The organism is Rhodopirellula sp. UH5 (genome assembly GCF_056839225.1).
This window is the reverse complement of the sequence record NZ_CM166390.1, coordinates 7,175,561-7,290,903: the sequence shown is the minus strand read 5'-3', so window position 1 is coordinate 7,290,903 and position 115,343 is coordinate 7,175,561. Positions and strand designations below refer to the sequence as shown.

The window sequence follows — 115,343 nt, the reverse complement described above, 5'->3', positions numbered from 1 at the left end:
CTTCTCCAGGAAGGATTGAATATCGACGTCGTCCCAACCCAAGTTGGGCGTCATCAAAATGCGTCCCTTCTTCAAATCAATCGGCCCGGGACAACCAATCCCAATGCCAGCGATCCGGTCAACATCCAGATCATTCTCATCAAGCAATCGTTGAATCGTCGAACCAATCCGAGCGATGCCACTGTCGGAACCTTCCCGACCGCGAGTCTTGCGGCGGCGGCGTCCGAGTTCTTTGAATTCGTGGTCGTAAGCAACAGCCAGCATTTTGGTGCCGCCGAGATCAAAACCGATCCAGATGTCTTTCAAGGGAGATTCCATGGGTTGATTGTAAACGGCGACAGACACACGAACGGTTTCGATCCTCGGACGACGCGTAAAGCTGTTGTCCGACGATCCAATCCCATCCGCCTGCGTTACTTTTTCGCTTTCAATTTCAAAATGTCGTTGGCAACGGCTTCCAGTTGCGTTTGCAAACCAGCCAACGACTCTCGTTCCTTTTGCACAATATCGGCAGGAGCCCGGCTGACAAAGCTTTCGTTCGAAAGTTTATTTTGCTTGCCCGTGATTTGCCCCGTTAGTTGCCCCTGAAGCTTTTCCAGACGCGCCAACTCCGCTTCCACGTCGATGAATTTCTCCAGGTCCACGTGAACATCCACGTCCACATCGGGCAACGCCAAGTGAGCGTCGGTCTCGAAAGCCGTCGTGTCGGGACCGATGGATTGCACCTCCGCCCCCGCCAACGCTTCGAAGTACGCCGTCATCGGTTGCAGCAGCTCTTTCGAGGACTCACTGCAACGAATCGCGGCGGGAACCGTCTCTTTCGGAGCAATGTTTTGGCTCGCTCGGATCTGACGAATGGCAGCCACAATCTGCTGGAACTCGCTGAACTGACGTTCGATCTGTGAATCGTGATGCGACTCATCGGCCACTGGGAAACTCGCCGTCATCACAAACGGGCCGACTTCCACTGGTTCAGGAACACCGCGTTTGGGTGCGATCTGGCCCAGATGGCTCCACACCGATTCGGTCACGAACGGCATGATCGGGTGCAACAATCGCAGCAACTGATCCAAACCATGTGCGATCACGTTCTGTGCGATCTGACGCTGTGAATCATCCGACAACCGAGGCTTGGCGATCTCCACATAGAAACTGCAGAACTCGTCCCAAGCGAAGTCGTACAACACGCGAGCAGCTTCCCCGAATTGGTAACGCTCGATCGCGTCGCCAACGGTTTGCGTCACCGTCGACAAACGCGACAGCAACCAACGGTCTTCGATTGGAAGCGAGGCCACATCGAGGGACGTCGGCTCGAAACCATCCAGGTTCATCATCACGAATCGCGACGCGTTCCATAGTTTGTTCACGAAGTTGCGAGCCGTCTCAAATCGCTCGCTCACCACCGCGGCTTTCGGCAACGCCTTGTCCGCCTCGGTTTCTGCCCACTGAGTCGAGAAACGTTTGCCGCACGCGGGGCAATCCATCGACGGCAGGGCTCGGTTCTTCTTCGTTTGATCAATCAGCTTTTCGCACGACGGGCACTCGTACTGCACCGGCATCCGTACGTCTTGCGTTTCGGTCGCCAATCGAGCCAAACCGAAACGCAACGCGTCGGGACCAAACTTGTCGATCACATCGATCGGGTCCACGCCGTTGCCTTTGGATTTGCTCATCGTCTCACCAAGACCATCCAGAATCTTGGGGTGAATGAACACTTCGCTGAACGGAACCTCGCCCACGTTGTTCAGCCCCATCAACACCATTCGCGCCACCCACAACGTCAGGATGTCTCGCGACGTGATCAGCGTGGACGTGGGATAGAACTTGGCGAGCTCCGGTGTTTGCGCGGGCCACCCCAGTGTGCTGTGCGGCCACAGAGCAGAACTGAACCAGGTGTCCAGCACATCGGGATCTTGTTGCAAACCAAGCGATTCCACATCGGCTTCCACCGTTTCGTCTTCACTGCGGATGCAAACGAAGACCGCTTTGGTCGGTTCGCCCGACGCATCGACTCCGTCCGAATCGATCCGCTGTGCGATTTGGTCGGGATGCCGCTCGCCCAACTTCTCCAGGTCGCTGGACAGTTCGTTGGCCTCGGTTTGCGACAGACCGCCTTTGGACCAGATCGGAATTCGGTGTCCCCACCACAATTGACGACTGACAGGCCAATCGCGTTTTTCGCTGAGCCAATCCAGGTATCCCTTGCGGTAACGTGCGGGGAAAATCTGAACGCGTTCATCGCTGACCGCGTCCATCGCGGACTGAGCCAGTTCGTCCATCGCCACAAACCACTGATCGGCCAGGTAAGGCTCAATCGGAGTCTTGCTGCGATCGCTGTGAGGCAATTCGATGTCGCGATCCTCGATGTCGCCCATCAACCCCAGTTCCTCCAGCGCAGCCACCACGGCCTTGCGAGCCTTCGGAATCGTCAGGCCAGCGAACTGGCCGCCTTCGCCGTTGAGCGTGCCATCTGAGTTCAGAATGTTGATCATCGGCAGGTCCTGCCGGATCCCCACTTCGTAATCGTTTGGGTCGTGTGCGGGCGTGATCTTCACGCAGCCGCTGCCCATCTCGGGCTTGGCCCACTCATCCGCCACCAAATCAATTTCGCGATCGACCAACGGCAACATCAATTTGCGACCATCCGCCGCCATGTCGCGAAGCTGAATCAGTTCTGGCAAACGATTCTCGCGACGTTGCTGCAACGCCTCAAGTTGCTTGTTCAGTTCCGCCGTTTCCTTTTCATTGGCACTTCCCAACTTTTCACGCAGGTCAGCTTCGATCGCATCCAGGGCAGCGGCGGGATCGGGGTGCACCGCCACTGCGGTGTCGCCCAACATCGTTTCGGGTCGCGTCGTCGCGATCGTCACGAACTCAGGTTCCCCCGGCTTCGGATCGATCACTGGGTAACGGAAGTGATAGAAGTGACCTTTCTTGGTCTCGTTGAAAACCTCGTCATCACTGACTGCGGTCTGCAAAAACGTGTCCCAGTTCACCAAACGCTTGCCACGATAAATGCGACGTTTGCCGAACAAATCAAAGAAGGTGGCTCGCACGGCAGCCGCACAAACGGGATCGAGCGTGAATCGCAATCGTTCCCAGTCACAACTCGTGCCCATCCGCTTGAGTTGGCCCAAGATGCGTTCTTCGTATTGGTCTTTCCATTGCCAAATCCGCTCGACCAATGCTTCCCGGCCAAGGTCATGCCGCGTCTTGTTTTCTTGCTCTTTCAGACGTCGTTCCACCACCGCTTGCGTCGCGATCCCGGCGTGGTCGGTTCCTGGCATCCACAGCGTTTCAAAACCCTGCATGCGTTTGCGGCGAACCACGATGTCTTGCAACGTGTTGTTCAGCCCATGCCCCAGGTGCAACGCACCGGTCACGTTGGGCGGCGGAATCACCACCGAAAATGGAGGCTTGCTGGATTCTGGATCCGCGTGAGAACACTTGGCATCCGCCCACGCCTGAGCGATCTTGTCGGCTTCTTCGGCGTGTTCGAATCGAGTTGGAATTTCGGACATGAAAACAAAACGTCAACGGAGGTGGTTTGGATTGGCGGCGAACATCCAGGTTGCGCCGCTGGAATCATGACTCAGCGATTGAGGGCCCGGTTCGGCCCCTCAAGCTTCACTGCGATGCAACTTGTACTCAACGCTATCGACCAAGGCTTGCCAACTGGCTTCGATGATGTTGTCACTGACACCAATCGTTCCCCAAGTCTCTTTGCCATCGGTGCTCTCGATATTGACTCGGATCGATGCCGCCGTGCCGCTGCCGGAATCGACCACGCGAACTTTGTAGTCGATCAGCGAAATTTCACTGAGCACCGGATACGCTCCCGCCAAGGCTTTCCGCAATCCCGCATCGAGTGCGTTGACCGGTCCATGACCTTCTGCGGCATCAAACCACAGCGTGTCACCGACCTGCAACTTGATGATCGCTTCGGCAAAGGCCACTTGGCTCTTCACATCGCGATCACCGGCAACAACTCGGAATTTGATCGTTTCAAAGTGAGGACGGAATGTCCCGGCCACCCGGCGAACCAACAGATCAAACGACGCGGTCGCGGACTCAAATTGGTAGCCACGATTTTCCAATCGCACGACCTCGGCCAAGATCTTGTTTTGAAGTTCTTTGTCGTCGCCCAGATTGTACTTTCCGGCGATCGCTTCGATGTTGCTGCGTCCGGACAACTCGCTCACGAGAATCCGACGCTCGTTGCCGACCAACGCGGGATCAATGTGTTCGTAAGTGCTGGCGGCCTTGTTGATGGCATGCACGTGCATGCCGCCTTTGTGAGCAAACGCACTCTGACCAACAAACGGTTGATTGTTTCGCCACTGCAAATTCGCAGTCTCGTAGACAAATCGTGACAGTTCCGTCAGTTGTTTCAGCGGTCTGCCACCCAGGACGGTTGTGTTCTCTTTCTTGAGTGCCAAGTTCGCAATCACAGCGATCAAGTCGACGTTGCCACAACGCTCTCCGATGCCATTGATCGTGCCTTGCACCTGAGTCGCACCGACATCGACGGCGGCCAATGAGTTCGCCACCGCGAGCTCACAATCGTTGTGACAGTGAATCCCAATCTCAACGTCGTAAGCCGACATCGCTTCTTTCGCGATTCGGGTCACCTCCGCCACTCGTTCCGGCAGCGTGCCACCGTTGGTGTCACACAACGCCAACCACTTGGCCCCCGACGCGGCCGCAGCCTGCAGCGTTTTGATCGCGTACTCCGGATTGGCGTTGTACCCATCAAAGAAGTGTTCGGCGTCGTAGATCAGTTCACTGTGTCCGGCCAAAAACTCCGCCGACTCACCGATCATCGCCAGGTTTTCATCCAGCGATGCACGCAGCACCTCGGTGACATGAAAATCCCATGTTTTGCCAACCAACGTGCAACACGGCGTCTTCGCAGCGACCAAGGCCTGCATGCCCGGATCGTCTTCGGCTTTCATCGATCGCCGGCGCGTCATTCCAAAGGCACAGACCTTGGATTTTCCCAGATCATGTTTGCGGATTTGTTCAAAGAACGCGACGTCTTTTTCGTTGCTCAGCGGGTAACCGCCTTCGATGAATTCAATGCCAATTTCAGCCAACCGAACCGCGATGTTCAGTTTGTCTTGCAGTGAAAAACTCACGCCTTCGCCCTGCGAGCCGTCTCGCAAAGTGGTGTCGTAGATCAAGACCGGTTGGGCCGACGAAGTGGCACTCATGTAGCTGATTCAGGTGGGGGATGAAATCAAAGAACAGGGAAATCGGTGAGACGATCGCAGCTTGGGAAGGCATCGCAGGTTGCGATCCTGATCAACGCGTCTCCGTCGAATTTTCAATCACGCGAGGCGATTGGTACGGGTTCGCTGACGTTGCCGCGGAGGATGAAAGGGGGTCCTCATCCGATGCCGCAGAAATCGATGCGTCCGGAACGGCCGTCGTTTCGTGGTCGTCCGTCGACAAATTTGTTTCTGGTGGCGGTTGCTCCAGATTCACGCTTTGGCTCTTTCGTTCGCGCCGTTTGCGAACCCAAATCATCGCCATCAACGCGAACACCAAGCACACAACCGTCATTGCAACGACCAACCGAAATGACAGCGGGTTGATGTCTTCCCCCGCCGCCCGCTCAACCATCAAAACCACAAATCGAATCGCACCACAACCAAAACCAAGCATCCCCAGCGTCAACGCGACCACCGTTGCACTCATGCGTCGATGCGGGTTCAGCCCCACCACGCCCAAGAACAACAGCGGGATGCCAAACATCATCGGGACGAACTGCGTGTAGCTTTTTTCCGTCGTCACGCTGAGTGCGGCCACCGTCAGTCCACACAGGACCAGCCCGAAGAAAATTCCGATTCTGGCCATGGTTGTTTCAGGTGCCCGCCGCGATTGGACATACGTGTTCCGCCAAAGAAACCAAAGGACGGTTTCCAGAGCCCTGTTGTATCGTTTTGAAGCCAATTTCTGTAGGGCCAGTGTTTTCATCCCGCGGACGGGGCAAAAACATTTCCTCCAGAAGTCGTAAACGCCGGGTTTTAGGGGTCAATCGCCCTGGAAAAGCTCGCGATCTCGAAAAAACACCGCCGTCGCCCACCAAACTAAGGGCTGACATGCCATCAACCCGGCCCCGACCGCAATCGCAATCACCTGCCGATCCATGTCCGTCATCACCGCTGCGGTCCCCCCCGCGATTCCCGCCACGATCAGCGAGGGGATCAGCGCGATCCCCAACACAAACATGTACAGCATTGCTCGCCCTCCCTGCAGCACGTCCGGTGTGCCGCTGGGCATCGCTCTCAACACCGTCGCAGCAGTCACCAAATTGATCGCCGAAGCGTATGCCAGATCCAATGCAAACCCGGCCGCCAACACCGCAAGGTTCTCGCCCAATCCGCGCGTTGTGACAAATGCCGCCACGACGACAAAAGCGAATCGAATCGCAAACAAGATCACCAATTGACCCGCCAGCATCCCAATCACAATCGCGATCGGACGACACGGCAACATTCGAAACCAGGTCAACGTCTTGGGCGTCATCGCCATGCCAATCGGCTGACTCAACGTCAACAGGAACCCCAGGTACGTCGAAGCCATCATCGCAATCGGCATCGACCATTCTCGAAAATGGGCGTGAATGATCTCCGGGCGAAAAAAGGGCAGGATCACCAACACCAATCCGGTGACCAAACCAAGGCAAACCAAACCGAACAACAACTTCCCGTTGCGACGCACCGCGAAGGTGACTTGATGCCAAGCCACCGGCCCAATGCCTCCCCACCAAGGGAAGTCAACCAACTTCCATGTCGATCGATGTTCTGTCTTCTTAATCCGACCGAATTGACCCGACCGAATCCGCTGGATCCGCACCTGTTTTCGCGACACGCCTTCCACGGCAAGCTCCGCAAACCCGACGTTGACCGTGTAACAAGCCCCAAACCCAACCACCAAGGTTGCCAAGCACGCGCCCGTCCACCCCAGCATCGCGATGCCAAGGGATGCACGGAGCAACTTCCCAAACGCCATGAAGGGCAGCGTCATCACGCTTCCCAACGTCGATGACTGACACCCCAGCAACCATGCTTGCCAAGAGAAACCGGCGTCGCTCATCCCCAGCGGCAGCGACGTGATCAACAACAACGCCACCGCCCCCAACAACGCCGACGCAAACAGCGTCCGAACCGCTGAGTTCAACACCGGCTTGCTGATCGCGTGCAACGTGGTCAACGCGGTCACCGTCATCCCGCCCGTGTAAATCGCCAGCACAGCCGACGGGTAACTCCCCGCACCGGGCAAAGCGAACACGGCCATCAGGCAACTGCTGACCACCCAGGTCATCGCCAACGTCATCAACCGATACGAGAGAATTTGGTGATCGGTGAACGGCCCCGCCAACACGAACTGCAACTCCGGCGGACGTAGCTCCGTGATCTGCTGCCCGATGTCAAAGTAAACCGCCATCGCCACAATCACCAACATCATCAACGGCACCGTCGATGTCACGGTCGAATACATCTTGATGTCATCCAGCGACCCTGTCTGACTCGCGACGATCATGGGCATCAATCCCATGCCAACCGTCCCCACAACCATCAGGGCAACAAAGATTCCCGACGGGGTCTTCAGATGCCGAGCCAATTGACGCAAAGCGGACTTCAACAGCACCCCGGTCAATCGAGTCAACGCGGGATCGATGATCGAACGCCGTTCGCTCATCCAGCCGAATCCTCTTCCGAAGTCAACCGAAAGAACACTTCTTCAAGCGAATGAGAATCCCCACCAAATTCCTGGCGTGCCTGCTCGAGCGGACCATGAAACAACACTTCGCCACGTCGCATCAGCACCAGGTGATCGCAGATGTCATCGACCAATGACAACAGGTGAGAACTGACCAACACCGTTGCACCACGATCAGCTTGCTCGCGAACCGTTTCTTTGAACCGGCGAATGCTGGGAGGATCGAGCCCCGTCATGGGTTCATCCAGCAACAACACATCGGGCTGGCGAAGGTATGCACACACGATCGCCACCTTTTGCCGCATCCCGCGAGACAAACCTGACGCCACCGTCTCGCGTTTTTCGATCAATTCAAATCGCTGGCAGAGTTGTTCGGCCAGCGGTTCCCAGTCCGTCAATCGGTACGCTGAGGCCACAAAACGCAAGTGATCGTCCACCGTCAACGAATCAAACAAAGGTGGGTCGTCCGGCACGTAAGCCGTCCGCCGCTTGACCGCCAAGGGATCGTCACTCAGCGACGCCCCAGCCACGTTCAGGTCGCCCGCGGTCGGTGAAAGAATGCCGCACAACGTTCGAATCGTGGTTGTCTTGCCAGCCCCATTGGGCCCGACCAAGGCCGCGACTCGGCCCGCGGGAACATCGAATGAAATCGAGTTCACCGCCGTGAAGTCGTCGTAGCACTTCGTGAACTGGCGAACTTCGATCATACCGGCGTCGACTCGGCAACCAGGTTTTGATCGACCTCGTTGCTGACGATGACGCCGTAATTGATTGCTCCCAACCAGCCACTCATGATGATTCCGACACTGCCCGCGTGGTACATCCCTTTGATCTGCTGCGGCAACGCCCGGCTGACGCCCAGTCCTTCAAACTTGGTCCCAAAGCTGGCGCCCATTTCGTGTTGCGTGTAATGATGGAACGTCTTCGGCGTGGCCGCTTCCGCACGATCGATCTTGTTCCGCACCCCGGGGATGTACTTCTCAAGCGCATCGATCGTCGTCTCGACCAAATCCGCCTTGCTGGCTTCGTAGTCCGCTTCGCTCAAATCAGCCCAGTCCGACCAATTCGCATTGGTGCTGCTGACGATCGCGAAACGTTCTTTCGCTTTGTGCGGTCGAGTTCGCGGGTAATAGAAACTGAATGTTCGCGATGTGATGTCACGACTGAGCAGCAGATCGGTTCGAAACTCCTTCGCCGTGCTGGTGAAAAACAAATCGCCGCTGGACTCATCAATCTCTTCCCCTGGCTTCAAAGCCATGTAGACCTGCGTGCTGCTGTTGTTCAGTCGCACCGCCTGGGCTTCTTCCACGAAGTTTTTGTCCAGCTTTTCAGGGCCCAACATCTTCAAGATCGTGGTCCGCAAATTCGCGTTGCTGACCACCGCCCGGCACTTGATCGAACGACCGTTCACTTTGACTCCCGAGACACGCGTGCCCTTGATCGGTGAGTCGGCGACTTCGATTTCTTCGACCGGACAATTGATGCGAATGTCGACCCCGTTGGACACCAGCTCCTTCTTCATCCGAGCGACCAAGTCGTCGGTGCCCCCTTCGTAGATGAAGACACCTTTGCTCATGAAGTTGCTGAACACGATCCCATACGTGATCGCAGGGTCTTCCAACGTCGAACCGTTGGCGTACGTGATCGGCTCCATCAACAATCGGACCACATCGTCCCGTCCAGGAAAGAAACGATCGAACAACTGACGTGTCGTCGTCGCTTGATCGTCGTAGAAATTCATCCCTCGGGCGGTGTCGAAGAACTCATTGACGGTCCCATGCTCGATCCCGAACTTGGTCGTCAACAACTTGGTGAAGTCCTCGCGATTGAACGTCGTTGTCAACGAGAACTGAGGGTTGTCGAACCGGATGTTCTTCAATTGAACGATTCGGTCGGCAATGTCGCGGCTCCAGTATCGCCGGCACGATTTGATCATCCCGTGAGGGAACCCGTGCAGGGAAACGTCAAAGGTGTGCCCGCCAGGACGCAGGAACCAAGTCGCCAACCCCCCGAGTTTGTAGTGCTGTTCCAGCAACAACACTCGGTGCCCGGCCCGGCCGAGAATGTTGGCCGAAGTCATCCCCGCCAATCCGCTGCCGATCACGACCACATCGTACTCGTCGGCGGCTCCCTTCAAAAAATCCTTTGCCATGGCTGGGGTCTTTGGTCTCGCGAAAAGCTTTGTGAACTGATTTGTAAATTGAATGGACGACGGGGTCCCCACGACCGCTTGCTCAGCGTGCCACGGGCTGCAATTCGGCGTACACACCGATTTGGTCAGTGTTGACGGGTTTGTCGCCGGACAACAACAGCGATTCCGTGCCCACCAACCACCGGTCGTCCAGTATCCGCAAGGACTGGCCAATCGGCAACGTCAGCATCGAACCCGCCACCCCCGTGGAAATCACGTCGTGAGAAGCACGAAAGATCGCCGTGTGAGCCTCCGGCAACGTCGTGCCCATCCGCCGCACCCCGCCGGAATCTCGCACCAGTGTAGAGATTTTCCAACGTTCGTCGCGGGGATCTTCCGCAATCCGGACCGTGATCACCGATTCACCAGGCCGAACCGCGATCATTGAGTACCAATCGGGCTGCGTTTTCCCCTTCGGCAACCACGTGCTGTAGGCCAACCGGTAGTCCCAATCGGAACCTTCCGGCACACGAACCCGAAAAACGTAGTTCAGCGGCTGCTCAGACGGACTCCGAATCGCCGCGACCAAATCATCCTCGGTGGGTGACAAATACCCCGATTCCGCTCGCAGTGCCGCCAAAGCCGATTCCGCCTTCCGCAAACGCAGAATCGAAACCAAATTGCCCAGCACCAACGCAATCATCGTGATCGCGACCAACAACTGCCAAAGAGAAAATCGCCCGCGGCGAGGAATGGGCGGACGCGGGCCAGGAAGGTCGTTCATTGGCGATTTTGTGGAGCGAAGGAGCATGACGCACAAGAACAGCATTGAAAGCGTTCCGACAGAGTAGCGTTTCGCAAACCCGCTGCAGACAACTCCCGTTCTTTCCTGCCTCCTCGCAGTCAAGTTTGCGACGAACGACCGCACACGGGGCCCATCCCAAAGGATTGACAAAGCAAACATTGCAAAAGATGATCGTCAGCGTGAGGAGTAGGCCTTCGCGAAGCTTCGTGGACGCTCTTGTTGAAACAACGTACCGGTGCGATCAGACTTGCCCCGACCCTTTGGGTTCGGTCGGTCGCTGCTGGAATGTTGCTCCTCTTGGTGATTGGCATGGTGGGGATTCCACTTCCCACTCTTTCGCCAAAATCAAGCGACGAACGATACCCCTGCGAATCCTGCCCCTGCGGCTGTTCCTCGGCCGATTATTGCTGGGACACCTGCTGCTGTTTCTCCGACGCCGAAAAACTGGCCTGGGCTGATCGCAACGGGGTGACTCCGCCAGATTTCCTGGTGGCTCGCGTCGAACTGCAAGGCAACCGCCAGACGCTTGTCGCAGCCTCCAACGCCCCAGCCGCTGCCTCGTGTTGTGCGAGTCATCAGCCAGCGTGTTGTTCGAAACCCGAGCCATCGTGTTGCTCGTCAAAGAAAACAGCCTCCTGCTGCTCAACCCCAAAGACCACTTCTTGCTGCTCCAGCGAGAATGACAAATGCGGTTCGTCCACCCAGACGTGTTCTTCTGCTTGCGGAACGGCGAGCAAAACCAACGCCGATTCACCGTCCATTCGCGTGGTCACGGTGATCGCAGCCCTGAAGTGCCGCGGCATTGACGCGACCTGGGTTCTGTTCCGCGACAATTGGATTCCTGTCGACCCAACCGGAATCGCTGTCGACCCACCCAAGGTGGAGTCGTGGCTTGGGAACGCGGATGACACGCTGCAATCTCGCAGCGACCCGCCCGACGGCCCTGTCCCGCGGCCGCGCGCCGTCGCAAACGATTCGCGACGGTTCGATCTCTTTGCTTGTCGAGTCAACGGCTAGCCAGCGTACGCATTCGTTCGTGAACGCAGTGTCCACTGTGGTCGCGATGAGTCCGCGTATGCATTGGCACGTCGATGGATGGTGACGATCAAGAGACCGCTCGTTCGCTTTCGTTCTGCACCGTGATTGGCGTGACTCGTTGTCGCGCAATCGTGTCTTCCCGGTGCCTGCTCAGCCGAGCTGCATGAACCGCTCCCATGTGGGAAATGGTTGCCTGCTCCTCACAACAGCGGATTGGCCGATGCCCGCATGGGCGCGGTTGATGTTGCTTGGCTGAAGGCATCCCGATCAGTGGCAATCAAACCAAGGGTGGTTCTGCGCGCACTGAGCGAACATCCAGACCTCACCATTCTCCAATCTCACACCATGAAATCTCTCACATTCAAATCACTCTTTGTCCTTTTGATGCTGCTAGCGCCGACCGTTGCCCTGGGCGACGTTGTCACTGGCGGCACCCTGACGTTCAACCTCGATGGCGATGCGTTTGCCAATGGGGCGGACGTTGGCTTGATCAACACGATTGGCCAGAGCGCCAATTCATCCTTCAACTATGACACCAACCAAAGTTTCATCGAGTTTGCAGGGCACAGTGCGACCGGCAACCCCGGTCGCCCAGCAGCTTCAGGAACCTATGCCGATGCCGTCTCTTCAGGTTGGACTCGCCCCAGTTCCTCCGGCCTGAACTATGGGTTCAACAGTGACTCCAGCTTGCAGACCCTGACCTTCGATGCGGCGTCCGTCGCGACGAGCGGTGCCACGGGATCGACGCAGTTCACTGGTGGGGATTCTTTTTGGATGGCCAACTCCTCGATGTACGCTCCGATCACGGGTGTGCCTCAAAGCACTTGGTTTCACTACAAGAACCTGACGCTGTCCTATGACGCGTCTCGCAGCGCACTGGACAGTGACAACAGCGGTTGGCTGTTCACTCACAACCAGCCTGGGTCGTTGGCTCTTTACGACGTCCGCAATCTGACGATTGACACAACCGCCGCAGCGCTCGGGACGCCCGGCAGTTTGACGCTGAGCGGTGATCTCTTCACAACGCCGGAATTTCGCGGTCAAGTCGGAATTCAATCTGGCTTGGATGTCGGCAACTTTTCGTTTGCCGGTGTCACTGCGGTCCCGGAACCCTCCAGCGTGATGGTGCTGGCCGCTGCGGGTGCTGCCGGAGCCTATTGGCGTCGCCGAAAACGCAACTTGGACGCCCCCATCGTGGCGGGAGTTTGACTCATGCCTGAGCTAGCCTTCAGCACCGTGGATGAGTGCGAAACATTAGGCCAAGCCAGCCGATGCTTGGCTGAGCGATTCGCTGCTCACACCGCACTACGAATCGACGATGAAGCGATTGACTTCCAATCGCTCGACCAAGCGTCCGATCGCGCCGCGGCCAGTCTGCGCACCGAAGGTTGCTCTCCCGGCGACCGTGTTGCGATCATCGCGAAAGACTCCATCGCCAACTATGAACTCCTGCTGGCATGTGCCAAGTCGGGCTGTGTGCTCGTGCCGCTGAACTGGAAGTTGTCCTCACACGAACTGGCCAACTTGATTCGCGACAGCCAAGCCAAGCTTGTCTTCGTCGACCACGATTCGGCTGTAAAACTGGCGGAGCAAGACCTGCCCGTGCTCGCGATGTCAAACTACCCGGCTTGGCGCGACGCCGGCGACAATTCGCCACCAGAACACGTTGCCAGCACGAACGATCCCCTCGTTCAGATCTACACCTCCGGCACAACAGGGATCCCCAAAGGAGTCGTCCTGGCCCATCGAACCTTCTTCGATTTGCGTCGCGGCATGCGACACCAAGGCGATGACTGGATGGGGCTGAAACATGACGATGTGCTGTTGCTGTCGCTGCCTCAATTCCACATCGGTGGAATGTGGTGGGCCATCCAAGGATTCTTGGTCGGTGCAACGGGCGTCTTGATGGAAGCGTTCATGGGCTGGAAGGCACTCGAACTGATCGCCAAGCATCGAATCACGCAGGTCCCGATGGTTCCGGCGATGATCCAATTCGCGATGGCGGAACCTTCCTTTGCGTCGACAGATTTATCCAGCGTCCGTGGTTTTCTGTATGGCGGTTCGCCGATTTCTCCGAGCTTGCTCGCCACTGCTCGCCGAGCGTTCTCGCATGCTGACTTCTTTCAGATTTATGGATTGACCGAAACGGGGAACATGGCGGTCTGCTTGCGTCCCAGCGACCACGATGACGATCGCCTGTCCTCCGCAACCGGTCGCCCACTCCCCGGTGTCGACTGCAAAGTGGTCGACCGTGACGGGAACGCGGTCGCCGCTGGCGAGACTGGTGAAATCTGGCTGCGAACCCCTTCGGTGATGCTGGAATACTGGCAACGCCCTGAGGAGACACGCGAAACGCTCGTCGATGGATGGATCCGAACGGGCGACGCTGGTTACCGAGACGAAGCCGGTTACCTGTTCGTCTGTGACCGAGTCAAGGACATGATCATTTACGCCGGTGAAAACCTTTTTCCGGCTGAGATCGAATCAGCCCTGCTGGCTCACGAAGCCATCCGAGAGGTCGCAGTAATCGGCATCCCAGACCCGAAATGGGGCGAGTCCCCTAAAGCGATCGTCGTCTTGCACGACGGCGCGACGAAACCTCGCATCCGCGACCTGCTGAAGTTCGCCAAATCGCAACTGGCCGAATTCAAAGTCCCCAAATCGTTCGACTTTGTCGAATCGTTGCCGCGAAACCCCAGCGGCAAAGTTCTTAAACATCAACTTCGCCAACCTTACTGGCAAAACCTAACACGGAAAGTGAACTAGACATGACCACCGCCACCGAAATGCAAATCACACCGCCACCGGCCGGTCAAATCGGAGCCATCATCACGGGCATCGACACCAACACGCTGCCATCCGATGCACCGGAGCTGCAACCAATTCGCGATGCGATTTACCAACACCGATTGGTCGTGATTCGGAACCAGGACTACAACGAACAACAATACGTTGATTTTGCTCGAAAGCTCGGCCGACCGCAGGTCTACTTCCAAAGCAACTACCACCACCCACAACATTCCGAGATCTTTGTCTCATCCAATATCCCAGAGGGTGAGAAGAAGATTGGTGTCGCGAGAACGGGACACTACTGGCACACCGATTGTTCCTTTGAGCCACATCCGCTTTCGTGGACATCAATCTACCCGCAGGTCTTCCCGCAAGACTCACGCGGGACGCTCTACATCGACATGGCTAAAGTCTACGCGAATTTGCCAGACCGCCTTCGGTCCTATGTGGACGGCGTGACCGCGATCCATGCCGGACAACTTCGCTACAAAGTGCAAGCGTCGGACATCGACCGCTCACTCGAAGAACTGCTCAACCGGATCAACGAAGAAGTCCCGCCCGTCCGCCACCCAGCGGTCATCGAGCATCCGGTCACGGGTGAGAAAGCGTTGTATCTGAACCGCGGCTTCACGGTGGCCTTGGAAGGGCTGACCCACGAAGAAAACAAGAGGCGACTGGCTGAGTTGTTCGAGTTCATCGAACGCCCCGAACACATTCATCAGCACGGATGGTCCCAAGGTGATTTGATCATCTGGGACAACCGATTGCTCATCCACATGTCGACCGCTGTGGCACCGGGACAGCACAGCAAGAGCTACCGGATCGGCATCTATGACGACCAACCCTTCTACGCTGGCATTGCCCCCGAGGAGGACCAAGCATGAACGTCGCCGCAATCCCCGACAGCAAAACACATTCGACCGAACTGGTGGGCCTGACGGACATCGACGACTTGTTTCTGCAACGAGTGTTGACGCCCTACCGTGACCACTGTCGCTATCTCAAAAGCGTCCAGATCGGATACGAACCAGGCGCGGACCGTTCCTACGAGAACATGGTCGCCACCGGACAATTCGCGATCGACCAATCTTGCTACATCGACGACACAGGGCACTTCAACGCAGTTGAATTCAACATTTGCTACAACCAACTCGCTTATGTGCACCTAGCCCATTGCATTCGCGAGCGTTTGCTTCCGGCGCTGAACGACTACACGCTGGAATCATTCTTTGAGAAGCAGCTTGCGAACTACTTGATCGCCAGCATTCACAGCAACTACCACTCTGAATTGAACCCCAGAGAGTTCAGCGGTGAGGTGCGAGTGCGTTCAGCGCGAAGCCGTCAGCGACTTTCCATCTTGAAGACCGAATGTCGTTTTTACGATCGGCAACAGGGCCGCAGTGATGGCGAGGTCAAATTGGTGGTGCTGGCGAACCGATGAGCAACGCAACCTCCAGCAACGAAGCAACCATGGCGTCTCCGCGAGAGCGATTGTCGCTGGAGGTGCGCACGCGCCTGGTCGAGTTCCTGGGATTTGATTCCTTGGATGAAATCGCCGAAGACGACGCGTTTGCCGATCTGGGGACAGACTCCAGCCAAGCGGTCGAGTTCAAATTGGTGCTTGAGTCGATGTATTCCGTCGAACTGAAGACGTCGGTTCTGTTCGACTACCCAACCGTCGATCGCTTGGTTGACATGCTGGCTGAAAAGACCAGCGGCTCGGAAGGAGACTCCACCAACGAAGTTCGATCAGCCGACGCGGAAGCCCCTGAGGAATCCGTGACGCTGGTCCGTGACGGCGATTCGTTCCCGCTATCCGAAACGCAACGCGGCCTGTGGTTCATTGGGCAATCACGCGATTGCGACACCAGCTTCCATGTGCCGCTGCTGTTTCGCATCGACGGACAATCGAATGCAAAGCCATTTGATCCCGCCCGTTTCGATGCTGCACTGCGGCGGGTCGCGGACCGACACCCGGCCATTCGCGTTGTGATCGATCACGATCCTGAGACAGGTGAGCTTCGACAAACCGTGGCCCCGTCGGCTCAAGTGGGCCACATTCAAAAGATCGATTCCAACGTCGAATCGAAATCGACTCTCGATGCTTGCGACGATCCCCCAGCCGTCTTTCGTGAACTGGTCAGCCACGGTTTCGACCTGTCTGCGGCCCCACCGCTGCGGTGCTACTACACGGTCCAGGGAAACCAAACGACCTGGGTTCTGATCGTTGTTCACCACATCGTCATCGACGGCCTGTCCGCCGCCCCGCTGATCGGTGAACTCTGGGACGAATACCTCAAAAGTGGCGTAGGCTTCGAACCTGTAAATTCACCCCCAAACGATTCCCCGGATATCGGCTTCTTCGAGTTCCTCAACTGGGAAAAGCAGTACCTGGCCAGCGAACGCTGCCAGCGTGATGAGGCGTTCTGGTCGGCCACGCTGACCGGTGCTCGCGGTGACATCGGCTTGCCAGAATCATCCCCGTCGAGTCGCCAGACCAACACGCAGCGCCGCGTGGGTTGTGTCTCGATCGACCTGACTCCTGATCTGAACCAGTCCCTCGAAACCCTGTCTCGTTCCGCCGGGGCTCCTCCGTCTTCGGTGCTGCTCGCCTGCTACTTCGCGATGCTGAATCGAATCAGCGGCAAAAGTGATTTGGTCGTGACCACCCCGGTCTCAGGACGACCAGGCGGCATGCGAGGCCCGTTTCGTGACAACGTGGGATGCTTCATCAACCTCATTGCCACGCGGATTCAAATGAGGGATCCCGGCCAGGCAGACGCCCAAGAGCAAGACTCCATCGCCCAGTGGATTCGCTCGGTCTCACAAAACTTCCTGGCGGCGATGGAACACGGTCAGTTGCCGTTCTCGCGGCAACTCCGTTCGGCCAACCTGTCGATCGTGGGCCAACATGACCGAGCGGCTTTCCCGTATTCGTTCACCTATCAAAACATCTTCGACGCCTGGGACGCGGACGCCTCCTGGCAAAGATTCGCCCAACCCGACCTGCGTTTGTATCAAGAGATCGAAGACGATCTGACACTCGAGGTCTACGAATTCTCGGATCGTCGAACGCTGAACTGGAAGTTTCAAACCGATCGATTTGACGAAGCAACCATCCAGTCCTGGGGGCAATTGTTCTTGCACTTGTTGGAGCAAGCAGCCAATGATCCCAGCCAACCACTGTGCGAGTTGTCACTGATCCCACCGGATGAACTGGAATGCATTCGCAATCGATTCGATCGTCGAGACGAGGCTCGAACGGTACCGCCCAACGCCGAGACCGCACAGCGTTCTCGCCTCGCCGATCCCCGCGTCTTCGATCATCACCCTCCCTCTGGGAAGGTCGAGCGAAGCGAGGGGAGGGCCGCCCCTGAACTCACCGATCGCCTTCTGCAGGCCGAATCAGGCCGCCCGCGGGGACGACGAGAGGAACCCGAAACCGTGGTGCAGTGGATCGACCAGACGGCAAGGCAACGCGGGAACCACATCGCGGTCTTCGATCAAAACCAAAGGTGGTCCTACCTCCGGTTGGTCGAGGACTCCCAATCGATCGCGGAGAGATTGAACGAACACGGTTTCGGCCACGGGGACGTGATCTCGATCGCAGCGGATCGCAAAGCGGAAAGGATTGTTGAAATACTGGGCGTCCTGCGCAGCGGTGCGGCCTACCTTCCCGTCGATCCCAACGATCCGAAATCGGTTCAGGAACAACGACTCAAATCGGCCAACGCGGTCACGCTGAGCGATGCCTTGCAGAATCACCGTGGCGATGCAATTGGCTCGAGCACAGAGGCTGAATCCGACAGTCGTTCGATCGCCTACGTCTTGTTCACCTCAGGCACCAGCGGACGCCCCGAAGCGGTTCCGGTTCGGCACGACAGTTTGGTCAATCTCTGTCACGCAATGATCGACGCCTACGAACTGACCGCCTCCGACGCAGCTCTGCAATTCGCGTCGCTGACGTTCGACATGTCCGTCGAGGAGATCTTTCCGATCCTCTGCGCCGGAGGCCGTCTCGTCATGCGTGCAGAAGATGACCTGGATCCATCGCGACTGACCAACCTCGTCACTCAGCATGCCATCACGGTTGCAAACCTTCCACCGTCTTATCATCTCGCCCTTCAATCACAACCGAACCTTGCCCAGCAGTTCTACCGTTCGCTTCGGCTGGTCGCCTTCGGCGGCGATAAGTTGCCAGCCTCGGTTCTGGATGAGATCAACGCAGCAACGAATGAACATCGTCCTCGTGTCTTCAATGCGTACGGACCCACGGAAGCAACCGTCAACGCTTGCCTCAGCGAACTGTCCTCCACCCAACCGACTCGTCGTATCCACATTGGTGGTCCAATCGCTGGACTGGCCGTCGCCGTCGTCGACTCCGCCGGTCGCCCGTTGCCCATCGGCGTGGTGGGCGAATTGTGCGTTTTCGGTTCGGGAGTCTGCGACGGCTACCTAAACCAACCATCGCCCTCGTTTGTTTCGCTGACCTATCCCGGTGATGAGTCCCCCACGCCTGCTTACCTGACCGGTGACTTGGCGTGGATGACTCGAGGTGCCAGCGGCGATGGAGAGCCCGTGATCGAATTGCTGGGCCGAAAAGACTTCCAACTCAGCTTGCGTGGCCATCGCATCGAACCCGAGGAGATCGAAACGTGCCTGGAATCGCACCCGGCGGTTCAATCCGCTGGCGTTGGCGTGACTTCTGACGATCGACTGTTCGCTCTGGTGGTGGGTGATTCGACCGAGCCGACTGCGATCCGGTCGTGGCTCTCCGATCGTTTGCCAGCGAGGATGATCCCTAGCCTGATTCGTTGGGTCGATGCGTTGCCGACCAGCGATCGTGGCAAGCTTGATCGGGCGAGCCTCGCCGAGAGGCTCGACAGCACCCCTGAACGTTCGATATCAGACCCCGCGGAGTCTTTGGCCACACCTTTGAATCGGTCGTCTGAATGGGACGCGATCTGGGAGGAAATCGCACCGTGTTTGCAGAACGTTCTGAACGTCGATGAAGTGCATCCTCAGGACGGCTTCGTGCAAGCGGGCGGGCACTCGTTGCTAGCCATCGTCGCTGTTTCCAAACTGTCGGATCAGTTTGGCGTGAACCTGACACTACGAGAGTTTCTGTCGGTGGAATCGCTGTATGCATTGGCTCAATTGCTCGCTGACAAGAAGCAGCGCCCTCACCCCAACACAACTTCGCATGTCGCGACGGAACCGTATCCCTACACGGCACCGATGTCGCCTCAGCAAACCCGACTTTGGTTCCTGGACCAATTTGGCCAGGGCAATGCGTATGTCATTCCGGCGCTCGCCGAAGTGAGTGGAACGCTGGACGTGGATCGGCTTCGAGAGTGCCTGCAGATCATCGCTGACCGACATGAGTCCCTGCGAACGACGTTTGAGATGACTGCCGACGGACCTCGACAAGTCATTCACGAACATCCGCTAGTCCCCTTCGAACAACGCGACTTTCAGGACGCCACGTCAGCAAGGCAGTGGATCGACGAGCAAGCCTCCGTGCCGATGGACCTGGCATCCGGACCGCTATGGAGAGTGTCGCTGGCAAACTTCGCCAGCCCAGCCGCAACCAGCCCAGCCGCAACTAGCTCAGACAATGCCGACCAACCACGTTCGTTGCTGCTGATCAATCTGCATCACATCATCACCGACGGCTGGTCGATGCGTGTGTTCGTGGACGAACTGCAGCGACTGTACCGTGAGGAACCAGTGTCTTCATTGCCCGTCCTGCCAATCCGTTACAGCGACTACGCCCGACGTGAATCCGAACGCCTGACGTCACCACAGTCTGAGGAGCATTCCCGGTCACGACGAGCTTGGCTAGGCCTGGATGATTTGCAGGACGTCGAACTCTGGCCCGACCGAACGCCGAGTGATGACTCCGATACGATTCCGCTGACCTCAGCGGGTGATTGCGTGATGACTTGCGTGGCTCGTCCCGTCAACCAACGGATCAGCGAACTTTGCGCAAAGATTGGCGTGACCCAAGCCTCGTTTTGGCTGGCCTGCTTGCGGTTCTGCCTTTATCGGCGAAGCGGCGGAAAAGACTTTGCAATTGGCATGCCGCACGCCGGTCGCGACTCGCAAGACGTCACCGGATTGATCGGAATGTTCGTCGGCACGCTCGTCCTGCGATTGGAAAACCCCGAGGACCTGCCGGACGAGTCGATCGCCAATTGGTTGACTCGATGTCACACCAAACTGCATGAGGTGATGACAAACGAAGATGTCTCGGTGGACGAAATCTTGGCGGCCGTCAGTCCCGAACGACGGCTCGATCGCTCGCCGCTGTTCCAAGTTTTGCTGAACTATGCCCCCGAAACATTGGAATCATTTGAGCTCGGCGATGCCCGCCTGCGACCACTGTTGCCGGTGATCGACCAGGCCAAGTTCGAATGGACGGTTTCGGTCAATGAGGCCAATGACGGCACGGCAAACATCGCGATGGAGTACGCGACCGATCTTTTCGACCAAACCACCGCGGAACAAGTCATCGAGCAATTGACCGGCATCGCGGAGGCATTCGCTCTCGCCCCCACGCTCCCTTTGGCACGTACATCACTCAAACCCAATCCACCCTCCCTCTGGGAGGGTCGAGCGAAGCGAGGGGAGGGCGAGCATGAACTCGAGCGTCAACCTCACTCCGCCCCAGAACATCCGGAAGATTCGCCCCCTGAATCCTTCCGCGATGCCTTCGCTCACCAGGCCCTTCAGCAACAAACCCACATCGCCATTGAATCCAACGAGCAAGCTTGGAGCTACGCCGAACTGGACCAACAAACCGCTGCGAAGACCGCCGCAGGATTGGTGCACCTCCCGCCCGATCGCTCGATCGAATCACTGATCGGCTGCGTCGCCGCATTGCGACACGGCCAACCTTTCACGTTCAGCGATGAACCGATCGAAGCAGATACGCTACCCGCCGAAGCCGCCTGTGTCCTGATGACCTCCGGCACAACCGGACAATCCAAGGGAGTTGTTATCGGCCACGACGCACTGGACCGACACAACGCCGCGTTTGCGAACTTGATGCAGCTTGGCCCCAACGACCGAGTCGCGCAGTACGCATCCCCGGAGTTCGATCTGTTCCTCGAAGAAGTGCTGCCAACCCTTCGATCGGGAGCCACGCTCTGTCTCGTTCCAGAAGAATGTCGCTTGGATCCGATGCGTTTCATAAGTTGGCTTGCGGACGCAAACATCAGCTTGGTGGACCTGCCGACCGCGTTCTTTCATCGTTGGATGGAATCCATTGACGACAACAACGCCCCCGCTTTCCCACGCCTGAAACGAATCGTCGTCGGGGGAGAAAAGTTGCGACTCGATGCAGCGAGACAATGGTTGCGTTGCTACCCCGACGTGGAACTGTGGAACACGTACGGACCAACCGAAGCCACGATCATCTGTTCGGCCCACCGTGTGGTTCCGGAGGATCTCTCCATGGACATTCCACTGGGAGACGCATTCGGGGGCGCGGATCTCCGCGTGACCGACGCCGATGGCCATACTCTGCCCGACGGCGTGGCCGGGGAGTTGGTGATCAGCGGTCCCGGCGTGGCCCTCGGGTACTGGCTCGACGGAAAACTGGAACGTTCCGGCGGCTTTGGACCGAACCGCTCATTCCGTACCGGTGACCGTGTTCGACGCGGGCGAGATGGCAAACTTCGCTTCCTCGGTCGAATGGACGAACAAGTCAAAATCCGCGGCGTGCGTGTGTTGCCCAGCGAAGTGGCCCGGCGCATCGGTACGCACCACCATGTGATCGCTGCCTCCGTCGCGGTGGATCAACGCACGCCAGACCCAAGTTTAGTGGTGGCGTTGGTCCTGTCCGACAAAGCATCCCCCACCAAGGCCTGGACGGAAATCAGCACCAGCCTGCCGCCGTCGATGCGTCCCAACTGCTGGGTGTCCTGCGACAGCCTCCCATTGACCGACCGAGGTAAAACCGATCACGCCGCAATCATCGCGTTGGCGGATGCAGCTCATTCGAACGAAGGCCCAATCGACTGGTCCGGCCCGGTCGAAACGCCCCTCGCTCAAATCTGGAATCGCTTGCTCGAACATTCACAGTTCGGGAGAGACGACGACTTCTTCCTCGTCGGTGGGCACTCCCTGCTCGCCGCCTTGCTGTCCCGCGAGATCTCGCAAGCGTTCGAGGTGGACCTGACGTTGCCCCAAATCTTTGGGCGTCCCACGATCGCCGGACTCGCCACGCTGATCAACGACGCCAGTGCTTCCACCACTTCCGCGGTTGCTCAGGACGAAATGAGCCGTTTGGGCGATGGCCACGGTTGGCATGTCGGAACCGTGGCTGGTGCCAAAACGGCTCAGTCCGATGCGATCAGCGTCGTGCTGCCAGGTTTGCCAGGCATCGGCGAACTGTACGGCCCATTGAACGACATCCTTCGACGTCAATCGCACGTTGTCTCACTCTCCATCCCCGGCTTGCTCGAAGGATCCGTCCCCCAGTCGATCCCCGCACTAGCTGCCCTTTGGTCCACCGAAATCGAAAAAAGGGGACGAATCGGAAAAAGGGGACGGGGGTCTTATCCGAGGCCGAGGACTCCCGTCGAACAAAAGACCCCCGTCCCCTTTTTTCCGATCGATGTGGTCGCTCACAGTTTTTCCGCCAGCGTGCTGGTGGAGATGCTGCGAACGGATCCTGATTGGGGCAATCGCGTCCGTCGCATTGTGCTGCTCGATGCCATGCCGTTCGATCCGCAGTGGGTGAACGGTCAGGCCAATGAAACGCAACTCGACCAAACGCTTCGCGAAACATTGACACCACTGCTGTCGTCACCGCTTGCGAACGTTGACACGCCACTTCCGTTTTCCGTGGAAGTGGTGGTGGCGAACCAGAGTCGCGTTTGGATGCAACCGCTCGCTTGGAAACCTTACTTCCAGAACGTCGCCATCACTCATTGCGAAGGCGACCATCGCAGTATCACTGGCCCGCCACATTGTCTGGCGTGGCTTGAACCCTCCTTTGCCCACAACGTCCCCCACAACGCTCTGCGTGAAAGCGAATCCAATGAAACCTGAACCCAACTCATCTCCGATGCCCACCAACCTCTTACCCGCCGACCGTCGAAAATTTCTGACGGCGACCCTTGCGTCAATGCTGGGGACTTCGGCGCTCGTCCGACATGCCACGACGGCCCAGGCGGCCCCACCCGCCACCGCAGCACCCAACGATGGTAGCGGCGTACCAGCCGAACCACTGATGAGCGTTCACGATGATTCGATGCAGTGGCCGCCAGGCTGGGTTGGCAAGGAAGAAATCGTGATGGTTCTGTATCCCGGATTCACCGCCCTGGATCTGTTTGGGCCGCACCACATGTTCGTGCTGATGATGGGTGCGAAGGTGCATCTGGCGGCGAAAACACTCGATCCAGTTCTAACCGACACCGGCATCGAGGTCCGCCCCACGATCGCTTTCGAAGATTGCCCTCAAGCCCCCACGATCCTGTTCGTCCCTGGCGGCACCGGTGGCACCTTGGACGCGGCCAAAGACGACGCCACGCGAGAGTTCGTCGCTGACCGAGGCGCGCGAGCCGATTTCGTGACCAGCGTGTGCACCGGATCGGTCCTGCTGGGCGCCGCAGGCTTGCTGGACGGCTACCAAGCCACGTCGCACTGGATCACCCGGGACCTGCTGTCCGAATTTGGAGCCACCCCGGTGGATGAGCGAGTGGTCATCGACCGCAACCGCATCACCGGCGCGGGCGTGACCAGCGGTTTGGACTTTGGACTGAAACTGGTCCAAGACCTCCGCAACGACGAGTACGCGGCGGCCGTTCAGTTGTTCGCCGAATACGACCCTCAACCCCCGATCGACCAAGGCAGCGTCGCCAAAGCTGATCCCCAAATCAGCGGCCTGCTGATGCACATGCACGAACCCTTTCGACAAATGGTTCGCGATCTAAAGAACGTTCAATAGTTTCCCCTCTCCCTTCACTTGGAAGTCACACCATGAGTTTGCACCGCTTTATCGTTTTATTCGCAGTCGCCTTGTTCAGCGGCACATCGGCCAGCGCCGCCGTCGTCACCGGTGGATCGGCTGTCTTCACCTTGAACAACAACTCTGCGTTATTCTCTGGTGGTGGAGGCCCGCTGATTTTGAGCCGGTTCTATGGGACGGGGGTCACCACCGCCACTTCCGGCGACCTTCTGGATGGAACCGGAGGGGATCCAATCACCATTCCCGGAACCGGTTTGATTGCCCTGTCGGCAGCGATCAATGGCGGCAACGTATCCAATCCATCAGGACGTGCGAGGCAGACAACGAACCTCGATGTTGATTTTGCGAATGTGCTCTCGACATGGGGAGCTGGCGAACAGATTGGCATTGATGCCGTGATTCGACATGAAGTCGATCCTTTCGCGGGTGGCGGTGTCATTGGACTGGGAGACTTTTCACTCGTCAACAACGCGGGAACGCTAACGTTGTTCAACAATCTTAGTTTCCCAGCGGACGCATTCACGATCGAAAACGCAGCGTTCACATCCAATGCCAACGGGTTCACGCTCGATGGCGACCTCTTGGTGTCCGGGGCACTGACCGCACTGACAGGTGTTGCAACGGGGACCAACATCGGCTCATTTTCCCTGAATGCATCTGCCGTCCCGGAACCTTCATCCATGGCGTTACTAGGACTTGGATCACTTGCCGCAGTCGCCTACCGTCGACGACGCAAGGCAATCGCTTGATGTCACGTCGTGCCTTCACACTTGTCGAACTCCTTGTCACCATCGGGATCATTGGGATCCTGATCGGGTTGTTGCTGCCTGCGGTGCAGGCAGTGCGGGAGGCGACGCGGCGGATGCAGTGCCAAGACCGCATGCGCCAGATTGGATTGGCGACGTTGCTGTTCGAAGATGTTCACAAGGCGTTGCCTGCGGCGACTTATGGTGAACCGTACAGCTATCTCAAAACGGGCAACATGAAGGACGGAATCTCCGGAAGCCCGTTCACGGAACTCTTGCCTTTCATCGAACAACAGGCGATCTGGGAACGCTACGATTGCGAGAAGGATTGGTTCCATGAAGACAACCAAACAGCGGTCAAGGCACCGCTGGAGTTGTATCGCTGCCCTTCGGCCGTTGGCAGTTCGACCCAAAATGGAATTCAGCGAGTGGTGGGATCCACGCTGGATGTTCATCTCGACCGGTCCGCTGGAACCACGGACTTCACCGCGATCTATAGCTGGGGATTTCCGTTTGCGATTCCGGCGACCCCGTTCTCACGAGATCCGTGGGCGATGGGGGCTCTGTCGCCTGTCAATGAAAACTCCGTCGGCTTCATCGGTCCTAGTCTCAATTACCAGCGTCCCAAACGCACGATGACCATTGACGGCTCGTCTCACACGCTGACGTTCATTGAGCAAGCCGGAAAGACAGACACCTGGATCAATGGGCGACTGCATGAGGCCGCTCCTTCCGCGGCTCGTGCTTGGGCACCATGGGCCGGACGCGGTTGCACTTGGCTGCTGTCCTATCAGGCGGACGGACAGTCGTGGTCACCGACAGGACTCGGCCCATGCAACGTCAACTGCAACAATCGCCAAGGGGTCTACGCCTTTCATGTCGGCGGGGCGAACAGTGTCTTCCTCGACGGCAGCGTTCATTTTTTAACGGAAACCATCGAGGCCGAAGTGCTCTACGCCCTCGTTTCTCGATCACGCGGCGACGACGTAGGAGACGAATTTTGAAATCATTGGTTCGAAGAGACTGCCCCCTCTCGGTCTTGTTGGCGATCGCTGCTCTGCTTCCTGCAGGCTGTTCCCAGCCCAAGGAACTCGATGTCAACCTTCATCCCGTGCACGGCAAGCTCACGCTGGACGGCGAACCCGCGGCTGGGGCGACGATCAAGTTCATTCCAGTGAAGGACTCGAATAGATCTCAAACGAAGTTCCGCCGAATCCCCGCCGCCTCAGTCGGCGAGAACGGCGAATTCGAATTGAGTTTTGATGGCATCGGCGACGGCGCGCCACTCGGCGAGTACAAACTGGTCGCCTTCCAACTCCAGGCCCCCGACGGCGGCGGTTTGCCCTTCGACCATTTTCGAGGCAAATACCTCGACGAGAACAACCCCATCACCACGATCACGATCGTCGAGGGAGACAACGACCTAGGAACCATCGAGCTATCGAGTCGCTAAGCAGGCCTCAATCAAAAGCGAAATGTCATGTGCATACAGTCTCCATCTCTCGGATCGCAGGAGCATCAGACTGCACCTGAGAAGCAAAGACGCACCTCCCCACGGCGATGCAAACAATCGCAAAACGAGGTTTCATCATGGCGGGTGAGCTCCACTTCAATTGGGGAACGGAACGATTCAGAGGACGCGAGCGACTGACGACTGCAAGAGCGGTCACCACGCCCGCTGCGTTGCAGCCGATGGTTCTGGCATTCTCTCGTGCTCGTGCTCAGCATCGCGGTGCTCGTGCTCGTAATCGACCGCCACCGCATAGTCTACCAGAGACTCTTTGATGCCGTCGAACTTCATGTCATCCTGGGCAGCATCGGTACGATTCGATTGAGCCCTGCAAAGCCATTGATCCCGGGCGTGGCGATGCTCCCCTCATGACTTGGAAACGTCAAATGCGGCGGCAATTCTTTCGACTGAGAGACGGCAGACATCGAACGGGTCCTGGTCGCAAATTGGACCGTTCACCCAAGCCGCGTTTCGATTGCGAGCACGAGCACCGCTTCACTGAGCACGAGCACGATGGGCATTTCGAATCGGCATCAGGTGCCGGGCATCCAACGCATGCTCCCGGGATATCACGGCTCCAACATTGCTTTTGCCGGCCCTGCCTGGCCCAATCCACTCGTTGGGAAAGTGGCTGGCACCTTGTGCCGCGCGATTGCCTCAGGCCTGAAAGGCCGACACAGCCTTTGCCGGGGTCGTCAGGCCCCGGACGTTGCGGCACGGAAGCGCGTTACGACTGCAACGCTTTCTTCAGCTCGTTGAGCTGCTTGCGTTCTTCGCGTTTTTTGTAGAACGGGTCCAAGGGATAGCAACCACTGATGATTCCATTCCGGGGGGCGGTCGTGCAGTCGCTGAACGTCCGACAGACCTTTTTGCGTTGCCACACGGATCCGGCTGTCACATCGGCGGGCAAATCCGGATAGGACAACACCATGCGTCCCAAACCGATCGAGTCCACCATGCCGGCTTTCACGACGGCTTGGGCCACGTTGGGCAAGTAGTCCTGCAGGTACGTGTAGCCCGACCCAATGAACACCATGTTGGAATGACGCTTCTTCATCTCCGCCACCGCTTCGATTTGGCGGGCGACACCGGCCAACGGATCCTCTGGCGGCGTGTAGCCATCACTCGGCGGGAAGAACGCGGGGCGTTGCAGGTGCGGCGTGCTGTAGGGACTCCCCGCCGTCGTGCAAACCATCCGGATGCCAATCTCATGCATCAAATCAATCAGCTTGGAGGTCTCGGTCATGTCGATCGTCAAACCGTCCTCACCGCCACCAAACACCTTTTCAGGTTCGCCGCCAGGCTCAGGCTCGCCAACACGATCCGCCCCCGGATGGAACGGTAGATAATCGAACAAACTCAACCGAACGCCGACTTGCAGATCGTTCGTGGCCGCTTGGATCCCTGAAACAATGTCGCGTAAGAACCGCGTGCGATTCTCAAAGCTGCCGCCAAACTTGCCCGTTCGTTCGCGGCCAGCGAGCAACTCGTGGCCCAAGTACCCATGACAATGCTTGACATCGACGAAGCGATACCCCGCCTTCTCAGCTCGAACTGCCGCCGCGATGAAGTCATCGATCAACGTTGCCAATTCGTCATCGCTGAAGATCGCCGAGTCATCCGTGATTTTGACGCGACGATCCAAGACCACATTTCGCTGCACCGTGCGGGGCTCGGTCACGGATTTGATATTCGGTCGTGCGAATCGCCCCGAGTGAGTCAACTGCAAGCCGATCAACAGGTCATCACTGCGACCGAAATGCGACTCATGTTCGTCAACCAAGTCTTGCCGCAAGGACGCGATTGCGGAAAGATTCTTTTCAGTCAGCAGCAACTGATTCGGGTTGGCGCGGCCATCATGCCGAACCGCGACCGCTTCGCCGCCCCACATCAATTTGGCACCGCTCAGCCCAAAGTTCCGCCACCGTCGCCGCGTCAGATCCGTTGGCAAACCATCCGTGGTTCCGTCCCAGCCTTCCATTGGCAAGATGCACCAGCGGTTCCCAACGGTTTGACCATGGACCTCAAACGATTGAGCGAGCGGAGACTCCTCCCCCGATTCGACGTCTGCATCGGAAGGCATCTCAATCTGATTGTCCCGCAAGTGCGCAACAAAGTCGTCGTGGGTCTTCAGCGAGGCGACGCGTGGGTAGGCCATGGAAACAATTCAATCGAGAAAAAGTGAGAAGGGTGCCGGATCTTAGCGGCGGTCGTTCCAGCCGACTTTGAGCCGTGGGGCGATCAATTCGTTTTAGCGGAGTGGCGCAAGCCGCCCGGTGCTTCACCGCAGGGCCCGCGTCCTTCCGCCATTCAGTTCGAAGTTCACAAGTACGCGGCGAGATCCTGCGAAATCAGGTCCAAGATCGCTTGATCGCTGGCCGGGCGCTCCGGGCTGCCGGGATAAGTCTGACTGCTCGCGATCTTGCCGCGTGAATGCAGGAACATCGCGGCAGAGTGCTTGTAGGCGGGCACCGGGGCACGAAACGCAAACGCGCCGAGGTACTGCAACAAATCGTTCAGTCCGTAAAACCGCGGGTCGTCGTTTTGCCACATCGCATCGCGAATCGCGAACTCCGCGGGACAAAACGTGGACAACCCCAGCAGGTAATCACTGCCGTACATCACCATGTCGATGGCCAAGTCATTGCCGGTCAACACCTTGAAGTCCGGCCGAACACGATCCCGCAATTCCAAACGTTGCCATTCCAAAATTCGATCCAGCGACGAATGCTTGGCTCCCAAGCAGTTGCCGATCCCCATCAATCGCTCATACAGCGACAACGAGTAGATTTTGCCAAACGGAGCGAACATGGTTCCCAGCTCAAAGGCGTAGAACTGCTCACATTCGGACGCCAGCTTCGCATAGGCGTCAAAGATGGAATCGTCATCGCCCCAGGTCAGCCCAAAGGATTGAAACAGGATCGGCGTCCCGTTGTGACGTTGGACTTGCTCGATTCCACGGCGATACGCTTCCCCATTGAAGTCGTCTCCCTCGTGGTCGCCGACAAACACCCCGCCCAGGTAAGCGCGATCCTTGGCGATCGCGGCGGTCAGCGACAGGGCTTCTTCACGAATTTCATCCGAAATCAAATTCGCGTAACCGGTGTCCATGTTGACGGCCGGTGTCAGCCCCGCGTCCAGCGTCGCCACGACGTGGGATTCAAACCCATCCCAATCAATCTTGCCACCGGGTGCGATCGGCAACAAAATGGCCGACATCCCGGTGATTTTTCGATTGCGGATGGGTTGTGGAGCGGGCGACGATTCAGGTTCCGTGGTGTTGTTCATGGCCGAATCCTAGCGACGACTCACCGCCGCGTCTTGGAAATTCGGGTGAAACCAGGACTATGCAATTCGGGCAAATCCCCCGAATCACGCCTTCACTTCGAAAATCGCTTCGATTTCCACTGCGATTCCGCCTGGCAACGCATTGGTCCCGATGGCACTGCGAGCGGCCACGCCCACCTCTTCGCCAAACACATCGCGAAACAATTCGCTGCATCCATTGATCACAGCAGGTTGATCTTCAAACGAGTCGGTGCACCGCACCAACCCCAACAACTTGACCAATCGCGAAACCTTGTCGAGCGATCCGAGGTGTTCGCGGAGCGTGGCGAGCATGCCCAAACCGGTTTGGCGAGCGGCGTCGTAACCAACTTCCACGTCCATGTCCAAACCGAGACGACCGGTGATCAGCGTTTTGTCGCTTTTCAAGGGACCGTGACCCGACAAGTAAACCATGTTGCCAACTTGGACAATCGGCTTGTAAACGCCCATCGGCTTGGGAGCAGGTGGCAACTCGAGTTTCAGTTCATCAATGCGCGCGTCGTAAGACATGGATTTCGTCGTGGGGTCGAAGGAGCAGGGTGGTCAAAATTCAGAATCGAACGCCAAGCATTCGCACCTCTAAGATGACGAGTCTTCCGCTCCCTTCCAAGATGACGTGCGGGCAACAATTTCCGACACCCTCGACAATGCTCTCGCGTCGGATCGAGAAACGCGTCTACCCGATCCATCGTAGGCCAGGTTCCACCTGGCAGGGCAATTCGCCGGCAAATATCGGACTGGAGAAATCACGCTGAAACGCCTTTAACCAAACACGCAACCAGTTAGAGACAACTGTTCGCCCCCTGCTTCCGGGGACCCTGGCGTCGGAACGCGTGAGCAACAAGTGACGATGTTAAGCAGGTCGGCAGGAGTCTTTCGGCATTTGGACTGTTTCGGTAAGCGTCGTTGCTCCCACGTACAACCGGGGCTAACGCCCAAACGGCTCACATGATGATGCCCGATCATTCCTGCCGACCTGCTTAGCGGTGCGGCGCAAGCCGCCCGGTGAGGAACCGGAGGGCTCGCGTCCTTCCGCTACGTCACTTGTCGTTCACGTGGTACTTACGGATTGGCGACAATTCAGCACTCCTCTTGCGAACCGTGCAGTTCTCGCGGGACATATTGGCCGGGGCCATCGGTGGAATAGTGCTGTTCCAGCGCGGCTTCGAATTCTTCCCGTGATCGCAAACGAATGAACGCCATCCGGACGTCCCGATAATTCGGATGACTCTGCGAATACTTGATGCAGAATTTCCGCATCAACAACGGTGCTCGCTGGAGCGTGTAAGTCTCCTCGCACAACGCGAAATGCTCTCGCATCACAGCAGCTTGTTCCGCGATGGTGGGCGGCGCGGGCAACGGCTCACCAGCGGCCAAGGCTCGCGATTGTGTAAAGATCCACGGGTTGCCAATGGCTCCACGAGCGATCGTGACACCGTCGATCCCCGTTTGACGCATCATTTCCAAGCCATCTTTGGCAGCAAACAGGTCGCCACTGCCGAGCACCTTCAAGCGGTCCCCCACGTGCTGCTTGACTTCCTTCAGAAACGCCCAGCGACTGGGACCAACGTAACGTTGAACCACCGTTCGGCCATGCACGGTCACGCCAGCCAACCCAGCGTCGATCGCTCCGTCCAGAATCTCAAAAAACTGCTCGCGTGATTCCGACGTGTCATCCATGCCACGTCGCATTTTGACCGTCACAGGAATGTGATCCGGCACCACGTCCCGAGTCCGACGCAGAATCTCGATCGCGACGGCGGGCTGCGACAGATGGAATCCACCACGGCAACGGCCCAGCACCTTTTTAACAGGGCATCCGAAGTTCACATCGATGACGTCAAAGCCGGCCTCGACCAACTTCAACGCTCCCGCGGAAAACTGCTCGGGTTCGGCCCCCATCAATTGCCCGCCGACCGGATGCTCCTCATCCGCAATGTCCAGGAAGTGCCGCGTCTTTTCGCGTTTGGTCAGCGACAGCAGGAACTGATCCAGCATCACTTCGCAAATCGTGTAGCTGGCGCTGTGCCGCCTGGCGATCACGCGCATCGGCAAATCGCTGTACCCAGACAGCGCCGCCTGGACGACGGGGAAGCCAATTCGCACATTCCCCAGCGACAGCTCATCCCATTCATACGGAACGGTCGAGTTGGCTTCGGCAGGCGTTTCGCTGCAAACGGTCGATTCAGAGGCTGGAGAATTCATGCGAGCAGTTTAGCCCCCGAAACCAAAATCGACGATGGGAAATCGGTCGGCTTCGTCCGCGACTCTTGCCAGTGGGCAAATCATGCCACATCCGCGACAATTGTCACGCTATGCGTTACGTCGAACTTCACTGCCGGAGCAACTTCAGTTTTCTGGACGGGGCGTCTCACCCGGACGAATTGGTCCAACGTGCCGCCGAACTGGGCTACGAAGGGCTGGCCATCACCGACCGAGAATCGATCGCCGGCGTCGTCCGCGGCTTTTCCCCGGCCCAAGAACTGGGGCTGCAGTACATCGTCGGCACGCAAGTCCACCCGACCGACGCGCCGCCAATGGTGCTGTGGCCGAGCGACCGGGACGCGTACGGACGGATGTGCCGGATGCTTTCCAAGGGCCGCATGCGATGCGAAAAAGGCCGCTGCGAATTGTCGTTTGCCGACATCGCGGAACACTCGCAAGGAATCCTTGCCGGCGTCATCGCCACCGACGAATCAAGATCGATCGAAGACCATCACGCGCACGTCAACGATTCCCGGCAATTCCTTCGTGGTCCATTTCGCGATGTATTCGATGACCGTGGTCACCTGCTGGTGTCGTTTCACCGGGGAGTCGACGACGCGGCCAAAGCCACCTGGCTGCGAGACCTTTCGCTGGCCACCGACGTGCCGCTGCTGGCCTGCGGTGACGTGCGTTACCACACCGCCGAACGCATGGCGCTGCATGACTGCGTGGTCGCCATTTCGAAAGGCAAATCGGTCGAACAAATTCAATCCGAACGACTCGTCAACAGCCAGCACCACCTGCGTTCGCTCGACGAGATCGCCGAACTCTACCGCGACGTCCCTGACGCGGTGGCGCGGACCGTGGAGGTTGCTGGGCGATGCACGTTCACACTCGACCAATTGAAATACGAATACCCGGTGGAACTCGCACCGCAGGGGATGACGCCGATCGAGCATCTCAAACGCCTGACTTGGGAAGGCGCCCGCGGTCGCTGGCCAGGCGGTGTACCGGAGAAAATCATTGAGACGCTTCGCCATGAAGTCACCCTGATCGAGGAACTGAACTACGAAGCCTACTTCTTGACCGTCTGGGACCTGGTCCGGTTTGCACGCTCCCAAGAAATCCTCTGCCAAGGCCGCGGGTCAGCCGCGAATTCGGTCGTGTGTTACTGCCTCGGGATCACCGCGGTCGATCCAACGCACACGGATCTCTTGTTTGAGCGTTTCATCAGCCGTGAACGTGGAGAGGCCCCTGACATCGACGTGGACTTCGAACACCAACGTCGCGAAGAGGTGTTGCAGTACCTGTACGAAAAATACGGTCGCGATCGAGCCGGGATGACCGCCGTCGTCACGTGTTACCGCGCCAAAAGTGCAATTCGTGAAGTCGGCAAGGCTCTGTCCATTTCTCCCGACATCATCGATGCGGTTGCCAAGTTGGCGGGCAGCTACGGACGCAATCCAGAGCTGCCTGAACGATGCCGCGACGCGGGGCTGGATCCCGACACGCCCTTGGGACGTCGATTCCTGTACCTGACGGAAACTCTGATTGGATTCCCGCGGCACCTGTCCCAACATGTCGGCGGGATGGTGATGACCGCCGGCAGTTTATGCGAGCTGTGCGTGACCGAAAACGCAGCGATGCCAGGTCGCAGCGTGATCCAGTGGAACAAAGATGATCTCGATGACATTGGCATCCTGAAAGTCGACATTTTGGCGCTCGGGATGCTCTCCGCGATTCGGCGTTGCTTTGAATTGGTCAAGGACCATCACGACCGTGAGCTGTCACTGTCGACGATCCCACCGGATGACAAACCGACTTACGACATGATTTGTGCCGCCGACACGATGGGTGTGTTCCAAATCGAAAGTCGGGCTCAGATGAGCATGCTTCCGCGACTCAAACCGCGTTGCTACTACGACCTGGTGATCGAAGTCGCGATCGTTCGGCCGGGCCCGATCCAAGGCAACATGGTCCATCCGTTCTTGGCGGCTCGCGAAAATCCGGCGGAGGCGAAGTATCCCAACGATGCGATTCGCAAGGTGCTCGAGAAAACGCTTGGCGTTCCGATCTTTCAAGAACAAGCGATGAAGTTGGCCGTTGTTGCCGCTGGTTTCACTCCCGGGGAAGCCGATCAATTGCGGCGAGCCATGGCGGCATGGCGACGCCCCGGTGTGATCGACCGTTTCCGCACCAAGCTGCTCGAAGGAATGAACGCGAATGGGCTCAATGGTGAATTCGCGGAGAACGTGTTCCGCCAAATCCGCGGCTTTGGCGAATACGGGTTCCCTGAATCACACGCCGCATCGTTTGCACTGTTGGTTTACGCCTCGTGCTACTTGAAGCGACACTACCCGGCTGCGTTTTGTGCGGCGTTGCTGGACAGCCAACCGATGGGTTTTTACGCCCCGGCTCAGCTCATTCGCGATGCCCAGCAACACGGTGTGCAAGTCCTGCCCGTGGACGTCAACGACAGCGACCTTCGCACAAAGCTGATTCCTGATCTCAACCGATCTCAGCCCAAAATCCGGCTGGGCCTGCGAATGATTCGTGGGCTTCCCTCAGCTGTCGCGGACAAGATCTTGGGTGCCCGGGATGCGGGTGGACCGTTTGAGAACCTGCACGACTTGACCACGCGAGCCAATTTATCCCGATCAAACATCGCGACACTGGCGGATGCCGATGCGCTCGCCTCGATCGCGCAAGACCGCCGAGCCGCGGTTTGGCAATCGCTCGCTCAAGATGACTCGGGCGACTCGATGCCGCTGCTGGCCGATCTGGATCCGGATTGCAGCGTCCCAGAAGAATTGATCCCCATGTCACCGGCCGAGGAGGTCAAGAACGACTACGCGACAACAGGTTTGAGCCTGAAAGCCCACCCGGTCTCATTTTGGCGGGATGACCTGGATGCGCTGCGTTGCAAGCGTGCCTCGGACTTACCCAAACTCCGAGACGGCGTGCACGTTCGCGTCGCCGGCCTCGTCTTGATGCGTCAACGACCGGGCACCGCCAAGGGCATCACGTTTGTGACGCTGGAAGACGAGACCGGATCGATGAACTTGGTCTTGTTCGCTCAGGTTTGGAAGCGATTCTTCAAGATCGCGCGAGCCAGCGATGCCTGGATCGTCGATGGCAAACTGGAAAACAAAAAAGGCATCATTCACGTCATCGTCGGCCGAGTAGAAGACCTCAGCGAAAAGGCCACCGGGCTGCGGGTCCCCCGACGCGACTTTCACTGAGCCATCGTGCGTCTCGAACGATCGAGAACGCATTTGCCTTCTAAGCAGGTACGCAGGAATGATTGGGTCTCAATCAGTGAGCCGTTTGGGCGTTAGCCCCGGTTGTGCGTGGGAACCGTGGCTAACGCCAAGCGGCTCATATACCCGATGACACCTGCCGACCTGCTTAAGCGTCGCTTGGTCGACGTCGCCTTCTCCAACACGTAGCAATTTTCAGCCCGCCTCATCCAGTCGTTGCCCTGCTGATTTCACTATGATGGACGCCCGAACCTTGTAACAACTTCTAAGCGGACTCACCTTGCAATCCAAACCATTCTTTCAAGAGGCAATTGCCGCCCGCCGTTTGCACACCGGCATTCTCCTGTCCGGTTTGCTGCTCGGTGGAACGTGTGGCTGCCGCGAAAAGGAACCGGCGCACATTGTGCCGAAAATGGAAACCTCGGTTGAAGCCTCCAATGCCCAGGCCCCCGACGCACGCGAATTGCTTGTGTCAGCGGAAAAGGCGGTGACGCTGAGGAATTGGTCCGACGCCAATCGATTCTTGAAAGATCTGTTGGTTGCCAAACCCGATCACCCGGCGGGTTTGTTTTTGATGGCACGCGTGCAGGCAGAAACAGGCAACCTGGACTCCGCGATCGAGATGCTTGCCAATGTCCCAGACAACGACGCGAAATTTGGAATCGCGGCCTTGGGCCAACGGGGCGAGTTTTTGCGTCAGGTCGGGCGAAATCAAGAAGCGATCCAAGTCTGGCAGGCGTTGTTGGCCAAACCCAGCGTGGCCAACGATCCATTTGCCAACCAGATCCGCTCTCAATTGGCGGCTGATTTGCAACACGTCGGTCGTCGAATCGAAGCAGGTGAACAACTGCGAATCCTGGTGAAGCAGTCTGCAGCCACCGAAGACCAATTGAGGCAACTTCTCTACATCACTCGACCTCCCAAGACGCGTGAGGAATTCGCCGCGGAGGTCGAACGCGAACGACTGCGAACGCAAGGCGTGGCCGTCGACTCACCGGATGCACCGGCCAGCTCAGACCTCAACTCAGCCTGGACGTCGTTGATCGAACGACGCACACGAGAAGCGATCGAAACGCTGCAGTCGGTGATCAAGCAACAACCGAGCATGCAGGCCCATGCCTTGCTCGCCTATGCCTACGCCGATTTGCAATCGTTCCCACAAATGCGAGCGACGATCGGTGACGCGAATTCCAATTCTTCACTGCCAGGCAATCTCCGCGACTTCCCGTCGTTTTGGATGGCGGTGGGTGCCCAAGCTTTGTTTGAGCAATCCACCGACGACGCCATCGGTGCTTTCGTGGAAGCGATGCGTCTGGACCCCACGTCGGATCGTGCTCACGAACTGCTGGCTGCGGCATTGTTGCAAGCCGGCCGAGTCAGCGCCGCGGAAGCGGTCGACGAACGCCGGTACCTGCTGGCTGGACCTCGCGAAGCCTATGTGGCGGTCGGTGCCGGACAACCCGATGACCTGCGGGCGGGCAAGTTTCTGGTGGAGGACTTGCTTCGTCTGGGCGAAATGGATCAAGCCTGCGAATGGCGAAAGGCCATTGCCAAACGGCATCCCGGACAGTGGGGGAGTGCTGACGAAGTCAAACAGGACTGTGCCGAGTGGAAATCGCTGGCCAAGGAAGATCGCCTCAAACGTCAGCTGGCTGGCGTTTCTGTCGACCGCTATTCCAAACCCGATTTGGCTTGGTTGCGGTCGACACCGAAAGCCATCTCTTCCACCACCAAGCCGCAAACGACGCCGTTCACTGATCCCCCATTCACGCCGCCGCGTTTGGTCGATGTGGCCGCGTCGGTTGGACTCAACGCGGTCTTTTACAATCGCCCCGAACGTGTTCTGAAACTCATGCGGTTGCACGAATCACTGGGGCCGGGCACCGCTGCCTTGGACTACGACCGCGATGGGCAAATTGACTTTTACATCAACCAGGCCTCTGGCGACCCGCCCCTGTCCTCTGGGACTCGCCCGAATCACTTGTTTCGTGGAACGGCCCGCGACAACGGATCACCGGTCTACGCCGACGTGACGTCGTCGGCAGCAGCGGATGACCGTGGATACGGCGTTGGATTGACGGCGGGCGATTGGAACCAAGATGGATGGGAGGATCTGGCCATCGCGAACGTGGGCCAGAACCGATTGTTCCTCAACCAAGGTGACGGAACGTTCGTCGACGCGACGGATCGGGTTGGATGGAGCTCCGAAAAATTCACCGCGTCGCTGGCGATGGCGGACATGGACGGCAACGGTTCGCCCGATTTGATCGAAATCAACTACGCCGACGACCCACGTGTTTTTGAACCGGTCGAAGTCAATTCACTCGGTCTTCCCACCAACCTGCCCGGTCCCAACCATTTCCATGCAGCAAACGATCAACTTTGGCTCAGCGATTCCCTAGGTCTGGCTCGGCAGGTGATCCTCCGGCGAGACGCCATCGTTGATCTGAATCGCGAGGCTCCCGAGCAGAACTCACCGAACACCCCAGTCCCACCCAAGGCTTCTGGTCCCCATGCCCACACACCGAAGAACCTGCTTCCCAAATTGGGCGATGACGCCTTTCCTGGCCTCGGCCTGATCGCTGGCGAACTGGACGGGCAACCGGGCCTGGAGTGCTTTGTTGCCAACGATTCTCGCCCCAACCAGTTCTGGAAGATCAGTCGGAATGGGTCGAAGGTGAAGTTGTTGCAATACGCTGAAACAATCGGACTGGCGACCAGTTCCCAAGGCAAAACAACCGCTTGCATGGGCGTCGGCGCCGCGGACTTCGACCGCAACGGAACGCAAGACATGGTCGTCGCGAACTGGTACGACGAATGGCTGAACCTGTATCAACAAGTTCGTCCGGGAATGTACCGTGATGTGGCGATCGCGTTTGGGCTGGATCGATTCAGCGACCACCAGGTTGGCTTTGGAGTCCAAGGCATCGATTACGACAACAATGGTTGGGTCGATCTGGTCATCGGCAACGGCCACATCGAAGACCTGACGCATCAACAGTTGCCCCTTCAAATGGAAACCCAGGTCCTGGTCAACTTGGGCGACCACTTTGAACAAGCTGACATGAAGTCGACGCTGGGCGGATACTGGGACACGCCTCACATCGGGCGTAGCTTGACCCGCTGCGATCACAACCGCGACGGCCGCCTGGATGCGTTGCTGTCAGACCTGCATGATCCACTGGCTTTGCTTGAGAACCAAACCGAAAACGACCATCACTGGGTTCAGCTCTCATTGGTGGCGACAAGCAGTGAACGATCAGCGATCGGAACTCGCGTCGAAATCATCGGTGCCGACAAGCCAGCGGTCGCGAGCCTCAACACGGGTGACGGGTTCGCTTGTCGCAACGAACCCGTCGTGCACTTGGGACTCGCCGGGATCAGTGATCCCGTGGACGTGCAGATCACCTGGCCAAACGGCGAACGTCAAACGCTCGAACAACTAGCGGTCGATCGGCGTTACCTCGTCGTCGAGGCTCAAGACGCTTGGCCGGAGTGACTCAGCCCTCAGTCCTTCAAACCGCTGATCGCGACGACCGAACCGACGGGTTTGTCAAACTCTTCGCCCAATTGCGACACGTACAAACGGTTGTCTGGCCCGAACCCACATGCGACGGGGCCGTTGAGCGAAACACCCGTCTCTTCGATTGCCGCTTCGCCGGGTTCTCCCAACGTTGCCATTAAGACTCGACCTTCGTTGGTTTGATCGAGCGACCAATTGTTCTCGACCACGGCGAACTTGTCGCCTTCGACGAGAGCCATTCCCATCGGGTTGATGACGCCGGGCAACGTCCATTGGCCGCTTGGTTTCTTGGTGGCCAAATCCCAACGGACAATCAAACCATCCGCCTTTCCACCCGCGCCGGAATACAGGACGTACAACGTGTTGTCATCCCCAACCACGGTCTGCATTGGCGAATTGGTTTCGATGCCATTGTCGTCGGCCGACAACAACGGCTTCAATTGCTTCGATGCAATGTCGCCCGCCAGCACCCACGACTTTCCGTCGAAGCCTTGCCCGCAAACGTAAACGGTCGAACCGTCTGGGCTCAAACTCATGCCGGTCAAGTTGCCTTCGCCTTTGTCGGCCGCATCGTCCGTGGTGGCTGGCACCGAGTTGGTCTTCACACCAGCGTCGGCTTTGCCTTTTCCATCGAAGAACAACAATGTTTCTTCGCCATCGACCTTACCGGCATCGGTCACGACCAACGTCGAACCAGACCAGATTGCGGACAGTGGTCCAACGGCATACCACTTCTTGCCCTCGTCGTTGGACTTCCAGTGTTCGGTGTCGAATCCAGTGACGTAGTTCACAGGTTGGTCGTCCTTCAAAACCACGACCAATCCGCGAGCATCACAAACCGTCAACTCGCCTTCGGCACTGAAGCTCACGCTGGATGGATTGACCAATCCACGCAGCACCGTTTGGACATTCGTTTCCGCCATCGCTGAGACGGACATCAGCCCAACACAGATCAGCGTTGCGACCACCCGACCGGGCAAATCGGCAACGAAACAGGGACGGGCGAATCGGAGGTGAGAAAGCATTCCAGAAGCTCATTCAATGGAGGTGGGAAAATCTTGCCGACGACGAAAGCAGATGACTGCAACCGAGCAGCCACCCCAAACGTCCGTCGATTGTCAGACAACATTGCAACCGACATTGGTTGCCTTATGAAGCCCCCTTTCACTCATTTGCAACCAAGGTCACAGAACGTCAGGGGGCCAAGTCATCCGAGACACAACTTCATCGCCGGGGGCCGAGCAATCGGGATGCCAACCGGCCACCCAAAACAGCACCGACTCGAGTCATTCGTTGTTCGCAAGAACCACCTTGGCTTGATTGTTTTCCTGTCGGATGCCCGCCCAAGCCAATGCGACCGAGCCCAACGCATACCCCCATATCAGCAGGCACACTGGGCGATCAGCGTCCGCCGGATTCCAAGCCATCACGTTGATCAACACCACCACCGAAATCGCAAACGCGAGCGATGAAAGTCCGAAGAAGATGGCCACCAGATTGCCGCGACGAAAGGCAATCACCGCCAAAGCAATTCCGGACAATGCAAAAACGCCGCCGGAGACCAAGATCGATTCGATGTCATATTCCGCTCCAGCGACGGACACAGCAATCAGCGTCAAATGCCAAATCGACCACCCTTGCAACCACCTGGACCGTGGCGGCGTCGCAACCGGAACACAGCGTTCAGGCGAGTCAGTTGTTGGGGCGTAAGGATTCAGAACCATCAGACAGTTCCAGGGCTGAATTACTGAACAGGTGTCTTCAAAGGTCCTCACAAACTACCACAGCCCCCTCCTCCAGTGCCAAGACAACGCCCAAGAGCCAACCTGGCAAAGCTGGTTCAGCTATAAAATTGCGATTCGAATTCCCACCTCAACTCTCCCACCGGATCGCCCCATGAAATTCTTACGCTGGTTTCAGCCATTTGCTCTCGCAACGTGCGTGACGATGACCGCCTCTGCCCAAGACACCACGCCCAACCAAGACCTGCCCCCGGGCGTTGTGACACAACAATTCATCTACGACGAAGCACCGTTTCCATCGTGCCATGCGTCGACCATCTGCCAAACGCCCGATGGATTGGTGGCGGCTTGGTTCGGTGGGGAACGAGAAGGGGCCAAGGACGTTTCGATCTGGGTCAGCGATCACGATGGCATGTCTTGGTCCGCCCCGCGAAAAGTAGCCGACGGTGTTCAGACGGATGGTTCGCGTCAGCCATGTTGGAACCCAGTTCTTTTCCAAGCCCCATCCGGTGTCACTTGGTTGTTCATCAAGGTCGGCCCCAGCCCAAAGGATTGGTGGGGGGAAGTTCTGTTCAGCGATGACGGTGGCAAGACCTTCCGCGATCGCACGCGACTTCCGGAAGGCGTGCTCGGCCCGATCCGATGCAAACCTGAATTGGTCGATGACGGCAAAACGCTGCTGTGTGGCAGCTCCACCGAATACGACGGATGGCGAGTCCACTTCGAACGCTTGACGCTGAATGGCAACGCCAACCCAGAGGCCGTTTCGCAATCGCACTGGGACCGTGAAGAAGCCATTCACGACGGCAAGGAATTCGCCGCGATTCAGCCGACGATCCTGCGGTTGCCCAACGGCAACTTGCGGGCTCTCTGCCGAACGATGCAAAGCGTGATCGTTCAAGCGGACTCGGACGACAACGGACGGACTTGGACCAAGCCTGTGTCAACGGGCATGCCCAACCCAAACTCAGGCATCGATGTGGTCACGGCAAAAGACGGCCGGCACTGGCTGATCAGCAACCCACTGCCATCCAAAGAAAACGGCTGGGGCGGACGCAGTCAGCTCACGCTTTCCGTCAGCACCGATGGGGAGAACTATCGCAAGGTAGCAGTCTTGGAAAATGAATCCAAAGGCGAATTCAGCTATCCCGCGATCATCCAAGCCGAAGACGGCAAACTGCACATCACCTACACCTGGAAACGCAAGAAGATCAAACACGTGATCTTCGATCCAACCGAGATCCTGTAGCTCGATGGTCCCCCACCGAGAATGAGCCCGTGCAGTTTTCTGGTGCCGCGTTTTGGCGGGCTTCTGCATTTAAGAACCTCTCCCCCGAAACAAAGTTTTGGGGGAGGTCAAACGACGCCGTTCAGGCGTACGCGAGGGAGGGGGCCGGGCATGGGAAGCGGCGCGGACTGCCCTCCCCCGGAAAGCTCGCTGAATGCTCGCGTTCCGACACCTCCCAACTTCGGAGGTCGTGCACTTTTTGAGTCTTGTATTGCCAGAAGTTTATCATCACCCTCCTCCTGGGAGGGTCGAGCGAAGCGAGGGGAGCGCTCAGCATTGAATCCAGCGCGTCACCCTCCCCGGCCCGAAGCGGGCCGACCCTCCCAAAAGGAGGGTGAAATAAAACTGCACGACCTTCTTCGTCGGGCGGGGTTCTCAAGACGCTGCTGACACAGCATTCAAAAACGGCACGCCCTCAAAAAAGGGAGGGTGAAGTAAAACGACACAGCCTCGAATCACGGCGGGGACCGCCGTGCTGCAGTTCATGCCGCGAACCCTCGCTCAGTTGCCAAATCCGGCTGGCAATTGCATTCCCGGTGGCAAGCCCCCGGGAGGTCCAGCAGGAGCCGCGTCGTTCGCCCCTGGCTCGACGAACAATTCGTCGCGGTTGATTCGCAACTGACGATAGGTCGCTTCTGGAATGATGTAGTACCAATCCGCGAAACGAGCGTTCAAGTCGGCGACACGACGTTTGGCAGCGTTCAGACGATCTTTTCGTTCATCCAACAAACGAGTGTTGGCTTTCAAGATTTTCTCTTGCTCCGCTTCCAAGCGTTCTTGCTTCTCTTCGTCGGTCAGCTCAGCAAACGTCAACTCGTCGCTTTGCTCTTCTTCCGGTGCTTCAACAACCGGTGCCTCGGCAGCATCGTCACCAGCGGACTGGAGAGCCATTTCTTCGTCGGCATCCGCTTCCTCAGTCGCTTCTTCCGCGGAGGCTGCTTGTTCGGTTTGCGAGTCGGATTCTGCGGAAGGCTCGTCGGTGGAATCATCTTCGTCTTGTGCGATTGCACCTTGGCCTTCGCCGGATGCTTCGCCCTCACCCGAAACCTCCACTTCTTCCGTCACGTCGGCCTCATCGGCGGCGGGTTCCGCTTCCTCGGTCGGTTCAGCGGACGTCTCTTCCGTTTCCGCTGATTCGGTTTCGACTTCTTTCATCTCTTCTTCGGCCGCTTCGGGCTGATCTTCCCCAACGGCAGCCTCCTCGGCTGCTTCTTCCGCAGGAGCCTCGGCTGGTTCTTCTTTCATTTCGGCTTCGGCGGCAGCAGGCTCTTCAGCGGCTTCCTCGGCTTCTTCTTCCCCGACGCCCAACATGGCGGCAAGCTCTTCGATCGTCTGAGGAACGGGCTGCAAGTCAGGAGCGGGGAATTGGTCTTCGTTGACTCGAGCGGTGACCAGCAAGTAACGATTCACACCGCCTGCGTCTCCTTCTTCTTCGCCTTCGGTGTCATCAGACAAACCTTGGACGTCGCCGAATCGGAGCACGTATTCGACCCCTTCATCCACCGTGACGTTCAACTCACCGTTTGCGGACAAGACTTCAAACTCACCTTCAGCACCGGATCCCACAGGAAAGAACCCGCGGGTGTACAGCGACTGAACGGCTTCGTTGTCCGAAATCAAATCCTTGTCAGCGCGAAGATTCGCACTCATGCCTTCTGGTTTGCGAACGACATCGACGATCTTCAGATCGTCGAGTGCATTTTTCATTTCGTTCAGCTTGGTGGTGTTGAGCTCCTTGTCCGCTGGTTGCTCCACCAACTTGGGTTCCGCCAGCGGGTTGTCGGAGTTGTATTCCAGCAACTCTTTCAATGCCCACTCGGCACCGTCCATCGCGAATTTCGCGGTGTAATTGCGTTCCAAGGCCACACTTCGGCCGGAAATCGAAGCCGAATAAACTTTGACGACCGCTTCTTTGATGTCGATGCTGCTCATCTGCAGCAAGTCGTCTTCGATCCAGTCTTGGAATTTGGTCGACAAAACCGAGTCGTCCATTTTGACGACGTACACCGGATCTTGCCCCGGCTTGCGAACATAGATCTTGCCTTCTTCGTTCTTGACCGGGTTCCCGATGATCAACGAGGCAAGCGTCTGCTGAGATTCGTCTTTGAATGTCACCAACCGTCCCACACCGGTGTCGCCGACCTGCAAGTCTTCCAACTTGGGTTCGACCACGCCGAGCGCCGCATGGTCGCCTTGGTTCTCGGTTTGAACATCGAGGATATTCAAACCCACCAAGGCATTGGCAGCATCTCGCATCTGCTCCACGGCATCGGCCGGATAGCCTTTGCGGGAGGGAATCGTCCAAACGCCTGATTCAGCATCGCGGCGAACCTCGAAGGTTCCCAATTGCCCCTGCTCCTCATCGAACGTGACAATCTTCAAGTTCGAGGCGGTCAACGGATCCTTGAACTTTTCAAAGAGCGGTTTCCCAGGTGAGTAAGGCGATTCCGTTTGAGTGGATGTGGGCCAGGCCACAAACAATCCCACGGCGAGCATGACAGCCGCGGCAGCCCAAAACGCTCCGGTCTTCTTTCCTTCGTTCACGATTGCAGTCTCTATGAAATTGTTTGATTGATTGAGAAGTTATTTCAGGCGGCTTTTGCTGATGTTTTCGCGTTCACGCAAACGACGTGAGGCGAACACCATGATGCCGACGATCAACGGCGGAATGCAGGGCAGAATCACTGCGGCCGTTTTGACTTGATTCTGAATCGCGGTGACTTCTTGCTCCGCTTCGCGACGAACGTCTTGGATCTTTTGCTCTCGTTCGTTTTGCAATTTAGCTTGCTGAACATCCAAGATCCGTTGCTGGTTCGCTTGCTTGATCTGGAACGCGGTCAGCTTTTCACGCAGAACACTCTGCGGAACCGATCCGGTCTCACGATCCTCTTGCAGCTTCTCGATCTCCTCACGCAACGCTTGCACTTCTTGGTCACTCTTTTCCTGAGCCTCACGAATCGTTTCATCGTACTGCGTCTGGAATTCACGGCTTCGTTTGCGTACCAGGCTGGCCGCTTCTTCTTTGACCGAGTCAATCATTCGCAAGCTGGCGTAGATGGGCTCGTGATTTCGAACATCGATGAAGCTCGTGTCACCGGTCAACCAATCGATCACGTTCAGTGCGAACGTCACGTTTTGGAATTGGAACCGCATGTCCGAGATTTGGTCGGGATCCGCCCGAATGAGCAAGAACTCCGGCAGGATGATGTCCATGTCAGCCACGTAAACGGCCTTGATGCCAGCGGCTTCGGAGTCACTGCCTTCTGCTGACTTGTTCGCTTCAATCGCCATCGCGATCGGCACGTTTGGATTGACGCCTTGAATCTCTTGCGCGAGCGTCGTTTGCCCCGTCATGACTTGCCCCACCACTTGCGATGGCAATGTTCCTGACAGAGGTCCGGTTGAAAGCAACGCGGTGTGCTTGAGCGTCGCGTCTTTCTTGGCGTAGACCGCACCGCCGAGAATGGCCAGCACCTGACGCAAACCACTGGTGATCGGGCTGTCGTCACTGAGCGCTTCGCCGGGCTGAACCCCACGCGCTTGCTCATCGATGAACAACCAAAGTTCGTTGGCCGTGTCGAGGTTTGGGTAGGGATTGTGCTGCTGCCAAACCAACTCGGGGCTGAACAGACCTTGCATGCCAGGTTGGCCAGGAACATTGAGTTCCAACACATCCCACAATTGACGAATGTCACCCTTGGGCGAAGCACCACCGCCACCGAACATGCCGCCCTGTGCCTGCTTGGCATCGCCGGTTGCAGTGACGTACTGAGCGCCAATGGGACGCGGGTCTTCGAAGATCGCTGTGGGAACACCGGCTTGAATGGCGGCAGTCAGACGATCGAATTGTTGGGGTGCCAGCGACGAAGGCTGAACCGCCACCAAGGCGTCGTACACGCCGGGCGTGATCGGACCGGACAGGTCGACTTCTTCAACGTCGTATTGCTTGGCAAGTTCGTCGATCAACGGGTGCTTTTCAATCCGCTGCATGGACATGCCATTCATGACCGTGCCACCCATCAAGCGAGCGTCGGTGGCGACAATCCCCAGTCGTTTCCGAGTGCCACGAGCAACGGTGTTGATACTGCGAACGAGTTCGTATTCCACCGGGATGCCGTATTCAAAGATCGGCACGGTGACTTTCTCGAGCCCCGAACGGAACGCCGCACCAAGGATCAATTGCTTTTGAGTGTAAGCCCCTTTCTCACGGAACATCCGTGTGACCGGTTCGATCCCAAAGCGATCTGCGGCCAGGGCCGCGTCTTCACTGAACAAGTCGATGCCGTCATACAAATTGACTTCGATGGTGCGTCCGTTCTTGGCCGCCTCACTGCGAAATTCCTTCAGCAGATTGACCAGCTCATAACGAGTCTTGGCATACAGTTCAGGGACCTCTTTGCTGATGAACGCGTCGATCACGATCGGTCGATCGTCGTCGAGCTCACGAATCAGAGTCTTGGTGGCATCGGCCAAGGAACTGACCTTGCCCTCGGTCATGTCCGCCCGCACAACGTCTTTGCTGCGGAACAGCATCACCGCACCAACGGTGAACAACACGAGCGCCAATGAACGAGCGACATAGTGCCAGGCCATCGAGTTGCCGTCTTTGCCACCGGTCCAGTGACGACGTCCGATCAAAACCATGCAGACGTACAAAGCCACCGCAGCGACCAGAATGAAGTAGATGATCGACGAAGAACTGATCACGCCGCGGCCGAAGTCATCAAACGGACGAGCGATGCCGCTGTCACGAACCCATTCCGCCACACGTTGGCTGGGGCTGACCGAGTCGGCCAGCGAAGCGAATGCCAGCGGAGCATTGAACAACGCACCGAGGATGAAGCCCACCGTCAGGTTACCGGTCAAGAACGAAGCGATCATGCCGATCGCGATCATTGCCAATCCGACGAACCAATACCCCAAGTAAGTCGTGAAGATCAGTCCCGTGTCGAGACTGCCTTCGGTGAGGATCGCCAGCGTGGTGAACGTGCTGAGTTGGCTGAACAACAGCGAGGAGGTGAAAATTGCCGCGGCCGACATGTACTTCCCGATCACGATGTCAAAGTCATCGGCGGGCAATGTCAGCAGCAACTCGTCAGTGCCCTGCCGTTTTTCCTCGGCCCAGATGCTCATCGTGATCGCGGGGATGAAGACCAGCATGATCACGGGGAACCAGTAGTTCAGCTGATCCAACGTGGCCAAGTTCGAGTTGAAGAACTCGTAAGGCCAGAACGCGGCAACCGAGGTCAGGAACACGAAGATACAGAGGAAGACGTATCCGGTCGGGTTGCTGAAATAGCCAATGAAGTTTCGCTTCATCACCGCGAAGGCGGCTTGTTTGGTGCGAGCCAATGCAGAAACGATCATCAACAAGATCAACAGAAAGATTGCATCTTTCGTGAGCAAGCTGATCAAGGCCATCGAGACGTTGTTGAGCGCCATGGTGGTACTGGAAAACAGGGGTTGGAGTGTGGGTTCAGGAACGAACGTAGCGGAGACGCGAAGAAAACGCCTCGGGTGAAAACAGGATGGGACGGGCCCCTCACGCTTTCGCCGCTCATTCGATCGCGGAAGATCAATGTCAGAATGTGTCGTTGCTCGGCATCAGAACAGGCTGCGAATCGAATGTTCGGTGCCGTCACTGTTCCGAGCCAAAACCGAATTCAGGTCGAACTCGGTTTCAAACTCAAATCGGAGTGCGAGACTCAAGCCTTTTCGTCAGGCTCGGATTCGGATTGTCCGGTCAAGTGATGGAACGCTTCGTCCAGGTCGCCTTTGCCGGTCGTTCGCAAACCTTCGACCGAACCGTCGTAGACCATGCGACCTTCGTTGATCATCACAACTCGATCGGCCATCGCCTCGACTTCTTGCAGAATGTGCGTGCTGAGCAAGATCGTTTTGGTCTCGCTGAGTCGTCGCATCGTTTTCCGGACGCCGCGAATTTGGTTGGGGTCCAAACCGGCGGTGGGTTCGTCCATGATCAACACATCGGGTTCGTGCAGCAGAGCTTGGCTCATCCCGACCCGTTGCTTGAAACCCTTGGACAGTTTGCTGATCGGTTTGTACATCACCGACGACAGGTCACAGATGTCGACCACCGCGTCGATCCGATCTCGCTTGATGCGAGGTGACAAACCGCGAGCATCGGCGAAGAATTCCAGCATCCCTTTGGGCGTCATCTCGGGATACAGAGGCCCGTTTTCGGGCAAGTATCCCAGCCGACGACTGCCCGCGATGCGATCGTCCATCATGTTGTGACCGGCGATCCGAGCAAAGCCTTCGCTGGGAGCGATGTAGCCGGTCAACATCTTCATCGTCGTGCTTTTCCCGGCACCGTTGGGGCCCAGAAAGGCCACCAGTTCACCCTCACCGACATTGAAGGTGACATCGCGCGCGGCCGCGAAGGGGCCATAAAATTTACTCAGCCCCACCGCTTCGATCATGGGTTTTCGACCGCCCGCAGTGGATTCGGGGGAGGTCGTCGTGTCCGCCGTTGTGGCTGTTGCCATCAGTGTCGTACCCGTCTTCTATCGTGGAAGAAATGGTTCAAGAGCGATTGCTACGCGGCAAGGTCGCGTTCGGTTCGCAACTTTTGAACGCTCGCAACTTCAAACCGCGGGCGAAACAACGATCAGGCAAGGCCTTCGCGTTTGATAATGACGTCCGCACCGGGGGTCAACTTACGAAGCTTGCGAGCGGCTTCGGTTTTTTCCATCGTGCCGGCTTTCACGCGTTGCAACAGGTTGATGGTTTTCTTGCGACGGGCTCGCAGACGTGAAATTTCGCGACGACGTTCGGTTCCTGCCATGAGGATTGCTTCCGTTGTGATGAGTGTTGATTCAGAAATACGGTCCAGAAGGGTCCCGAAATAAGGGACCACCCGCCCGGACCGCCAGGCGAATCGGGCATTATCGCGCTCGGTGGTCAATGCGAAAGGGGTCAATCGGCGGAATCACGGGCTATCATTGGCGTTCAGTCCTCCTCACCCCGATCTCCCCACCCTTCGACGAGTTCCCACGCATGAGTCTCTCGCCCCAGACTCCTTTCGATCGAAGCCGACGGATACACCGGAGGGCTCGCGCCCTTCCGCTATCAATTAGCCGGATTCTGCCAACGATTTTAGCGGCAGGGCGCGAGCCCTCCGGTCCCCCATCATCGAAGGCGCGGCCAATGGCGCTCGCCCTGTTGGCCACCATTTTGCTCACGGCATCACAACTCTCACCGGCATCCGCGGCCGATCCGGCTGCCGGAACACCTCGCGAAACTCCGGCTGGATCCGAATCGCTGCTCGACGGCCCGCTCGCAGATGCCTGGGAAGGCAGTCTCGACGACTGGACGCTGAAAGACGGCGTTTTGACTGGCACGACGGATGGATCGGTGAAGGTCAATCGCTTCATCACGTCGAAATTCCCCCCGGCCGAAGACTTCGAACTGGAAGTTGACGTGTGGGTCAGCCCCCGAGGCAACAGCGGAATCCAGTACCGCAGCGAGGTCCGCGAAGACCTCGGCCCGAATGTCATGGTCGGCTACCAGTGTGATGTGGTCGCGGCCAACCCCAAGTACAACGGCATGCTGTACGAGGAACGCGGCCGACGAATCCTGTGTCACACCGGTGAAAAGGTCGTCACCGATGCCAATGGACAAGGCTGGGTCGTGAAATCGTCGGAACCACCCCAGTTCGCCCCTGAAACCTGGCACCGCTACAAAGTCCGCGTGGTCGGCAACCATCACCAACACTGGATCGATGGCCAGCTGACTGCCGATCATTTTGACATGGACCCGAAGGGCCGATCCCTCTCAGGACGCATTGGGGTGCAGGTTCACGTCGGTCCGCCGATGGAAATTCGCTATCGCAATTTCTTCGTCAAACGCCTGGCACCGACGGCCAAACCGGATGACTCAGTCGAGATCCCTGACGACGCGGAAAAGATTGTGCCGCAAGGCGGATGGAAAAACGCTGGCAAGCGTGACGCCAATCACAAACTGGAAAAAGCGGAACTCCCCGGCACCCGAAACGTCCACCGCGCCGGCCCAATTTGGCTGGCCGGACAACCCGATGCACAAGGCCTGGCTGCCGCCAAAAAAGCGGGCGTGACTCGAGTGATCACACTTCGCAGCGAACGCGAACTGGACTTTGACGACGAAGCGCTCGTGAAAGAAGCGGGCCTGGAATTCCATGCGATTCGATTCGGTGGGCACCAACAAATGACGGATCAAAAGATCGACCGAATCCGCGAATTGCTCAAAACCGCTCGGCACGATGCCCAAATCCTCCTGCACTGCGCGTCCGCCAATCGCGTGGGCGCCGTCTGGATCGCTCACCGCGTCCTGGACGGCCAACAAGCGGTCGAAAACGCGTTGCTGGAGGGCAAGCAAATCGGATTGCTGGATCCTGACCTCGGCACGACCGCCGTTGAATACGTGAAGCAGCGAAAGCCTTGATGGCGGCCGACGGGGAACCATCTGGTCGCTTGATTCACGCTGTTTTCTTGATTCACGCTGGGGTCTTCCCGCTCCGTGCTCGCTCGTGACCTAACGTGTCACGGCGGTGGCGATGATACCAACATCGAAGTTTGATTCACCGCCGCCAAGTTCCATCGGACCACCCTCCATGTCAGTTGCAACGCTTTCCCCCGCCGCATCGACCGCATCTTTCGCCCCCGCCAGCGAAACGTTCGCCCGTGCCCACGGCCGAGTCTGCCAACGGGCCAACACGAAGTGGAGCCCCGCGAAAGTCTTGCGGACCGCGATGGCGGACAGCGATCGATTTGTCGTGCAACTGGATTACGTTGACTCCAAAGGCAAGCGAACTCGTCGAACCGTCAGCCCGATCCGCTTCGGTGCCGCGGACCGTTTTCTCGGCCTGTGCCTGTGCCGCGAAGAACCACGCCAATTTCACTTGTCTCGCTGCAGCAACTTTCAACTGCTCGACGCTGACGACGTGATCATGCCCGTTGAAATGGTCGAGCTGGACTGATTGAGCTGGACCACCACCCGGTCCAACTCAATTTTCCCCCAGCGTTGGATCGACGGAGCGATCCACGACAACGCTGCAGGGCAGGTCACAACTGGCGTTGGTCAACGGCCGATCAACGATGGGCTCGCGAGGCCCGTGGACCTCACACAATGCTCCCCTCCCCCCAAAGCATTGAATACGGTTGCTCAGTTGAGACCTGGCCTGCAGATTTGACCCTTCATGGCAAATTGCAAATCGGCTGCCCTGCCTCCACGGCCACCTTCGAGTATGTGAGCCGCTGGCGTTAGCCATGGTTATTACACTGAACCTGAGCCGCTGGCGTTAGCCACGGTTACTGCGCGCAATCGAGGCTAACGCTGGACTGCTGAACGTTTGGGGTTGGAGAGTATAGTCGCTTGCGCAAGTTTTCATCCCGGTAGGGATGCAAGATGGTAGCCGTCGGTAAGCGATAGCGCCACCGCTGGACATGCAAACCCCACGGCGGGATGGAGAGTGTTTTGGCAGGCACGATTTCCGGGGGTGTGCTGCTACGCAGCGACCCCCGGCTACCATCTGACATCCCTACCGGGATGGATGACAGAAGCCGGAAGAAAATTTGCATCCGCTATCAGAGCGCCAATAGCAAAGATTTAGCAACCGAGGCTAACGCCAACGGCTCACATCGTTGCCTCCAATCAATCCAGCCGACCCACCCAAATTCGAATTGCAAGATTCACCTTGCAATTTGCAATCAGCCCTGACGTATCCCACCCTCCCACGTCTGCAGACGATTCCCGTCGCCCGCTCCCTTGGGTTATCATTCCCCCTGCAAGCGGCAGTGAGCGGCAGCTTCGATGCCGATCACGATCCCGTCGCACTTCGCCCCCACCTTTCCCCGGAGCCCCATTCGATGCAACCTTCACGCCGTGGATTCTTGAAAACCAGCGCCTTGGCAGGCGCCGTCGCTGGTTCGACCATGACCGCCACTTCCAAGCTGATTGCGGCGGAAGAGACCAAGAAACTTCGCTTGGCAGCGATCGGAGTTGGGGGCAGTCGCGGGCGTTACAACCGAGGTGGATCGATCGCTCGCGGAGCTGCCAAATTCGCGACCATGGTGGCGGTCTGCGATGTCGACGATTTGCACACCGAGGAGTTCAATCAAGATTTCGACGGCAAACTGAACAAGTACCGCGACTACCGCGAGATGTTGGAAAAGGAAAAACCCGACGTCGTCACGATCGGAACCCCGGACCACTGGCATGTGCCGATTGCGATTGCCTGCCTGCGAAGTGGCGCGGATGTGTACTGCGAAAAACCGCTGACCTTGACCATCGATGAAGGCAAACAAATCCGCAAAGTCGTCGAAGAAACCGGCCGTGTGTTCCAAGTCGGAACCCAGCAGCGCAGCTCAGGCGACTTGTTCCAAAAAGCCATCGCGATGGTCCAGTCGGGCTACGTGGGCGACAACGTCAACGCCTACATCGCCATCGGCGGCGCCCCCGGTGACGGGCCTTTTGAAACCACGCAGGCCCCCGAGGACCTGGACTGGAACCTGTGGGTCGGCCCCGCGGCAAAGGCTGATTATTGCGAAGAACGCCGCAAGTACTTCCGTTGGTTCTTCGAGTATTCCGGCGGCAAAATGACGGACTGGGGCGCTCACCACATCGATATCGCTCAGTGGGCATTGGCTCCTGGCGAGGACGGCCCCACCACGATCAACGGCACCGGTGAATTCCCCAAAACCGTTCCCGCGGACTTCAACTGGAACTCGTTTTTCGACGGCGAAGCCTCGCTGCCCAACGGCTACAACACGGCCACGAGTTTCAACATCGAACTGACGTTTGAAAGCGGATCCAAGATGGTGGTTACCAACCACTACCAACGCGAAGAGGAGAACATCGATTTCCCCAACGGAATCCTGTTCGAAGGCGACAAGGGACGGATCTTCGTCAACCGTGGCAAACTGACGGGTGCTCCAGTCGACAGCCTGACCGAGGAAGACAACGCGAAACTGGACGCAAAAATCGCAGAGCTACGCAAAGGGAAAAAGGCAATGAGCCACATGGCCAACTTTTTTGCCTGCATTGAGGACGGCGGTCAGCCGATCTCAGACGTGTGGTCGCACCACCGCACAATGACGTCCTGTCACCTGTGCAACCTTGCGTTGATGTTGGGCCGTGAATTGAAATGGGACCCGAAAGCCGAGCGATTTATCGACGATGAGCAAGCCAACGGGCTGATGAGTCGCAAGTCGCGAGCAGGATTTTCAGCCGAAACCCACGCGGCGAGCTGAAATCCGGTCGATTCTGCGATCGATTGACTTTCATTCCTCTTGTCAAAACCAGGCCCAACGACGACACTTGCGGCCCCGTTTTCAAAATTCTGGCGTGAACACGTGAGTCCATAGGCGGACATCACGAAGGAACACGCCGCAATTCCCCGCTGCATGTCGCGATCAGTCGCGACGTCCGGCACAACTGTGAAAGTCACGATGGCACGTTACACAGGACCAAAAGCCCGCATCAACCGCCGCCTCGGCACGATGCTTTACGAAACAGCCGGCGCAGCCCGTGCGATGGACCGTCGCCCGCAGCCACCAGGCATGCACACTCGCGGTCGTCGCCCGAGTAACTACGGTGCGGCTTTGATGGAAAAGCAAAAGATCAAACACTACTACGGATTGGGCGAACGCCAACTCCGTCGTTACTTTGAGAACGTTGGCCGTAAATCGGGCAACACCGGGGAATTGTTGTTGCTCATGTGCGAGCGTCGCTTGGACAACGTTGTCCGTCGCGTCGGTTTCACCAAGACTCGCCCCCAAGCTCGTCAGGGCATCACACACGGTCACTTCTGCGTCAACGGCGTGAAGGTCACCAAGCCCGGCTACATGCTTCGCGCTGGCGACTTGATCGAAGTTCGCGGTCGCGAAAACCTGAAGAATCTGTACCGTGGCGTGATCGCCAACTCGCCACCAGACGGACTGGACTGGGTCTCGTTCGACAGCGAAACGCTGCGAGCGACTGTCCTGTCTCTGCCAGGCGCGGTTGACATCAGCCTGCCCGTCGACGCTAACAGCGTCGTCGAATTCTTGTCTCGCTAACGCGGGTCAACAACGGATTGCTACTCATCGGCCGCGTGTTCTTCACGCGGCCGTTTCCTTTCCCACACTCGTCTCTTTTTTGCTCTGGTTTCAATCATGCACGCTCCGGTTGTCGTTCTCGGTGGTGGCCCCGGTGGATACGCGGCGGCTTTCTTGGCTGCTGACGAAGGAATGGAAGTCACAATCGTCGAAGCGGAACCTCGCCTCGGCGGCACCTGCCTGATCCGGGGCTGCATCCCCAGCAAAGCATTGCTTCACGTGGCCAAGGTCATCAGTGAAGTCGAAGACCTGAAAGCCGAGTGGGGCATCGAGTACTCCGGCGCACCCAAGATCGACGTCGATGTCGTCCGGGCTCGCAAAGACAAAGTCATCGACAACCTGACCGGCGGACTCGGCGGGCTGGCCAAACGCCGCAACGTCACCGTCATCCAAGCTCGCGGTTCGTTCGTCAGCTCCAACGAACTGCAACTCGAAGGTGATCACAAATCGATCCCCGAAGGCGGACGCCTGACCTTCGACAAGTGCATCATTGCCACGGGCAGCGTTCCCGCCATGCCCCCCGCCTTTGACATCGGCAGCGACCGAGTCATGGACAGCACCGGTGCACTGGCACTCAAAGACATCCCTGAAAACCTGCTGGTCGTCGGTGGCGGTTACATCGGCCTCGAAATGGGCACCGTCTACGCTCACCTGGGTTCCAAGGTCAGCGTCGTTGAACTGGGCGAATCGCTGCTTCCCGGTGCCGACCGCGACCTCGTCAAACCGCTGGCGAAGAAAATCGACAAGATGTGCGACGGCCGCGTGTTCCTGAACACCAAGGTCGGATCGCTGGCCGAAGACGGTGAAAAGGTTGTGGTCAGCTTCGAAGGTCCCAGCAAGTTCGGCACCGAATCCTACGACCGAGTCCTGATCAGCATCGGACGTCGCCCCGTCACCCGCGGGCTCGGTTTGGAAAACACGCAAGTCGAAGTCAACGAACGTGGCTTCATCGTTTGCGATGAACAACAACGCACCGCTGACCCCAACATCATGGCCATTGGCGATGTCGCCGGTGACCCCATGCTGGCCCACAAAGCCACCCATGAAGGCCGCGTCGCCGCAGAAGTGCTGGCTGGCAAGAACGTCGCCTTCGACAAGGCGGCCATCCCAGCCGTCGTGTTCACCGATCCCGAAATCGCTTGGGCCGGCCTGACCGAAGGCGAAGCCAAAGCCGCCGGCCGCAAGGTCGACGTCGAGGTTTACCCTTGGGCCGCCAGCGGTCGTGCTCAAGCCATTGGCGTGACCAACGGCTTGACCAAGTGGTTGGTCGACCCGGAAACCCATCGGGTGCTGGGCTGCGGCATCGTCGGCACCGGAGCCGGCGAACTGATCGCCGAAGCCGTGCTGGCCATCGAAATGGGCTGCGAAGTCACTGACATCACCGAGACCGTTCACCCCCACCCAACGCTCAGCGAAACGTTGATGAACGCCGGTGAAGTCCACTTTGGAACCGCCACCGAGATCTACAAACCAAAACGGAAGTGATCGGGAAGTGAGAAAGTGGCTCAGGACCACAGGGCCACAGGACCACAGGTGGTGCCAAACACGTCACCACCAATTGCCAATTTGCAATCGCCCCGCTCTGAAGCAGGTGGGCAGGAATGATTGGGGTTCACTCTGCGAGCCGTTTGGGCGTTCGCCCCGGTTGCGAGTGAAAACCGTGGCGAACGCCAACGGCTCACATACCCGATGACACCTGCGTACCTGCTTAGTCGTCCACGAACGTCGGCAGCGTTTGCCACAGAGACACAGAACTCACTAAACAAGCATCGAACTTGATCGATGAATGTTGGCAGGCTCGAAGGTTGCTCTGTGCGCTCTGTGATTCCTTTGGCGTTCTTTGCAGGCCTTCCGCGTTGCAAAGCAATACGAGGCTTCATGCGTCCAACCTTCGGGGGCGATTGCTGGCTTGGTTTCTTCCGCTGCTTCGGTTTCTTTTGCAAACACTGGAAACGGCGAGTGGGACAAGGCAAACTGAATGCCTTCTCTCCCGACCACAAAGGTGTTGCATGCTCGTCCGCCGACGTATTGTCCTGACCGCCACGCTTGCTCTGACCGCCGGCTTCTTCGGTCATCTCCCCAACACAATCTCGCCTGCGATGGCGGATTCGACCGAGCAAACTCAGGCCCCTCCAGCACCGCCCAAGAAAGATCCAGCGGTCCTTTCGCTCCGTCGGCTTTTCAAGACATCCGACTTCCGATCCAAATCGCGCACGCTGACCTGGGACAACACCGAAGACATCCTGTGGGAACGCCAGCCCGGCAAAGAAGGGCCGGCACTGAACCAGCTCTCCATTCCCGATTTGGAAGCGACCACCGCCGTTCCTCGCGAAACGTTTTTGCTGCCTGCCGAGCCAGCCGATCCAGAATCTAACGAGGATGACGCGTCCCCCAGCGAACCCAAACCGATCGAAATCAGCCAGTGGACGCTTTCGGACGACGGACGTTACTTGCTCGTCTACAACAACACCCGGCGAGTCTGGCGACAGCACACCCGTGGTGACTACTGGCTGCGAGACGTGAGCGATGATGCGGCAGACACTGCCTGGCGAAAAGTCGGTGGCGAAGACGCTCCCGAATCTCAAACCATGTTTGCGACCTTCGCTCCCGATGGAAAATCCATCGCCTTCGTTCGCGACAACGATCTGTACTTGGAAGATTGCCAGTCAGGTGACGTTCAAATGATTGCGGGCTCGGACGATCCCAAACTCATCCACGGAACATTTGACTGGGTCTACGAAGAAGAACTCGGCTTGCGAAATGGATTCCGGTTCAGCCCCAACGCTCAAAAACTGGCATTCTGGGAACTGGACAGCAACGATGTTCCGATTCAAACCATGATCGACAACACGTCCGAGCGTTATGCCCAAGCGATTGAATTCGCCTACCCCAAGGTCGGACAAACCAACTCTGCCGCCCGGGTCGGAGTGTGGGACAAAGCGTCCCAAAAAACGATGTGGCTGGACCTGCCCGGCGATCCTCGCGAGCACTACATCGCCGCGGTGGACTGGCTGCCCAGCGAATTCAAACATGCGAACAAGCGTCTGCTGATCCAGCAACTCAACCGAAAACAAAATCAAAACCACGTCTTCCTCTGCGATGTTGAAACCGGACACTGCGTCAACATTCACACCGAAGTCAGCGACGCTTGGGTGCGGCACCTAAGAGAACTGCACTGGCTGCCCAGTTCCGTCTTTGAAAGCGGCGCCTCGAGCGATCCGTCGCCGCGACTGCTGTGGCTATCGGAACGTTCGGGATGGCAACACATCGAAGCCATCGAAATCCCTGTCCCTGAATCGCTGGAAGAAGAATCCAACCTGCCATCGCGAATCACGCCGGTCACCGGCGGCTCTTGGGATGTGATTTCCCTCGCCGCTGTGGCCAAAGACGGCAGCCGAATCGACTTCATCGCATCACCTGAACAGCCCTCTCAACGGGCCCTGTACCGCGTGTCGCTCGAGCAAGGACTGGCCGGCCAACCCAAGACGACCCCGCAACGCGTCTCGCCGGAAGAACGCGGCACGTACTCCTATTCATTCAGCCCCACCGCTCAATACGCCGTCGAGTCTTGGTCGGACTTCAACTCCGCCCCGGTGCAAAGACTCGTTCAGCTCGATCCCTACAAGCCACTGAAAGCCATTTCCGACAACGAGAAGCTGGAAGACGCCCTTGAGAATCTCGCTCCGGTTCACACGGAATTTGTGCGACTGCCCATCGGTGAATTCACCGACGACCCGGCCTCCAAGGAGGTGGAACTGGATGTGTGGATCATGATGCCGGTTGGCAAAGATGGAACAACCGAGACCCTGGACCCGAAGAGCACGCCGCTGCTGGTTCATGTCTACGGCGAGCCCGCGGGACAGACTGTCTTGGACCAATACGGCGGCACCACTTACCTGTGGCATCGCCTGCTGACACAACATGGAATCGCTGTTGCGAGTGTCGACAACCGCGGCGCCAACGCGCCTCGCGGGAAATCATTCCGGCAATCGATCTACAAAAAGATCGGGCGTCTTTCCATCTCAGACCAAGCCCATGCCACCCAAGCGATGCTGAAACACTTCCCAGCTCTGGATCCCGATCGCGTGGGTCTGTGGGGATGGAGTGGTGGTGGTTCATCGACACTGAACGGTTTGTTCCAATTCCCGGAACTGTACTCGATGGGCATCGCGATTGCGCCCGTGCCAGACCAACTGGATTACGACACGATCTACCAAGAACGCTACATGGGATTGGTCACCGAGAACCGCGATGCGTTCGTGGAGGGGTCACCGATCACACATGCCAGCGGTTTGTCCGACCCGTTGTTACTGATTCACGGGACCGCTGATGACAACGTGCACTACGCCTCGTCAGCCCGCCTGATCAATCGCCTGATCGCGGAGAACAAACAGTTCGAGATGATGGCGTATCCCGGACGAACCCACTCGGTCAGCGAGGGCGAAGGCACTCGCTACCACCTGCGAACGATGATGACCAACTTCATCCTTCAGCACCTGAAGTAGATCGCCCACGTGAGCCGACGGCCGTTAGGCCCGGTTAAAACGCACTCGTTCAAGCAGGCGATGCAGTGGCAAAAGAACATTGCGGTCGGCGTAAGCACCACGTCGGTATGCCTGCGGCAGTCATTGCAAAAGTAAAATTGACAATTGCAAATTGAAAAATGGCCGTCGTAGGCTTCGACTACCGCACCGACCATGTGAGCCGACGGCCGTTAGGCCCGGTTGACACGCACTCGTTCAAGCCGGCGATGCAGTGGCAAAAGAACACTGCGATCGGCGTAAGCACCACGTCGGTATACCTGCGGCAGTCATTGCAAAAGTAAAATTGACAATTGCAAATTGAAAAATGGCCGTCGTAGGTTTCGACTACCGCACCGACCATGTGAGCCGACGGCCGTTAGGCCCGGTTAACACGCACGAAGGAGTCTTCGGGTATGTGAGCCGCTTGGCGGTCGCCACAGTTCCCAAACACAGCCCAGGCCAATGCTGAATTGCGAAACGTTTGGGCGTTTCAGAGGATGTCGGTTTGCGAAAGTTTCATCCCGAAGGGATTGCAGACGGTAGCCGGTGGTTTGAACGCAGTGAACACCACCGGATTCAAGCGCCCGACAATCCCCGACCCTGAGAGGGTCGAAGACTCTGCGACCCTTCCAGAGTCGGTGTGAGCTTTTCGTTTCCGGGGGTGAGCTGCGACGCAGCAACCCCCGGCTACAAAGCAAATTTCAAATTTACAATTTTCAATTTGACTTTTTCAATGCCCAAAACCAATCAACCAGCTTCCACACCAAATCGGTGCACGGTGGTTTCCTTCAGCGTGTCACCGGGACGCAGCAGCGTGCTTTTGAATTCGGGGCGATTGCATGCGTCGGGCGCGTGTTGGGTCTCCAAGCAGAACGCTTCGTGGGACTTGTGCCCGGCCGACGAGGCGTTGCCGCCCAAGTGGTTGGCGGTGTAAAGCTGCATGCCTGGTTGGGTTGTTTCAATCTCAAACGTTCGTCCGCTCTTGGGATCAACCACGCGAGCTGCCGGTCGTAGCGTGCCAGGCTCTCCCGCGACAACATAGCAATGGTCATAACCCTTCGTCGCAGGCAACTGCTCGATTCGTTTGCCGATCGTTTCAGGATGCAAGAAATCAAAGGGTGTGCCCTCGACCGGGGACGTCGATCCGGTCGGGATCAAATCGTCATCGACATCCAATGTCTCGTTGCAGTGCAACAACATCAGGTAGTCACGCACGGAGCTGGCTCCACCGTCGCCAGGTGAGATCCCAGCCAAATTCCAGTAGCTGTGGTTGGTCAAATTCACATGCGTTGGCTTGGTCGTCGTCGCGGTGAACTCGATCGTCAGTTCGCTGGCGTCGTTCCAGCGATACTCCGCCGTCACGGTCACCTCCCCAGGAAAACCTTCGTCGCCATCGGGGCTGACCAAGCTGTACCGAACACCAACCTCCGGATTGCCATGGCCGTCTTTTCCGGAAACCAGATCAGCATCCCACCACTTGTGTGAAAAATTGACTTCGCCGCCATGCAAGCAGTGCTGCCCGTGATTGACGGTGACCTGGTAAGCCTCGCCGTCGATCTCAAATTTGCCGAAGCCAATGCGATTGCAAAACCGACCGATCGAACTTCCGAAACCGGGATGTGAATCCAGGTATCGGTCGAGCGAGTCAAACACCATGTTGACGTTCGCCAACTTGCCATCGCGATCGGGCACTTCCACTTCGAGCAACGATGCTCCCCAATTCATCACCGAGACACGATGGCCGTGTGAATTGGTCAGCGTGATTTTCTGGACTGGTTTCCCGTCCTTGGTTTGGCCGAATGGAGTCGTGACGAGGCTCATAAATCACTGCAACAGGTGAAGGGAGACGGATTTCAATCGCAAATCGCGGGCCCGGTAGACTGTCATTTTCGCGGATTTGCCGCAAGGTCCGACACCGATCCGAGACAAGCGTTTTCGAACCTCACCTGAGTCCTGAGTCCCTGCGTCCCTGTGGCTCTGTCCCCTTCCTAAGCAGGTACGCAGGTGTCGTCGGGTATGTGAGCCGTTGGCGCTAGCCACGGTTTTCACGCGCAACCGGGGCTAACGCTGGACTGGTAAATATTCGGTGTTGTGGAGCGTGTTCGTTTGCGCAAGTTTTCATCCCTACCGGGATGACAGATGGTAGCCGGAAGAAAATTTGCATCCGCTATCAGAGCGTCAAATGTTGACGGCTTGTCGACTCAGTCGCCAACGACGTTTCAACGAATGTAGGACGGGCACTCTTGCCGTCCGAGTCGGCCAAGACCACCCATCACAACCCGAAGCGTGAGCGAGGGACGCCCCCAACTCCCACGACGGCCCCATCCGGGGCGAAACCCAGACGCCAGCCACCATTTATTTTTCGAACGTCCCACGCAGCGACCCCCGGCTACCATCTGAAATTCCTACCGGGATGAAGAAAGATAGAAGCCGGAAGAAAAATTGCATTCGCTATCACATCGTTGATAGCAAACATTTCGCAACCGGGGCTAACGTCCAAATGGCTCACATGGTTGTGCCCGATCATTCCAGCCGACCTGCTTAATGCTTCGGGCGCAGCTTCCAGGCGATCAGGCAGGCCGCCAACGCAATGACCAGCAAACTGCAGACGAAGTACCCGATCACCAACACCGGTTGCCCCGCGTAAGACGAATCTCCACGCATCAAGAGCGGTCCGATCGGCAGCGAAAACAAAGCGGAGAAGGGACTGGCCACCCCCGTCCATTCAATCCACTGCTGAACAGTTGATGACAGCCCCAGCGTCGACGCCAACACCCGAGCGCCCGGCGGAACCGCGTACAACACGATCAAGGCCAGGTAGGTGGTCATCAAGGCCATCGACGTGCGTTCTTGATACAGCGAGGCGGTCATCGCGATCACTGCGTTGACGATGCTGACCACAACGGGGATCGCAAACATACCAACGATCAACGGCCAACTGGAATAAAAATCCGTGTTCAGCCCCACGCCCAGCAGCATCGGCCAAACCAGGAAACTGGTCAGTACAAACGCGACCCGAAAGCCGACGATGAACTTGCCCCAAAAGATCTTCCAAGGCGACAACGTGGTTGTGATCAACAGATCCAACGTCTGCCGCTCACGTTCGCTGGTCATCGTCCCGGCCAGAAACACCGGTCCAACCAACATGTTGAACACGATCACATAGACCGCGAACCATGGGGCGTGCGGGGTTTGCCAAAACAACAGTGCTCCCATCAACGGGATCGCGAGCAAGATGCTGATCTGAATCACCAACCGCAGCATCAACGTGCCCTGGCTGAAGATCTCACCGTGAATCTCTTTGTCATAAACCGGGTTGGCACCATCGGCCATCAACGTTTCTCGTCGTGGCGGTGCGAACAACCGATCGGGGAATTGATCGGGCTGAATCACCAACCCAACGGCTTCCGCCGCTTCTTGTTCCAGGTCCACGACCTCCTTGCCTTCGCTGCCCACGTCCGGCGGATACAGCATCCGGGAAGCCGCCGCGGCACACATCAGCGTAACGGCCGCCAGGGCAAACGCGGGCACCACCAACACGACCACTTTGAGCCGCAACAAACCATCCCCGGCCAGCATCTGCCACATCAACACGCCACCGATCACCAACGGCAGAATCAGCAAGTAGCTGACCACCAACGAATTGCTGGTCCGTGAAAAGTAGCTGCTGCAAAACACCCCGATCGCGCCAAACAGCACCACCGAGATGAACAGCCCCAGATAGGCCGCCGCGACCTCGTAGACGCTGACTCCACCGAGCGGCAAGAACAGCACGATGATGGGCAGCGACGCGACAATCAGCAGCGCCAAATGGGTCAGTGCGGCGACCAATTTTCCCAGCACGATCGCACTCGGCTTCAATGGGCTGGCCAGCAACATCTCATAGGTTTGCCGTTCCTTCTCACCGGAAATGGTCCCCGCCGCGAAACTGGGGGCCATCAACGATGCGATCACGTATTGGCCAAGGAAAAACAAATCGACCAAACGACGCGCCGAGGGCGGGTCCTGGCTGAGATCCAATCGCTCGTCGTCAGGCCAAGCCACCAAGGTGACCGCGGCCAACACCAATTGGTAAACCAGCAACAGCAGGAACGATCGGTTCGTTCGCAAATTGACCAGCAACTCTCGTTGCAGGACCGGGTTGTTACGGAACGCTGCGACGGGATTGAAATGCAAGGCGTTGACGACCGACGCAAACGACGCTTGCAGCCATGCTGACACCGGATTGGAAACACTGCCGGAGGTCGCGGCAGAGGAAATCGGCGAATCAGCGATCGGCTTGTTCAATGCAATTCTCGATGAGTGGCGATCAACCCAGAAACACGAATGGCACGTCCTGGCTTTGCCTCACCGGAACGAACTCCCATCAAAGCCGTGTCTTGGATGCTTGACCGGCTTGCTCGCACACAAATCGGGGAACGGCGAAACCGGGCAGACGCGATTCTAACTCACGGATCAGCGCGCGACCACGATCCTGGTCGACTTCGAAGTGAGCCGCCCCACGAACTTTGTCCAGTTGGTGCAAGTAATACGGCATCACTCGCAAATCAATCAGCCTCCGGCACAACGATTCCAGCACCTCCGCGTCGTCGTTGACGCCTCGCAACAAGACGGCTTGGTTCAAAACCGGAACCCCCGCGTCGACCAATCGCATCAGCGCCGCGCCTGTTTCGGCATCCAGTTCGGCCGGATGATTGCAATGAACGACCACCCACGAAGTCAATCGAGAGGATCGCATTCGTTCGATCCATGCATTCGTCACTCGGGACGGGATCACAATCGGCATCCGCGTGTGCCAGCGCAACCGGCGGACGTGCGGAATCGCCTCGATTTGCTGCATCAAATCGGCCACCGAATCATCGGTCAGCGTTAGCGGATCGCCCCCACTGAGCAGAACCTCCTCGATCGAATCCTGCTCCCGCAGGTATTTCAGGGCCAACTCGAGGTGGTCGCCGCGACTGCTGTTTTCGCTGTACGGAAATTCGCGACGAAAGCAATATCGACAGTGAATGCCGCAGGCGCCCGTCGTGATCGCGAGTGCACGACCGTGGTATTTGTGCAGCAACCCCGGTGCAACGGCGGCGTGCAAATCGCCCACCGGATCGCTGCTGAAACCCTCGGGCGAGACGGCTTCCTCGGGCACAGGCAACACTTGCCGCAACAGCGGGTCGTTGGGGTCGCCGGGCTTCATTCGCGAAGCAAATTCCAGCGGCACAAACACGGGAAAACCGTGGTCTTCGGCGACCTGCGAGTTGTCGAGAGCACCCGCTGGAGGGTCCAAATTCAGGTGTTGGCGCAATTCCCCCACCGAGCGAAGGGCCCGCTTCATCGAGCCACGCCAATTCGCGGTTTCGGGTTGTGCTTTGGTTTGCAAGGACTCTCGTTTCAACTCATCGCTTTTTTGCACAGAAACATCGTCGGAACCTTGGTTTTGAGGCGGTTCCCCCACCGGGACAAATTCGGTTTTGGCCGCTAAACTGCCCCCACGAACGTTTCCTCCCAGGACTCGGTTCACTGATTATTTTCCGTTTGGCTTTTCCGATTGATAGTGGAGCCCACCGTGGCAACGTACAACACCAGCGATTTTCGCAAAGGACTGAAGGTTCAAATCGACGGCGAACCTTATTTGATAACCGAAATGAACTTCGTCAAACCCGGCAAGGGCAACGCGATGTACAAGTGCAAGATGAAAAACTTGATTCGCGGCACCTCGCTGGACCGGACGTACAAAGGCGGCGACTCGCTCGAAGCCGCCGACGTGGAAACAACCACGGTGCAATTTTTGTATCGCCAAGGCCAAGACTACGTGTTCATGGACGGCACCACCTTTGAGCAATACGAAGTCCCCAACGACGTCGCCGGCGACATTTGGAAGTACCTCAAGGACGGCACCGAGTGCTCGATGACGCTGTACAACGGCGCCGCGATCGTGGTCGAGCCTCCTCAGCACGTGCACCTGGAAGTCACTGAGTGTGGCCCCGGAACCAAGGGCGACACGGCCACCAACGTCACCAAGCCCGCGCTCGTCGAAACCGGTGCTGAGTTCAACGTGCCTGGATTCATCAAAGAAGGCAACGTGATCAAGATCAACACCATCAACAACGAATACGTCGAACGCGTCAACAACTGACGACGCCTCATTCGGCAACGTGGTTGCTGGGAGGAATCAACGCTCGGAACAGTTCCGACGCAACCGGATTCGATGAATTCAGTCTCTCGAGGTCCAGATGGTCAACACGCTCTTCCTGCCCGAACTTCGCGAAATGCTGCAACTCGGTCAGGAGACTGACCTGCGGGAGTTCTGCGTGACTCTGAACCCTGGCCGCACGGCCGAGTTCATGGAAGGGCTGGAAGACGCCGAGGTCTGGGCGGTGTTGCAACACGCCGAACCCTACCGGCGAGCCGAGATTTTCGGTTACTTCGAAGAGGACCGAAAGCTGAACATGTTGACTCGGGAGCCGGCCGATCAGGCCGCCGAGTTGATCGAGGAAATCCCACCCGATGACCGCGTCGACCTGATTCACGCTTTGCCAACGGCAACGGTCGAAAAGATCCTGCCGCTGTTGCCGGTGATCGATCGCCGTGACATCGAACGATTGCGTTCGTATGTCGAGGGCACCGCTGGCTCGTTGATGACGACCGACGTGGCCAAGTTGGCCGAACGCTTCACCGCTCGCGAAGCGCTCGAAGAACTCAGTCGCCAAGCCAGCGACTTGGAAACGATTTACTACCTGTACGTCGTCGACGACAACAACTTGCTGCGCGGCATCGTGTCGGCTCGGCAACTGGTTTCCGCGATCAGCAACACCACCAAAACGCTGGGCGATTTGATGGAAACCGACGTCGTCGTCGCGCTCGTCGGCGAAGACCAAGAGTCCGTGGCGAATAAAGTCGAACGGTTCAACTTGCTGGCCATTCCCGTGGTTGATTCGGGACGTCAGTTGCTGGGCATCATCACTCACGACGATGTCATCGATGTTGTGCGAGAAGAATTGACCGAAGATGCCCAGCGCATCGCCGCTGTCGCACCGCTGGAAGATGACTTCCTGCGAATCGGGTTGATCAAGCTGTCGTACAAACGCGGCATTTGGTTGACGATCCTATTCTTCGCCGCGTTGCTGACCGCATTTGCCCTGCGAGCCTACGAGGATGAACTGAATTCCTTCGCGTGGCTGGTTTGGTTCATCCCGCTGATCATCAGCGCCGGTGGCAACTCGGGCAGCCAATCGGCAACCTTGGTCATCACCGCCATGACCGGTGGCGAAGTCAAGAACAGCGATCTACCGCGAGTGCTTTCGCGGGAATTCGTTGTTTCGTTGCTCCTGGGCAGCTTCCTCTCGCTGATCGGCTTTTTGGTTGCTCTGGCAATTGCCCCGACCGCCTGGGCAGCCCTCGTGATTCCCTGCACGCTGTTGTCAGTCATCTTCTGCGGCTGCATGTGCGGTGTCACGCTGCCAATCTTATTCAAACGAATGGGTTTGGACCCCGCTCTGATGAGCAACCCCTTTGTGGCCGGAATAGTTGATATCTTAGGCATCGTGATCTACATCAACGTCGCTCGCGTGCTGCTCGGCTGAGAACGGCTCGGCAGACGCAGTCCCTTCCGCGTCCCGCCTCACACTTCTTCGACCTACTCTCTGAAAGGACCGTTTTATGTCTTCATGGCCCCTTGGTGTATTTGCTTCCATCGACGCGGGACTGGGAGTCGCTTGGCCAGTCATTCGTGAATTGGGAGTGCCAACGATTCAGCTGCACGCCCCACACGCTGGCAACCGAACCGCCGAAGCCGCTCAACAATTCAAAGCCCAGTTGGATGAATACGGCGTCCAGTGCACCGCCGTCTTCGGTGGGTTCGAGGGCGAAAGCTACGCCGACATTCCAACCGTGATCAAAACCGTCGGTCTGGTTCCACCCGCGACACGCCAATCACGCTTGAAAGAGATGATGGAAATCAGCGACTTCGCTCGCTTGCTGGGCGTCGACTGCGTGGCGTTGCATGTGGGATTTGTTCCGCATGATCCATCCGATGAAGACTACGAAGGCATCGTCGAGGTCACCCAGCAACTGTGCGACCACTGCCGATCCAACGAACAGTTTCTGCACCTGGAAACCGGTCAAGAAACCGCGGACGGACTGCTGACGTTCATCGACTCGGTCGAACGCGACAACCTGAAAATCAACTTCGATCCCGCCAACATGATTCTGTACGGATCCGGCGACCCCATCGAAGCGCTTCGAAAAGTGGGCTCCCATGTCCGCAGCGTTCACTGCAAAGACGGCCTGTGGAGCGATCAGCCTGGCGTCACGTTTGGACGCGAAGTCCCCCTGGGACAAGGCGACGTCGGCATGGAAACCTACCTGCAGACGCTGAGAGAAATCGGCTACGCCGGCCCACTGACGATCGAACGCGAAATTCCGGAGGACCCCACGCGTCAAAAGGCAGAGATCGGAGACGCAATCGAACTGCTCACCAAGATTCGCGCCGACGTGTTGACCTGAGTCTCAGTGTTTGCTTGCAAGCATGGCATAGAAAACGCCCATCGATTCCGGTGATCGGAAAACACCAATCATCCTTCGAACTCAATGGGCGACATTCCATTCTGGACCAACTCCCTATGCTTGGCTTGCCGGCCCAGCAACTTTGCGTCGGCCTCTCCAACAGGCACCGCCGAAACCAACGACTCCCAGCAAAGCCAGCGAAGAGGGTTCAGGAACGGCGGAAGCTTGCAATCCCGCGTTGGTAAGACCAACGAACACATTCCCATCGAGCTCTCCAACTCCAGTAACGCCGACATCGGTCAATCGCAAACTGATCGCATTGGTAGCTAACCCAGAACTACTGATCCCGTCGCCGGATAGCAATTGCTCGTTCAGAATCAACGACGCACCTCCCAAGACCGACGAGAGATCGATCCCTGTGTTTGCGGCGATCGATCCATTGAGTGTGGCACCGACTTGGACGCCCGACACGCTGATCTGCAAGTTCGTAACGTCCATCGTTCCAATGGAACTCAGCGAGCCAAAATCACCATCCACCGCTGAGTTCACTGTGATCGCATCTGCAGTGATCGAAATCAGATCCACTGCAGCCAATTCAACGACGGACAAGTCAAGATCTTCGATCACGTGACTGGAATTCGCGTTCCTAGAACCTGACAGTCCGTCGACATTCGATGCTGCAAAGGACGTCACCGAACTTGCCGTCACGTCCGCAACGTTCCCCAACGAAATGACCGGGATATTGCCGGCATTCGCGGCGACATTCAAAACCGTCTCGGTATCGGTGTAAGGTGCCGGCGATGTGCCAAACGCTGGTGCCAACCCATTGATCTGGGCGTCGACCACAACACCACCTCCTACTAGTGGCAAAAGATCCAATTCCAAATCCACTGCAAGAAAATCGGACGAACTATTGCCTCCGACCACGGCAGCTCGAGCAACTTCCGACGAACACATGATGGCACAGATCGCACATCCAAATAATAGCCGCCTCATTTGCAACCCTCTTAACGTAGAAAGAAAAGTCAGCCTGAACGTCCAGGCCATTTCACCCTATCAATTCTTTGCAGGGGGAAAGCAGAGAATTTTGAAGATCGAGGGATAACCCTTTCTGTCTTTACGTTCACAGATGGGTCTTTGAATACGATGAAGTCACATACAAACGATCAGACACCGCCCTGACATTCGTTCCCCTCTTTCAATTGCCATCAGAACGACGCCCCCCCAATCAAGGTAAAACTATCGTTTCTTTCAGCTCCCATCAAACACCTGGCCGTTCCCTCACACAGGATCCCAGCAGCACCAAGCAGTCATCTACAATCTGATTCTGCAAGTAAGTCGGCGAGTGCCTTTCGGCATGGAACCGGTTTTGGCGAGCGTGGTTGCTCCCACGTACAACCGGGGCGAACCCCAATCGACTCGCACAGTTATGCCCGATCATTCCGGCCGAGCTGCTCGACTGGATCTCCGATTTCCACCTTCCTCTCCCCACATTTCCCCATCCATTCTGCCATGTCTTTCAGATTGCTCTGGATCGTTCTCTGCATTGCGTTTTTCTCTTATCAGACGCACGTTCCCGCTGCCGAAACAGTGACGAAGAAACAACCCAATGTGTTGATGGTGGCGGTTGATGACCTCAATCATTGGTTGACGTTCATGGGGCGGAATCCTCAAGCCCAGACACCCAACTTTGATCGGCTGGCCAAAATGGGTGTGGCGTTCACCAACGCCTACTGTGCCGTTCCCGCTTGTGAACCATCTCGATGTGCGTTGATGGGTGGGCGTCGCCCTTGGACAACCGGTTGCTACAAGAATGGCGACCAGTGGAAGAAGCACCAACCCGCGGGCGATGGCCTGTCCGCTCAATTCCTGAAAGCGGGATACAACGTTTTTGGTGCGGGTAAGATTTATCATTCGATGGACTACCATCCCTCCGAATGGACCGCTTACATGTCCAAAAAAGGTTTGTCTTCGAACGGTCCCGGTGTTCAAAAGATGGATGGATTTCACAATGACAAAGTCCATCCCGACCTGCAGGATGAGGACCTGATCGATTGGCACACCACGAACTATTGCATTGATCGATTGAATGAGGGATCCGACCAACCATTCTTCATCGCCTGCGGTTTGTACAAACCCCATTTACCCTTTGTTGCTCCCAGAAAGTACTACGACGCGTTTCCTCTGGATTCGATTCAGCTGCCGCCCCACCGCGAAAACGACCTGGATGATTTGCCCCCAGCCGGTCTGCGGATGGCGGGTGCCGACAAAGACCACAAGAAATTCTTGAAATCTGGCCGCTGGAAAGCTGCGATTCAGTCCTACCTTGCGACCTGTGCCTACACCGACATGAACCTAGGCCGGTTGCTTGATGCGTATGAAAGCAGCCCGCAAAAGGACAACACAATCCTGGTCCTGTGGACCGACCACGGTTGGTCACTCGGCGAAAAACAACACTGGCGCAAGTTCGCTCTGTGGGAAGAACCAACGCGAACCCCGATGATCTGGGTCGTGCCTGGAATGACTTCTCCCGGAACGCTTTGCGAACGAACCGTCGATTTGATGTCGGTCTATCCGACGCTGTGCAAACTGTCCGGCGTGCCCATCCCGGATCACGTGGAAGGTCGTGAGATCACATCGTTGCTGGAGAACCCGACCTCCGAGTGGAATGTTCCCGCGATCACGACGCACGGGTACGAGAATCACGCGGTGCGAAGCGAACGGTATCGCTACATCCGATACGCCAACGGGGACGAGGAACTGTACGACAGCCAAAACGACCCGTACGAGTACGAGAATTTGGCTGGCAAACCGGAGCTCCAAATCGTCAAAGACGAGTTAGCGAAATGGATGCCAAAGGATGCCGCCAAGCCCACGCGCTAACCGAACCGGCATCCCTGCCGACTCCGCGCCTTGATCGCGACTTCCCTGCAGCTTGCAGAAGGCGGCATAAAACCAGGGCGTTGCCCTGGGCTGATGAAGATGAAATCAACCAGGCGGTTTGGGCGGTTTCCGACGAATGGTATTGATACGGCGTTTGTCGCTATTGAAAAAGTTAAAGTGCAAATTGACAATTGTAAAATGCCGGAATGCGTGGATAAAATCGCATCAATTTGCATTTTTCAATTGTCAATTTAACTTTTTCAATGAGTTGCATTCGGTTCGCACACTTACCATCCTGCCAACATTTTTATCAGCCCAGGCGTTGCCCTGGGCTAGAGTAGGATCCGCCCGTTGGGCTTGTGGCGCATCTGCGACGGGTGCGTCTTTCAAAGGTGAGCGTCCTGCTGTCAACCGGCAACGCGCAGCAGCGACCGCAGTCCAGGCTCTCGGGAGTTCCCACAGCTCCGAAAGGTGCCAGGCACCTTCTGGAGATTCACGTCTGCCGCCGCTCCGCGGCTTGAGGGGCGGCGGTTTGCAACCGAGACCTCGGGTTGAAACCCGAGGCTGACAACTGCCACCGCTCCGCGGTTGTTGGCTCCCACCCCAACACGCACAACCAGTCACGGAGCGACGGCAGCCGAAAGCCTTGGGGTTTCACCCCGCGGTCAGCCTTTGCCGAAGGCATGAAGCCTCGAAGGTTGCGCCTGCTCCCGGCACCCTCAACGGTTGGCGGGGAACGCGGGCGGGTCCAGAGGGACGGCGCGGAGGCGATTTGGTTTTGACGCAGAGGCGGTGAGACGCGGGAACGCTGAGACTCACCCGTTGTCCAGAACTCAACTTCAATCTTCCAACCTGTTGAATCCGCCAATACACGCACCCTCTCTCGCGATTCGGATCAGTCGGCGAAACCGCATTTGCGGAGCAGGTGACAGGAAAGAACCGTCGCTACGAAAAAACCCAGTTGGGAATTCCAACTGGGTTTCGTTGTTTGGATTGATGCGACGTTGTATCAATCGTCGGTCTTTTCGGCTTTCTTTTGGAAACCTTTGCTGAACGCTTTGTCGTTGAAAACCAACTCAGCTTGCTTCTTGTCTTCGGTGCTTTCGACTTTGCCTTTGCAATTGTTGCAGCAGAAAGCGACTTTGGCACCGTCAACCGTGATGAGTGTTTCGGCGTTCAGGTCGCCGCCACTGAAGGGGCAGGCTTTCTGTTCGTACTGCTTGGTTTGCACCAGTTGACGGTTGGCCTGAGTTGAAAACGTCTCGGGCGTCTTGGCGAACTTGCCTGCACAGCCGTTGCAACAGAAGAACACCTTGCCTTCTTTGTACTCCGCCGATTTGCTGGCCTGGGCGTCGCGAGGTGCGACGACGCATTTGACGTCTTTCAGGTCCACCGCTTTCTCGGCAACATCGGCGGCGACCACGGTGGTGGCGGCGACCAACAGGACAGCCAGAGCTGAGATCCAACGTTTAGCCATCGTTTGACTCTTTCCAATCAAAGGAAACGGATCGCCGCCGAAAATCGTCGAGCGGCGAATGGACGCAGTTTGCGAACGTTCAAGCTAAGTCGTGGGGGGGCCCGATGTCAAATCCGGATCGCTGGGTTTCGCCGCCGATTTGGCTTTCATTCGGGCTCGCGCGGCCTCCCAAGGGCTGAGTGGAGCCGCAGGGACTTCCTCCGCCGGTGCGGGTGCAGCGGGCGACTCGGGCTCGATTGCGGATTCAGGCTCAGCGGCTGGTTCAGGCTCGACTGCAGGTGCCCGCTCGGATGCGGGTTCCGGCACGGTCGGCGGTTCCGGGGCGGCTGGAAGCACATCTGCCGGCACTTCAGCAACCGGCACTTCAGCGACCGGTTGAGCTTCTCGCTCAGCTTCAGGGGGCGCCGCTTCCACGACGGGCGCCTCGGGCTCGGATACTGCTTCCGACTCAGGATCGAACACAGAAAGCTCTGGTTTCGCCTCCCAAGGTGAAACTTCGGCAACCGGTTCGCCCACCGGATCGGGGTTGGTTTCGGCCACGGGAGCCGGACCCGGCTCGCCTGCGGCCTGAATGGTTGCTTCGGGTTCCGAGCTCGGCCAAACCGATTCGGAATCGTCGCCCGCGAACTTTTCCGCGGCCAATCGCTCTTGTTTCTCTTGTTTTTTGGCCAATCGACGCGCGACATGCTGAGCGGCCAAGTCCTCCATCGAATGCACCGTTTCAGGTTGCTCCCGGCCAGTTTGCTTCAAATACAACTCGGCGATGAATTCCTTCAGGGGCTTTTTCCAAGGCTGGTCCTTGATATTCGAGTAGCTTGGAAATCGGCGTGGTTCCAGCCCCAATTCCCGAGCCATTTGGACCTCGGCGTGCGTCAAACTGTATTGTTTCCGGATTGTTATCCAGGGCAGAAATTTGTGTGGGATTCTGGCTTTTTTGTTCTTCGCCATGTGGTTTTCGTGAAATTGTGGGGAGATTCTTGGAGTGCGTCGTCGGTGGGTCGGTCTTGACGTTTGATGTGGGAGCACCGTATTGAAGCAGAAGTGTTTCAACGCGTCAGTGCGTCGACACGGTCGAAAATGGACTTTCGACTATCCCGCATCAATTTCACGGAAGAGTCTCGCCATGACTGCTGGTACCCCCGGCGTCCCTCTGCTGGATGTCAATCGCGACAACGCCCCGCTCCGCGACGAGTTTCTCGAAGCGTTGACCGAAGTGCTCGACAGCGGCCGTTTCCTGTTTGGCCCGGATGTCACCGAGTTGGAAAACGAAGTGGCAGCTTACACTCAAACGCCCAACGCGGTCGGATGTGCCTCCGGAAGCGACGCTTTATTGCTGGCGTTGATGGCCCTGGACATTCAACCGGGCGACGAAGTCATCGTGCCCAGCTTCACGTTTTTCGCGTCGGTCAGCTGCATCACCCGACTGGGTGCGACGCCGGTCTTTGCTGACATTCTACCCGATACCTACAACGTCGATCCAGAATCAATCGCGTCGTTGATCACCGAAAAAACAGCCGCGATTATTCCGGTTCACTTGTTCGGTCAGTGTGCCCAAATCGATCGGATCTGCGAAATCGCGGCCGAGCACAAGATTCCCGTCGTGGAAGATGCCGCTCAAGCCATCGGTGCCGCCTACAAGGACCGGCCTGCCGGCAACTGGGGGACCGTTGGTTGCTTCAGCTTCTACCCCACCAAAAACCTTGGCGGGATGGGTGACGGCGGAATTCTGACCGCAACGGACGCCGGGTTTGCCGATCGTCTGCGATTGTTCGCCGGTCACGGCATGCGTCCGCGTTATTACCACCAAGTCGTCGGCATCAACAGCCGCTTGGACACGTTCCAAGCCGCCGTCCTTCGCGTCAAACTGCGTCATCTCGATGCCGCCGTGGAAGCCCGCACAATCAACGCCAATCGCTACACCCGTTTGCTAACGGAAGCCGGTTTGGTGAGCGATGACCAGTTGGTCACGCCCTACCACGACCCCCACGCTCGCCACGTTTGGAACCAGTACACCCTGCGAGTTCCCGGCGGCCGTCGAGATGCTTTGCGAGCTCATTTGTCGGAGCGCAGTATCGGATCCGAGATCTACTATCCGGTGCCGATGCATCACCAAGAATGCTTCCAAGACGTCCCTTTCCGCCACGACGGATTGAAACACACCGAAGCGGCCAGCGCGGAAGTGCTGAACCTGCCGATCTTCCCATCGTTGACCGAAGCGGAACAAATTCGCGTTGTCGAGTCGGTGGCGTCGTACTTCCAACAAGCCAACCGCGCCGCGGCTTGAACGAAGCAGAATCTCTGAACGGGCGAGTCTCCAAAGTCACCGGACTTCTGGAGCCTCGCCCGATCTTCATCCAAGACGGCTCTCTGAATCCCTCCTCTCGATCTTTCGATTCAGCCATGACTGTGACTCACAATCAGTCGAACCTTCTCTTCCTCCGAAACACGTCACGTCCCTTTCCAAGGGCGTCTCGCTGGAAACGGCTGGGTGCGTTGGTGATCTTGAGCGCGTTGTTGGTGCCCTCGTTCGCCCTCGCTGATGAGTCCAAACTGGCCTCCGCCACAGGCCTGCTTTTGCAACAAACGCACGGTGCCGATTGGGAAGAAGCGATTGCCACGGCGCGCACCATCGCCGCCAACGAGAGTTCCTCGATTCGATCCATCGCCGCGTTGGTTCAATTGGCTCGCCGCTTGGACGCCACCGGCAACCAAGTCGAAAGTGCAGCGGACGTGCACGACATGGCCGCCTACGCCGTGATGCGTCTGAAAGAAAACGACCCTGATGCGCTGACCGCGGATCAAGCCGCCAATTTGTTGCTGAGCGCCGCCAACGGCCTGTCTCGTTCCAGCCGGCACATGGACGCACACCGCTGGCTCAACGAAGTCCACCAGTTCGGCGTGACCACCCCGGAATGGACGGGGACCTGCATGACCGTCGCCTCGGGATTGCTGGACGAAGGCCATCTCGACCAAGCACAATCGACCTATCAAATGGTCATCGAAAGCGGCGACAGCCCTCAACTGGCCACCGCCCGATTGGGACTGGCTTGGTGCACTGCCATGTCGGGCGAAGACGACCTGGCTGCCTTGACTGCCATCGACCAGTTCTTGCAGCACCATGCGGACCACGCGGATGTGCCATCCGCGTTGCTGATGAAGATGTCCTGTCAGTTTCGGACCGGAAAATCCGACGCAGCGGATCAAACACTGCAGCAATTGCTCTCTCAACATCCGGATTCGGGGGCCTGCCTGCAAGCCATTGTCTCGCACTGCAACAACCATCCACTGGAACCGTGCGACGGTCCACTGGCAGAGCATTTGATCCAGCACGCTGATCGACTCGTTGCCTCGCCCCAATTCACATCGATGCTGAAACCTTCCGCCATTGGGTTGTTGGTGTCCGCCGAACAAGAGCACGCCGATGCGGAGCAAGCGTTTGCCAATGCGATCGCGACCCGCGACGAATCGGGCGACACGACCGCCGCGATCCTCGAACACCTGACTCGCAACGACCAAGATGCAGCCGCGCAACGAATCGCAGTGCGTTGGATCTCACCCGTCGCCGCCAGCAGCCCGCAATCGGACCAAGACGCCGAAGCGGTCATCACGGCCGGTGTGCGCGAATCGGCTTGCCGCTGGGCGGGCCGAACCTCGAACTGGTCCATTCTCGCGATGGCCGCCAAAGACGAAGAAGCGTACTTGGATGGAAACGAACAAACGTCCCAACTTCGCGGACGCAACTTGCACGTCGAACGTCTCTTCGCAGAAGCCTTGTTGCAAACCGGCGATGCCAAGTCGTCGCTGAAATGGTGGCAACGCATCGTCGACGAAGGTGGCGCGGACGACTTCCCCACCCTGCTTCGCCTGGCCGAAACCGCCTCCTCATCCGGGTCGATCACCGAAGCCGCCCAGCGACTCGCCGCCGCTCGTGCAGCCATCTCCCCCACCTCGCCTCAGTCGGCCTTGGTGAACTTGCTGGCCGCTGACGTGGAAATTCGCCAATTGAATTTTGACCGCGGGCGTTCGCTGCTTGAAAGCGTCGTGAGACTCGGGTCAGCCGACGAAGACGCTCGCGGCCGAGCTCAATGGATGATTGGCGAAACCTACTACATGCAAGAACGTTTTGGCGAAGCGATCGATGCCTACCGATTGGTCGAAGGCATCGGTGGCGAAGGCCAATGGACCGCCGCGGCCCTGGTGCAAGCCGGCAAATCCTTTGAACAATTGGGGCGGACACGCGAAGCCGCCGTCTGCTATTCCACTTTGGTGCGTCGCTTTGCGAACAGCCAACATGCGACCGGAGCCCGCCGCCGATTGGCCGCGTTGTCACCGGACGCCTCCTCTGAATCCCCACTTCGACGATGAATTCACATCGAAACGAGACTCGTCCCAACGCCAACCGGGTGCGTCCAACGCTCGCGGTCGCGTCGCGATTTTTACCGGTCGTCGTGCTGACGATTGGGTTGTCGATTTGGTCGAACTGGCATGGCGCCGTCATCGCTCAAAACTACGGCAACCAAGGTTTCAACCAACCGCGAAGCAACAACGGGTTCGGCAACAACTACAACACCCCGTACAACTCCGGCGGAACTCAAAACTCCTTTGGCGGGGGGCAATTTGGTGCCTCCCAACCGGTCGCCCAAATCGCATCGAACACCCCCGACCGCAACGCGGGTGGCATGTCGATCCCAGAAGCCCCCGCGACGGATCAACTTGCGGGAGAAGGCGAAGCTGCCGATGGATCCGAAGCCAGTTGGGAACCACCCGCATTCATCAGCAAGATTGCTGAAGGCGGCATGCTGATGATCCCATTGGCGGTCTGCTCACTGATTGTCTTGGGTCTGTCGATGGAACGCATGATCGCACTGCGTCGCAGTCGCGTGATCCCCAAACCATTCGTTCGTCGATTCACCGAATGCGTCGAAGACGGCCAACTCAGCTATGAAGAAGCCACTTCGATCTGTGACGAATTCGATTGCCCGGTGGCAGAAGTCTTCCATGCCGCGGTCCGTCGATGGGGCCGACCGATGATGGAAATCGAACAAGCTGTGATCGATGCGGGCGATCGCGTGGGCGATTCACTGCGTCGTTTCCTACGAGTCTTTCATGCGATCAGCAACGTGACACCGCTGATCGGATTGCTCGGCACCGTCCTGGGAATGATCCAAGCCTTCGAAACCATTGCTGACCCCAGTGCGGGCGAAAGCGATTTGCTGGCCTCGGGAATCAGCACCGCGCTCATGACCACCGCCGGCGGACTCAGCGTCGCGATTCCTGCGTACTTGGCTTACATGTACTTCGGGGCCAAATCGGATGGCTACCTCGGCGAAATCGACAAACTCTGCCAACGAGTGATCGATTGCATTTCCGCCGAAGGACTTGAAAACGCAGGCACGGCCAAGGCTCCTCGTAAACGACGGGCCGCCTGATGAAACGCAATCGCGGAACCGAAGAGGCCACGATCAACCTGACACCGATGATCGATGTGGTGTTCCTGCTGGTGATCTTTTTCATGGTCAGCAGCAAGATGGACGCGAGCGACAGTGGCGTGCAAGTCAATGTGGCTTCTGCCGACATGCAGTCGATGGCCCGCACACCCGATCAACGGATTGTCGAAGTTCGCAACGACGGTTCGCTGTTGTTGGACGGCACTCCGATGTCGTCCGAACAATTGACAGAAACTTTGAAGCAACAACGTTCGGTCTATCCCGGCCTGCAAGTTTCGGTGCGTGGCGACAGCGACAGTTCGCTTCACCACGTCGTGAAAGTCATGCGTCAAATTGAACTCGCCGGCGTGCAAAAGATGGGCGTCAGCGAACGACGCTAACCCGTTTTTGATCCGCTTATGCCAACCGTTTCCTCCACACCGATGATCCCGGTCGCCGACGCATCCGAAGCGCCGCCGGTCGCTTCGTGGGACAACTTGGAAACCCTCTGGGCCGACCCCAACATCGTGCGGGTGGTCGCCCTCATCGCGGTGACCTTCTTGATCATCACGATCGTTCTGTTCCGCCGCCGCAAAGCCAGCGGTCGGGGTGCGGCGATCGTTTGTTTGATCTCGTCCGTTGTCTTGCACGGCGTGTTGATCCTCTACGTGCCCAAACTGTCTGTGTTTTGGTCCGGTGGCGGCCCGGCGTCTGATTCCGACGCCAACGCTGGTGCGGCTGACATTGCCGTGTCGATGTTCGATCCCGAGATGTTGGAAACGCTGCAGGATTCCTCGGAAGCACCCGCCGAACCATCGCCGCTGGCAGCGCTCAAATTGCCCGAGCCATTGATCCCGGAACGCGAGATCGAAGCGGAATCGTCCGAGTCACTCGCGGCTGACGAGGTCGCCTCCGAACCGGAATCCGATCCCACTCCGCCGCCCACGGAGATCCCGTTGCCATCGATGCCCGCCGTCCTTGCTTCCGCCGCGATCCCCACGCAACCCGCGCCGACCGAGTCAAGTGATACCGTCCCGGCCGACGTTCTCGATGCCAATATCGACGACTGGTTGCAAACGGCCTTGGCAGATCCCATCGCGGAACCCGATCAGGAACCCACTCAACCATCTGCACCGGAAATGGCTGCCCCGCCATCCGAGGCTGGCGAATCCAACACCATTCGCTCCACCGAGACCGATGCCATCGCCAAGATCGCCTCGGTTCGTCCAGCGACCTCCCTGCCCAAGGAACCTTCTGCCGGAACGATCGATGAAGACTTCGCCTCACGATCCGGAGCGGCGAAAGCCCATGCCCTGATTCAAAATGGTGGCGACGCCGACACAGAGGCCGCTGTTGAAGCGGCACTGAAGTACTTGGCATCGCAACAACGCAGCGACGGAGCCTGGGACCCCAAGACAACCGGTGCCGGTCAAGAGCGTGCGCCCCTGGGATTGCATCGCGGCGGCGCGGGTCGCAATGCCGAGACCGCGATCACGGGGCTGGCCTTGCTGTCCATGCTGGGCTCTGGCCACACCCATCAAGAAGGCGAGCATCGCGACACGGTTTACCGTGGCCTCGCATTCCTGTTGTCACGGCAACGCGCCGATGGATCTCTGGCCAGCAACGCGTCCGTCTACGCGGCACACTACAGCCACGCGATGGCAGGTCTGTCTCTTGCCGAAACCGCTGCCATGACCGCCGATCCTTCCGCCATGGAAGCCGCCCGCCGCGCGGTTGCCTACACCCGTTCGATGCAACATCCTGTCACCGGTGGATGGCGGTACAACCGTGGCGACGCCGGCGACCTCAGCCAACTTGGATGGCAAGCCCTCCTGATCGACTCGGCAGATCGTTCGGGTGCCGCCCCTCTCAATCGTCGCATGTCCGACGGCATCGCCCGCTTCTTGGATTCCGTTCGACGTGGTCATGCCGGCGGGCAAGCTTGCTATCGTCCGGGCGAACCCACATCCCCAACGATGACGGCGGAGGCCCTGGCAACTCGTTTGTTGATCGGGCAAAAACTTCCCGACGCCACGATCCGCGAAGCCGAATCGGTCTTGCTGGCCAACTTGCCCGGCCAAGGCCCCGACAACTATTACTACTGGTACTACGCCACGATGGCGCTGCACCAACTGCAGGACGACGCCTGGGAAACCTGGAATGCAGCTCTCAAGCAACGTCTGCTTTCGACGCAGTTGCCCGACGGGTCCTGGTCCGATCAATCCCTGTGGGGCGGCTACGGCGGCACCGTTTACACCACCTCGATGGCAACGCTGTGCCTGGAAAGCTACTACCGACACTCTCGCCGACCCGAGTAGTGTTTGCCTCGATCGACACCTCCAATGATTCTTAGCCCAAAAGATTGCAACTGGAGCTTCTGCCCCACCGGATCACTCAACCAAGAAGACATCCTGGGCCGCTGAGAACAAGTTCTTCGGAGCCAGCCGAGTGGTTCCCAGCGTGACCACTCGAGCGGTTCCCGCTGCAATCTTGAGGTCGTATTCCGCAGCGGCTCCAACCAATAGGACGTGCCCCCACTTCGCATAGATTGTGCCCGCCAGATCGTTGTTGCCGATCAGCTGCTGGCACTCCATCACGATAGGCCTCCGATCCGTTGGATGTTGAAAGATCAACATCTCGTCCAACGGACTGCCCGGCAGATTCACGCCCGTCAACTTTCCGCCTGGCAACAAAGGTGCGATCACGACGCTCGGCACGATGTCGGTGGTCCCGTGAGCCGGCGGGTCGCCGTCCCCACTTGCCTCGTCAACAAAGTTGCCCGCAGAATCGAAGGCGGCCGCATCGGTGATGTAGAACATCACGCCCTCTGCCTGGATCGGCCCCAGCAAGCACAGCGAAATCTCCGTGACGGGGTTCTTTCCACAAATCACATACACACCGGGTTCAAACGTGACGCCACCTGTGGGAGCGATCACGGTCATCGATCGATACACGCCCGGCGAGAAGGTTGTGTTGCACAGGGCATGTTCAATGGGATCCCGCACCGTGTCGAACAAAGGCTGCAACAAGAACGACAATCCTCCTAACACTTCGTCCAGCACCACCTCCGCGCCGCTCGCGGACAACGTGACGCTGACAATGTCCGTGTCCGGAGCTGACACGCCGCCCACCCCACCACTCAACAACGGCGAGGGCAAACCTTCCAGTGGATTGGGCACAGGGGAACGATTGGCTTGCAGCGGTGAACTTTCACCCGTCTCGAACGGCAAATAACACCACTCGCGATCCACTCCGCCAACCACCCGAATGTGCTCGGCCTTCAAGCGTGTGGTCGACAACAACGGCATGCAGGCGATTCCGTGTGGGTAACCAAAATCAATCCCAACGCACTTGCCACGTTCGTTGACGCCTCCCCAAGTGTTGTTGACATGCACGGATCCATCGACCTCCAAGCATCCCAGCCCTTCAATCTCAAGTCCTGCTGTGAGTGCTGGCAAGTGCAGCGACAAGGCATTGGAAACAACATCGTCGAGGATCTCCGCCGTCGCCTCCATCACGCCCTGCAGCAATTCGTTCTGCAGCAGGCCACTGACCACGCCCGACAGCAACGGGACCGTCGAAAGGATCGGCCCCAATTCAAATTGATTGACAGCCAAACTTTGCAGTTCGAGACGCCCCAGGTTCTGCAACAACGTTGGCAAATCGGCGATCGAGAGGGGTGCCGGGTCGGGATCCAAAATCACAATCGCGGCCCCGGGGTTGACCGAGTCCACTCCCGCAACCGATCGCGTTACCATCGGATGCTCTCGCAAACCGCCGAACAAGTTGACGAATCGCGAACCATACGTGTCCGAGGTGACGACCTCAACGTAGTTTGAATCTCCTTGGTAGGCACCTTCCGAAGGCGGCCGATGAACCACCACGTTGGCCGCCCCAAGTGCATGACCATTCGCAACCACATCGGCGGCAACGGCCGACATCTGATCAGCCCGTCCCGCTAGCAGGTTCAGTGCGGCGGCGGTGGCGGCCGAATCGGTCGCGTGCTGCTGCACCCACTGATCCGTTGCGATCAACCCGCCATCGAAGACCAGACCGGTGAATGCAAACAGAGTTGGCAACAGAATCGCCAACGACACCAAGATCTTCCCCTCGCGTTTGCAACGCATCCCAGCCGACTTGTTGAATGAAACAGCGTCGTGATCACAAGGATTGGCAGCTTTCAAATGGCACATGGAACGACCTGGTCAAGTTGGAGTGGCTGGTAGCGAAAATCGGCAAGACTTTCGACAAGGGAGATTCAAAACGAAAGCACGGTCGACCTAGTTGACAATCGTCATGGTGGACGAGCCTTCCAAGTCAAACGGGCCCCATGGCAAGATGCCGGGAACAATCGACGTGTGTCGATATTCCAGCTGAACTCGAACTCGGTCTCCTGGCCGATTGTCGCCATCCAACCAAGTCATTTGCACGCTGACGTCTTCCGGTTCCATCGTTGGAATCGAGTGTTGCAACGAGGCCACCATTTCGGACGCGTCAACGACCGCACCGCTGTAAGCCGCTGGCCCCCAACTTCCACTGCGTTCGGGAACCATCGATCCATGAATGACCGCACTCCGGCCAGCACGACGAGCCGCATCCGACAACGCATTCATTCGCAGCGCCGCAATGCCGAGATCGAGCATCGCAAACAATCCCCACAAGAAGATCGGCAATGTGAACACGGCTTCCACCATGCTCGCTCCGCGTCGTCGGTTTCCCAACGCATGAATCGACCGTCGTTGCTTTGAAACAATCATGCCACATCCCTATCGAAACTGGTGAAATTCGGCGTGGTGATGAACTTGGATTTCCTTGGGAAGTGCCGGCCACTGAACCACGGTTCGAAACGGCACCGTCACTTCTGTTTCCACCACCCGGACGCCACTGGGTAGCTCACGAAAAGTAACGTCGATCACGGAATCCGCCGGATCGACCGAGGCAAGATTGCTCAGTTCTTCTCGCATCACATCCACCACATCGCTTCGCCAATCGGCTTCGGTTGCCTCGGTGAACCGATTCAACGCTCCGCGCGTCGCTCCGACGCGAGCCGCGTTGGCGACCAATTGCCGAAACTGAATGACTCTCGCGAAATCGCAACAGGCGAACACGAGCAACAAGAACATCGGCAACACGATCGCAAATTCGGTCGCGGTTGCGCCGGCACGTTGGCCTGGTGCGTCGCCGATTTTTCCCCTGCGGCGATGGATCCACCTCATTTCCAGAACTTTCATTGACCCGCAAACGCCTCCTGGATCTTGAATGCCGCCGGACTGACCAACACGATGAAGATCGCCGGAAAGATGAACAACATTGTCGGCAAAATGATCTTCACCGACGCCTTCTGTGCGTTCTCTTCGGCGGCTTGTTCACGTTGAAATCGCAACATGTCAGCGTGCCCGCTCAACGATTCAGAAACGTTCGTCCCGAAACGCTGGCCCTCACGGATCAAAGAACTCAGCGTGCGAAGTGCATCGTAGCCCGATCGATCCGCGAACCGACGGATCGCTTTGTCGACCGGTGAACCAAGATCAATGTCGTGTTGGACCAAATCGATTTCGTGAGTGAACCCGGGATGAATCCAACGCAACTCTTCTCCCACCTGTTTAACACTCTCTTGAAGACTCAACCCAGCGTCCAAGCAGACCACCATCAGGTCCAGGAAATCGGGCAACGCCGCTCGCAGCATTTGGTGATACTTTTTGACGGCTCGGTTCAGCCACATGACTGGCAAGGAGTAAGCCAGCAACATGAACAGCGAACTCGCCAGCACCGCCCAGTTCAGCGGCAGGTCCCCTCGGAACCAAAGCGATCCCAGAACGAGCGGTGGCACCAACAGCAACAACCAACGCAGCACCGACAGCTTGCGATGCATACCGCGATGATGAATCCCTGCGTTGATCAGCTGACTCTCAAGGTTCAGGCTGTTTTGGCCACTGAACCAAGACGCCCCACTCTTGGCCACTTCTTTGGAGGCTCCGAAGTCCGATGAGTCTCCGGGACCGACGTCTTCCAACTCATCCTCGCGAGCCATTTCGGCGACACGGCCATCCACGATCCGCCAATACGGATCCCACAGCAAAAATGCCAGGTAGATCAGAACCGACACGGTCGCAAAGATGCCACCGATCGCAATCCACTGCGTCCCCATCAAAAAACCAAACATATTCAATACTCAAAGTGGACGATTCGACGGATCAACAACGCACCAATGCCTTGTGACACACCGGTCGCAACAAGCAACCGAGGACGTTCCAAAAGCGTTTCCGCGTATTCAGGCGAAAACAAAACGATGGCTCCCAAAGCAACAAATGGCAGCACCATCAGGACCAAGGCCTGCATCCGGCCTTCTGCCGTCAACGCCTTGATCCGATCTCGCAGTCGCAAACGCTTGGTCACCATCTTGGACAGGTTGTCGAGCAACTCGACCAAGTCACCTCCCGATCGATTCTGCACCAACAAAGCGACAACAAAGATCCGAAGCTCCATCACCTGGTTTCGCTCGGCAAGCTTTCGAAACGCGAGCTCACGCCACATTCCCAGTTCTTGCTGCTCGTAACAAAGAGCGAACTCTTCTCGAATGGGTGAGGGACAATCTTCGGCGATCATTTGCAACGCTGAGGTCACTGTCTGCCCCGACCGAACGGCGCGACTGATCAACTGGAAGACTTCCGGCAATTGCCGACTGAGTTGCTGGTTCCTTGCGTTTTGCTTGGCGAATAGAAACACGAACGGCAACATCATCCCAATCAATCCCGTCGCGATTCCCAGACGGATGTCCCAGTACGCCCCCAACATCGCACTCACCAACGCCAGCACCGAAACGGTGATCCACCATCGCTTCACGGTCCACGGAATCCCCGCTTGGTTCAACAGAGTTGGTAACGAGGAGCCTCGGAACAATCCCTGAAACATGCTGTTCGAACCGGATTGCGACCACTCTTTGAACAACGATGCCGAGTCAGTTTCATCCAATTCACGGCTGAGTGTTGCCAATCGCTCGTGAATTCCAAATTGGTATCGCAGCACCTGTTGATACAACACCGTGCTGGCCCCGAAGACCATGATCGCGACGATGAAGAAGATGCCAATGAATATCAACCAAGTGATCATCGTGACCTCCGCAAACCGTTGACTCGTTCATCGGCAGTGATCGTTTCCCGAAAACTGGACGGGGCAAACTTCCGACCGGCGCGTCCCAAGCGATCCAGGCATTGGGGGATGATCCCCTTCGCCTCAAAACGCCCCTGGGTCCGACCTTCGTCATCCACTCCCGCCTGCCGATAGACAAACAAGTCATGCATGTTGACCGTTTCTCCGTTCACACCGGTGACTTCTGATATCTGAACGATTTTGCGTTCACCGCCCGGCATCCGCGTGACGTGGACAACGATGTGAATCGCCGAAGCGATTTGCCGATGGATGAACCACATGGGCAAATCCGTCGCCGCCATGCTGACCAACATCTCCAATCGATGAATCGCTTCCCGAGCATCGTTCGAGTGGATGGTCGACATTCCACCGTCGTGTCCCGTGTTCATTGCTTGCAACATGTCAAATGCCTCGGCACCTCGGCACTCACCCATGATGATGCGATCGGGTCGCATTCGAAGTGCGTTGCACAACAGATCCCGAGACGTCACTTGCCCTCGGCCTTCCAAGTTGGATGCGCGAGTTTCCATCCGGGCAACATGAGGTTGTTGCAGACGCAATTCCGCCGCGTCTTCGATCGTGGCAATCCGTTCTTCCTTGGGCACAAACGCTGACAGCAAATTCAAGAGAGTCGTCTTGCCGCTGCCCGTCCCTCCCGAGATCAGGATGTTCATTCGGGCTTGAACGCAGGCGGCTAGAAACTCCAACATCAGCGGGGTGGCCGAGTTCGATTCAATCAACGACTTGGCCGTGATCGGTTTGGCCGAAAATCGACGGATCGAAACCAACGCACCGTCCAACGCCAACGGTGGAATCACCGCGTTCAATCGACTGCCGTCCAACAATCGTGCGTCCACCATTGGGCTGGACTCGTCAATCCTTCGTCCCACGCGGCCCGCGATTTTCCGCACAATGTCGACCAAGTGATCGTTGTCGCGAAACTTGATCGGCGTTGGCTCCAACACGCCGCCTCGTTCGACGTAAACACAATCCGGTCCATTGACCAGGATGTCTGAGATCGTGGGGTCTCTCATCAACGGTTCCAGAGGTCCCAACCCCATCGTTTCGTCCACCAATTCATCAATCAGTCGCTGACGTTCCGCTTGCGATAGCAGATCGGAGTGCATGCGAGACAAATGCTCGGCACCACGCCGCAATTCTTCTCGCAGACGGTCTTCTTTGACTGACCGTGAAACGGCCATGTCGATCCCGCTGATTAGCTTTTCGTGAATCTCGGCTTTCAATTGTTGAAACCGATTCTCACGGGCTTCGGGATCAATCGTTGCTGATCGAATCATCATGGTTCTCCTTTGGAGTTGGAAGCGGTCCGTCGCAACGAAATGAAATGGTGGTCGGCGAAAGGAAAGTGACTGCGCACCCGATTTGTTCGAGCCAGTGAAAGCAGACGGACCGCTTCTCCGCAGACTGGCTCGGACAGATCTAGTGCGTCTGCGGCATCAGCCCGGACACCAAGGAAAGTCCAATGCTGTTGAGCAACCCCTTCGGTCGCGGAGGCGGGCACAGGTTGTCGGGTCGTACCAAATCACGAATCGTCGGAATGGTCCATGTCGCCTCCCGGATCGCTTTTGCAATGGGTGACGAAGATGACTCCAAGACGATCGGGTTGCCCATGTTCAACGACATCGTCACCGCAACGGGATCGTCCGGAATCGTGTGAATTGCGTTGAGTTTCAAAAGCTTTTCAACGGACTTGACCGGGAGCTCGCCGGCGTGTCCCGTCCCCATCGCAATCACATGAATCGAAGCGTCGGACTTCTGCTTCGACTTTAGAAACCGCAGGTACTCTTTCGTCCTTAGCAACGAAACAATGTCGAGTCGAGTGGCCAGCACAATGGCGTCAAACGATTCCAACACTCCGAGGTCTTCGGCTTGAATCGGATCGTCCAAATGCACGACCGAGCAGGTGTGGCCCGCCGAAACCATGTTGAGAATGGTCTCGCACCACTCTGACTTCAACTCACTCATCCGACTGCAGATCGGTGGGCTGGCCAACAGTTTGATGCCGGAGGGATGACACGCCATGGCTTGTTCCACCATCGATTGATCCACGCCATCATCTTGGTTCAAAAGCGATCGCAGCGTGTGCTCCGGTTCCAACTTCAACATCGCGGCCAAGTCGCCCCCGCCGACCCGCATATCAATCAGCGAACATTCGCCCAACTGACCAGCAATGGTGGCTGCCAAGTTGCAGGACAAAAGATTGGAATCGCTGATGGACGCCGTCGGGATGACCGCCAGCATCTTGCCGTCACATCGCTTGTGAACCGTTTCCGATCGCAATCGCGAAATGACCTTGCCAACCTCATCAATCAAGGATTCGCCCCAGCGAACAAAATCGGTCGCTCCGGCACGAAACAACTCCAAGATCGAATCGGGATTCACCTCCGTCGCTACTACAACGACTTTGCAATCGCCGGCATGCTTCAAAGCATGCAGCACCGTGAAGTGTTCCGTCTGAATTTGATTCACAACGAGGAAGACAAGACGTTCACCGCTGAACGGGTCAACGGTCGCATCGCTTTCTGGGCAGAGTTCCACCGATCGCTCGGGTGGACATTGCAATCCGAGGTCTCGAATCCCCTTTTGAAGGGCATTCGCTTTGTCATCACATTCGTGCAGGATCCAGGTTTCCATGTTGTCACTGTTCATTCAGGACGCGGTGAAATCATTTCAATCGCATCACTCATAGGTAGGGCGTGATAGCCGGCGACTCCATTCGTTGGCTAACAACCCTAGAACCTTCCCCCCTCACACGACGCCTTTCGCGGCTCAATTTACCCATAGGGAAACCCCCTGGTAGTTCTCCCTACACGGCATGACGCCTTCATTCTCAACTCATAACGGACGCCTGCACCCCATTGCGCAGCCCCCCCTCTCTCGTGTGAGTTTGCCGCCTCTCCCACGGACAGAAGATCCAGTGGAAACGATTTGGAAGTTGAGATGTCACTCAAGCCACTTGGCCTGGGCCGTTTGAGAACGGCGGCATCCTCGCATCCTCAAGGGTGTGGATAGCGGTCCCCTCTGCTGCAGCGTTTCGAAAGATGTCCGCCGCCCAACGGTTCTTTGTCAACTCACATGAATAACGGTTGCACTGAATGACAAAGGAGGGGAACGCTCCGCAGCCATTTTCCACTTGGAGCGACATGTGACCGTGAGCCACTTGCGGTCCTGCGCAAACACGCTCCGCAAATGCGAAGTTGGTTCTGACAAGAACTTCGCATTTGCGTTTCCTTCGCTGAGCCTCGAATTATCGGCGCAGAGATTCTTGTTCGCGGCAGTGCGTCGCAGCGAGCATCCAACTCCCATTTGAGTGCCGACAACATGCGTCTTAGCGCAAAATCACAAATGGCACGCCCCCCAATCCGCCTCGTCCCCCGCATGCGACTTTGGGACCACCAGACGACTTCCTTTTCTTTCAATAGGTGCATTTTTAATCTCGCCTCTCGAGGGCGGCGCCGATAAGGCCACTACTGCGACCCGTGTATCGAATCGACAACAGTCCTTTGAGAACATGCGTTTCAAGTGAATGCCCCCACTTGAAACGCAACGGCGACAACAATCATCTCGGTGCGGAAAATCCGTTACGCACTTCACTGATCAGGGGCACTCACGTGAACAAGTCCACTGTTTTTCTGATTCGAGAATCTCCCTCGCGTGGGGACTCGGTTTCAACTTTGTTGCGATCGAATGGTATGGCAGTTGTTTCGTTCGACCACCCCAGCCAGTTCTACGAGACTTACAACCCTGACATCCCCGGATGCATGGTGTTGGACCTGAGCGATTCTTTGGTCGCAGGCATCACACTCGCAGAACAGATTAGCGAGAAAGGTTACTGCCCACCCTACATCATCGTGGGTGGCGAACCTCGAACCTGCGACTTAGCTCGGGCAATGCGAAGCGGCGCCCAAGACTTCTTTGACACGCCACTGGATGGTGGGTTGTTCATTGCTCGTGTTCGCGAGGCAATGAAGCAAGATCAACAGCGGCGTCTGAGATGGCAAACCGATCAGAGTCTTCTGAAACGCGTTGATTCATTGAGCCCACGGGAACGCGAAATCTTGACTTTGGTGATGGATGGAAGGCTGTCCAAACAAATCGCATCCCAACTTGATATCTCAGTCAAAACAGTGGAAGCTCATCGCGCCAATATTCTGCGAAAGATGCATGTCGATTCGTTCATCCAAGTCGTCTGCCTGATCGCCAACAAACAAGATTTGCTCGACACGTCTTCATGCGACGCCGCTTGACGACAACCGCCGCGTGGGTCCAAACCGTTGCAACGTCAATCATCGCAGCGTGATCCTCCACCACGCCGCCTTTCGAACGCTCCCATTTCGATCATCCCGTGATCAATTTCAGAAGGTCACCAATGTGGCGATGGGCTTCGATCGGATGCCGCAACGCTTGGTCAGTCAGCACCTCGTAGTGATTCTTGCGGCCAACCTTCTCTCGACGAATGAAGCCCTCGTCTTCTAAATCCTGAACGATTCGCTGAACCGCTCGTTCCGTGATCCCCACCTGAACCGCGACCTCGCGAAGAACCTGATCGGGTTGGGCGTGCAAGACGATCAACACGTGCGCGTGATTGGTCAGAAACGTCCACCGTGCGGCGGGGCGTGTTTCCGCTGTGTTCTGCTTCAGCGAGATCGCCTTCTTCGCCACGTTGGATTTGGCGTCGGGTTTCGGCGACCGTGTTGCTCGACTGCCACGAGTGACTTTTTTCGCTGCCATGGATCCATTCCGCCTGGGCCGCGGTTCCCTTCGAAATCGGTGGTGAAAAGCCAAGCACGCCACGGCGTGCCTCGCAAAGGCGAATTGTACCATCGAAATACGAAAATTTATTCGCGACTTAAAAAACCTGCCCAACCCTTGCATTTCAACCGTTCCAGGACAAAACCGCCGCCGATCCTCGACCATTCCACCTCATCCTCCGCCACGGATTTGACGAAACATAATTGACGACATCCTTGTCGTGCTTTAGTGTTCGCGTATTCCACTTCCGCTTTGAGGAGAATTGAGAGATGCCTGATTGGTTGAAATTGCTGCCGGTGATCCTTCCGACGTTCCTCCTGTTTGCGGCGTTGGTTCCCGATGTGCTTGGTCGCCGGACTGGCTTCCGTTGGCGGCAGGGGATCACTTTCATCGTCGCAACCCAGTGCTTGGTATGCGTCGCCACGCTGTTGGTGCACTTGATCATGCGAGTTCCTCGCCCGATCGCGGAGACGGGAATCCTCGGTGTGTTCCATCCGACCAACTGGGTTCTGTACGACGGTCTCTCGGGTCTGATGCTGGTTCTCGTCAGCTTCATCGGCTGGGCCACGTGCCAGTACTCGATTCAATATCTCGATGGGGACTTCAATCAGACCCGCTACTTTCGATTCAGTGCGGTCGCGATCGGAGCGGTCAGTTGGATGATCGCCTCGGGCAACTTGATCGGATTCGCGTTCGCCTGGGTGGCCATGAACTTGGGCCTGCACTCTTTGCTGTTGCTGAAACCAGAGCAACCCGGTGCAAGTCGCGCCGCCTGGACCAAGTTCGCAATCAACCGGATTGGCGATCTGGCCTTGTTCGCAGCCTTCGGTCTGCTCTCTCTCGAGTTTGACTCGCTCGTGCTGGCCGACATCTTTGACTCCGCCAAGAAGATGCAACTGGATGCTGGATCGCCACCGCAAATCTTAGTGGCCGCCTGCTTCCTGCTGTTCGTTGCCGCGGCCAGCCAATCCGTGCAATTCCCATTTCACTCTTGGCTCCCTGAAACGCTTGGTTCGCCCACCCCAGTCTCCGCCCTGATGCATGCGGGAATCGTCAACGCGGGCGGGTACCTGGTGATTCGGTTCGCAAATGTATTCGCGTTGTCACCGCTGTCGATGAACACGATGGCGATGGTGGGACTGATCACCACGCTGGTCGCTGTGATCGTCCTGATGACCCAGACCAGCGTCAAGAAGTCACTGGCCCATTCCACCATCGCACAGATGGGATTCATGATGCTGCAGTGTGGTTTGGGAGCCTTCGTCCCAGCGACCATCCATCTCGTCGCGCACTCGTTGTACAAATCCAACGCCTTCTTACGCTCGGGCAGCGTCATCAGCGATCGGAAAGCGATTGCCGGTGCAAGCCAATGGAACCGAGCGCTCACTTGGTACGAAACGGGATTCGCATTCACGGTCAGCTGCTCACTGTTTGCCGTCACATGGATGCTGTTCGGTCTCTCGCCAATCGAGAAACCCGGCGGTTGGATCCTAGGCAGCGTTCTGTGTCTGGCTGTGACTCACTGGATCGCCGAGGCCATGCGTTCAGGATCCCGACGCTTGGTGCTGCAGTCGATGGCCATGGCGGCATTGATCTGCCTTCTCTACGTCACCGGGTTTCTCGCAGCCGACGCTTTGATTTCAACCAGCCTTCCATCGTCCGCTTCACTTCTGAACAGCCGCGTCGTGGGAACCCTGGTCGTGCTCGGATTTGTCGGCTTGTACTTCTTGCAAACCCGTTTCGCTTCCGCCACTCAGCTTCCCTGGGTTCACGCGATGCAAGTTCACGCGACCAACGGATTTTACATCGAACACGGGATTCGTCGCGTGTTCCGGTTGCTCGCCACCTCCTGAGCGAGGCCCTGACCACCGTTTCGTGTTTCAAACGCATCCTGAATTCACACCAGCCAACCCAGACAGACATGCCATGAAGACCATCCATCACTCATCGAAGTCCACGTCCACGTCCACGTCCAATCACAAATCCAATGACCCATCACTCAGCGTGTTTGTGCCCGCCGCGTACGAAGACCCACATGTCTATCGACAGCTCGAGGAATTACTGGATCAAGTCTGTGAAGCGGTCTCTCTAGTTTGGCCGCTCAAAGATTGGGTCGCAGTCAATCCGTACGCCGGTTTCACAGAACGTTCCTTCTTCGAATCCCGAGACCACCTGCAAGTCTTCTCGCAGTGTGAACTGCTGCCGACGATGGAACACTTTGCCTCGCAGTTTCGATCCGGAGCACTGCAGCGGCCCCACATTGAAGCCGCGGTGAACGAGACCGCCACGGCAGTTCAGAATCATGGAGCTGACCAGGCATTGTCTGTTGTGGATGAGGTGCTGGAAGCATTGACCAAGGCTTCGTCGGCTGCGGCATCGAAAGATTGCTCTTCGGCGAAGGCGAAACCGCTTCCACCGATCGCGACGATTGCTTCACGACTGACGGCCCACGGACCGGTGGACTGGACTGAAATGGTTCACCAAGAGATCGGCAAGCATTGCTCGGCTCACTACGACGAAGGCCAATCGAAGTGGGGGAACCCCTGGCAGAACCTGCCTCTGTATCAAGCCTGGCGAAACACCGCGCGGTGTGATCGCGGAATCGAAATCCTCGGATTGCCGGGCTTTCGAAAGTTTGTGAACGACCTGCCTCACACGGCCGAAGCGACGATCGTTCATTTGCTGCAACGAATGAATCTTCCACGATCGCTCTGGGAAACGTTTCTGTTGGCACATGCCTTTTCGATGCCTGGTTGGAGCGGTTGGACCAAGTACCAAGGTTTGCAAACCGACCCGCTCGGATCCGGCAAATTCCAACACGACGACTTCCGTGGCTTCCTGGCGATGTCATTGGCCTACGACGTCGCGATCTCCGAAGCCTTCGCGTTTGAAGTCGACTGGACATCGCGGTTGAATGCTCAAAAGCTGAACGCAGCTTCCTCCGACGACTCCTGCAAAGAGTTTCGAAAGATCCTTCTGCGAGCGTCGGAAATTGCCTATCGAGACCAACTGCTGGACTCGCTGCCATCACCTGCCCCCGATGCGTCCGAATCGGCCGCCAATCTCGATCAACCGGCGTCGCGTCCGATCGCCCAGATGGCGTTTTGCATTGACGTTCGATCCGAGCGATTGCGGAGGCATCTGGAAAGCGTCTCCGCTGACATCGAAACAATTGGTGTGGCAGGGTTCTTTGGACTGCCATTCGAGTACATTCCGCTGGGCCAAGCCTCTGGCGATGTCCACGCCCCGGTCTTGCTGAAATCGAGTTTTTCACTGCAGGAAAAGGCATCCGACTGCGTCTCCGCTTGCTCCGGCCAACATCCTCTCGTCCCGCACAGTTCCACCCCCACGACCACCGAGGCGGCACGCCGAACAGAAATCAGCACGTGGAAAAAACGGTGGAAGCAATTCCAGACTTCCGCCGTGGGCTGCTTTTCGTTCGTGGAAACCCTGGGACTGCTCGATGGCGTCGAGTTGGTCGGTCGGTTGCTGGGAAAGAACCTTCGTCAGTCTGCTCCCGACAACCAACCTGGAGTGACCGCGGAGGGGCGAACGCTTTCACTGGATCTGGAGGGACTGTTGCAACAAGGCATCGATCTGGACCAACAAACGGACCTGGCCGAAGGCCTGCTGACCACGATGGGACTGACCAACCACTTCGCCCCGCTCGTTGTTTTGTGCGGGCACGCCAGCCAAACCGACAACAACGCGATGTCCGCTGGATTGGACTGCGGCGCCTGCGGCGGACACTCGGGTGCCCCCAACGCTCGGTTGGCCGCCACTCTATTGAATGATCGACGGATTCAAACGCGATTGGCCGAGCGAGGCATTGAGATTGGAGCGGACACTCACTTCTTGGCGGCGTGGCACAACACCACCACCGATCAGATCGAATGGTTGGACACCGAATCCATTCCTCCATCGCATCAATCTCGAGTCGCGCAGTTGCAAAGCATTGGGAACGAGGGCAGCGAATTGACTCGATGCGAACGCCTGCCATTGTTGGACGAAAGCTCTTCTGAATCGCTGGCTGCCCGAGCCGCGGACTGGTCGCAATCGCGTCCCGAATGGGGACTGGCGGGCAACGCCAGCATGCTGATTGGCCCCCGAAGCTTGACGCGAGAAATTGCCTTGGACGGCCGTGCCTTCCTACACAGCTACCATGCACAGTCCGACCCCAGCGGTCGCGTCTTGGAATCCATCATGACCGCCCCCATGGTCGTCGCACACTGGATCAACATGCAGTACTACGCCTCGACCGTGGATTCGCATCATTTTGGAAGCGGATGCAAAACCGTCCACAACGTGGTCGGCCAATTTGGAATCTTCTCCGGCAATGGGGGTGATCTTCAGGCCGGTCTGCCGGAACAATCCCTCCGAAATGGTGAACACATCGAACACATACCGTTGCGACTCCAAACCGTTGTGGTTGCCAACCGAGAGGCAATCGATCGAGTGATCGCCGCTCACACCACGGTACGCAATTTGTTGCAAAACGGCTGGGTGCACTTGGTCGCCATCGAAAACGATCAAAAGTACCGCTACCAACCAAATGGATCTTGGGTTCAACTGCAGACCAACACAGCCTCCTTCACCTCTCAGCGTGAGAAATCATGGCAGCTCGTGGGGTCGGTTGAATGAACTTCCGTTGCAGATTCACACCTGTTGTGTTTCGCGATCCCCCCTGCCGTGGGCCACTTTTTTCTTCTCGGTTCTCACTGCTTGGTCATTGATGATGGTGATTCCTCCCACGATGAAGCGTGACGCGACGTTCGCGGCCCGACATTCGTTTGCACCTTTTTGATTCGCATGGATTCCTCTTCATTTTCTGACGCGATTGCTCCGGACGACCAGTCCATTTTGCGATCCTTGACTCGGATTGGGCAAAGCCTTGGGCTGCCGATCGATTTGGCCGACGTCCTGTCCAACGAATCGATGCCAGAGGACGAAGATCCACTGTGGGTGCTGCAAACCAGCGCCATGCAGGCCGGCATCGTCCTGGACGAAACCCATGTGGAATCGGGCGCCGAAGCCTTTGGCTTTCTCAGCGAAGGCAACCCGATCGTCCTGGCCTACAACGATGGGTCCCTGCGAGTCCTGGAAAAGGCGAACTGGCGATCGGTCGAAATGTTCACCACGAACGACCAAGTCAATTCCAAGGTGATCAGCCGTTACAAACTTGGGCAACTGTTCACGACGTCGCCCGCGCCCCGGATGCTGATCGCTCGCAAGCAATTTGAATGTGACTCTGTCTCCGCCACCTCCCATGGCCATGCCGGCGATCATGCGTCGCCCACACCGATGCGCCGGTTCATCGCGTTGTTGAACCTGGATCGCCGTGATGTTTGGATGGTGGTGCTGTTTGCTCTTGTCGCCGGCGTGCTGTCCTTGGCCACGCCGCTCGCCGTCGAATCGTTGGTCAACGTGGTCAGCTGGGGCACCCAGTTCCAACCATTGATTGTCTTGGGATTGATGCTGCTGACATGCCTGGCAATCGCGGGGGTGCTCCGCTTGCTGCAAACCGTGGTCGTGGAAATCATCCAGCGGCGGCAATTTGTTCGCATCGCCAGCGACCTCGCCCACCGCTTTCCTCGAGCCAATCAAGAACACCTCCGGGGCGAATGCCCTCGCGAACTCGCGAACCGTTTCTTTGACATCATGACGATTCAAAAGGCGACCGCGGTGCTTTTGCTCGATGGTGTCTCCATCGTCCTGACAACGGTCTTGGGGATGGTCGTGCTGGCGTTCTACCATCCGTTTCTGCTGGGATTTGACATCGTGCTGGTCATCGCGATGGTCTCCTTCATCTGGGTGCTCGGACGGGGCGGAATCCGCACCTCGATCGAAGAGTCGATTGCCAAGTACCACGTCGCGCATTGGTTGCAGGACGTGATCGCGCAACCCTCCGTGTTCAAAACCAGCGGTGGCGAGGGGTTGGCCATTCAGCGAACCGACCGCCTGACCGCCGACTACATCGCCGCCCGCCAACAACAATTCCGAGTTGTGATTCGGCAAGTCGGTTTCGCAATCACGGTGCAAATCATCGCGTCAACGGCTGTCTTGGCGCTGGGCGGATGGTTGGTGATCGGCGGAGCCCTGACATTGGGACAATTGGTCGCCAGTGAACTGATCGTGACCGTCGTTGTCGGTGCATTTGCCAAGGCTGGCAAATCACTGGAGAAGTTTTATGACTTGATGGCCGGCGTCGACAAAGTCGGCCACTTGGTGGACATTCCCGCGGATCAAAGGATCGAAATCGGACCGGTCGATGAGGGACCTGCCCAGGTGACTTGGTCCAACCTCTCGTTTCGTGGCACCGCTTGGTCGTCGAAGATCCCCGCCGCGACCATCCAACCGGGGGAACGAGTTGCGATCACCGGCGACGACATCAGTGGACGCTCATGCTTGGCTCGTTCCATCGCCGGGCTGATCGATGTCCCGGAAGGTCTGATCCAAATCGCTGGCATCGAAGCCGCTCAGGCAGCCACCTCGGGAATGGGGAAACTGGTCAGCTACGCGGGCGCCCGCGATATTTTCCGAGGAAGTGTTCGCGAGAACATTGACCTCGGACGTCGAGGCATCGGGCAACACCGAGTGCGTGAAGTGACCGGACAAGTCGGACTCACCGCCACGATCGAACAACTCGAAAACGGTCTGCAAACAACCCTGCAAACCGGTGGCTACCCGCTCTCAGAAGAACAAATTCTCCGCCTGCTGATCGCGCGTGCCTTGGCCGTGCGTCCCAAACTGCTGGTCATCGATGGTTTGCTGGACGATCTGGACGAATCCGTTCGTGCCGCGCTCTGGCCACACCTCGCACCCGAAACTCCCAACTGGACCTTGATCGTCTTCACCAACCGCAAGGACGTCGCCGAACGCTGCGATCACACCTTGTTCATTCGCCGTCCATGAGGCGGATTGCCTTTGCCTGCATCGCGTTTCACCCCCTTTGAAACTGTCACGAATCCATTTCCCGATTTCAATTTTAGCGATAGGTCGCCAGCCTTCCGGTCTCACGGCACCAGGGGCCTTGAGCCGTTGCGTTGCGACGCGATGCGATCGAAGGACAACTGCTCTGACGTTTTGAATTGCTGAACCATCCACCCCATACAACCACATGATTCACGGCCATCACTCGTCCGACGACTTTGCGTCGATGCAACTGGTCCGCACAGGCAATTGGATCCGCTTCGTCGGCAAACTCACGTTTGCAGGCTTGCTGCTGTCGATCATCGCGATGGTGTTTGTTCCCTGGCAACAAACCGCGAAAGGCATTGGCACCGTCGTCGCGATCGACCCGCAAGAACGCCCGCAACCGGTTCGCAGCCCTTCCAAGGGCGTGGTGGAATTCGTCAAAGCGGGTCTGCGGGAAGGCAGCTACGTGGAACAAAATGAATTGCTGCTGCGATTGTCTCCCTTCTCGGTCGACGGCATCTCGCAGATGGACACGCAAATCATCGCGATGGAATCCAAAGAGGCCGCCGCGCTGTCCGGACTCGAAGTCGCCAAGCAAGCTGTCACCCTGCAGGAAAGCGGCGGACGGAGCTTGACCGAATCACTGAAACAAGACCTCGAGGCGTCCAAACAAAAATGGGAACAGGCCAAGAATGAGGTGACATCGATGGAGGCGGAACTGCAAGACAAACGCAATCAACTGCGGATCGCCGAAGACGTCGCGGGCAAGGGCCTTGTGTCGCGAGAGGAATTGTTCAGCAAACGGCAAGCGGTCGAATCGCAGGTCGCGAAGGTTCAAAAATCTCAGAACGCAGTCCATGAATTGTCCGCCGCTCTGATCTCCAAGGAAGAAGAAATCGAAGCCAAATTGCAGGACATCGCGATCAAAAATCGAGACGCGGAGCAAAAAGTGCTCGACGCGATGCAAAAGATCAACACGATCGAAAAGGAAATCTTGGATATCCGGAACAAGCGTGGCGAACTGGACCGACTCGAAATCCGAGCCCCTCGTTCGGGACGCATCCAAGATTGGTTTGGCGTCGAAGGCAGCGACACGATCAAAGAAGGCGATCAACTGTTCGTGATCGTTCCCGACACCGATGAGCTGGCCGTCGAAATGAAAGTCAGTGGCAATGACATGCCCCTGATCCAAGAGGGGGCCCAGGTCCGCCTTCAATTTGAGGGATGGCCCGCCGTCCAATTTGTCGGTTGGCCGTCCGTCGCCGTCGGCACGTTTGGCGGCAAAGTCAACCGAGTTTTCCCGACCGACGATGGGCGAGGTAACTTTCGAGTGCTGGTGACCCCGGACAATCATTTTGATCGGGAGAATGGTTGGCCAGATGACCGATATCTCCGACAAGGCGTCCGTGCAAATGGTTGGGTGCTGCTCAAACGCGTTCCCTTGGGACAAGAGATATGGCGTCAACTCAATGGATTCCCACCGGTCGTGGCCAACGAGGAACCGGAAGAATCAAAAGACAAAGCATCCAAGATCAAATTGCCCAAGGCATAAAGTCCACCTGGGCCGCAAACTCTGCCAGCTCATCCGCGAACCGACATCGCACTCGGCTCACGTTCGTGATTGTGGCTGCCCTTGCGTCCTTGCATCTCGCGACACCCAACCTCGCGCGTGCCCAAGATGCTGCTACTGCGGGGACGATGATCGAATCCGATTCGATGTCGTTCAAGCAGTTCCTCAGCGTGGCGCAGAGTGAACAAGCGGAGCCTGCTGCCGCACCAACCACGGATCCGCTTGCCGCCCCCATCCCTGCGACCAATGGCTCCGCGTCCACCGCCGCGGCCACCAACGACGACGCTCTCGTCTTGGCCGACGTCATCGCCAGCGTTTATCGTTCGTACCCGGAGATCCTGCAGGCTCGCCAGCAAGCCGGCTTGACCAGCGGGGAACTGCTTTCCGCGCGCGGGGCGTACGACGTCAAACTCAACGCGTACTCGTTGGCGGAACCAACCGGGTACTACGAAAACTATCGCAACGGATTGAAACTCGCTCGTCAAACCTGGTGGGGCGGCTACGTCGAAGCCGGGTACCGGATCGGACGCGGTTACTACCAACCTTGGTACAAAGAACGCCAAACCGATGACGCGGGCGAATTCAAAACCTCGCTCATCCAGCCGCTGTTGCAAGGCCGGGCGATTGACCCGCAACGCGTTGCGGTCTTCCAAGCCTCTTTGGCACGACAAGCCGTTGGGCCGACGGTTCAACAAACATTGCTGAGTGTCTCGCTGGATGCCACCACGAATTACTGGCAATGGGTCGCCGCCGGCTCAGCTTTGCAGGCCCAACAGGAGCTCCTGAAATTGGCCGAGGAACGCGGCAAGCAATACGAAGCGGGTGTCGAAGCCGGCAAGTTCCCCGAAATTGATTTGATCCTCAACCAACAACTGATCGCGGAACGCGCCACCAAGGTCCTGGAAACCGAACGCAAGTATCGCGAGACCGCCTTCAAGCTGGGACTGTTCCTACGAGACGACGGGGGCCGCCCGATCGTTCCCGATGACCAATGGATCCCGCAGAAATTCCCCGCCATCCAGCCACCACCACCTGGTGACTTCCAGGCCGATCTCGCCGCCGCCCTGTCCCGACGCCCCGAGCCTCAGATTCTGCAGTACCAAATTCGCGGCATCCAACTCGATCGTCAACTCGCCTGCAACGAAATGCTGCCGCGTTTGGACTTCGTTGCCGAAGCTTCGCAAGACATGGGTGAACCGGCGACCAAGTCCGACGACAAGGGTGAATTCGAATTGGTGATCGGCTTCACCAGCGAAGTCCCGATCCAACGACGCAAGGCGCGTGGCAAAGTTCAATCGACCACGGCGAAAATCGCTCAAACGAATCAGAAACTGCGTTTCGTTCGCGACAAGATCGGCGTCGAACTTCAAACCGCCTACAATGCCCTCTCGTTGTCCGGCCAAATCGTCGAGCAATCCGAAGCGTCATTGCGGGCCAGCATCGACACGCTGGGTCGCTATCGATTCGCGTTCGAACGAGGCAAGATTGATCTGATCTACTTGAACCTGCTCGAAACGAAAGCCAACGAGACCGAAATCAAACTGATCGAGGCCCAGCAAAACTGGTTCGCCGCATTGGCTCAAATGCAGATCGCACTTGGTTTGGATCCACTCGAACAAGCGATGACGGTTTCCCAACTCCCCCCCAGTGACCTGCCCACTTCACTGGACCTGCAAGACAATCCATCCGACCAAGAGTAGGTTACTCGAGCAGGGCCTCGTGCAGAGCCTCGTGTACGGGCTCGCGAACTCGCTCCAAACCATCACTCTCGATCCTGGAAAAGCTTCCAGCACCACCGAGTCTGACCAAGGGAACATCATGTTGACGGAACTTGTTTATTGCAGTGTTGCAACGCGCGACATGTCCGCGGAGGGCCTGAAAAGTTTGCTCGACCAGTCGCGCCAAAAGAACGCTCGTTTGAGCGTGACTGGCATTCTGCTCTACAGCGACCAAACCCGGGAGTTCATTCAGTTGATCGAAGGCGAGCAAGACACCATCGAACAACTGATGCAAGTCATCACCGTCGATGATCGCCACACCTCAGTCGACGTCATGTACCAAGGAAACATCAAAACCCGAAGTTTCGATGATTGGTCGATGGCCTTTCGAAAGCTCGATGACGTGGATCCGCAGCTGATGGAAGGCGCCACCACCTTCCAGGTTGACTCTTTGCCGGCCACGATGCTCAACGGCCGAACCAGCCGAGCGAGGACGCTACTGGCGACGCTCAGCAAAGGGCTTTGAGAATCGCAGACATGGGAAAGGTCGATGACACTGTCTCGGCACACTTGCGAACGCTCGTTGGAATCATCTGGACGCAGGTTGCTTCCATGGCCAACGGAATGCGAAGCCACCGCTTGAACCGAGCGATCGGCTGTCCTGCTCCGGCACGCGACCGCCGGTGAACACGGCAAAGCACCTCGGTGCGACTCTCGCCATCCCGTTCACTTCGGTGTGGGAACCGAGAGTTTTTGCAGGGCCGCGATGATGTCATCCGGTTCGGCTCGGGTTCGATAGTCGACGTTGACGTAGCGCCACGCAACCACGCCGTCATTGGTCAGCACAAACGTACCCGGAATCGGCAGCACATCTCCGTTTCCGTCGTTGATTTTGCTCAGCTCGAGCCCGCGGTCCTGCTTCATGTGATCGGTCAATACAGCCGGGACCTTCCAAGCCACGCCGTATTGCTCCGCGACGCGCGCGTCCTGGTCGGACAAGACCACAAATTGAAGTTCGTCACGTTCGGTTTGCGACAGTGACTCGTCTGGCACTTGGGGACTGATCGCCACCAACTCCGCACCGAGGTTGTGAATCTCAGGCAAGCGTTCCTGCATCGCGCGCAGTTGCAAGTTGCAGTACGGGCACCAGCCACCACGATAGAACGTCACGACCACGGGACCGCGATCGAGCAACTTGGCAAGCGACACCGTCGCGCCTTTCGCGTTTGGCAATTCGAATCCGGGAGCCTGCTCACCGACGGCGATCGCGTTGCCACCGTCCTGAAACCCCTTGGCCTGTGCCAAGAGCTCATCGACCGACCGCATGAATTCCGGTTTCGCTTGCCGAGTCCTTTCGATCTGGGCGTCAGTTTGTTGTTTGAGGCTGGTCATGCTTGGTCCTTGAGAAGTGAAGAATGATTGAATGATGAGCAATCAACCGGTGCCCCCGCCAAGGAGGCCGTATCAAGGACCAAAGGGACGCAGCGACGGCAACCACGCCGATGCGGCCACCACGTCCAACTCACCCCTGCCGGAACAAACGCTGCGTCCTATTGCCCGCTGGTCGCGCTGCGTCTGCTGGCTGCCGGAACAGCACTCCGCTTGGTCCGGCCTACTTTGGGTCGGCGCATAAAAAAAGCCCGGGCCTGTTGGTCCGGGCGATGTTCGAAGAAGTACCGAAGGAGGGACTCGAACCCTCACTGGATTGCTCCAACTGGATTTTGAATCCAGCGCGTCTGCCAATTCCGCCACTTCGGCTTCTTCTGAAAATGTCGATGAGGCCGCTGGCGACCACACGAAGATAGTTTCGCGGGGGGATGTCTCCACAAGGAAGACGTGCCTGGCTCCATCGAGACGCGAATTATGTCGAAGCCTCCTCGATCCCGCAAGACGGGTTCAGGCGATCTTTGCCGCCTCCGGCGCGATTGATCCCAACCGGTCAAACCATTGAAACGAAGATGCCAATGATCCGGCCTGTTCCTCGGCCCCAGAAGCCCAGGCGACACCGGAAAGCTCGTCGCTGAGCGTCTGAATCCCGTCTTTCCAATCGTGACCCCAACCGAAATCGTTCAGCTAGAATGGACGCGTCCTGTTTCCCTCCTCTTTCCCCCCTGAACCCAACGCCATGCTTCACCGCCGTTTCACCACGCTTGCTCTCTCGCTCGCCGCTTTGTCCCTGCCCACGCTTTGCTCACCCAGCTTTGGCGAGGAGTACCTCAACGGGATCACTTGGCAGACGCCACCGATCATCACCCCGGGTGCCACGGCCGCTGACCCACCCTCCGACGCAACGGTTTTGTTCGGCGGTGCCGAGGACGTGCAGAACTGGAAAAACATCCAGGGCTGGACAACCGATGGCGATGTTCTGGTCACCGGAAAAGGCACGGTCACTTCCAAGGAAGAGTTTGGCGATTGCCAACTCCACGTGGAGTGGTCGGCTCCGGTCCCAGCCAAGGGCAACGGCCAAGGTCGCGGCAACAGCGGCATTTTCTTGATGGGTCGCTACGAGATTCAGGTGTTGGATTCCTACGAGAACGAAACCTACCACGACGGCCAGGCTGGCGCGATCTACAAGCAAACCCCGCCAGCTGCCAACGCCATGCGTCCGCCAGGCGAATGGAACACCTACGACATTTTCTGGACGGCCCCTCGCTTCACCGAATCGGGTGAACTGGAAAGCCCCGCCTACATCACCGCGGTTCACAACGGCGTGCTGATTCTGAATCACTTTGAATTGAAAGGTGACACGCCTTACAACCGACCACCGGCGTACTCAGCGCACGGCCCCAAAGGCCCAATCTCATTGCAGGATCACAGCAACCCTGTCCGGTTCCGCAACATGTGGGTGCGAGAGTTTCAACCGGCCTCGGGCGAACAAACCCGCGAGCCCTTCCTTCGCGACGGCAAGAAAGAAACGCCCCTCAGCGAAGCGAAGTGAACTCCCACCAGCTCACTGAAACCGGACGGCAGGCACACTCCCGTGTGCCTGCTACCAATGGAACTGCTACCAATGGACCTGCTACCAATGGAGCGGTATTGGGCCCGAGCATGGGAAGCGGCGTGTCCTGCCCTCCCCCGGAAATCTCACTGCACGCTCGCTTCCCGACCCCTCCCGCTGCAGAGGTCGTGCAGTTTTTTGGTGCTGCGTTTTGGCGGGTTTCTGCAGCAACCACCAACACAACCCGACGCGTGAGCGAGGGACGCCCCAACTCCCACGACGGCCCCATCCGGGGCGACCGTTTGTTTTCCGGCATCGGTCTCTCGGGGCTTCCGCCCCGAGCGAAGCATGACGGCCCCATCCGGGGCGATACCCAGACGCCCGCCACCATTTATTTTTCGAACGCCCCAAGGGAGGGTGATAATAAACGCTTGGCAACACAGCACTTCAAAACTGCACGACTCCCTGGGCGGGCGGCGTTCTCAAGACGCCACTGCAGCGTCCGAATTCTGGCGAATCCGGCTGCGGCGTCTCATGCACCTGCCGACATCGCGGTCCTCGGGTGGACCACGGGGCAAGCATGCGAGCGTCGTGGAACCATCTTGTTCAGGCGTACGCCGAACGCTCATGAAAGGCAAACCATTTGGTCGATCATTGAGCAGACAGTTCGCTGATCAGCGACCACGTTGAACGATTCGAAACCAGGGGGATTCAGGCTCGCTCTCGGAGGCCGGAACCTGTTTCAGCAAACGCATCCCTGACTTGCCTTCCCACTGCGACACTTGAGCATAAGCGGGGACTTGGACGTCCTCCAAATTCTTTTCTGCGGCTGCCAGCACTCAATTAGCCCCGACGCTTGGGTGCCTAAGTTGCCATTGGACGATTCCAAGGGAAATTCACGGGAATGCTCTTTACTCGGACCGCGGGGAAAGAATAATTCTCGCGTTACCCAGGAACCGAACGGAGATTGCTGACTCCGGTTCTTGGCCTTTTCTTCAGCATCGGATGTTACTCCCCTATCTGCAGGGATCCCCAGCAGGCACTCCACGCCTTGCCAGTTTTGACGTTAACGCCCTGACTTTTCTGATGGTCGATTCCGGCCTGAGTGAGGTTGCGTCCATCCCCACCCCAATCGAAAGATCCGTTCGTGAACGGCACGTTTGCATTGGTGGCATTTGCCGCCTCCGTGTGCGCTACCGCTATGGTCGAAGCGTACTGGTATCGTCGTCAACTTCTCAAAATCCCTTTTCGAATCCACGTCAACGGCACTCGCGGCAAGTCCTCGGTGACACGTTTGATCGCGGCGGGGCTGCGCTCCGGCGGCCTCCGAACCTGTGCCAAAACCACTGGTACACTGGCCCGAATGATCCTTCCCGATGGGAAAGAGCTGCCGATTTTTCGACCGGACCGCGCCAACGTCATTGAACAAAAACGAATCGTTCAAACCGCAGTCGGGCACAAGGCCGATGCGCTCGTGATTGAGTGCATGGCGCTGCAACCCTTGCTGCAATCGGTTTGTGAACTGAAACTGGTTCGTTCGACTCACGGTGTCATCACCAACGCTCGCGCCGATCACTTGGATGTGATGGGGCCGACTCGTTTGGATGTGGCCCGCGCCCTGTCCGCGACCACCCCCATCAGCGGCAACATGTTCACCGCCGAAGATCGCGCGGACAGTTTGTCTGTGATGAAAGAAGCCTGCGACGACCGCGGAAGCGAGTTGTTGGTCACCACGGCAGACGATGCCAACGAAATCACCCAAGACGAACTGGCCCAGTTCAGTTACCTGGAACACGCCGAGAACGTTGCCTTGGCACTCAAAGTTTGCCAGTCCATGGGCATCGCTCGCGACGTGGCCCTGCAAGGCATGTGGGAAGCTCAACCGGACCCGGGTGCGATGCGTGTGCACGCTCAAACCGTTCACGGCAACACGTGGCACTTCGTCAACGCGTTCGCTGCCAACGACCCAGAATCAACCACCCGAATCTGGGATGCGGCCTACAACTATTTCCCAGGTGTCACCCAGCGTGTGTTGGTCATGAACTGCCGCGTCGACCGCGCCGATCGCTCGACCACCATGGCCGAGGCCGTGGCGACTTGGGCACCCGCGGATCGCTACGTGATCATTGGATCGGGCACGGACATCTTCCTACGACGATTGCTCAAACGTGGGATTCATCCTGACAAAGTCATCTGCTTGGGGAATGCGGCCGGTCCGGAACTGGTCGAGTCGGTGCTGGAATCACTCCGCCGCGAACAACGCTTGGCTACCGCTCCCCAACCACACTTCCCAGTGGGCATGGCAGTCGCTGAAAAAGCAATGGAACCCTCGACCATGATGCTGATGGGAATCGGCAATGTGGCCGGGCCCGGCATGGAATTGGCCGATCACTTCGGACAGGACCAGGGGTGGGAACGTTTCCGCACGCCTGTGACACATCCGGCACGAGTCTTGGAGATGGTTTGAGATGGAATGGCTCGCTTTGTCGATCGGCATTGGCCTGATCGTCAGTTTGATTTTCACCGAAGCGTTTGGCCTCAGCGTCGGCGGGATGATTGTCCCGGGTTACTTGGCACTGGCGTTCGATCAACCGGCGACGATCATCGCCACGATCGCTGCCGCTTTGGTGACGGCCTGGGTCGTCTACCAGATCGATCGCTGGGCGATCCTGTTTGGTCGTCGGCGAGTGGTGCTGACGATGGTGGTTGGATTTGCGATCGCAGCGTCGCTGCGGTCCATGGTGGAACTCGCTTTCCCAGTGATGCCGGTCGGCGTTGCCTTGGAAGCGGGCACGTCCGCTGCCTCGATGATGATGGCCGGAACCACGGTCATCGGTTTTGTCATTCCAGGGTTGGTCGCTCTCTGGATTGCTCGCAGCGGCGTGGTGCAAACCTTGTCGCCGCTGGTGATTGCGACGTCTTTGGTCTACTTGGTCCTTGTGACGGCAGGTGTTGAAACGCTGGTATGAAGAAACTGTATTACCGCCCTCAGAAAATCTCGTCGGGTTCGCTGTTGTTCCTCGCCGCCCTTTCGGTGGCAACGGTTCTCGCGCTTCGCGCCATGCCCCATCAAATGGGCGGATGGAGCACGATGGTGGCCAGCCTGTACGGCATCCCGGATCTGAAAGACCGCATGCTGGAAGCATCCGAACGGGCAGACATCGCCTTCGACGCGATCCATGCCAAGCGTTTGGAACTCGGCCACCCGCTGCTCGATGCGCAGGACCCAGCCGACACCGGGATGGTTGGCCCCTCGATGTCCGCCGTGACCACTTTGCCGGGTCACCTGCCTGCCAAGCAAACATCGATCAATCCAAACTTCGCCGCGGTTGCCATGCGATTGCTGGTCGATGCCGGCGTTCGGCCTGGCGATCGCATTGCGATTGGGTGCACCGGATCCTTTCCCGCTCTGAACATCGCGGTCTACAGTGCCGCCGAATCGTTGGGAGCTCATCCGACCATCATCAGCAGTGCGGCCTCCAGCCAATTTGGCGCGAACTCACCGGACATGATGTGGCCGGACATGGAAAAACTGCTGGCCGACCAAGGCATCTTGGCCTACCGCAGCTTGGAAATTTCACGCGGCGGTTTTCGCGACCGCGCTGCGGGGATGACCGATGACACTCGCGAGATTTTGGACGCCGCGATCAAGCGAAGCGGGGTGCCGATCATGGACAGTGTCGACGACGCCGATGCCATCGAGCGACGCATGGTTGCCTATTCCAAAGCCGCAGAAGACGAAACCTACGCCGTGTACATCAACGTCGGCGGTGGAGACGCATCCGTCGGCGGCACGGAAGGCAACAATAGCATCGGCGAAGGTTTGATCTCTCCCAAACAACTCGTCACCATCCAAAAGAAGGCTGGTTCCCCGGAGGCCGTTGACTGTGTCGCAACACGGTTCCTGGCGTCGGGTGTGCCGGTGATCAACATGATCAACGTGGTGGCGTTGGCAAACCAATACGGGCTGCCAATTGCATCGGCAACCAAGGTGGAAGTCGGTCAAGGGATGGTTTACACCATCATCGACCCACGTCGAGTGCTGGCATTGATCGGGATCTTCTTCATCACGGCAGCCACTGCGATTGTGGTCAAACCGCCGCATCGATTGACGAAGTGGTTGCAACAACGAGGTTGGTTCGGCGACCAGCCCAAAGATCAGCCGCAATACATGGTCTGATGGGGCGACGACGGACGCGTCCCTACAATGGGAACGCGTCTTCTTCTTCCTGTTCGGCGTACAGCGGCATGTGCCGGTAGTACACCTCGAGGATCATTGTTGCGAACGAAGTGGCGGCCAAGCGGCCGCCTTCTTTGGGGCCGGTGTGCGTTCCGGCTTGTGGGAAGTACCAACTGCCTTTGCTGCCACCGGATTGCGATTGAGTTTCCACCAACCAATCCCGCAGCTCCGCGTTGAACTTGTCCCATTCTGGGCCACCAACATGCCGCAACACTTGGGCAGCGTAGTAGTCGTAATAGATGTTGTCCTTGCGAACACCAATGTCGACCAACGTCTCCACGCCCTTTTGCAATCCGGGGTGATTTTTATCCCAACCCAAGTACATGCGGCACAACAACCCTGCGGCGGTGCAAGCCGGGCGGACTCGTGTGGAAGGCGACTGATAACCGTACATCGCACCCCCGTTGGACTGGACCTTGTCTAAAAACAAAGTCGATCCGTTGATGGTCTGTGGCGGCACAATCAGGTGCCCCATGTAAGCGCTTTTCAGCGCCATCACTTGCCACCCCACCACGGACGTGTCACCGCCCGAAGCATCGCGGGGCTGATAACGCCATCCACCGTCTGCACACTGGGAGGTGACGATGTAATTGATCGCTTGCTGAGTCGGAACGGCAAGCGCGGGGTCCTCGGTCATCGCATAGGCTTCGCTGAGAACGATCGCCGCCAAGCCATGCGAGTACATCCCGTTGCCAGCTGATTCCGACAAATCCAACACTGGCAACCCGCGGACCGTGCCTTTCTTTCCGTTGGCGATCAAAAACAACAAACCACCTCGGACGACATTCTTGAAGTCACCCGAGTAGTGCGTTTGCCCGGCACCTAAGAACGGCAGCAAAGCCATCGCGGTCGCTGCGTTGACAGCTCCGACTCGCTTGGGTTCGCCGGGGTCGCCGCACTTGCCGTTGCAAACCAGGTTGTGTTGAAACGTCCATCCGCCGTTGGGTGCTTGGTGAAGAGCCAACCACTTGAGTGCCTCGGTGACCGCCGCTTCGCTGGCGGCCGACCCGCCATACTCCCGCAACAGTTTCTTCTTCATGTCCACCGAACGGCTGTCCATTGCGGTCATCGAAACCGACGACAACGTTTGCAATGTCTGCGCGACGGGAGCCATGTCGGACGCCAAATCCGTCATCTCCATTGGCACCGAGGGCATGTCCATCGCCACATCGACCTGCATCGTTTCGGTTGTATCAAGGGCTTCGGAAAGCTCCACCTGTTCGGTGAACTCTTCCATTTCAACCATGTCACCGGGATCAATCTGTTCGATTTGGAACTCTTCGATCTCAGGGCCTTCTTCACCGTTCGATGTCGCCGACAACACGTTGATGATTTTGACGGGATCGGCAAACGTGACCAAACCGAGAATCAAAATCACACCGATGTGGAACAGCGTGCTGATCAACCAAGCGGGAGCGGCTTTCAAGAATCCCATGCGACGGCGTGGGGCAGCCTCTTCCGCACCTGGCGTTTCATCCGCCAAGGTTGCGTCGACAAGGTCGTGATCTGGCAAGGACGTTTCCGAAACCGTGGCCATCAATCATCCCAAATGAAGAGGAGTCAAATCTTTGTCCTGACAAGTGGAACGCATGGGCCTTGGTCAATGACGATCAAGACGAGTCATCCCAACAAACACACGGCACAACATCGATGAAGTCAATCCATCCAAGATGCGAGAAGGTGCCGTTTCGGACGCTTTCATTGTAGCTGAAACCGCATGAATCGCCGTCAAACGATTCCTGTGTGAAAATAGAACGCAGCAATCGATGAAATGTACCCGGCGCAATCGATGCGTCCGGCCCCCCGGGTGGCTAAAACAGACAAGCAAGTCACCCCCTACTGGAGTGACTTGAGCTTGGCGAAGCGATCCGCAAGCGGAAGCAAACGCTCGTCCCGAATCGCGTCCATGTGACCTCGCCAAGTCGCATTGGAATCGGGCGTTGAGTAGCCCAACCCACCCGACATTGCGAGATCAATGGTCTCGTCATCGGCAACGCCCGTCTCCGCAATCGCTTGGGCTTCACGCCACATGGCGGCCGCGAACATGTCGGCGACCAAAGAAATGTCACCGTTGATTTCTGCCGCACCAAAGTCATCGCGGGAATAGCGATCGACAAGCTCACTTGCCTCTGCGGAGAGTTCGTCCCCCGCCCGCACGCCATCCTCTGCGTAGTTGTAAAACCCTTTGCCTCCAGCCACGCCGAGCAGGGAACGTTTGACCATCGCAGGCAACAGCGGCGAAGGATCCATCCGGTGCGGGAACGATTGCCAAACCACTCGCCCACCATCAAACGCGGTCCGCGGACCGATCAAGTCAATCAATTCGAACGGCGACATCGGCATGCCATAACGCAGCGCCGCTTCGCGAATGGTGGCGGCCGACACGCCAGCGCACAACAACTGCATCGCAAGATTCAAATACGGAGCCAGCATACGATTGACAACAAACCCCGGCGAATCCAAGACTCGCAGCGGAGCCTTTCTCAAACGCCGAACGTGTTCTTCGCAAACTGCGATGACCGCTTCCTCGGTTCCGGGATGCACAATGATTTCCGCTGCGTGGCGTCCCACCACGGGCATGAAAAAGTGCATCCCACAGAACCGTGAGGCATGCGTGTTCATTGCACCGGCGATCTCACCAATCGGCAAAGTCGAGGTGTTGGTGGTCAAAATCGGTGATCGCGAAAACCAGTTTTCAACCTCGGCAAAGAACGCCTGTTTGATCGCCAGTTTTTCGGCGATTGATTCGATCACCAACCAAACCGGAACAGCATCCATGTTGATCGGAGGGTTGTCCGGCACCTTGGGCATCAGGTGCACAATCGGAATCGGGACCAACGCTCCCCACGGCGACGCCGAATCGGCTGTCCCGTCGGTCCGCTGGAGCACTGCATCGCAGGCTTCTGACAGCACCGCTTCGTCCCGGTCCGCCATCCAGACTTCGCATCCTGCCAACAGATGATCTGTCGCAATCGCGCGGCCGACGACTCCCGCGCCCACCAACAACACTCGAATCGATTCCGCCACGATCAGCGAGTTCCTGCGGCGTTGTCGCTCGACTCAGGCTTGGCTTTGACTTCGCCGGCCTTCTCAGCGGAATCTTGGGCGGGCTTTTTTACTAACGGCAAAATCGTTTCGTCCGGGGGCGTGGTCGCGTTGGGATCGTTTTCAAACTGCGGTACCAAGACCAACCGAACCGAAGTCGCTTGTTCGGGAATGTGCTCGGTGAACGCGACAAACAACAGATTGCCGGCTTGGGCACTGCTGGAAAATGGCACATCCAACATCGCACTGCTGAAATTGGACACGCAGATCATGTCACCTGAATCAGCGGAGTAATGCGTGACCTTGTCGACCGGGTCCGTCCAGAGCTGGCTGCCTGCGAACACCCACTGCTCAGCCAATGCCTTCTTGGACTCGTTGTTCTGAACCCAAGTTCTCGCGTCAGCCACTTTGAACGCTCCCTTTTCATCTCGCCAAGTCACCCAGACAGCGACCGGTTGGCCGGTTGGCGGTTTGAATTCCGGATCGTAAGAAACCGGCGTCCCAGATTTGGTTCCCAGCGCCAGCAACGCCGCATGAACTTCTTTGCTTTTCGCGAAGGCAGCGACAACCGATTCGTGTTCCTTGGTTCCAACCGGGCAAGCGAACATTTCCAATCCACCGTTTCGCATCGTCACGTAACCATCGAGATAGGCCCGCTTGGCTTTTGGATCGATCCACAAATCGGGAAGCTTGGTGATCTGTTTGGCGTTCGGAGGCGCGGCGTATTTGTCCGCCATTGCACGCATCTGCCGATCCCACTCTTCCAACTCGGCTCGAATGGCTGCGTCATCGTTCGGATCGGGATCATCCGCCGCCGGAATTCCAAGCGAACGTTCATTCACCTTTTCCGTGGCTGGCTCGGTTTTGCCGGAGTCGTCTTGAGCCGAGGCGATCGACGCCCCCGCGTTTCCGAGCAACGCGACCAGGATCACCACCAGCCACCCGCTGCCCCCCCGAGAATGTCTCAATAGACCGGCGGAGAGAACTTCGCCGCTCACCAACCCAGGCAAGGTCCCTGGATTGGTTGCCAAACGAGACCGGCGAACGTCTGAAACAGATTTCATGAACATGAATTTTTCAATCACTCAAATGCGGGGAGTCTACAACTGGCGCCGCCCGGTTAGACTGCGTGGCCAGTCGATTCGTCGATCGTTCCATCGATTATTCCCTGCGTAGCACCTCGGGTCCATGACACTGACCAAACCGCCATCCAAATCGAACTCGCCCCGAAAAAAAGCCTCGGAGGCTGGCTCCACGTCCACCGACGGGACCACCAGTCTCACGCCGATGCCTGACGCAGCGGCGTGGCAGAGCCTGCGCAAAAAGATCGAGTCTCGCCGCCAACGTCAAAACGCCACCCAATTGTACGGCGACGATGCCATCGACGGCCAAATTTACCAGTGGGGATTGGCGGCGCTCCTCAATGGGCCCGTCGATGCACTCAGCCATCAATTGGCGATGTTGGCTACCGTCGAGCCGGACCGCGCGTCCTCCACCGACACGGATTTGATTCCCGCTGCGGAACTTTTCTTGGAAGCCTCGCGGGACGGGCGTTCGGACGTGGCCGGAGACGTCGGCTGCATCCTTTGGGCCTCCTCGCTTCCCGCCCTGACTTCGACTTTGCCATTGGAACTTTGGTGGAATCTGCTGGCGGAACTGCAACGACGCGTCGCTTCCACACTGGCCCAAGACGAACCTCAGTCGCCCCATCACTTGTTGTTGGCCGGTGAAGTTGGACTGACCCTGGCGCATCGTTTGGCGGATATCCCCAGCTGCGCCGCGCGCGGAAAACCATCCTCTTCAGCCGTCCAAGCCTACTTGGATCACGAAGAAACGATCGACGAGGCCTTGCGAACCCCGCACGCTTTGCGAGCCATCATGGCATCGATCATCCGCTGCGAAGAAACGATGCGAGCCGTCACAAAACGTAAGTTCAACCCAACGCATCGGTCGACTGCCGAAGAACTGGCCGGCTGGATTGCCGCGACTTCGCGTGTCGATGGATCGCCCGTGCTATCCAAGACAACCGCCCAGGATGTCGCTCTGGATCACGTCGGTTTGGTTTCGCGAACCAAGCAGCCAGCGAAGAAAAAGAAGTCCACTTCAAAAACCAAAAAAACCGTTCGCCCGATTGCTCCCGCCGGTTTGATGGGACGAGCGATGCAGTACGACACCGATTCCTTGCTGCCCGCGTTCTCAGCCTCCTTGGGGCAAAGCCAAAGTGGCGGCCGCTTGGCCTGGGAAATCTCGCTTCCCGAATCAATGTGGCACAGCGATGTGGCCGGTTTGGTCGCGATGTTGCCGGAGTGGGATGTGCGCCGAGGGCGAACCTTCATCGACTACAGCGATGAAGTGATGCGAATCGAAATCATGGGCGGACGCCGCACAATTTTTCGCGGTCCACTGCAAACCACCGTCGAACTGGACGGGGTCAGCCAACATCCCAAAGGGGCTTGGCAAGCGACGTGCGAATACACCGACGATGACGTTCACTACCTAGAACTGGAACAATCCTTCACCGGTGGTGTGGTTCTGCAACGACAGTTCATGATCATTCGCGATGACCGTTGCGTGATGGTGTCCGACACCGTGTTGCCAGCCCAAATCGATCCCAACTCAACCGCGTCTTCGGATGCAACCGATCAAGGAGCCGACGGCACGCCCAGTCCCTTTGGGTCCCTGGCTGATGTTCAGATCCGCTGCGTGACCCGTTTCCCGGTTTGCGAGGATGTCTCCGCGATTCCAGACGAGCAAACGCGTGAGGTCTATTTCCACGACAACAAACGTCGTGCGATGATGTTGCCACTGCCGGCAGCGGAGTGGCGTATCGGGCCCACCGACTGCACGGCCGATCCTAGCGACACCGAGACCGAATCCAACTCCGTCATCGTGACGACCACGGGAATCGGGGCCGTCTACAGCCCCACTTGGTTCGATTTCCAATCTCGCCGCTTCCACCGCCAACGAACGTGGCGAACACTCACCGTCGCCGACGAGTTGCAACTGATCCCTCGCAACATCGCCACGGGATTCCGAATTCAAATCGGCAGCGAACAATGGATGATCTACCGTTCACTGCTCGGCCGTCGGCCTCGTTCGGTGCTCGGCAAACACTTGGTTGCCGACTTCTTCGCAGGACGGTTCCATCCCGGTGACGGAGGCGTGGAAGAACTCGTCACCGTCGACGATGCGGTCCAGGAGTAACGAACCGAACGGCAAGCTCAATCCAGTTCAGCCAACCGACCAGCAACCGCCTGAATCGCCAAGTCGATCTGCCATTGGGAATGGTCGCGATCACCGGCAACGTTGCTGATTCCGCGAACGACCATGCACGGGGTCGATGTCATTCGGCACGCCATCGCGACGCCAAACGCTTCCATGTCTTCCGCGATCACTGCCTCAGCCGGAGGCGAACCGGCCAGACTTCGACGACGACTCGCCAGGGCCGCCTCCGAAGACGCGGCGCAGACGCTGACCAACGTGTTGATCGAATGGGCCGTCTGATCAGGAACAGGCAGTTCCAAGCGGTCACCGATTGAATCGGATGACTGCCCGTCGGTGCCTGCCCACTGTTTCCATGCCAGCGAGTCCGCAGAAACAAACGCGTTGCCTTCCCCCACGCCGATCCCATCGCAAATCACACCAGCGAACCAGTGTGCTGAACCGACCGCTGCAGAATCCGATAAACCGCCCGCGATTCCGGCCAAGATGACTCGCTCCGGTTGATGGACCTGAATCGCTTGCATGGTGGAGGCAGCAGCAGCCACCAAACCGAACCCGCACAACTCGCAGTGCCAACCTCGGGAAGCCAGTGCAAGGGAGTCCGAATGGCTCAGTAGCTTCGAGCGTTCACCCGAAGTTGGAATCAATAGCAGAGTGGACTTAGCGTCCGCCACGACGAATTTCCGAGCCTGCAAACCGAATTTGGAAGCGATAAATCTTCTTGGTCACGCAAGTGATCTTGCCGGTCTGCAAATCGAAGTGATCCGGGGTCTCCGCCAGATTGATGTTGGCGACCGCGCGGAAACCACGCTCGGCAAACACATCGATCACCATCGCCAATGTCATGGGGTCTTCGAAGATCGGGTCTTCACTGTTCACGACTGCCAAACCAGCAATCGCGTGACGACGCACAATTGGCATGAAGCGACTTTGAATGATCTCAATCACATGCTGGAACAATTCTTTGTGTTCCAGTTGATACCCATCCAGACGACGGACCAGTTCCTGACGTGCGTGAACGCCAAGCTCGGTTGCCAAAGGCAGGTGCCGGACCGCGTCGTAGGTTTCCGGGTCCAACTCGAGCGACGATTGGTATTCCAATTCACTGCGGATGTTGCGTTCGACTTCTGCGATGTCGCCGCCCGCATCGATGAAGTGGTAGTGGTAAATCTTCTTCAACGATTGCAGTGCGTCCCAGGTTTTCTCCTTGAACACGCGATACCGTCGTTTTGCGGCGGTGGGATCGAGGTCCGTCAAACGCAGCTCAAGGGGCTCACCGTCGTTCTCGGTTTCGACCCGTTCGTTGTGTTCGGCGATCTTCCGACCACGCAGCAACTGCCGTTCGATGCTGGTCTTTTCGTCGATGAACAACACCACCGCGTGAACGGTGGGTTTGCGGAAATTGATCGCCAGCGGCGTCGAATGATATTCACGATAAAGCTGATTCATTTTCTGAACCAACTGATGCAGACACTCCACTTGAACGCGCGTTCGCGGGAACCCGTCCAAGATGCATCCGTCGCGGTACTCTTCTTCCAGAAGTTTGCGGAACAAAATCCCGACGACTTCGGTGTCGCCGACCATGCCACCAGCTTCTTTGATGCGTTGGGCTTCGGGCGTGTCGAGCAGACTGCTGACCACAATCGGATCGCAAGTCAAACCGCGTGCCTTGGAGATGAAACCGCTGTTGGTTCCTTTCCCCGACCCCGGTGCACCGCCCAACAGAATCAACTCTTTGGTGAACCGCAAATTTTCGCGGCCGTACTCTTCTTCCAAGTCATTCCAGACGTTGGTGAAAATCACGTGGGCGTCTTTGACCTCCAGATCTTCCACGGAATGTTCTGCCGCGGCAGCGACCGCTTCATCGGTCACCAGTTGAGACGCTTGGTCTTCCACCACGCCGGAGCCCGTGGGTGGCAAATCAGCGTCCGAATTTGAGATTTCGGGAGCTTCGTCCAGTGAGTCCATGGCAGCAACAGGATTCATACAAGGCGGAAAAAATGGAAGTCAACACCCCGCATCCTAACCAAGGAACGATGCCCCGCGAAGCGTCATTCACTCTGGCGAAGCCAGATGGACGATGGGATAGGGCGTAAAATCCGTTGCAACCCGCAAAGTGATTGGTTGGGAAGGATCGGCCCCCAAACGGGGTTCATTTTTCAACGTCAACCAAACCTTGTCTTTGCCCAAAATTTGATTCCTCAACACGCGAGCGAACCCGGGCTCGATTCCATCGCGGTGTGTCCCCATCACCTCATCGCCAATCTCGCGAATGATGGGTTCCAGTCGATCGCCCGCCGTTCGCAACTTTTCGCGAGCCTCGGGGGACGTCCAGACATCCACCCACACCTGGCGGAGGCGATCGTTGTCAACCACCGCTTCCATCACGATGGTCCGCAGCAAATCCCGCGCTTCGTCGTCCTGCACGATTTGCAAAGCGACTTTGCCAAGCCGATCTCGCAAGACTTCGTTGGCGGCCAAATCACGCAGGATCGCTTCCACCGCCTCGGTGATTTCATCCGAGTGTGCCTCCACGATCGGGACCACTTCCTGTTCTACAAATCGCGACCACTCCTCCCGCACCAACTCCCGTTCGGGAAGGGGTGCACTGTCGTACAAGGCACGCCAACCAAATCGCCACAGCGAGGCTTTTCCCCAAATTTCACGACCAATCGTTTCCGCCGGCTCCCGCCCATGAAGACGCAGCACTGGCACGACCTCCGTCCGAACCAACGGCACCATCTGATCCTGCACGATCTCTTCCCGAAACCGAGCGGTGATGGATTCCAACTCGACGT

80 protein-coding genes and 1 tRNA gene (2 of these 81 running past the window's edge) are annotated in these 115,343 nt (G+C 57.6%); 40 read left to right on the top strand and 41 right to left on the bottom strand.

The features are described from left to right. The 9 genes from UH5x_RS26120 to UH5x_RS26080 all read right to left on the bottom strand — a co-directional run. Positions 1-306, bottom strand: the 5' end (the start) of a protein-coding gene (locus UH5x_RS26120) for an ROK family protein (RefSeq protein ID WP_047817604.1). It extends 672 nt beyond the left edge of the window; the window shows 306 of its 978 coding nt (coding positions 1-306); its start codon is at positions 304-306; the stop codon falls past the left edge of the window. Between the two features lie 107 nt (positions 307-413). Further along, positions 414-3,521, bottom strand: a complete 3,108-nt coding sequence (locus UH5x_RS26115) for a class I tRNA ligase family protein (protein ID WP_482634182.1) — start codon at positions 3,519-3,521, stop codon at positions 414-416. A gap of 99 nt (positions 3,522-3,620) precedes the next feature. Next, positions 3,621-5,213, bottom strand: a complete 1,593-nt coding sequence (gene cimA / locus UH5x_RS26110; RefSeq protein WP_047817548.1) for a citramalate synthase — start codon at positions 5,211-5,213, stop codon at positions 3,621-3,623. 91 nt (positions 5,214-5,304) lie between these two features. Next, positions 5,305-5,859 (bottom strand): MFS transporter, encoded by a 555-nt coding sequence (locus UH5x_RS26105; protein WP_047817605.1) that lies wholly within the window; start codon positions 5,857-5,859, stop codon positions 5,305-5,307. A 177-nt stretch (positions 5,860-6,036) separates the two neighbouring features. Next, complete coding sequence (locus UH5x_RS26100; RefSeq protein WP_482634181.1) at positions 6,037-7,707, bottom strand: putative ABC exporter domain-containing protein; 1,671 nt, start codon at positions 7,705-7,707, stop codon at positions 6,037-6,039. Next, positions 7,704-8,435 (bottom strand): ABC transporter ATP-binding protein, encoded by a 732-nt coding sequence (locus tag UH5x_RS26095; protein ID WP_482634180.1) that lies wholly within the window; start codon positions 8,433-8,435, stop codon positions 7,704-7,706. Before UH5x_RS26095 ends, UH5x_RS26100 begins: the two co-directional genes overlap by 4 nt. Beyond that, positions 8,432-9,880: a phytoene desaturase family protein gene (locus tag UH5x_RS26090; RefSeq protein WP_047817551.1), complete on the bottom strand. Its 1,449-nt coding sequence runs from the start codon at positions 9,878-9,880 to the stop codon at positions 8,432-8,434. The genes UH5x_RS26095 and UH5x_RS26090 overlap by 4 nt, the downstream gene beginning before the upstream one ends. An 82-nt stretch (positions 9,881-9,962) precedes the next feature. Beyond that, complete coding sequence (locus UH5x_RS26085; protein ID WP_482634179.1) at positions 9,963-10,643, bottom strand: hypothetical protein; 681 nt, start codon at positions 10,641-10,643, stop codon at positions 9,963-9,965. A gap of 596 nt (positions 10,644-11,239) precedes the next feature. Continuing rightward, the gene (locus tag UH5x_RS26080) at positions 11,240-11,437 is read right to left on the bottom strand and encodes a hypothetical protein (protein ID WP_482634178.1); all 198 of its coding nucleotides are present in this window, start codon (positions 11,435-11,437) and stop codon (positions 11,240-11,242) included. 1 nt (position 11,438) lies between these two features. Between UH5x_RS26080 and UH5x_RS26075 the strand changes: the two genes are divergently transcribed. The 10 genes from UH5x_RS26075 (at position 11,439) to UH5x_RS26030 (ending at position 26,670) form a co-directional block, all read left to right on the top strand. Next, positions 11,439-11,681 (top strand): hypothetical protein, encoded by a 243-nt coding sequence (locus UH5x_RS26075; RefSeq protein WP_482634177.1) that lies wholly within the window; start codon positions 11,439-11,441, stop codon positions 11,679-11,681. A gap of 366 nt (positions 11,682-12,047) precedes the next feature. Further along, positions 12,048-12,911: a PEP-CTERM sorting domain-containing protein gene (locus UH5x_RS26070; protein WP_482634176.1), complete on the top strand. Its 864-nt coding sequence runs from the start codon at positions 12,048-12,050 to the stop codon at positions 12,909-12,911. 3 nt (positions 12,912-12,914) lie between these two features. Continuing rightward, positions 12,915-14,468: a long-chain-fatty-acid--CoA ligase gene (locus UH5x_RS26065; RefSeq protein ID WP_482634175.1), complete on the top strand. Its 1,554-nt coding sequence runs from the start codon at positions 12,915-12,917 to the stop codon at positions 14,466-14,468. A gap of 2 nt (positions 14,469-14,470) precedes the next feature. Next, the gene (locus UH5x_RS26060) at positions 14,471-15,376 is read left to right on the top strand and encodes a TauD/TfdA dioxygenase family protein (protein ID WP_482634174.1); all 906 of its coding nucleotides are present in this window, start codon (positions 14,471-14,473) and stop codon (positions 15,374-15,376) included. After that, the gene (locus UH5x_RS26055) at positions 15,373-15,933 is read left to right on the top strand and encodes an FcoT family thioesterase (RefSeq protein WP_482634173.1); all 561 of its coding nucleotides are present in this window, start codon (positions 15,373-15,375) and stop codon (positions 15,931-15,933) included. The genes UH5x_RS26060 and UH5x_RS26055 overlap by 4 nt, the downstream gene beginning before the upstream one ends. Before the next feature lie 29 nt (positions 15,934-15,962). Then, positions 15,963-23,552: a condensation domain-containing protein gene (locus UH5x_RS26050; protein WP_482634172.1), complete on the top strand. Its 7,590-nt coding sequence runs from the start codon at positions 15,963-15,965 to the stop codon at positions 23,550-23,552. A 181-nt stretch (positions 23,553-23,733) separates the two neighbouring features. Further along, positions 23,734-24,450, top strand: coding sequence for a DJ-1/PfpI family protein (locus tag UH5x_RS26045; RefSeq protein WP_482634171.1), 717 nt, complete (start codon positions 23,734-23,736; stop codon positions 24,448-24,450). A 32-nt stretch (positions 24,451-24,482) separates the two neighbouring features. Continuing rightward, entirely contained in the window at positions 24,483-25,220 is a 738-nt protein-coding gene (locus tag UH5x_RS26040; RefSeq protein WP_482634170.1) for a PEP-CTERM sorting domain-containing protein, read from the top strand. Then, positions 25,220-26,221: a DUF1559 domain-containing protein gene (locus UH5x_RS26035; RefSeq protein WP_482634169.1), complete on the top strand. Its 1,002-nt coding sequence runs from the start codon at positions 25,220-25,222 to the stop codon at positions 26,219-26,221. The genes UH5x_RS26040 and UH5x_RS26035 overlap by 1 nt, the downstream gene beginning before the upstream one ends. Beyond that, positions 26,218-26,670: a transthyretin-like family protein gene (locus UH5x_RS26030; protein WP_482634168.1), complete on the top strand. Its 453-nt coding sequence runs from the start codon at positions 26,218-26,220 to the stop codon at positions 26,668-26,670. Before UH5x_RS26035 ends, UH5x_RS26030 begins: the two co-directional genes overlap by 4 nt. A 784-nt stretch (positions 26,671-27,454) precedes the next feature. Here the strand turns inward: UH5x_RS26030 and UH5x_RS26025 are convergent. The 4 genes from UH5x_RS26025 to UH5x_RS26010 form a co-directional block, all read right to left on the bottom strand. Further along, positions 27,455-28,885: an oxidoreductase gene (locus tag UH5x_RS26025; RefSeq protein WP_482634167.1), complete on the bottom strand. Its 1,431-nt coding sequence runs from the start codon at positions 28,883-28,885 to the stop codon at positions 27,455-27,457. Between the two features lie 164 nt (positions 28,886-29,049). Then, positions 29,050-30,015, bottom strand: coding sequence for a dihydrodipicolinate synthase family protein (locus UH5x_RS26020; protein ID WP_482634166.1), 966 nt, complete (start codon positions 30,013-30,015; stop codon positions 29,050-29,052). Positions 30,016-30,099: 84 nt separating this feature from the next. After that, positions 30,100-30,564, bottom strand: a complete 465-nt coding sequence (locus tag UH5x_RS26015) for a RidA family protein (RefSeq protein ID WP_047817555.1) — start codon at positions 30,562-30,564, stop codon at positions 30,100-30,102. Positions 30,565-31,134: 570 nt separating this feature from the next. Beyond that, the gene (locus UH5x_RS26010) at positions 31,135-32,259 is read right to left on the bottom strand and encodes a tRNA dihydrouridine synthase (RefSeq protein WP_482634165.1); all 1,125 of its coding nucleotides are present in this window, start codon (positions 32,257-32,259) and stop codon (positions 31,135-31,137) included. 71 nt (positions 32,260-32,330) lie between these two features. On the opposite strand from UH5x_RS26010, the gene UH5x_RS26005 reads away from it, so the two are divergent. Beyond that, positions 32,331-35,501, top strand: a complete 3,171-nt coding sequence (locus tag UH5x_RS26005) for an error-prone DNA polymerase (protein WP_482634164.1) — start codon at positions 32,331-32,333, stop codon at positions 35,499-35,501. A gap of 298 nt (positions 35,502-35,799) precedes the next feature. Further along, positions 35,800-39,018 carry a CRTAC1 family protein gene (locus UH5x_RS26000; RefSeq protein WP_482634163.1) on the top strand — a complete coding sequence of 1,073 codons (3,219 nt, stop codon included), beginning with the start codon at positions 35,800-35,802 and terminating at the stop codon, positions 39,016-39,018. Positions 39,019-39,026: 8 nt separating this feature from the next. Here UH5x_RS26000 and UH5x_RS25995 read toward each other — a convergent pair whose 3' ends face one another. Both UH5x_RS25995 and UH5x_RS25990 read right to left on the bottom strand, forming a co-directional pair. Further along, complete coding sequence (locus tag UH5x_RS25995; RefSeq protein WP_482634162.1) at positions 39,027-40,067, bottom strand: hypothetical protein; 1,041 nt, start codon at positions 40,065-40,067, stop codon at positions 39,027-39,029. 261 nt (positions 40,068-40,328) lie between these two features. Then, complete coding sequence (locus UH5x_RS25990; RefSeq protein ID WP_150122578.1) at positions 40,329-40,766, bottom strand: hypothetical protein; 438 nt, start codon at positions 40,764-40,766, stop codon at positions 40,329-40,331. Between the two features lie 172 nt (positions 40,767-40,938). On the opposite strand from UH5x_RS25990, the gene UH5x_RS25985 reads away from it, so the two are divergent. Further along, positions 40,939-42,033, top strand: a complete 1,095-nt coding sequence (locus UH5x_RS25985) for a sialidase family protein (protein ID WP_482634161.1) — start codon at positions 40,939-40,941, stop codon at positions 42,031-42,033. 540 nt (positions 42,034-42,573) lie between these two features. Here the strand turns inward: UH5x_RS25985 and UH5x_RS25980 are convergent. From UH5x_RS25980 to UH5x_RS25965, 4 genes are all read right to left on the bottom strand, one after another. Next, positions 42,574-44,616, bottom strand: a complete 2,043-nt coding sequence (locus UH5x_RS25980) for a DUF4340 domain-containing protein (protein ID WP_482634160.1) — start codon at positions 44,614-44,616, stop codon at positions 42,574-42,576. A gap of 39 nt (positions 44,617-44,655) precedes the next feature. Beyond that, on the bottom strand, positions 44,656-47,514 hold the full coding sequence (locus tag UH5x_RS25975) for a Gldg family protein (RefSeq protein WP_047814664.1): 2,859 nt from the start codon (positions 47,512-47,514) through the stop codon (positions 44,656-44,658). A gap of 263 nt (positions 47,515-47,777) precedes the next feature. Then, the gene (locus tag UH5x_RS25970; protein WP_047814663.1) at positions 47,778-48,581 is read right to left on the bottom strand and encodes an ABC transporter ATP-binding protein; all 804 of its coding nucleotides are present in this window, start codon (positions 48,579-48,581) and stop codon (positions 47,778-47,780) included. A gap of 122 nt (positions 48,582-48,703) precedes the next feature. After that, complete coding sequence (locus UH5x_RS25965; RefSeq protein WP_173442657.1) at positions 48,704-48,880, bottom strand: DUF6800 family protein; 177 nt, start codon at positions 48,878-48,880, stop codon at positions 48,704-48,706. 362 nt (positions 48,881-49,242) lie between these two features. Between UH5x_RS25965 and UH5x_RS25960 the strand changes: the two genes are divergently transcribed. From UH5x_RS25960 to UH5x_RS25935, 6 genes are all read left to right on the top strand, one after another. Next, a complete protein-coding gene (locus UH5x_RS25960; protein WP_482634159.1) occupies positions 49,243-50,514 on the top strand; it encodes a 3-keto-alpha-glucoside-1,2-lyase-like domain-containing protein in 1,272 nt (423 codons plus the stop codon). A gap of 169 nt (positions 50,515-50,683) precedes the next feature. Further along, the gene (locus UH5x_RS25955; protein ID WP_236696253.1) at positions 50,684-51,049 is read left to right on the top strand and encodes a transcriptional regulator; all 366 of its coding nucleotides are present in this window, start codon (positions 50,684-50,686) and stop codon (positions 51,047-51,049) included. A gap of 889 nt (positions 51,050-51,938) precedes the next feature. Further along, positions 51,939-53,321 carry a Gfo/Idh/MocA family protein gene (locus UH5x_RS25950; protein ID WP_047814757.1) on the top strand — a complete coding sequence of 461 codons (1,383 nt, stop codon included), beginning with the start codon at positions 51,939-51,941 and terminating at the stop codon, positions 53,319-53,321. Positions 53,322-53,519: 198 nt separating this feature from the next. Then, the gene (gene rpsD, locus UH5x_RS25945) at positions 53,520-54,128 is read left to right on the top strand and encodes a 30S ribosomal protein S4 (protein WP_063838440.1); all 609 of its coding nucleotides are present in this window, start codon (positions 53,520-53,522) and stop codon (positions 54,126-54,128) included. A gap of 96 nt (positions 54,129-54,224) precedes the next feature. Beyond that, on the top strand, positions 54,225-55,652 hold the full coding sequence (gene lpdA / locus UH5x_RS25940) for a dihydrolipoyl dehydrogenase (RefSeq protein ID WP_482634158.1): 1,428 nt from the start codon (positions 54,225-54,227) through the stop codon (positions 55,650-55,652). Between the two features lie 524 nt (positions 55,653-56,176). Further along, complete coding sequence (locus UH5x_RS25935; RefSeq protein WP_482634157.1) at positions 56,177-58,672, top strand: S9 family peptidase; 2,496 nt, start codon at positions 56,177-56,179, stop codon at positions 58,670-58,672. Positions 58,673-59,437: 765 nt separating this feature from the next. Here UH5x_RS25935 and UH5x_RS25930 read toward each other — a convergent pair. The 3 genes from UH5x_RS25930 to epmB all read right to left on the bottom strand — a co-directional run bounded on the left by UH5x_RS25930 (position 59,438) and on the right by epmB (position 64,205). Then, the gene (locus tag UH5x_RS25930; protein WP_482634156.1) at positions 59,438-60,511 is read right to left on the bottom strand and encodes an aldose epimerase family protein; all 1,074 of its coding nucleotides are present in this window, start codon (positions 60,509-60,511) and stop codon (positions 59,438-59,440) included. Positions 60,512-61,231: 720 nt separating this feature from the next. After that, entirely contained in the window at positions 61,232-62,977 is a 1,746-nt protein-coding gene (locus UH5x_RS25925; RefSeq protein WP_482634155.1) for an ABC transporter permease, read from the bottom strand. Between the two features lie 79 nt (positions 62,978-63,056). Next, positions 63,057-64,205, bottom strand: coding sequence for an EF-P beta-lysylation protein EpmB (gene epmB, locus UH5x_RS25920; protein ID WP_482634154.1), 1,149 nt, complete (start codon positions 64,203-64,205; stop codon positions 63,057-63,059). Positions 64,206-64,250: 45 nt separating this feature from the next. Between epmB and efp the strand changes: the two genes are divergently transcribed. The 3 genes from efp to UH5x_RS25905 all read left to right on the top strand — a co-directional run bounded on the left by efp (position 64,251) and on the right by UH5x_RS25905 (position 67,189). After that, positions 64,251-64,820, top strand: coding sequence for an elongation factor P (gene efp / locus UH5x_RS25915; protein WP_236696252.1), 570 nt, complete (start codon positions 64,251-64,253; stop codon positions 64,818-64,820). Between the two features lie 97 nt (positions 64,821-64,917). Beyond that, on the top strand, positions 64,918-66,267 hold the full coding sequence (mgtE, locus tag UH5x_RS25910) for a magnesium transporter (protein WP_047814654.1): 1,350 nt from the start codon (positions 64,918-64,920) through the stop codon (positions 66,265-66,267). A gap of 76 nt (positions 66,268-66,343) precedes the next feature. Continuing rightward, a complete protein-coding gene (locus tag UH5x_RS25905) occupies positions 66,344-67,189 on the top strand; it encodes a sugar phosphate isomerase/epimerase family protein (protein WP_482634153.1) in 846 nt (281 codons plus the stop codon). Between the two features lie 114 nt (positions 67,190-67,303). Here UH5x_RS25905 and UH5x_RS25900 read toward each other — a convergent pair whose 3' ends face one another. Continuing rightward, the gene (locus tag UH5x_RS25900; protein ID WP_482634152.1) at positions 67,304-68,059 is read right to left on the bottom strand and encodes a PEP-CTERM sorting domain-containing protein; all 756 of its coding nucleotides are present in this window, start codon (positions 68,057-68,059) and stop codon (positions 67,304-67,306) included. A gap of 642 nt (positions 68,060-68,701) precedes the next feature. On the opposite strand from UH5x_RS25900, the gene UH5x_RS25895 reads away from it, so the two are divergent. Further along, positions 68,702-70,072, top strand: coding sequence for a sulfatase (locus tag UH5x_RS25895; RefSeq protein ID WP_482634151.1), 1,371 nt, complete (start codon positions 68,702-68,704; stop codon positions 70,070-70,072). Positions 70,073-71,081: 1,009 nt separating this feature from the next. Here UH5x_RS25895 and UH5x_RS25890 read toward each other — a convergent pair. Further along, positions 71,082-71,549, bottom strand: coding sequence for a hypothetical protein (locus UH5x_RS25890; protein ID WP_047814755.1), 468 nt, complete (start codon positions 71,547-71,549; stop codon positions 71,082-71,084). A gap of 84 nt (positions 71,550-71,633) precedes the next feature. Continuing rightward, the gene (locus UH5x_RS25885; protein ID WP_482634150.1) at positions 71,634-72,497 is read right to left on the bottom strand and encodes a hypothetical protein; all 864 of its coding nucleotides are present in this window, start codon (positions 72,495-72,497) and stop codon (positions 71,634-71,636) included. Between the two features lie 175 nt (positions 72,498-72,672). Here UH5x_RS25885 and UH5x_RS25880 point away from each other — a divergent pair, with 175 nt between their 5' ends. The 5 genes from UH5x_RS25880 (at position 72,673) to UH5x_RS25860 (ending at position 79,293) form a co-directional block, all read left to right on the top strand. Beyond that, positions 72,673-73,833: a DegT/DnrJ/EryC1/StrS family aminotransferase gene (locus UH5x_RS25880; RefSeq protein ID WP_173442655.1), complete on the top strand. Its 1,161-nt coding sequence runs from the start codon at positions 72,673-72,675 to the stop codon at positions 73,831-73,833. Positions 73,834-73,949: 116 nt separating this feature from the next. Next, a complete protein-coding gene (locus UH5x_RS25875) occupies positions 73,950-75,914 on the top strand; it encodes a tetratricopeptide repeat protein (RefSeq protein ID WP_482634149.1) in 1,965 nt (654 codons plus the stop codon). After that, positions 75,911-76,978: a MotA/TolQ/ExbB proton channel family protein gene (locus tag UH5x_RS25870; protein WP_482634148.1), complete on the top strand. Its 1,068-nt coding sequence runs from the start codon at positions 75,911-75,913 to the stop codon at positions 76,976-76,978. Before UH5x_RS25875 ends, UH5x_RS25870 begins: the two co-directional genes overlap by 4 nt. After that, positions 76,978-77,376, top strand: coding sequence for an ExbD/TolR family protein (locus UH5x_RS25865; protein ID WP_482634147.1), 399 nt, complete (start codon positions 76,978-76,980; stop codon positions 77,374-77,376). The genes UH5x_RS25870 and UH5x_RS25865 overlap by 1 nt, the downstream gene beginning before the upstream one ends. Before the next feature lie 18 nt (positions 77,377-77,394). Beyond that, positions 77,395-79,293, top strand: a complete 1,899-nt coding sequence (locus tag UH5x_RS25860; protein WP_482634146.1) for a prenyltransferase/squalene oxidase repeat-containing protein — start codon at positions 77,395-77,397, stop codon at positions 79,291-79,293. A 72-nt stretch (positions 79,294-79,365) separates the two neighbouring features. Here UH5x_RS25860 and UH5x_RS25855 read toward each other — a convergent pair whose 3' ends face one another. The 7 genes from UH5x_RS25855 to UH5x_RS25825 form a co-directional block, all read right to left on the bottom strand. Then, positions 79,366-81,102, bottom strand: a complete 1,737-nt coding sequence (locus UH5x_RS25855; protein ID WP_482634145.1) for a pilus assembly protein TadG-related protein — start codon at positions 81,100-81,102, stop codon at positions 79,366-79,368. Between the two features lie 153 nt (positions 81,103-81,255). Then, positions 81,256-81,732 carry a TadE/TadG family type IV pilus assembly protein gene (locus UH5x_RS25850; RefSeq protein ID WP_047814646.1) on the bottom strand — a complete coding sequence of 159 codons (477 nt, stop codon included), beginning with the start codon at positions 81,730-81,732 and terminating at the stop codon, positions 81,256-81,258. 9 nt (positions 81,733-81,741) lie between these two features. Beyond that, entirely contained in the window at positions 81,742-82,191 is a 450-nt protein-coding gene (locus UH5x_RS25845) for a TadE family protein (protein ID WP_482634144.1), read from the bottom strand. Positions 82,192-82,202: 11 nt separating this feature from the next. Next, entirely contained in the window at positions 82,203-83,138 is a 936-nt protein-coding gene (locus UH5x_RS25840) for a type II secretion system F family protein (protein ID WP_482634143.1), read from the bottom strand. Positions 83,139-83,140: 2 nt separating this feature from the next. Continuing rightward, entirely contained in the window at positions 83,141-84,085 is a 945-nt protein-coding gene (locus UH5x_RS25835; protein ID WP_047814644.1) for a type II secretion system F family protein, read from the bottom strand. Beyond that, the gene (locus tag UH5x_RS25830) at positions 84,082-85,422 is read right to left on the bottom strand and encodes a TadA family conjugal transfer-associated ATPase (protein ID WP_102017582.1); all 1,341 of its coding nucleotides are present in this window, start codon (positions 85,420-85,422) and stop codon (positions 84,082-84,084) included. The genes UH5x_RS25835 and UH5x_RS25830 overlap by 4 nt, the downstream gene beginning before the upstream one ends. 142 nt (positions 85,423-85,564) lie before the next feature. Beyond that, positions 85,565-86,779 carry a CpaE/TadZ family protein gene (locus UH5x_RS25825; RefSeq protein WP_047814751.1) on the bottom strand — a complete coding sequence of 405 codons (1,215 nt, stop codon included), beginning with the start codon at positions 86,777-86,779 and terminating at the stop codon, positions 85,565-85,567. Between the two features lie 977 nt (positions 86,780-87,756). Between UH5x_RS25825 and UH5x_RS25820 the strand changes: the two genes are divergently transcribed. After that, positions 87,757-88,392 carry a response regulator transcription factor gene (locus UH5x_RS25820; protein ID WP_482634142.1) on the top strand — a complete coding sequence of 212 codons (636 nt, stop codon included), beginning with the start codon at positions 87,757-87,759 and terminating at the stop codon, positions 88,390-88,392. 91 nt (positions 88,393-88,483) lie between these two features. On the opposite strand, the gene UH5x_RS25815 is transcribed toward UH5x_RS25820, so the two are convergent. Then, positions 88,484-88,876, bottom strand: coding sequence for a helix-turn-helix transcriptional regulator (locus tag UH5x_RS25815; RefSeq protein WP_047814641.1), 393 nt, complete (start codon positions 88,874-88,876; stop codon positions 88,484-88,486). A 290-nt stretch (positions 88,877-89,166) separates the two neighbouring features. Between UH5x_RS25815 and UH5x_RS25810 the strand changes: the two genes are divergently transcribed. From UH5x_RS25810 to UH5x_RS25785, 6 genes are all read left to right on the top strand, one after another. After that, positions 89,167-90,750: a proton-conducting transporter transmembrane domain-containing protein gene (locus UH5x_RS25810; RefSeq protein ID WP_482634141.1), complete on the top strand. Its 1,584-nt coding sequence runs from the start codon at positions 89,167-89,169 to the stop codon at positions 90,748-90,750. Between the two features lie 73 nt (positions 90,751-90,823). After that, the gene (locus UH5x_RS25805; protein WP_482634140.1) at positions 90,824-93,538 is read left to right on the top strand and encodes a YbcC family protein; all 2,715 of its coding nucleotides are present in this window, start codon (positions 90,824-90,826) and stop codon (positions 93,536-93,538) included. 168 nt (positions 93,539-93,706) lie between these two features. Continuing rightward, complete coding sequence (locus tag UH5x_RS25800; RefSeq protein WP_482634139.1) at positions 93,707-95,809, top strand: peptidase domain-containing ABC transporter; 2,103 nt, start codon at positions 93,707-93,709, stop codon at positions 95,807-95,809. 205 nt (positions 95,810-96,014) lie between these two features. Next, the gene (locus UH5x_RS25795; RefSeq protein WP_482634138.1) at positions 96,015-97,364 is read left to right on the top strand and encodes an HlyD family secretion protein; all 1,350 of its coding nucleotides are present in this window, start codon (positions 96,015-96,017) and stop codon (positions 97,362-97,364) included. A 164-nt stretch (positions 97,365-97,528) separates the two neighbouring features. Further along, positions 97,529-99,082, top strand: coding sequence for a TolC family protein (locus UH5x_RS25790; protein ID WP_482634137.1), 1,554 nt, complete (start codon positions 97,529-97,531; stop codon positions 99,080-99,082). Positions 99,083-99,200: 118 nt separating this feature from the next. Next, positions 99,201-99,626 carry a BLUF domain-containing protein gene (locus UH5x_RS25785; RefSeq protein ID WP_047814749.1) on the top strand — a complete coding sequence of 142 codons (426 nt, stop codon included), beginning with the start codon at positions 99,201-99,203 and terminating at the stop codon, positions 99,624-99,626. A gap of 200 nt (positions 99,627-99,826) precedes the next feature. Here UH5x_RS25785 and UH5x_RS25780 read toward each other — a convergent pair whose 3' ends face one another. Beyond that, positions 99,827-100,492, bottom strand: coding sequence for a peroxiredoxin-like family protein (locus UH5x_RS25780; RefSeq protein ID WP_482634136.1), 666 nt, complete (start codon positions 100,490-100,492; stop codon positions 99,827-99,829). 282 nt (positions 100,493-100,774) lie between these two features. After that, positions 100,775-100,858: transfer RNA gene (locus UH5x_RS25775), tRNA-Leu, on the bottom strand. A 367-nt stretch (positions 100,859-101,225) separates the two neighbouring features. On the opposite strand from UH5x_RS25775, the gene UH5x_RS25770 reads away from it, so the two are divergent. The 4 genes from UH5x_RS25770 to pgsW all read left to right on the top strand — a co-directional run bounded on the left by UH5x_RS25770 (position 101,226) and on the right by pgsW (position 106,218). Continuing rightward, complete coding sequence (locus UH5x_RS25770) at positions 101,226-102,038, top strand: 3-keto-disaccharide hydrolase (protein WP_482634135.1); 813 nt, start codon at positions 101,226-101,228, stop codon at positions 102,036-102,038. Positions 102,039-103,185: 1,147 nt separating this feature from the next. Beyond that, positions 103,186-104,505 (top strand): poly-gamma-glutamate synthase PgsB, encoded by a 1,320-nt coding sequence (gene pgsB, locus UH5x_RS25765; RefSeq protein WP_482634134.1) that lies wholly within the window; start codon positions 103,186-103,188, stop codon positions 104,503-104,505. 1 nt (position 104,506) lies between these two features. Continuing rightward, positions 104,507-105,007: a poly-gamma-glutamate biosynthesis protein PgsC gene (gene pgsC, locus UH5x_RS25760; RefSeq protein WP_482634133.1), complete on the top strand. Its 501-nt coding sequence runs from the start codon at positions 104,507-104,509 to the stop codon at positions 105,005-105,007. Further along, positions 105,004-106,218, top strand: coding sequence for a poly-gamma-glutamate system protein (gene pgsW, locus UH5x_RS25755; RefSeq protein ID WP_047814299.1), 1,215 nt, complete (start codon positions 105,004-105,006; stop codon positions 106,216-106,218). The genes pgsC and pgsW overlap by 4 nt, the downstream gene beginning before the upstream one ends. A 22-nt stretch (positions 106,219-106,240) precedes the next feature. On the opposite strand, the gene UH5x_RS25750 is transcribed toward pgsW, so the two are convergent. The 3 genes from UH5x_RS25750 to UH5x_RS25740 form a co-directional block, all read right to left on the bottom strand. Then, positions 106,241-107,815, bottom strand: a complete 1,575-nt coding sequence (locus tag UH5x_RS25750; RefSeq protein WP_482634132.1) for a prenyltransferase/squalene oxidase repeat-containing protein — start codon at positions 107,813-107,815, stop codon at positions 106,241-106,243. 299 nt (positions 107,816-108,114) lie between these two features. Continuing rightward, positions 108,115-109,305, bottom strand: a complete 1,191-nt coding sequence (locus tag UH5x_RS25745) for a 3-hydroxyacyl-CoA dehydrogenase family protein (RefSeq protein ID WP_482634131.1) — start codon at positions 109,303-109,305, stop codon at positions 108,115-108,117. 2 nt (positions 109,306-109,307) lie between these two features. Beyond that, positions 109,308-110,393 (bottom strand): YdjY domain-containing protein, encoded by a 1,086-nt coding sequence (locus UH5x_RS25740; RefSeq protein ID WP_482634130.1) that lies wholly within the window; start codon positions 110,391-110,393, stop codon positions 109,308-109,310. Positions 110,394-110,511: 118 nt separating this feature from the next. On the opposite strand from UH5x_RS25740, the gene UH5x_RS25735 reads away from it, so the two are divergent. Further along, positions 110,512-112,527: a hypothetical protein gene (locus tag UH5x_RS25735; protein ID WP_482634129.1), complete on the top strand. Its 2,016-nt coding sequence runs from the start codon at positions 110,512-110,514 to the stop codon at positions 112,525-112,527. Between the two features lie 17 nt (positions 112,528-112,544). On the opposite strand, the gene mqnB is transcribed toward UH5x_RS25735, so the two are convergent. The 3 genes from mqnB to UH5x_RS25720 form a co-directional block, all read right to left on the bottom strand. Continuing rightward, positions 112,545-113,219 (bottom strand): futalosine hydrolase, encoded by a 675-nt coding sequence (gene mqnB, locus UH5x_RS25730; RefSeq protein ID WP_047814304.1) that lies wholly within the window; start codon positions 113,217-113,219, stop codon positions 112,545-112,547. Continuing rightward, complete coding sequence (locus UH5x_RS25725) at positions 113,206-114,513, bottom strand: nucleoside monophosphate kinase (protein WP_047814334.1); 1,308 nt, start codon at positions 114,511-114,513, stop codon at positions 113,206-113,208. The genes mqnB and UH5x_RS25725 overlap by 14 nt, the downstream gene beginning before the upstream one ends. Before the next feature lie 87 nt (positions 114,514-114,600). Then, on the bottom strand, positions 114,601-115,343 hold the 3' portion of the coding sequence (locus tag UH5x_RS25720) for a hypothetical protein (protein ID WP_482634128.1). The gene runs 550 nt beyond the window's last position; the window shows 743 of its 1,293 coding nt (coding positions 551-1,293); its start codon lies beyond the right edge, outside the window; it ends in the stop codon at positions 114,601-114,603.

What these genes read in the sequence shown, in the direction of transcription:
- UH5x_RS25835 (WP_047814644.1), bottom strand. Translation starts at nt 84,085, where the DNA reads ATGATCACTTGGTTGATATTCATTGGCATCTTCTTCATCGTCGCGATC.
- UH5x_RS25810 (WP_482634141.1), top strand. Translation starts at nt 89,167, where the DNA reads ATGCCTGATTGGTTGAAATTGCTGCCGGTGATCCTTCCGACGTTCCTC.
- UH5x_RS25880 (WP_173442655.1), top strand. Translation starts at nt 72,673, where the DNA reads ATGACTGCTGGTACCCCCGGCGTCCCTCTGCTGGATGTCAATCGCGAC.
- UH5x_RS26010 (WP_482634165.1), bottom strand. Translation starts at nt 32,259, where the DNA reads ATGAATTCTCCAGCCTCTGAATCGACCGTTTGCAGCGAAACGCCTGCC.
- UH5x_RS26100 (WP_482634181.1), bottom strand. Translation starts at nt 7,707, where the DNA reads ATGAGCGAACGGCGTTCGATCATCGATCCCGCGTTGACTCGATTGACC.
- UH5x_RS25725 (WP_047814334.1), bottom strand. Translation starts at nt 114,513, where the DNA reads ATGGACTCACTGGACGAAGCTCCCGAAATCTCAAATTCGGACGCTGAT.
- UH5x_RS25935 (WP_482634157.1), top strand. Translation starts at nt 56,177, where the DNA reads ATGCTCGTCCGCCGACGTATTGTCCTGACCGCCACGCTTGCTCTGACC.
- UH5x_RS26070 (WP_482634176.1), top strand. Translation starts at nt 12,048, where the DNA reads ATGAAATCTCTCACATTCAAATCACTCTTTGTCCTTTTGATGCTGCTA.
- UH5x_RS25840 (WP_482634143.1), bottom strand. Translation starts at nt 83,138, where the DNA reads ATGTTTGGTTTTTTGATGGGGACGCAGTGGATTGCGATCGGTGGCATC.
- UH5x_RS25790 (WP_482634137.1), top strand. Translation starts at nt 97,529, where the DNA reads ATGTCGTTCAAGCAGTTCCTCAGCGTGGCGCAGAGTGAACAAGCGGAG.
- pgsC (WP_482634133.1), top strand. Translation starts at nt 104,507, where the DNA reads ATGGAATGGCTCGCTTTGTCGATCGGCATTGGCCTGATCGTCAGTTTG.
- UH5x_RS25975 (WP_047814664.1), bottom strand. Translation starts at nt 47,514, where the DNA reads ATGGCGCTCAACAACGTCTCGATGGCCTTGATCAGCTTGCTCACGAAA.
- UH5x_RS25740 (WP_482634130.1), bottom strand. Translation starts at nt 110,393, where the DNA reads ATGTTCATGAAATCTGTTTCAGACGTTCGCCGGTCTCGTTTGGCAACC.
- UH5x_RS25825 (WP_047814751.1), bottom strand. Translation starts at nt 86,779, where the DNA reads ATGGAAACCTGGATCCTGCACGAATGTGATGACAAAGCGAATGCCCTT.
- UH5x_RS25865 (WP_482634147.1), top strand. Translation starts at nt 76,978, where the DNA reads ATGAAACGCAATCGCGGAACCGAAGAGGCCACGATCAACCTGACACCG.
- UH5x_RS25930 (WP_482634156.1), bottom strand. Translation starts at nt 60,511, where the DNA reads ATGAGCCTCGTCACGACTCCATTCGGCCAAACCAAGGACGGGAAACCA.
- UH5x_RS25965 (WP_173442657.1), bottom strand. Translation starts at nt 48,880, where the DNA reads ATGGCAGGAACCGAACGTCGTCGCGAAATTTCACGTCTGCGAGCCCGT.
- UH5x_RS26025 (WP_482634167.1), bottom strand. Translation starts at nt 28,885, where the DNA reads ATGGCCTACCCACGCGTCGCCTCGCTGAAGACCCACGACGACTTTGTT.
- pgsW (WP_047814299.1), top strand. Translation starts at nt 105,004, where the DNA reads ATGAAGAAACTGTATTACCGCCCTCAGAAAATCTCGTCGGGTTCGCTG.
- UH5x_RS25805 (WP_482634140.1), top strand. Translation starts at nt 90,824, where the DNA reads ATGAAGACCATCCATCACTCATCGAAGTCCACGTCCACGTCCACGTCC.
- mgtE (WP_047814654.1), top strand. Translation starts at nt 64,918, where the DNA reads ATGGTCAACACGCTCTTCCTGCCCGAACTTCGCGAAATGCTGCAACTC.
- UH5x_RS25960 (WP_482634159.1), top strand. Translation starts at nt 49,243, where the DNA reads ATGGCGCTCGCCCTGTTGGCCACCATTTTGCTCACGGCATCACAACTC.
- UH5x_RS25800 (WP_482634139.1), top strand. Translation starts at nt 93,707, where the DNA reads ATGGATTCCTCTTCATTTTCTGACGCGATTGCTCCGGACGACCAGTCC.
- lpdA (WP_482634158.1), top strand. Translation starts at nt 54,225, where the DNA reads ATGCACGCTCCGGTTGTCGTTCTCGGTGGTGGCCCCGGTGGATACGCG.
- UH5x_RS25815 (WP_047814641.1), bottom strand. Translation starts at nt 88,876, where the DNA reads ATGGCAGCGAAAAAAGTCACTCGTGGCAGTCGAGCAACACGGTCGCCG.
- UH5x_RS25905 (WP_482634153.1), top strand. Translation starts at nt 66,344, where the DNA reads ATGTCTTCATGGCCCCTTGGTGTATTTGCTTCCATCGACGCGGGACTG.
- UH5x_RS26055 (WP_482634173.1), top strand. Translation starts at nt 15,373, where the DNA reads ATGAACGTCGCCGCAATCCCCGACAGCAAAACACATTCGACCGAACTG.
- UH5x_RS25870 (WP_482634148.1), top strand. Translation starts at nt 75,911, where the DNA reads ATGAATTCACATCGAAACGAGACTCGTCCCAACGCCAACCGGGTGCGT.
- UH5x_RS25985 (WP_482634161.1), top strand. Translation starts at nt 40,939, where the DNA reads ATGAAATTCTTACGCTGGTTTCAGCCATTTGCTCTCGCAACGTGCGTG.
- UH5x_RS25855 (WP_482634145.1), bottom strand. Translation starts at nt 81,102, where the DNA reads ATGCGTTGCAAACGCGAGGGGAAGATCTTGGTGTCGTTGGCGATTCTG.
- UH5x_RS25890 (WP_047814755.1), bottom strand. Translation starts at nt 71,549, where the DNA reads ATGGCTAAACGTTGGATCTCAGCTCTGGCTGTCCTGTTGGTCGCCGCC.
- UH5x_RS26105 (WP_047817605.1), bottom strand. Translation starts at nt 5,859, where the DNA reads ATGGCCAGAATCGGAATTTTCTTCGGGCTGGTCCTGTGTGGACTGACG.
- rpsD (WP_063838440.1), top strand. Translation starts at nt 53,520, where the DNA reads ATGGCACGTTACACAGGACCAAAAGCCCGCATCAACCGCCGCCTCGGC.
- UH5x_RS25895 (WP_482634151.1), top strand. Translation starts at nt 68,702, where the DNA reads ATGTCTTTCAGATTGCTCTGGATCGTTCTCTGCATTGCGTTTTTCTCT.
- UH5x_RS25860 (WP_482634146.1), top strand. Translation starts at nt 77,395, where the DNA reads ATGCCAACCGTTTCCTCCACACCGATGATCCCGGTCGCCGACGCATCC.
- UH5x_RS25885 (WP_482634150.1), bottom strand. Translation starts at nt 72,497, where the DNA reads ATGGCGAAGAACAAAAAAGCCAGAATCCCACACAAATTTCTGCCCTGG.
- UH5x_RS25845 (WP_482634144.1), bottom strand. Translation starts at nt 82,191, where the DNA reads ATGAGGTGGATCCATCGCCGCAGGGGAAAAATCGGCGACGCACCAGGC.
- UH5x_RS25795 (WP_482634138.1), top strand. Translation starts at nt 96,015, where the DNA reads ATGATTCACGGCCATCACTCGTCCGACGACTTTGCGTCGATGCAACTG.
- UH5x_RS25955 (WP_236696253.1), top strand. Translation starts at nt 50,684, where the DNA reads ATGTCAGTTGCAACGCTTTCCCCCGCCGCATCGACCGCATCTTTCGCC.
- UH5x_RS25950 (WP_047814757.1), top strand. Translation starts at nt 51,939, where the DNA reads ATGCAACCTTCACGCCGTGGATTCTTGAAAACCAGCGCCTTGGCAGGC.
- UH5x_RS25970 (WP_047814663.1), bottom strand. Translation starts at nt 48,581, where the DNA reads ATGGCAACAGCCACAACGGCGGACACGACGACCTCCCCCGAATCCACT.
- cimA (WP_047817548.1), bottom strand. Translation starts at nt 5,213, where the DNA reads ATGAGTGCCACTTCGTCGGCCCAACCGGTCTTGATCTACGACACCACT.
- UH5x_RS25770 (WP_482634135.1), top strand. Translation starts at nt 101,226, where the DNA reads ATGCTTCACCGCCGTTTCACCACGCTTGCTCTCTCGCTCGCCGCTTTG.
- UH5x_RS26015 (WP_047817555.1), bottom strand. Translation starts at nt 30,564, where the DNA reads ATGTCTTACGACGCGCGCATTGATGAACTGAAACTCGAGTTGCCACCT.
- UH5x_RS25830 (WP_102017582.1), bottom strand. Translation starts at nt 85,422, where the DNA reads ATGATTCGATCAGCAACGATTGATCCCGAAGCCCGTGAGAATCGGTTT.
- UH5x_RS26085 (WP_482634179.1), bottom strand. Translation starts at nt 10,643, where the DNA reads ATGAACGACCTTCCTGGCCCGCGTCCGCCCATTCCTCGCCGCGGGCGA.
- UH5x_RS26065 (WP_482634175.1), top strand. Translation starts at nt 12,915, where the DNA reads ATGCCTGAGCTAGCCTTCAGCACCGTGGATGAGTGCGAAACATTAGGC.
- UH5x_RS26115 (WP_482634182.1), bottom strand. Translation starts at nt 3,521, where the DNA reads ATGTCCGAAATTCCAACTCGATTCGAACACGCCGAAGAAGCCGACAAG.
- UH5x_RS25780 (WP_482634136.1), bottom strand. Translation starts at nt 100,492, where the DNA reads ATGACCAGCCTCAAACAACAAACTGACGCCCAGATCGAAAGGACTCGG.
- UH5x_RS25735 (WP_482634129.1), top strand. Translation starts at nt 110,512, where the DNA reads ATGACACTGACCAAACCGCCATCCAAATCGAACTCGCCCCGAAAAAAA.
- UH5x_RS25875 (WP_482634149.1), top strand. Translation starts at nt 73,950, where the DNA reads ATGACTGTGACTCACAATCAGTCGAACCTTCTCTTCCTCCGAAACACG.
- UH5x_RS26040 (WP_482634170.1), top strand. Translation starts at nt 24,483, where the DNA reads ATGAGTTTGCACCGCTTTATCGTTTTATTCGCAGTCGCCTTGTTCAGC.
- UH5x_RS26035 (WP_482634169.1), top strand. Translation starts at nt 25,220, where the DNA reads ATGTCACGTCGTGCCTTCACACTTGTCGAACTCCTTGTCACCATCGGG.
- UH5x_RS25990 (WP_150122578.1), bottom strand. Translation starts at nt 40,766, where the DNA reads ATGGTTCTGAATCCTTACGCCCCAACAACTGACTCGCCTGAACGCTGT.
- UH5x_RS26050 (WP_482634172.1), top strand. Translation starts at nt 15,963, where the DNA reads ATGGCGTCTCCGCGAGAGCGATTGTCGCTGGAGGTGCGCACGCGCCTG.
- UH5x_RS26020 (WP_482634166.1), bottom strand. Translation starts at nt 30,015, where the DNA reads ATGAACAACACCACGGAACCTGAATCGTCGCCCGCTCCACAACCCATC.
- UH5x_RS26060 (WP_482634174.1), top strand. Translation starts at nt 14,471, where the DNA reads ATGACCACCGCCACCGAAATGCAAATCACACCGCCACCGGCCGGTCAA.
- UH5x_RS25995 (WP_482634162.1), bottom strand. Translation starts at nt 40,067, where the DNA reads ATGCTTTCTCACCTCCGATTCGCCCGTCCCTGTTTCGTTGCCGATTTG.
- UH5x_RS25785 (WP_047814749.1), top strand. Translation starts at nt 99,201, where the DNA reads ATGTTGACGGAACTTGTTTATTGCAGTGTTGCAACGCGCGACATGTCC.
- UH5x_RS25850 (WP_047814646.1), bottom strand. Translation starts at nt 81,732, where the DNA reads ATGATTGTTTCAAAGCAACGACGGTCGATTCATGCGTTGGGAAACCGA.
- UH5x_RS25750 (WP_482634132.1), bottom strand. Translation starts at nt 107,815, where the DNA reads ATGGCCACGGTTTCGGAAACGTCCTTGCCAGATCACGACCTTGTCGAC.
- UH5x_RS26090 (WP_047817551.1), bottom strand. Translation starts at nt 9,880, where the DNA reads ATGGCAAAGGATTTTTTGAAGGGAGCCGCCGACGAGTACGATGTGGTC.
- UH5x_RS26095 (WP_482634180.1), bottom strand. Translation starts at nt 8,435, where the DNA reads ATGATCGAAGTTCGCCAGTTCACGAAGTGCTACGACGACTTCACGGCG.
- UH5x_RS26045 (WP_482634171.1), top strand. Translation starts at nt 23,734, where the DNA reads ATGAGCGTTCACGATGATTCGATGCAGTGGCCGCCAGGCTGGGTTGGC.